The following is a 114,882-nucleotide window of genomic DNA, read 5'->3' as shown; positions in this document are numbered from 1 at the left end:
ACCTATGGGCGCGGTTCGTGCGCTGCCGGAAGCTTGCCAGATGACGCTATGGTTCGTGTTCGCGCTGATGACGGTCGCGGCGATTTTCGCCGTGCTCTGGCCGCTTGGCCGCAATGGACGCGCGCAAGACCAGGGCAGCGAGGTCGCGGTTTACAAGGACCAGTTGGCCGAGATCGAGCGTGATCTCGCCGCAGGCTTGATTCCCGCGCCGGACGCCGAGGCTGCGCGCGTCGAGATCAGCCGCAGGCTGCTCGCCGCGGCCGCCAGCGAGCCCGTCGTGGCGCCGAAATCGAATCTCAAATGGCGCCGCGCGGCGGCCGTGCTGGCGCTCGCCGGCCTGCCGCTCGTTGCGATCGGCGTCTACATGCCGCTCGGCTCGCCCCGGCTTCAGGACTTTCCTTTGGCGCAGCGCGAGCGCGGATCCGGGTCCGGCGTGGCGCAGTCGCTCGAGAATCTCGTCGTGCAGGTCCAGCAGCATCTGGAGAAGAATCCGACCGACGGGCGCGGCTGGAACGTGCTCGCGCCGGTGCTGGAGCGGCTCGGCCGTTTCGACGATGCGGTGCGCGCCTATCGCAACTCGCTCACCTATAATGGCGAGAGCGCGGAGCGCCGGTCCGATCTCGGCGAAGCGATCTCGGCTGCGGCCGGCGGTGTGGTGACTGTCGAGGCCAAGGCGGAGTTCGAGCGTGCGCATGCCCTGAACGCGGACGATCCCAAGGCGAACTATTTCCTCGGCCTCGCCGCCGAGCAGGACGGCCGCAAGGACGACGCAGCCACGATCTGGCGCGCGCTGCTTGCGAAAGCGCCCGCGGATGCGCCGTGGCGTGCCCTGGTGCAGTCCTCGCTGGTGCGGGTCGGTGGTGGGACGATGCCGGCGCTGTCGGACGAGACGATCGCCGCTTCCAAGGATATGGCCGAAGGCGATCGCAACGCGATGGTGCGCGGCATGGTCGATCGTCTGGCTACCCGGTTGAAGCAGAACGGCGAGGACGTCGATGGATGGCTGCGCCTGGTGCGCGCCTATCTCGTGATGGGCGAGCGGGACAAGGCGGCCGGGGCATCGGCCGATGCCCGGCAGGCGGTTGCCAGCGACGCCGAGCGGCTGCGCCAGCTCAACGAAGGCCTCAGGACTCTCGGGCTCGGCGGATGACGATGCCCGGACGAGAGCAGCGGAGAACGGATACGCCATGACGCGCAAGCAGCGACGTATGACCATCATCGGCGGCTCGCTCGCCGTGCTCGCGCTCGCGGCCGCGCTGGTGCTCAACGCACTTCGCGACTCCATCGTATTCTTCTCGACGCCGACCATGGTCGCCGAGAAGCACGTCGAGCCCGGCAAGCGGTTTCGCCTCGGCGGGCTGGTGCAGCCCGGCTCGCTCCAGCGCGGCGACAATCTCGCGGTGACCTTCGAGGTCGCCGACGGCAACGCCAAGCTGCCGGTGGCCTATAAGGGCATCCTGCCCGACCTGTTCCGCGAAGGGCAGGGCGTCGTCGCCGAGGGCGCGCTTGACGCCCATGGCGTGTTCAAGGCTGATACCGTGCTGGCCAAGCACGACGAGACCTACATGCCCAAGGACGTTGCCGATGCCCTGAAGAAGCAGGGGCACTGGAAGGACGATTACGGCAAGCCGTCTGACAGCGGCAAGACGTCCGATGCGGGCAAGCCCGCGGCGACGACCGCACAGGGCAATCCGCAGGGAGCAATGCGGTGATCGCAGAATCCGGACATTACGCGCTGGTGCTGGCGCTTGGGCTCGCACTGATCCAGTCAATCGTGCCCCTGATCGGCGCGCGCCTGAACGATGTCGCGCTGATGAACGTGGCGCGCTCCACGGCGCTGGCGCAGCTCCTGTTCGTCGGTGCCTCGTTCGTAGCTCTCGTGATGCTGCACGTGAACTCGGACTTCTCCGTCGCGAACGTCTACGAAAACTCCCACTCGATGAAGCCGCTGCTCTACAAGATCACCGGCGTGTGGGGAAACCATGAAGGCTCGATGCTGTTGTGGGTGTCGATCCTCGCGTTGTTCGGCGGCCTGGTCGCTGCGTTCGGCAACAATCTGCCGCTGTCGCTGCGCGCGCACGTGCTTGCCGTGCAGGCATGGGTCGCCAGCGCCTTCTATCTGTTCATTCTCGTGACGTCGAACCCGTTCCTGCGTATCGCGAGCCCGCCGATCGAGGGACGCGATCTCAATCCGGTGCTCCAGGATATCGGCCTCGCCGTACATCCGCCGATGCTCTATCTCGGCTATGTCGGCTTCTCGATCTCGTTCTCCTTCGCGATCGCGGCGCTGATGGAGGGCCGGATCGATGCGGCCTGGGCGCGCTGGGTGCGGCCGTGGACGCTGGTGGCCTGGATATTCCTGACGCTCGGCATCGCCATGGGTTCGTACTGGGCCTATTACGAGCTCGGCTGGGGCGGCTGGTGGTTCTGGGATCCGGTCGAGAACGCCTCGCTGATGCCGTGGCTCTCCGGCACTGCGCTGCTGCATTCGGCCCTGGTGATGGAGAAGCGCAACGCGCTGAAGGTCTGGACCATCCTGTTGTCGATCCTGACCTTCTCGCTGTCGCTGCTCGGCACCTTCCTGGTACGCTCGGGCGTCATCACCTCGGTGCACGCCTTCGCCACCGATCCCACCCGCGGCGTGTTCATCCTGCTGATCCTCTGCCTGTTCATCGGCGGCAGCCTGTCGCTGTTCGCGGGCCGTGCGACGTCGTTGAAGCAGGGCGGCCTGTTCGCGCCGATCTCGCGCGAGGGTGCGCTGGTGCTGAACAATCTGCTGCTCACGGTCGCCTGCGCGGTCGTGCTGTTCGGCACGCTCTATCCGCTGGCGATGGAAATGCTCGCGGACTTCAAGATGTCGGTCGGCGCGCCCTTCTACAACCTCACCTTCGCGCCGCTGTTTACCCTGTTGCTGCTCGCGGTGCCGTTCGGACCGATGCTGGCCTGGAAGCGCGGCGATCTGCTCGGCGTGACGCAGCGCCTGCTCGCGGCAGGCGTTGCCGGGCTCGTCGCCGTCGCCATCGCCTGGGGCTGGGCGAGCGGGGGCAGCACGCTGGCGCCGCTTGCGATCGGGCTTGGCATCTTCGTCATCGGCGGCGCGGTCACCGATATCGTCGAGCGGACCGGGCTCGTCCGGCTGCCGTTCGCAACGGTGCTGCACCGGGCGCGCGGCCTGCCGCGCTCGGCCTGGGGCACGGCGTTCGCGCATGCCGGCCTCGGCGTCGCGCTGATCGGGATCGTCTGCGAGACCACCTGGAACAGCGAATATATCGCGACCATGAAGCAGAACGACGTCGCCAACATCGCCGGCTTCGACGTGAAGCTCGACGGGTTACTGCAGCGTCAGGGCCCGAACTACCGCGAGATGATCGCCGAGTTCAACGTCAGCCTCGATGGCAAGCCGCTCAGCGTCATGACGCCCTCCAAGCGCAGCTTCACCACCCGCGGCTCGTCGACCACCGAGGCCGCGCTGCTGACGCGCGGTGCGAGCCAGCTCTACATTTCGCTCGGCGAGGCCAATGCCGAGGGCGCCATCGCCGTGCGCATCTACTACAAGCCGATGGTGCTCATGATCTGGTGGGGACCGGTGCTGATGGCGTTCGGCGGCGTGCTGTCGCTGTCCGACCGGCGCCTGCGGGTCGGCGCGCCGAAGCCGGCGCGGGCCAAGCAGCGCCTCCAGCCGGCGGAGTGATCCGATGCGCCGGATGATGGCCGCGTTCGTCCTGCTGATGCTGCTGGCTTTGCCCGCCGCCCACGCCGTGCAGCCCGACGAGATCATGCCGGATCCCGCCAAGGAAGCCCGCGCGCGGGAGCTGTCGCGGGAGCTGCGCTGCATGGTCTGCCAGAACCAGTCGATCGACGATTCCGATGCGCCGCTGGCGCGCGATTTGCGGCTCCTGGTGCGCGAGCGCATCGGCGCCGGCGACAGCAACTCGCAGGTGCTCGACTTCCTGGTCGCGCGCTATGGCGAGTTCGTGCTGCTGAAACCACGCTTCGAGCGCCAGACCCTGCTGCTATGGCTGCTCGGGCCCTTGCTTCTGATCGGCGGTGGCCTGGCGCTGTGGCTGCAAATCCGGCGTCGCGCGCGCAGCGGTGCAGACGTACCGGCGCCGCCGCTCACGCCCGACGAAAAGGCGCGGCTCGCGGCCTTGATGTCGGACGAGGCCAAATCCTCCTAGCGACCGCGACGCCGTCCTGGTTACGTGATCCTACGTAGGCCGCCGGCCGCCGCCCGCGCGGTTCATGTTATTTTGACCTTTGTCTGGAAGCTTGGCGCGAGCTTCGATTCCAGACTCTGAGTCCCCCTGATGTTCGCGAACAGCAATCTGACGATCCGCTTCCTGGTCGGCGCCGTGGTCGCTGCATTATTGTTTCTGCTGGGCATCGGCGGCGGCACCGGATTCATCGCGGTGCTCTATCTCAACAACGAGATCACCAGCCTGTCGTCGGATTTCGCCGCGCTGAGCGGCCCCGTGCGCGACCATGCCATGCAGATCTACCAGCAGGCGCAGACCGCGTTCTCCTACTTCCTGATTGCGTGCGGCGTGATCGCCGTGGTCGCCGTCGCGATCTGCCTCACCACTTGGTTCGCCGTGCGCAACGGCATCCTCAGTCCGCTGGCCGCGATCGTGCATGCCATGCGCGAGGTCGCGGACCAGAAATTCCAGACATCAGTTCCGGGGCTCGGCCGCACCAACGAGATCGGCCTGCTCGCCGGTGCGCTGGAGGTCTTCAAGACCAACGGGCTCGAGCGGCGCCACCTCACCGAGCAGCAGCTGCGTGAAGCCCAGCACCAGGCCGAGCGGTCGAAATTCCTGGACGACCGGATCAAGCGCTTCAACGATCTCGTCGCCAGCGTCGTCGACAGCGTGGCCTCATCGGCCGTGCATCTGAAGAGCAACGCCGAGACGCTGTCGCGGACAGCGAACGACACCAGCACCAAGGCCAATGCGGTCGCAAGCGCGGCCAGCCAGGCCAGCGCCAGCGTGCAGACGGTCGCAGGTTCCGCCGAGGAGATGACGAACTCGATCGGCACGATCAGCCGCCGCGTCACCGATGCGACCCAGCGCGCCGAGGGCGCGGCGTCCCAGGCGGAGAAGAGCCGCGACACCATCCACACGCTGTCGGATGCCGCCGACAAAATCGGCGAGGTCGTGCAGCTCGTGCAGGCGATCGCATCGCAGACCAATCTCCTGGCGCTGAACGCCACCATCGAGGCGGCGCGGGCAGGCGAGGCCGGCAAGGGGTTTGCGGTGGTCGCCTCCGAGGTGAAGAATCTGGCGCATCAGACCAGCAAGGCGACGGAGGAGATCACCTCGCATGTCGCCAGCATTCAGGGCATCACTGCGGAGACGCGCGGCGCGATCGACGGCATTTCCAAGACGCTATCGGAGATCTCGTCCATCATGTCCGGCATCGAGGTCGACACCGCCCAGCAGCGCAACGCCACGCAGGAGATCACGCGCAGCGCCCAGAACGCCGCGCACGGAACCCTCGACGTCTCCAACCATATCGTCCAGATCACCTCGACGTCCGCGGAGACCGGACGCATGGCCGCCGAGGCACGGGATTCCGCGGTCGACCTGTCGCAGCAGGCCGCGACCTTGAAGCGCGAAGTCGACGAGTTCATCGTCAGTGTCAGGGCAAGCTGAGCGCGCCAAAACGGGCCTGCGACGCCGTCACGGGAACTCGGTTAAGTTCCTGTGGGACCACAATTTTCGGTGTGCGCTAAACTGCCGCATCGCACCTAGCCCTTCATTACAAAAGTTTAACCCCGCCGCCAGCGCGCGGTAAGGCGGGAGCCCCCATCTTCAGGACCGTAAGGTGCCGCCGTCAGGCACCAAATGGATTTCAAGGCCCTGGAGATCTCTGCATGACCGACCGTCCCGACCTCTCGAACCTTCCGTCCTACCGGCAGCCGCGCCGGTCGGTGTTCTCCGCGCGCAAGATCGCGTTGATGGCCTCGGTCGTTGCCGGTCTCGGCGCGGCCGTCTATGGCTTCAGCCCCTCGACCTCGCCAGCCGACCTGTTCTCGACCCCGGCGCATGCGCAGGTCAACAACGAGGTCCGCAAGGTCGAACGCCCGGTCGGTTTCGCCGACATCGTCGAGCGTGTGAAGCCGTCGGTGATCTCGGTGAAGGTCAACATCAAGGAGAAGACCGCGAGCAACGACGACGGCGATGATTCCTCCGCGCCGTTCCAGCCGGGCTCGCCGATGGAGCGCTTCTTCCGCCGCTTCGGCGGTCCGGATGGTTTCCCGGGCCTGAAGGGCGGCCGTGGCCGCGTCGTGCAGGGTCAGGGCTCCGGCTTCTTCATCTCGGCCGACGGCTTTGCCGTGACCAACAACCACGTGGTCGACGGCGCCGACAAGGTCGAGGTCACCACCGACGACGGCAAGACCTACACCGCCAAGGTGATCGGCACCGACCAGCGCACCGACCTCGCTTTGATCAAGGTCGAGGGCAGCTCGAACTTCCCGTTCGCCAAGCTCGCCGACGCCAAGCCGCGGATCGGCGACTGGGTGCTCGCGGTCGGCAATCCCTTCGGTCTCGGCGGCACCGTGACCGCCGGCATCGTCTCGGCGAGCGGCCGCGACATCGGCAACGGTCCGTATGACGATTTCATCCAGATCGATGCGCCCGTGAACAAGGGCAATTCCGGCGGTCCCGCTTTCGACACCAACGGCGAGGTGATGGGCGTCAACACCGCGATCTACTCGCCGTCCGGCGGCAGCGTCGGCATCGCGTTCTCGATTCCGGCGAGCACCGTCAAGAGCGTGGTCGCCCAGCTCAAGGACAAGGGCTCGGTCAGCCGCGGCTGGATCGGCGTGCAGATTCAGCCTGTCACCTCGGACATCGCCGACAGCCTCGGCATGAAGAAGGCCGAAGGCGCGCTGGTGGCGGAGCCGCAAGCGAACGGTCCGGCCGCGAAGGCCGGCATCGAGTCCGGCGACGTGATCACCGCGGTCAACGGCGAATCCGTCAAGGACGCGCGCGAGCTTGCCCGCACCATCGGCGGCATGGCTCCCGGCGCGACCGTGAAGCTCAACGTGCTGCACAAGGGGCAGGACAAGGTCGTGAACATGACGCTCGGCCAGCTGCCCAACACGGTCGAGGCCAAGGCCGACAACGACAATGACAGCGGCAAGGGTGCGAGCAAGGGCACCGACGTGCCCAAGCTCGGCATGACCGTTGCCCCCGCCAATTCGGTGGCCGGCGCCGGCAAGGAAGGCGTCGTGGTCACCGAGGTCGATCCGAAGAGCGCCGCGGCCGAGCGCGGCTTCAAGGAAGGCGACTTGATTCTCGAAGTCGGCGGCAAGAGCGTGGCCACCGCCGGCGAAGTCCGCGACGCCATCAACACGGCGCGGACCGACAACAAGAACAGCGTCCTGATGCGCGTGAAGAGCGGCGGCCAGTCGCGCTTCGTCGCGGTGCCCCTCGCCAAGGGCTGAGGCTTCAGGAGGCCTACGAGATGAAGGGTGTCGCCGGCATCAGTCGCCCCCGCCGACGGCGCCCTTCGGGGAAGCAGCGCAACGTTCGCTTCCCCTCTCTACCTTCCGGTGGAATTACGCCCCCCTCCGTCGGAAGGCCTAGGGCGGTGAAGTCCCCCCAGCTTCACCGCCCGCCTTTTTCTCAATGCCAGAGTCTCCCACTCGGCTTGCATGCGATTGCCGCTCGCGCCATGTTTAGAGAAGGTTGACCTCCTTGACCGCCGCCGAACGCACGATGCGCCTCCTCATCATTGAAGACGACCGCGAATCCGCCGACTACCTCGTGAAGGCGTTTCGCGAAGTCGGACACATTGCCGACCACGCCGCCGACGGCGAGGAAGGCCTCGCCATGGCTGAGAACGGCGATTACGACGTGCTGGTGGTCGACCGCATGCTGCCCAAGCGCGACGGCCTGTCGCTGATCGGTGCGCTGCGCGACCAGGACAACGCCACGCCGGTGCTGATTCTGTCCGCGCTCGGACAGGTCGACGACCGCATCAAGGGCCTGCGCGCCGGCGGCGACGACTATCTGCCAAAGCCCTATTCCTTCGCCGAGTTGCTCGCCCGGGTCGAGGTGCTGTCGCGCCGCCGCGGGGGGCCTGCCGAGGACACGCTCTACCGCGTCGGCGATCTCGAGCTCGACCGGCTCTCGCATCGCGTCGTCCGCGGCAAGGACGAGCTGACGCTGCAGCCGCGCGAATTCCGCCTGCTCGAATATCTGATGAAGCATGCCGGCCAGGTGGTGACGCGCACGATGCTCTTGGAGAACGTCTGGGACTATCACTTTGATCCGCAGACCAACGTGATCGACGTGCACATTTCGCGGCTGCGCTCCAAGATCGACAAGGGCTTCGAGCGGCCGCTGCTGCACACGATCCGCGGCGCCGGGTACATGATCCGTGACGGCATTCGGTAAACTCGTCCGCACCACGGCGTTCCGGCTGACGCTGGTCTATCTGCTGCTGTTCGCGATGTTCGCGGCTTCGCTGCTGGCCTATTTCGCCTGGAATACGCGGCGGCTGATCACCGAGGAAATCACGCAGACAGTCAATGCCGAGACCTCGGAGATCTCCGAAATCTACGGCCGCCGCGGCCTGCGCGGCCTGGTGCTCGCGATCGAATATCGGGCGCTGCGGCCGGGCGCCAACCTCTATCTCGTGACCACGCCGACTGGGCAGGCGATCGCCGGCAATGTCGGCTCGCTGGCACCCGGCGTGATGGCGACCCGCGGCTGGTCGGAGACGGCCTACCGGCGGATCGAGGACGCCGATGACCGCGACCATCGTGCGCTCGTGCGCGTCACCGAATTGGAAAACGGCTTCCGGCTCCTGATCGGCCGCGACCTCGCCGAGCGGCGTCGCCTGTTCGGCATCGTCGCCAAGGCGGCGCAATGGTCGATCCTGATCGTCGTCGTGCTCGGTCTCGGCGGCGGCATCTTCGTCGCGCGCCGCGTGCTGAGGCGCATCGACGCGATGACCGGAACCGCGCAGCGCATCATGACCGGCGATCTCAGCGGGCGTCTTCCCGTGGGGCGTAGCGGCGACGAGCTCGACCGCCTCGCCGAAAACCTCAATGCCATGCTGGAGCGGATCGAGGCGCTGATGGCTGGCTTGAAGGAGGTCTCCGACAACATCGCCCATGATCTCAAGACGCCGCTGACGCGCCTGCGCAACCGCGCCGAGGAGGCGTTGGCGAAATCGGGCTGCGAAGCCGACTACCGCGCCGCGCTGGAGCGGACCATCGAGGAATCCGACGGGCTGATCCGCACCTTCAACGCGCTGCTGATGATCGCGCGCGCGGAGTCCGGGCAGGCGCGCGGCAATATGGACGATTTCGACGCCGCCGAGGTGGCAGGCGGCATCCACGAGCTCTACGAGCCGCTCGCCGAGGACGACGGCATGACCCTGAAGGTCAGGTGCGAGCCCACGCCGGTTCACGCCAACCGCGAATTGATCAGCCAAGCGCTCGCCAATCTTGTCGAGAATGCGATCAAATACGGCAAGCCGGTCGCACAGACCGGTGGAACCGTGGTCAGCATGGACGCCGGGCAGATCACGATCGAGGCCAGGCGCGAGGGCGACCAGGTGCTGCTCAGCGTCACCGATCGCGGTCCCGGCATCCCCGAAGCCGATCGCAAGCACGCCGTCGAGCGTTTCGTGCGGCTGGAAGCGAGTCGCACGCTGCCGGGCTCCGGCCTTGGCCTCAGTCTCGCCTCCGCTGTCGCGACATTGCACGGCGGCGAGTTGAGGTTGGGCGACGCCCAGCCCGGTCTCGTCGCCACGCTGGTGCTGCCCGCGCGCGCCGGGGCCGGGGACAGGGTTGCTCCGCCAATACCGGATGTGCCACAGAAGGTGGCATGAACCACTCCGCGCCGGGAAACGCGGACAAGCATGGTGAGAGGCTGGCCGCGCGCTTCGCGGAGGCTCCCCATATTGCCGCTTCCACAACTGATGAACGACGTCTCGAAAGCTGGCTGTCCGAGCTCGAGCCGGCCCAATCGGCGCGCCTCGAAGCGCTGCTGGCGCATCCCTTTGCGCGGGATATCCTGGCCGGCATCGCGGAATTCTCGCCCTATCTGTTTGATCTGGTGCGCGCCGATGCCTTGCGCCTGATCCGGCTGCTGGAGTGCGATCCGGATGCGCATCTGACGGCCCTGATCGCGGAGGCGAGGGGCGCGGTGCTCGCGGCCCCTGACGAGGCCGAGGTGATGCGGCTGCTTCGCCGCATGAAGGCCGAGGCCGCGCTCCTGACCGCCTTGTGCGACATTGGCGGGGTCTGGCCGGTGATGCGGGTGACGGCGGCGCTGACCGATGTCGCGGTGTCCTCGGTGCAGGCGGCGCTCCAATACCTGCTGCGGCAGGAAGCCGCACGTGGCAAGATCTCGCCGCCCAATCTCGAGGCGCCCGAGGAGGGCTGCGGGCTGATCGTGCTGGCCATGGGCAAGATGGGCGCGGGCGAGCTGAACTATTCCAGCGACATCGACCTCATCGTATTCTTCGATCCTGATGCCACGACGCTCGCGCCCGATATCGAGCCGCAGCCGTTCTTCGTCCGGGTCACGCAGGGCATGGCGCGCATCCTGCAGCAGCGCACCTATGACGGCTACGTCTTCCGCGTCGATCTGCGCCTGCGGCCCGATCCGTCCTCGACGCAGGTCGCGATCTCCAGGGACGCCGCGCTGAACTATTATGAGCGGGAAGGGCGCACCTGGGAGCGCGCCGCGATGATCAAGGCGCGTGCCTGCGCCGGCGACGCCAAAGCGGGCGAAGCGCTGCTGGCAGAGATCGCGCCGTTCGTCTGGCGCAAGCATCTCGACTTCGCCGCGCTCGCCGACGTCCACGACATGAAGCGGCAGATGCAGACCTATCGCGGCCAGAGCGAGGTCGCGGTGGAGGGTCACAACGTCAAGGTCGGCCGCGGCGGCATCCGCGAGATCGAGTTCTTCGCCCAGACCCAGCAATTGATCGCCGGCGGCCGCCATCCGGAATTGCGGGTGCGGCCGACGCTGAGGGCGCTCGATATTCTCGCGTCCAGCAACTGGATCACCCTTGCTGCGCGCGACGAGCTGACCATTGCGTACGAATTCCTGCGCCGGGTCGAGCATCGCCTCCAGATGATCGCCGACGAGCAGACCCACGCGCTGCCCGAGGACAAGGACGCGGTCGAGCGCTTTGCGCGCTTCTTCGGCTATGCGGATCGCGAGGCCTTTGCGAGCGACCTGCTGCGACAGCTCAAGATCGTGCAGGGGCACTATGAAAAACTGTTCGAGGGCGACGATCCGACCGGCACGGCCAAGCTGCCTGCGCTCGACTACAGTGCTGGCCCCGACGATCCGCGCCTGCTCCAGCATCTGGCAACGCTCGGGTTCAAGAAGCCGGCCGCGGTCGCGCAGACGGTACGCGACTGGATCACCGGCGACTATCGCGTATTCCGCAATGAGGCGACGCGCAGTGCCTTCGTCGAGTTCGTGCCGGCCCTGATCGACGGCCTCGCCCATGCCGAGGAGTCGGATCGCGCCGTGGTGGCGTTCGATCAATTCCTGGGGGCGCTGCAGCGCGGCGGCCGGCTGATCACGCTGCTCGGCCAGAACCGCGAGCTCGTCGCGCTGGTGGCGCTGGTGCTCGGCGCTGCGCCGCGGCTCGGCGAGATGCTGGCGCGACAGCCGCAACTGATGGACGGCCTGATCGATCCGCGCTTCTTCGGTGCCATGCCGGACAGGCAGGAATTGTCGGGACGGTTAGCTGCGACCGTGCAGGATGCCGGTTCATACGAAGAGTTCCTCGATCGCCTGCGCCTGTTCGGGCAGGAGAGCCTGTTCCTGATCGGCACGCGGATTCTTTCCGGCACCGTCTCGGCGCAGCAGGCCAGCACGGCCTTTGCCGACGTCGCCGAAGGCATCGTCCATACCGTGCACGGCCTCGTTGCCGATCGCTTCGCGGCCCAGCACGGCCGGATCAAGGGACAGGAGACCGCGATCATCGCGATGGGCCGGCTCGGCAGCCGCGAGATGACGGCCTCGTCAGATCTCGACCTGATCCTGCTCTACGATTTCGACAGCGAAAATCCGGACTCCGATGGGCCGAAATCGCTGCAGGGCGCGCATTATTTTGCGCGTTTCACCCAGCGCCTGATCAGCGCGTTCACGACGCGCACCAATTACGGCGTGCTCTACGACATCGACATGCGGCTGCGTCCCTCGGGACGCGCCGGTCCCGTCGCCTCGAGCCTCGTCTCATTCGCGGACTACCAGGCCAACGAGGCCTGGACCTGGGAGCACATGGCGCTGACGCGGGCGCGCGTGGTGTCGGCTTCGCCCGAATTCCGGATGCGGATCGAACGCGTCATCCGTGATGTCCTGACCCGTCGCCGCGATTCCGCCATCACCGCCAACGACGTTGCCGACATGCGGCGTGCGATCGCCCAGGAGAAGGGCGAGGGCGATTGCTGGGATCTCAAGCATGCCGCCGGCGGCATGGTCGACATCGACTTCATCGCGCAATATCTCCAGCTCGTGCACGCGCACGACAAGCCTGAGATCCTCGACGTCGGCACGATGCAGGTGCTGGACAATGCATGCAGGCTCGGCGTCCTCCCGCAATCGGAGACCGAGATCTTGCGCGCCGCAGCCCGGCTCTATCACGATTTGACGCAGATCCTGCGGCTTTGCGTCAGCGACCGCTTCAAGCCGGAAACCGCCGGCACCGATCTGCAGCGCGTCATGGCGCGTGCCGGCGACGCCCCGGATTTCTCGTCGCTGGAGGCGCGTGTGAAGGAGACGCAGAGCGAGGTGCGACGTGTGTTCAAGGCGCTGCTGGAAGGGACGTAGCCTTCAGCGAGGCGAGCGCCTCGCGGACGTCAGGCTCCAGGCCCGCGCCGCCGGCATCGAGATGGGCGAAGATCGCGCGCTTCATCCGGGGATCCCAGAACTTCTTGATGTGCTCGGCAATCCCCGGCACGGCCTTGCCGCGGCCCTGGCTCTCGAAGAACTTGCCGATCTGGTTGGCCATGTAGATCAGGCGGTCAGGCGACATCGGCAACCTCCGTGGCATGGCGAGCGGCGACCCGGTCACCATGCGAAAACACTTCGAACCCGTCCTGGCGGGCAATGGCGATCAGCGTGATGCCGGCGGCCTCCGCCGTACGCACCGCGAGCGCGGTGGGCGCGGACACCGCGACCATCATCGGCGCGCCGATTGCGGCCGCCTTCTGAACCATCTCGACCGAGACGCGGCTCGTCAGCAGCACCATGCCGCTGCGCGTATCCGTACGGCTGCGCGCCAGCGCGCCCGCGAGCTTGTCCAGCGCATTGTGGCGGCCGACATCCTCGCGCAGCGCGACGATGTGGCCGGTAGTAGACCAGAACGCGGCGGCGTGAACCGCGCGGGTCTGCAGATTGATCGATTGCAGCGGCGCGATCGCCTGCATCGCTGCCATGATCTGCTCGGGCGTGAAGCTCTGCCCGTGCGGCACGACCGCTGCGGGGCGCACGGCTTCAGCGATGGACTCGATACCGCAGATGCCGCAGCCGGTGGGGCCCGCGACGTGGCGACGGCGCTCGCTGATGAATGCCGCATCTTCCGACGTCAGCCACATGCGTAGTTCGATGCCGTCGTCGAGGCGAACGATGTCGAGCGATTTGATGTCATCGACCGACTTGATGATGCCTTCGCTCAGGCTGAAGCCGACGGCAAAATCCTCCAGGTTCTGCGGCGTCCCCATCATGACGGCATAGGTGCCGCCATTGTAGGTCAGCGCCAGCGGCGTCTCCTCCGGAATGAACCGCGTTCCTTCGGACGCGACGCCGTTGCGCCAGATTCCGCGATCGGTCGCCTGGACAGCTACATGCATGCGGTTACTCCGCTGCCTCGGCTGGCGCGATGCGGCGGGACTGCCGCGCCTGCGCGTCATAGGCCTTCTGCCAGTCGGACGGGCCGTTCGAGGGCGAGACCTCGACCGCCGTGACCTTGTATTCGGGGCAGTTGGTCGCCCAGTCCGAATAGTCGGTCGTGATGACGTTGGCCTGCGTGTCCGGGTGATGGAAGGTGGTGTAGACGACGCCGGGCGCGACGCGGTCGGTGATCTCCGCACGCAGCGTGGTCTCGCCGGCACGGCTCTTCAGCCGCACCCAGTCGCCGTCGCGCACGCCGCGCTGCTCGGCATCGTGCGGATGGATCTCCAACCGGTCCTCGGCGTGCCACACCACGTTCTCGGTGCGCCTTGTCTGCGCGCCGACATTGTACTGGCTGAGGATACGGCCCGTGGTGAGCAGCAGCGGATAGCGTGGGCCGGTACGCTCGTCGGTGGCGACATATTCGGTGACGACTAACTTGCCCTTGCCGCGAACGAACCCGTCGATATGCATCACCGGCGTACCCTCCGGCGCGTTCTCGTTGCAAGGCCACTGCACCGAGCCAAGCTCGTCGAGCTTGGCGTAGGAGACCCCGGCGAAGGTCGGCGTCAGCGCCGCGATCTCGTCCATGATCTCGGACGGGTGGCCGTAGTTCATCTCGAAGCCCATCGCCTTGGCAAGGCCGATGGTGACCTCCCAGTCGGCCATGCCGTTCTTCGGCGTCATCACCTTGCGCACGCGCTGGATGCGGCGCTCGGCGTTGGTGAAGGTGCCGTCCTTCTCGAGGAAGCTCGAGCCGGGCAGGAAGACGTGGGCGTAGTTCGCGGTCTCGTTCAGGAAGAGGTCGTGGACGATGACGCATTCCATCGCGGACAGTGCAGTCACCACGTGCTTGGTGTTGGGATCGGACTGGAGGATGTCCTCGCCCTGCACGTAGATCCCCATGAAGGTGCCTTCGACCGCGGCATCGAACATGTTGGGAATGCGCAGGCCCGGCTCGGGGTTGAGCTTGACGTTCCACAGCGCCTCGAACTGGTCGCGGACTGCCTCGCCGGAGATGTGGCGGTAGCCGGGCAGTTCGTGCGGGAACGAGCCCATGTCGCAGGAGCCCTGCACGTTGTTCTGGCCGCGCAGCGGGTTCACGCCGACGCCGGGACGGCCGATATTGCCAGTGACCATCGCAAGGTTCGCGATCGCGATCACGGTGGTCGAGCCCTGGCTGTGCTCGGTGACGCCGAGTCCGTAATAGATCGCTCCGTTGCCGCCGGTGGCGTAGGTGCGGGCGGCTTCGCGCAGATCCTTCGGGTTGACGCCGGTGAGGATGGCGGTGGCTTCCGGGCTGTTCTTGGGCTGCGCGACGAACGCCGCCCACTCCTCGAACTCGCTCCAGTCGCAGCGCTCGCGCACGAAGGCTTCGTTGGCGAGGCCTTCGGTGACGATCACATGCGCCAGCGCGGTCATGACCGCCACGTTGGTGCCGGGCATCAGGGGCAGGTGCAGCGCCTTCACATGCGGCGATTCCACCATCTCGGTGCGGCGCGGATCGATCACGATCAGCTTGGCGCCCTGACGCAGCCGCTTCTTCAGCCGCGAGGCGAACACCGGATGGGCGGAGGCCGGGTTGGCGCCGATGACCACGACGACGTCGGTGTCCTCGACGGAGTCGAAGTCCTGCGTGCCGGCGGAGGTGCCGAAGGTGGTGGCGAGGCCATAACCGGTCGGCGAATGGCAGACGCGGGCGCAGGTGTCGACGTTGTTGTTGCCGAAGCCGGCGCGGATCAGCTTCTGCACCAGATAGGTTTCCTCGTTGGTGCAGCGGGACGAGGTGATGCCGCCGATGGCGTCGCGGCCGTAGGTCTTCTGGATGCCGCGCATCCTGGTGGCGGCAAACGAGAACGCCTCGTCCCAGGACACTTCCTTCCAGGGATCCTCGATCCGCTCGCGGATCATCGGCTTGAGAATGCGCTCTTGATGGTTAGTATAGCCCCAGGCGAAGCGGCCCTTTACGCAGGAATGGCCGCGATTGGCCTTGCCGTCCTTGTAGGGCACCATGCGCACCACCTCCTCGCCACGCATCTCCGCCTTGAAGGCGCAGCCGACGCCGCAATAGGCGCAGGTGGTGACGACGGAGTGCTCGGGCTGGCCGATCTCGATCACGGACTTTTCCGTCAGCGTCGCAGTCGGGCAGGCCTGCACGCAGGCGCCGCAGGAGACGCATTCGGAGCCGAGGAAGCTCTCGCTCATGCCCGGCGAGACGCGGCTGTCGAAGCCGCGGCCGGAGATGGTCAGTGCGAAGGTGCCTTGCACCTCCTCGCAGGCGCGGACGCAGCGCGAGCAGACGATGCACTTGGACGGATCGTAGGTGAAATAGGGGTTGGACTCGTCCTTCGGCATCCAATTGTCGTTGGAGCAGCCGTCCGATTTGGCGAAGACGTGGTTCTCGCCGTCATAGCCGTAGCGCACGTCGCGCAGGCCCACGGCGCCCGCCATATCCTGCAACTCGCAGTCGCCGTTGGCGCCGCAGGTGAGGCAGTCGAGCGGATGGTCGGAGATGTAGAGCTCCATCACGCCCTTGCGCAGCTTCTTCAGCCGCTCGCTCTGGGTGTGCACGACGAGGCCGGCCATCACCGGCGTGGTGCAGGAGGCCGGCGTGCCGGCGCGGCCCTCGATCTCGACGAGGCAGAGACGGCAGGAGCCGTAGGCGTCAACCATGTCGGTGGCGCAGAGTTTTGGGATCTGGTGGCCCGCGTCCATCGCGGCCCGCATGATCGAGGTGCCCTCGGGCACCGTGACCTCATTGCCGTCGATGGTCAGCGTCACCATCGTTTCCGATTTGGAAGCCGGCGTGCCGAAGTCGATTTCTTCGATCAGAGACATTGTCGTTCTCCTATTCCGCGGCCTGAAGCGTGGTCGGTGCCGGGACAAAATCCTCCCGGAAGTGCTTCAATGCGCTCAGCACAGGGTAGGGCGTGAAGCCGCCGAGCGCGCAGAGCGAGCCGAATTTCATGGTGTTGCAGAGGTCTTCGACCAGCGCGAGGTTTTCGCTGACGCGCTCGCCGTTGATGATCTTCTCGATGGTCTCGACGCCGCGGGTCGAGCCGATCCGGCAGGGCGTGCACTTGCCGCAGGATTCGATCGCGCAGAACTCCATCGCGAAGCGCGCCTGCCTGCGCATGTCGACGCTGTCGTCGAACACGACGATACCGCCATGGCCAATCAGGCCATCGCGCGCGGCGAAGGCCTCGTAGTCGAACGGCGTGTCGAACAGCGCCCGCGGGAAATAGGCGCCGAGCGGGCCGCCGACCTGCACGGCGCGGACCGGCCGGCCCGTGAACGTACCGCCGCCGATGTCGTCGACGAGCTCGCCGAGCGTCACGCCGAAGGCGGTCTCGAACAGCCCACCGTAGCGCAGATTGCCGGCCAGCTGGATCGGCATCGTGCCGCGCGAGCGGCCCATGCCGTAATCCGCGTAGGTCTTGGCGCCCTCGGCAAGGATGAAGGGGATGGCGGCCAGCGACAGGATGTTGTTGATGGCGGTCGGCTTGCCGAACAGGCCGTAATGCGCCGGCAGCGGCGGCTTGGCCCGCACGACGCCGCGGCGGCCTTCGAGGCTTTCCAGCAGCGCGGTCTCCTCGCCGCAGACATAGGCGCCGGCACCGACGCGCACTTCAAGATCGAAGCTGTAGGTCGAGCCGCCGACATTGCTTCCGAGATAGCCGCCGCGCCGCGCCGCCAGGATGGCGGCATTCATCGCCTCGATGGCATGCGGATATTCGCTGCGGGTGTAGATGTAGCCCTTGGTCGCGCCGACGGTGATGCCGGCGATGGTCATGCCCTCGATCACCAGGAAGGGGTCGCCCTCCATGATCATGCGGTCGGCGAAGGTGCCGCTGTCGCCTTCGTCGGCGTTGCAGACGATGAACTTGCGGTCGGCCTTGGCCTGCGCGACCGTCTTCCACTTGATCCCGGTCGGGAAGCCCGCGCCGCCGCGGCCGCGCAAGCCCGATGCCGTGACTTCGTTGAGGATCGCATCCGTGCCGAGCGACAGCGCGCGCTCCAGCCCCTTGTAGCCGCCGTGCGCGCGGTAGTCGTCGAGCGAGCGCGGGTCGATCACGCCGCAGCGGGCGAAGGTGAGGCGGGTCTGGCGCTTCAGCCAGGGAATCTCGTCGGTTGCCCCCAACCGCAACAGATGCGGCGTGTTGCTCGCGAGCGCGTCGAGCAGGGACGGCACGTCGGCTTCAGTGACCGGGCCAAAGGCGATCCGGCCTTGCGGCGTCGCCACCTCGACCAGCGGCTCCAGCCAGTACATGCCGCGCGAGCCGGTCCTGACGATCTCGATCGCCACGCCGCGCTTGGCCGCAGCCTGCTCCAGCGCCAGAGCAACGTCGTCGGCGCCGACGGCGATTGCGCCGGCGTCGCGTGAGACGAACAGACGCAAGCTCATCGCTGTGCCTCCACTAGCAACGCATCGAGACGCTTCTGATCGAGCCTGCCGATGAGGCGGCCGTCGAGCATCGCGGACGGTGCGGTCGCGCACAGGCCGAGGCAGTAGATCGGCTCCAGCGTGACGCGATCGTCGGCCGTGGTGCTGCCGAGCGACACGTCGAGCTTTGCTTCGGCGCGCGCCGCCAATGCATCGCCGCCCGCAGCCTGGCAGGCTTCCGCGCGGCAGAGCTTCAGCACGTGGCGGCCGGCGGGCTTGTGGCGGAAATCATGATAGAACGTGAATACGCCGTGGACCTCGGCGCGCGACAGATTGAGCGCTTGCGCCACCATGGGAATGGCGGCCTCCGGCACGTAGCCGAACGCCTCCTGCAGCGCGTGCAGGATGACCAGCGTCGCACCCTCTTGGTTGGCATGTTCGGCGATGATTTCGGCGCCGCGCGTTTCGTCCCAAGGCTCGTAAGTCGCTGTCATTCTTCGTTCTCAACCTGAGCGTTCCCTCGGCGCAAACTAGTTGGAATCATTCGAAGATCAATAAAGCTGTCCCGTGCTGCGATTGCGAATTCGGATCGATTGGCAAGCGCAATCGATCGATACGAGTTGATAATGAAAGTTGTATCGGCTGCCGGTTTTTGCGTGTTGGTGCAGGCCCGGCATGCTAGCTTGCATGCCACGACAGAATTCGAGGGGACGCTCGGTTGATCGACAAACTTGAACTATTGCTGGCGCTGGCGAAGGAGCGGCATTTCGGACGCGCGGCGGAGGTTTGCGGCGTGACGCAACCGACGATGTCGACCGGGCTCAAGCAGCTCGAGGAGATCCTCGGCGTGATGCTGGTGCAGCGCGGCTCCCGTTTCCAGGGGTTCACCCCCGAAGGCGAACGGGCGCTGGACTGGGCGCGGCGGATCGTGGGCGATGCCCGCGCGATGCGCGACGAGATCAACGGACTGAAGCATCAGCTCTCCGGCGAGATCCGCATCGCCGCGATCCCGACCGTGCTCGGCATGGTCGCCGCGCTGACGACGCCGTTTCGCGCCCGGCATCCCGAGGTGCGCTTCCGCATCCAGTCCACCACCTCGTCCGAGGTGTTGGGGCTTTTGGAAAATCTCGAGGTCGATGCGGGGCTGACCTATATCGAGAACGAGCCGATCGGCAAGGTGCGCACCATTCCGCTCTACAACGAGAGCTACCGTCTTCTGACTGCGCCGGACGGCATGTTCGGCGACCGCGAGACGGTGACCTGGACCGAGGTCGGGCAGGTGCCGCTGTGCCTGCTGACGCCCGACATGCAGAACCGCCGTATCATCGACCGTGCCTTACGCTCCGTCGGCGCGGAGGCGACGCCGACGCTGACCTCGAACTCGCTGCTGGTGCTGTTCACGCACGTGAAGACGGGGCGTTGGGCGAGCGTGATGCCGGCCAAGCTTGCCGAGACGCTCGGTCTGTCCGACACGGTGCGCTCGATCCCGATCACCGATCCCGATGTCAATTACAGCATCGGCATGGTGATCCCGCAGCGCGATCCGATGACGCCGCTGATTGCAGCGCTGGTCAATGTCGCGCGGGAAGTTGCGCCGTCGCTGCAGCTGTAGGGATCAAGCCGCGGCCGATATCCCGGACGCCGCCTTGATCGCGTCGCGCGGCAGGGTCACGCGGACGACGGTGCCGACCTCGAGCTTGGAGCGCAGCCGCATCGAGCCGCCATGGAGCTGCGCCAGCGAGCGGGCGATCGCGAGGCCAAGGCCCGAGCCGTGATAGGTCTTGGTGAGCTGGCTCTCCACTTGCTCGAACGGGCGGCCGAGCCGCGCCAGCGAATGTGGTGCGATACCGATGCCGGTGTCGGCGATCATCAGCACGATCCGGTCGTCGAGTTGCCGGCTGCGCACCACGATGCGTCCGCCGTCCGGCGTGAACTTCACCGCGTTGGACAGCAGGTTGACGATGATCTGCTTGGTGGCGCGGCGGTCGGCGACGACGGAGATGGATTTTGCGATGTCGGCGTCGAGCGTCAGGTGCTTGTCCTGGGCCCGGCCGGTGACGACCCGCAAGGATTCCGCGAGCGTCTGCGCCAGGTCGAGCTCCTCCATGTCGAGCTTCATGCGGCCTGCCTCGATCTTGGACATGTCGAGGATGTCGTTGATGACCTCGAGCAGATAGTGGCCACTGGTCAGGATGTCCTGGCAATATTCCTGGTACTTTTCGCTGCCGAGCTCGCCGAACATGCCCGAGCCCATGATCTCGGAGAAGCCGATGATGGCATTCAGCGGCGTGCGCAGCTCGTGGCTCATATTGGCGAGGAATTTCGACTTGGTCTGGTTGGCTTCCTCGGCGCGGGTCTTCTCGCGCTGGTACTTCTCGGCGAGGTCGGCGAGCTCGACCGCCTGGCGCTCCAGCGCCGCCTGCGAGCGCTTCAGGTCGATGACGGTGGCGCGCAGGCGCAGATCGTTGTCGACCAGCTTCTGCTCGTGCTCCTTGATGCGGGTGATGTCGGTGCCGACCGAGACGTAGCCGCCGTCCTTGGTGCGGCGCTCGCTGATGTGCAGCCAGCTGCCGTCGTCGAGCTGCGCTTCGAAGGTCCGCGCGCCCGGGCCTTGGGCCGCGGTCTCGTTGTGGCGGGTGCGCACCTCGGGCATGCGGCCGACCTCGAGCACGGTCTCGTAGGAGGTGCCGGGGATGACGGCGCTGTCGGGCAGCTTGTGCAGGCGCTGGAAGTGCGAGTTGCAGAGCACGAGGCGGTCGCTGGCGTCCCACAGCACGAAGGCTTCCGGAATGGTCTCGATCGCGTCGCGCAGGCGCAGGTCGGCTTCCACGGTCCTCTCGGCGAGGCTCTTCTGCTCGGTGATGTCGACGGCGATCCCGATCAGGTGCACGCTGGAATCGGTCGCCCCGCTGGTCTTCTCGCAGCGGACGCGGAGCCAGATCCAGTGGCCGTCGACATGCTGCATGCGGAAGGTCTGGTCGATGTGGTCGATCTTCTCGGAGATGAGCTGGTCGGCAATCGCGAACAGGTCGATGTCGTCGGACTTCACCAGCGCGTTGACCTCGCCGAAGGTGAGGAGCTCGTTGCGGCCGTCGAGGCCCAGCATCGAGAACATCGATTGCGACCAGAAGATCCGGCCGCGCGACAGGTCCCAGTCCCACAGTCCGCAGCGGCCGCGGTTGAGCGCGGTGTCGATCCGGCCGCGCACGGCGTCGTTGATGAGGTCGCCTTCGCGGGCGCGGGTGGACTGCCAGTGGAAGGCGAAGCCCAGGATCAGGACGACGAATCCGGTCGTCGCCGACAGCGTCACCGAGAGCGCGGCATCGGAGCCCCAGATCGGCTCGTTGCGCTCCTGGATCACGGTGATGAAGCCGGGCAGCGACTTGATCTGCCGCGAGGTCGCCATCGCGGCGTTGCCGCTCGGCAGCGTCATGTCGGAGACGTTGCCGTCGCGCGTCGGCGCCGCCAGCAATTGTGCGGTCGTGATGGCGTCGAGCAGGCGGTCGTTGCCGGAAGGGTCGCTGTCGACCGGGACGCGGGCGAGGACACGACGCTCGACGCCGGCCGAGGTGACGATGACGTGGCGGCCCGAGGCCGTGCCCCAGGACGGGATCATATCCGGCAACAGCGCCGGCAGGCTCTCGATGTTCTTGAGCCGCTCCTGTCGGACGGAGGTGAGGCGGTCGATGCGTTCGGCGAGCAGATCGGCCAGCGCCGAGATGTCGTGCCGGATCACCAGCCGCTTCTGGCGCGTCTGGTCGACGACCTGCACGAACGCGCCGAGGCAGATCGTGATCAGGAACGCGATGATGAGCGTCGGCACGGCGCGACGAAGCGCCGGCTCTGCAATCAAGAGCCGATGATAGGCAGGTTTCGCGATCGATTGCGCCAATCCCTTGATCGAATCGGATTGGACGCACGCGTTCGCGGCGTCTGCACGCGACATGCCTTCGGCCCCCTGAAAACCAGCTTGCAACTGAAGTCCGGAAGCAGCCCCACATCGCTTCCGAATCACAGCGATTTGAATCCAGTTTTCGCGGGGTGTCGAGAGTCAATGAATCGTTAACGCGTATTTATTCTTATCCAATGCGCAGTTTGTGCGCGGAGTACCCGCAAACTCACGTGCGTGACGAGTCCGAAACGAGAACGTGTGACTCCTCGCACATTCTGCGTCACGCACGCGGCGGTTCGGCGTGGCTGATCACGCGCTTCACGCTCGGGAACGCGCGCCGCAGCGCGCGCTCGATGGCGTCGACGTGCTCGTGCACCTTGATCACGCTCATCGACGGCGCGGCGCGGCAGTGGAAGTTGACGATCTCGCCGGCGTCGGTGTTGCGGACGCGCACATTGTGGATGTCGTGGATCTCGCTGCCGGCGGCGTATTCAGTCAGCGCGGCGGCGATGGCCTGGACGCGTTCGGGCGCGGCATCGACCCCGAACGGCAGTTCCGGCTCCAGCGGCTCGATATGGACGTCGACCTCGACGTCGGCGCCGAACTCCTCCTGGATGTTCCGCTCCAGCGTGTTGGCGACGTCATGGGCTGCCTCTAACTGCATGCCGGCGTCGACCTCGAGGTCGATGCTGACGATCAGCTTGCCGCCGAGATCGTGCACCGTGACGTGGTGGACGGCGAGGCCCGAATTATGCGCGATCACCATGATGCGGTCGCGCACGGTCTCGTTGTCGCGGGCGACGGGGACGGCGGTGAAGGTGAGGTCGGCATCGCCGAATGCCTTGTCCACGGCGGCCTGCGCGCTGCGCTTGATCTCCTCGACGCGGTCGATCGGATAGGTCCGCGGCACCTTGGCGATGGTGTCGATGAACGTGGTCGCGCCGACCATGCGCACGCGCAGCCGCTCGACGTCGATCACGCCCGGGACGCTGCGGATCGCGGCCGTGGCCTTCTCCTGCGCACCCTGCGGGGCGCGGTCGACCAGCGTCTGCACGGTCGAGCCGGCCATGCGCAGGCCGAGCAGGGCGATCATCACGGCGACCGCGGCGGCAGCGGCGGCGTCGCCCCACCAGAAGCCGAGGGCGGCGAGGATCAGGCCCGCGATCACGGCGAAGGAGCCCATGACATCAGAGGCGAAGTGCAGCGCATCGGCCGCAAGCGCCTGGCTCCCGGTTTCCCGCGCGGCGCGGTGCAGCGCGCGGGCACGCCAGAAATTGACGATGATGTCGATCACCAGGACCACGAACGGCACGGCCGAAATGGTCGGCGGCGGGGTTCCCTCGCGCAGCCGGCTATAGGACTCGACCAGGATGCCGCCGGCGAGCACGTAGAGCAGGGCGGTGACGCCGAGCGCCGAGATGCTCTCCAGCTTGCCATGGCCGTAATGGTGCTCGTCGTCCGCCGGCTTGTCCGATACCCGCACCACCGCCCAGGTGATGATGGTCGCGACCAGGTCGATCGAGGAGTGCAGGGCCTCGGAGATCAGCGCGAGCGAGCCGATCGCGATGCCGACCGCGAACTTGGCCGCCGCCATGCCGCCGCTGGCGAAGATCGAGATCGCGGCGACCGAGGTTTTGCTGTGCTGGGAGGTCATGGCGGGGATTTAGCAGGGCGGGGGTGAACATCAAGCGGCGATCCACAGGAGTAGTCGCTAGTGATTTGCAGGAGCAATCCGCGTCGTGCCTAGTCTCGTAGGGTGGGCAAAGGCGCAAGGCGCCGTGCCCACCATTCGTCGGTGATGGATACAGATCGTGGGCACGCTTCCGCCTTCGCTCTTCGAGCTACGGCGGACAAGCCGCTTTGCCCACCCTACGGGACCGCGGTATGCCTCACACCGTCACCACGATCTTCCCGAGATGCTTGTTCGCCTCCATGTGCTCGAACGCCTTGTCGATGTCGTCGAACGCGAACACCTTGTCGATCGGCAGCTGCAGTTTTCGCGATTCCACCGCGCCCCAGATGTCCTTCCTGACCTCCTCGAAAATCTCGCGGACCTCTTCGATGGTGCGGGTGCGGAAGGTGACGCCGACATAGTCGATGCGGCGCGCGGCATGCAGGTCGAAGTTGAAATCGGCATGGGTGCCGCCGAGCCGGCCGACATTGACGATGCGGCCCTTGATCTTGGTCGCGGCGAGGTTCTGGCTCGCGACCTTCCCCGAGACCTGGTCGACGATGAGGTCGACGCCTTCGCCGTTCGTCGCCTTCAGGACCTCCTCGACCCATTTGGGATCGGAGGAATCAACGGCGAGGTCGGCGCCATACTCCCTCAGCCGGCCGCGGCGCGTGGCATCGGTCGACGAGCCGATCACGAGCTTTGCGCCCTTGAGTTTTGCAATCTGCATCGCCATCAGGCCGACGCCGGAGCTGGCGCCCTGGATCAGCACGCTCTGGCCTGCCTGCACGCCGCCGACGGTGACGACGGCGTTGTGCATGGTCGCGAGCGCGACGGGCAGGGTGGCGGCTTCCTCGAAGTTCATGTTCGAGGGCGCGCGGAACAGCCGGCCGTGATCGGCCAGCGTGTACTCGGCAAACGCAGCGCCGCCCGAGCCCATGATGCGGTCGCCGATCTTCACGCCCTTGGCATCCGGCCCGAGCTCGGCGACCTCGCCGGCCCATTCCATGCCGAGCACGGTGCCGGCGCCGCCGGCCGCGCCGTGGGCGTGCCCCCTGCGCATGCCGGTGTCGGCGCGATTGAGGCCGCAGGCGCGGACCTTGACCAGCACCTGCGTGCCTTTGGGCTTTGGTTGAGCGACGTCGGAAATCCGAGCGCCGTCAGGACCGTAGACGTAAGCTTTCATGAATTGCTCTCGCTTCTTGCAGTGACTATTCCGCAGCTTGCGCATTCGGATGAACGATCATGCCTTCGAGCCGGCTGCGGATGATCGCCTCCGCCTCGCGCACGATGCGGGAGATGAGTTCGGCGCAGCTCGGGATGTCCTGGATCAGGCCCTGCACCTGGCCGGCCGACCAGATGCCTTCGTCGGAATTCCCGGTCGCATAGACCATCTTGCCGCGGGCACCCGCGACCAGCTCGCGGATGTCCTCGAACTTCGCGCCTTCCTTCTCCATCGCGACGACCTTGGTCGAGATCTCGTTCTTGGCGACGCGCGAGGTGTTGCGCATGGTGCGGAAGATCAGCTCGGTCTCGCGCTCGTCATTGGCGACGATCTTCTCCTTGATGGACTGGTGGATCGGGCTCTCCCTGGTCGCCATGAAGCGCGTGCCCATGTTGATGCCGTCGGCGCCCAGCGCCAGCGCTGCGACGAGACCGCGGGCATCGGCAAAGCCGCCCGAGGCGATCATCGGGATCTTGACCTTGTTGGCGGCGGCGGGGATCAGGATCAGGCCGGGCGTGTCGTCCTCGCCGGGATGGCCGGCGCATTCGAAGCCGTCGATCGAGATGGCGTCGACGCCCATGCGCTCGGCCGAGAGCGCGTGGCGGACGCTGGTGCATTTGTGCACGACCTTGACGCCGTGCTTCCTGAACTCGTCGACATGCTCCTGCGGCTTGTTGCCGGCGGTCTCGACCACCTTGATGCCGCTCTCGATGATGGCCGCGCGGTATTCGGCATAAGGCGGCGGCTTGATCGCGGGCAGGATGGTGAGGTTGACGCCGAACGGCTTGTCGGTGAGGTCGCGGCAGCGCGCGATCTCCTTGGTCAGATCCTCCGGCGTCGGCTGGGTCAGTGCGGTGATGAAGCCGAGCGCGCCGGCATTGGCAACGGCGGCGACCAGCTCGGCGCGCCCGACCCATTGCATGCCGCCCTGGACGATCGGGTGCTCGACGCCGACGAGTTTCGTGAACCGCGTCTGCAACATGCTGTGTTTCCCCCTCGGTGGCCCGCAGGCTCTATTGTCGGTGATGGCGGAAGGATGCCGCCGGGGGTGGCAAAAGTCTATCAGCGGGGCGTGCGGTGGGGGCGGGGCGAGCATGCAGGGAGAGGGAGGATTCCGTGGGGCGGATAATTGGGGGGCTCGTGTCCCGGACGCGCTGCAACGTCCTTCACGTTGCTGCGCAGAGCCGGGACCCATGCTCAGCGAGGGCTCTGAAAGATGGGCCCCGGCTCTGCAGCGCACCGTCGAAGGGACGCTGCGCTGCGTCCGGGGCACGGATAACCTCGATCCGGTTCTTCAAACACTGGACACACCTTCGCGCTCTCGCGGCATCTTCCGCCCGAGCTTTGCGTCGTCGCGTTGCCCTCATGAAAGACAAGGGCGCAGGGAAGGCCGGGCGCCGGCTGGCACCCGTAAGTCCGTGCGCTACGAAGATGCACACGGGGTGGACCACAGGTGAGCCGAACGCCCGGCCTTCCCTGCGCGATGGTTTACGGCGTACTTCGTGCTCTCCCCGGGGAGCGATGCACTATTGCCCCCGTCGCCTTGCGGGTGATTGATGCGCGCGCCGGTTGGTCGCCACATCACCGCAGGACTTGACGCACAGACCCCGGGCGTCAGGACCACACGACTTGACCGTCCGCGCACGTCTTCGCTGGGACTTCGAGTGCTGGCGTGTGCTCACGCCCGAAGCCATGCGAAGACGCTGTCGGCGCCGGGTCGTATGCGCGGAAAGCGCTTTGCTCACGGTTTCCCGCCCTGCAATGCTGCTCGCGCCCGACGCCGTCGCGTCCATCGCACCCCGGCCCGCGGTTCGTGACGATCGCGATCCGCCCCTTGTCTCGGGCCAGGGTGGCTTGCTTGTACGGTAAATCAGAAGTTCGGTAAAGCGGAATATTTGATGCGGCTGGGCTTGACAGGTGGGTGGAGGAATTTGTCCGGGTGTTTTGCCCGACGGGCGAGGGTGCTTCTTCAAACTCGACCGTCATGCCCCGCGAAGGCGGGGCATCCAGTACGCCGCGGCTTCTCGCCCCTGCCTCGCTGCCTCTGGAATACTGGATTGCCCGCTCCAGTGCGCAAGCGCGCACAAGGCGGGCAATGACACCGAGTATGGGACTGACAGCTACTCCGCCGACAGCCGCACCATCTGGCGGCCGCCGTTCATTTCCTTGAGGCGGTTGACGAAGTTTTCCGGACGCTGCCAGCGATACGGGACCTTCAAGCCCATGTACTCGGCGATGTCGCCGATGAAGCCGGTGCAGTTCATGGTCTCGGCGTTCCAGACCGGCGAGTTCGCCTGCAGTTTCTTGATGTAGGCGAACACGCGCTTGGCGTCGGCCTCGTTCAGGTAGACGCGATAGTTCGCGGTCAGATATTCCGGATCGAGATCGCCGTAGCTCGCGCCGGTCTCCGACGGCACGAAGGTGACGTGGCCGAGCACGTAGGCGAGCGTGTCGCCGGCCGGCGTCAGCCCTGCGACCTCGACCGCCTTCTCGCTGGTCTTGCCGTACCAGACGAAGGCGTGGCCCCAGCTCGCGGCCGTGCGGGCGCGGAAGTCGACGTAATAGGGACCCTTCTCCGCGCGCGCGACGGAGCGCCGCGTCGACTGCGGCTGAGATCGTGATGTGGTGTCGGTCGTGGCAAGCGCGTTGGCATCGGCAACGCGCTTGTTCGCTTCGTGGGCCGAGGCCGAGGGCGTCGTACAGGCGATCATGGCCGCGAGGGCGAACCCCGCAAGGATGCAGGGTCCCGATCGATCAGGTTTGTTCGTCACGCTGTGCCCCTCGACTGTCGGCCGCTTACGCCAGTTTTGCGCTTGGTCTGTTGCGCGTCAGTAGCGCGCAGCGACCGGGCCCGGCGCCTTGCCGATCGGGGCCTTTCCAACCGGGCTCTTGCCAATCGGCATCTTGCCGATCGGCGCCTGCTCGGCCGGATAGACAGGTACCGGCTGGCGGCGCGGCAGGTCCGCAGCGTTCGCAGCCGTCACCAGAGCAAGCGTGGCACCCAGAGCAATTACAATCTTCTTCACAGCTGATACCCCTAGAAGGTTTGGTCCAAACACGGCCATGCCGTGCCCCCAGACACGCCTCAGAGATGGACGTCCGAATGCGTCCAAGTTGCGGCGCGCAGGGGACATGTTGGCGGCATATGTCTGACGCGCGCAGATGTGATGTGTCTGGATGTTTCGGAGGGCTCGCAGCTCGCAGGATGGGTAGAGCGAAGCGAACCCCATCGGCCGTTTGCGCGAGGAGATGTGATGGGTTTCGCTGCGCACTACCCATCCTACAAGAAGGCCTTCACCCGATCCGGTTCAAACTATTCCTGATCGTCGCGAAAATGCCACCGATGTCCTTGCGCAAGGCATCGAGTGCGTTGAAATTGTCGAAGATGCGGGCGAGGCGGTCTTCGACCTCGCGTTTGCTTTGGGTCAGCGCATCGACGCGCGAGGCGAGGGTGACGTCGCCATTCGTCTCGATCTCGCCGACGGTTTTGGCGAGGAGATCGCGGGTGGCACCGACGTCCGCGATCAGGGCCTCGATGCCGAACACCGGCGCCTTCAACGGGACGAGGTCGGCCTGCGACTTCGACAGCTCCGTCTTGAAGGCGTTCAGCGTCGCCAGCGTCTCCTGCAGGGCGCCGAGGCGCTGGCGCGACTGCAGGACGAAATCGTTCAGCGCGTTCTGGCGGTCGGCAAGGGTCTTGCCGTCGGCGTCCGTCTCGACATCGGCGAGCGAGCGTTCGAGCTGCGCCTGGCGCTGGCCGAGCTCCTCGAAGTCGAGCCGGATGCTTTTCAGAATGTTGAAGCTGTCGTCGATGCGGGCGAGGCGCTGCTCGATCTCGATCTTGTTCTTCGACAGCGTCTCGACGCGGGTGGGAAGCGGCGTCTCGCCGCCGGTCTCGAGCTCGTCGATGGTCTTGGCAAGGCGCTCGTGGCTGAGGCTGAGCTCGCCGATCAGGGCGTTGATGCCGGCGTCGGTTGACCGCAGCGGCACCAGCTCGGCGTGGGATTTCGCCAGATCCTCCTTGTACTGGTTGAGGGTCGCAAATGTCTCCTGGACGCCGTTCACCCGCCCTAGAAGCGCCGCCACGTCGCGCGCGATGTCCCTCTGCCGATCGGCGAGATTGTTCTTGCGGTCGTCGGTCTCGAGATCGTGCAGGGAGCGTTCGAGCTGATTCTGACGGTCGCGGATCTCGGTGAAGACGGGCTCGACCGCACGGCGCTGCTCGGCGACCTTGCCGACCATGTCGCGCAGGTGCTGCTGGCGGCTGCGGATTTCGGCGAGCTGGTCGTGCATGTCGGTGGCTTGGTTGCGGCCCTGCTGGAGCAGCGCGCGCCGCTCGGTCTCGCCCAGCTTGTCGTGCAGCGCGGAGACCGCCTCCCTTGGGTCGCTCTCGATCAGGTGCTGGACGGTCGCGTCGAGATGGTTTTGCAGGGCGTGGGCGACGACGACGTCCTCGCGGGTCTTCTTGAGCCGGTCACGCAGCGTCTTCAGGCTGCGGTCCTGGCGCGACAGCCGCCAGGCCGAAGCGCCGATCAGGGTCAGCGCGAGGGCGGGGAATATTCCGGTCGCGATGCGCTGCGGCACCGGCAGGCCCGCGAACCAAGCGGGCAGGTGACTGATATCGTGACCGAACGCCTGCTGGGCGACGACCGCGACGATGGCCAACAGGCCGAACCAGGCAACCAGGAAAAACAGCCACATCGTGAATTCCACACGCCGGCGCACATTTTCGCCATGATTGCCAAGAGCGGAACCGAGCGCAAGGGGCGGGCAGGCTTGTGGGCTGTTTCGGGCGGCGTGATCCACGGCTGGTTGCGTTGGCCGATGGGCGGACGGCGCGAGGAGTGCCGGGTTTTCCCGGACAGACGTTCCCGCACACGCGTCATGCCCGGCCACGACGGATCGAGCAGCGTTAGTAGCCCGCATGAGCGGAGCGACATGCAGGACCATGCGAAGAGGCGTCCCGAATGTCGCTCCGCTCATCCGGGCTGCGGCGCCGTGCGCTATTTCCCGAGGAAGTTCGAGCGCATCTTCTCGGCGAACCAGACCGCGAAGATCGCACCGAACGCGAGAGCAAAGTACAGAGCCGTCCACAAAAGTGCATTACTTGCATTCGTCATGGTGTCCTCCCTGGCGTCAGAAATGGATTGCCGGGAAGGATAAGGCGGCCGTGCCGGCGCAATTTGCGCCGGATCAATTTTGCCGCGCTGCAGCGAGAATAAGTCAGTCGCCCGCATGAGCGGAGCGACATGCGGGACCACAGCGAAGAGCCGTCCCGGATATCGCTTCGCTCATCCGGGCTTCGGGATGGTGTTTGCAGCTACAGCCGAAACTCGTTGGTGAGCTCGCCGATGCCGTCGATCGCGACAGTGACCGTGTTCACGGGCTCCTTCATCACGCCGACGCCGACCGAGGTGCCGACGGCGATGAGGTCGCCGGGGAGCAGGGTCATGTCGTGGGAGATCCTGCTGACCAGCTCCTGCGCCGAGAAGATCATGTCGGAGATCGGGTAATTCTGCCGCTCCGCGCCGTTGAGGATGGTGCGGACGGTCAGCTTGGCCGGATCGAGGCCGGTTGCGATGACCGGGCCGAACGGGCCGTAATCGTCGATGCCCTTGGCGCGGGCCCATTGCGGGAAGGTGGGGTCGCTGGTCAGGATGTCGTTGGCGGTGATGTCGTTGACGCAGGTATAGCCGAAGATGCAGCTGTTGGCTTCGCTGGGGGAGACGCGCGCGCAGGTCTTGCCGATGACGATGCCGAGCTCGCCTTCATAGGTGGTCTTGCCATCGTAATAAGAGGGACGGCGGATCACGGCGCCGGGCGTCGTGATGGTGGTGGTGGCCTTCAGCAGATAAAGCGGCTCCGGCGGCTCGGGCTGGTTGAGCTTGGTCGCGAGCGCGTGGAAATTATTCCAGAGCGCGACGATCTTGCTGGGCGCGCAAGGCGCCAGCAGCTCGACCTCCGACAGCGCCAGAATCTTGCCGGTCGCGGCGTTGCGGCCGAACATCTCGCCCTCGTGCACGCTGATGCCCGATGGCGTCAGCGTGCCGAAACCGGTCGCGCCATTATTCCGGAAGCGCAGCCACTGCTTCATCTCGCCCGCCATCACGCCACCGCCAGTGCGCGGGGATCTGAAGGTGTCGAGACGCCGTCATAGAGACCGGCGATGCGGGCGCGCTGGGTCACCATCGCCAGCACCGAATCGAGCGCGGGCGTGGCGATGCCGGTGAGGCGGCCCATCTCCTGCACCACGGTGACGAGCGGGTCGATCTCCATCGGGCGGCCGCGCTCGAGATCCTGCAGCATCGAGGTCTTGTGCGCGCCGACCTTGCGGGCGCCCTCGATGCGGCGCTCGACATCGACGCGGAATTTGACGCCGAAGGTCTCGGCGATGCCTTGCGTCTCCACCATGATCGCGCGCGACAGCGCGCGCGTGGACGGATCGGTGCAGATCACGTCGAGCGTTGCATGGGTCAGGGCGCTGATCGGGTTGAAGCAGACATTGCCCCACAGCTTGAGCCAGATCTCGTCGCGGATGCGGTCGAGCACCGGCGCCTTCAGGCCGGCCGCGACGAACAGATCGGCAAGGCGCTGCACGTCGCTCGTGATCTCGCCGGAGGGCTCGCCGAGCGGGAAGTTGTTGCCGTAGACGTGGCGGATCACGCCGGGCGCCTCGATCTCGGTGGCGGGATAGACGATGCAGCCGATGGCGCGCTCGGCGCCGATGTCGCGCCACTGCCGCCCGCCGGGGTCGATGCTCTCCAGCGTCGAATTCTCGTATTGGCCGCCGTGCTTGTAGAAGTACCAATAGGGGATGCCGTTGACGGCGGTGACGATGCGGGTGTGAGGGCCGAGCAGCGGCTGCATCTTCTCGATCACACCGGTGATCGAGTGCGCCTTCAGCGTGATGATGATGTAGTCCTGCACGCCGAGCTCGGCGGGATCGTCGGTGCAGCGCGGATGCACGATGTGCGTCTCCTCGCCCGCGAGCAGCGTCAGGCCGCGCTCGCGCATTGCGGCAAGGTGCGCGCCGCGCGCGATGAGGCTGACATCGGCGCCTGCGCGCGCAAGCTGAACCCCGAGATATCCGCCGATCGCGCCGGCGCCGTAGATGCAGATCTTCATGAAGTCCTCGCGAAGGAGCCGAAGCCGGAACTTGGGACGAAAGATCCGGCCCGGCTCGGAAGGATCCGAGCCGGGGCCGGTAGTCACAGGGGAAGGGTCGTCGCTTTAGGCTGCGGCTTGCGGCGTGCCGTTGATGGCTTCGTCCACGGCAGCTGCGATGTCGCGCATGCTGATGACGGAGACGAGGCTGTAATCGTCGATGACAGGCAAATGGCGGATGTGATGCCGGTTCATCAAATGGCGGACGTGCTCGATCGTGTCGCTCGAGGTGCAGGACACCAGCTGCTGCACCGAGACGAGCTGCGAGACCTTGACGTTGACGGCATTCGTGCCGTGCTCGGCGACGGCGCGCACCACGTCGCGCTCGGTGAACATGCCGACCACGGTGTTACCCTCGGAGCGGACCACGTCCTTGACCACGAGAGCGCTGATGTTGTTGGCGCGCATCAGCTTGGCGGCGATACCCACCGTTTCGTTCATCCGCACCGTGACAACGCGCGGCGTCTTCTTGCGCAGAATGTCTCCGACCAGCATTGCAACCTCCCTGGGGTGAATGTTGGGAGAAGTGTGGTATACATAATGCCAATCGTCAAGCGCTGGTTTGGGTGATCCGAAAAATCTTGCGACAGCAATGCTGACGTTTGAGGGGTAGGAAAGAAAAGGGGCGCATCGCTGCGCCCCCTTGTTGATCCCTGCAATGTCAGTGGCGGCTACGCCGTCTCGGTCTTTGCAGTGGTCTCGGCCCTGCCGGTTGCTGTGCCCGCGCTCTCGGCTTCCTTGCCGAGGATGAAGGAACGGCGCATCGGCTTGATCACGAACAATGCCGTCAGCGCCGCCGTCGCGTTCAAGGCGACCGCGACCACGAACACGGCCTTCCAGCCGTAGGTCGCCGAGATCACGCTGGCGAGCGGGACGAGCAGGGAGGCGGTGCCCTTCGCGGTGTAGAGCATGCCGTTGTTGGTGGTCGCGAATTTCGAGCCGAAGGTGTCGCCGCAGGTCGCCGGGAACAGCGAGTAGATCTCGCCGAACACGCCGAAATACACCGCAGTCGCGAGCACGAACACGACCGGGACATGACCGTAAGCCGACAGCGTCAGCAGCATCAGCGCCGCGGTGCCGAAGGCGATGAACATGGTGTGCTCGCGGCCGATCGTGTCGGAGACCCAGCCGAAGAAGGGGCGTCCGAAACCGTCGAGGATGCGGTCGAGCGAGATCGCGAAGGTCAGTGCCGCCATCTGGAAGCCGGCCAGCGTGACCGGGGTATCGGCGATCTTGAAGTCGTGCGCGATCGGGCCGATCTGCGCCGCGGTCATCAGGCCGCCGGATGCGACCATGACGAAGACGAGATACATCACCCAGAAAATAGGGCTGCGCAGCACCTGCGGCGGGGTGAAGTCGATCTTGGTCTGCGGAAGGTTGAGCTGCTTCTTCTTCGGCGGGATCGAGAGCCGCGGCGGCTGGATGAAGAAGGCGAGCACGAACACGATCACGCCCTGGCCGATGCCGAAGGTGAAGAACGCGTGCTGATAGCCGCTCGCTGCGATCATGGTCGCGATCGGCACGATGGTGAGCGCGGCGCCGGCGCCGAAGCCTGCGGCCGTCGCGCCGGCGGCAAGGCCGCGGCGGTCGGGAAACCACTTCAGCGCGTTGCCGACGCAGGTGCCGTACACCGCGCCCGCACCCATGCCGCCGATGATCGCGGCCGCGTACAGCAAGGTGAGGCTGTCGGCATAGGAGTTGAGAATCCAGGACAGTGCGATCATCACGCCGCCGAACATGACGACGATGCGCGGGCCGTATTTGTCGACGAACCAGGCCTCGATCGGCACCAGCCAGGTCTCGGTGACGACGAAGACCGTGAAGGCAAGCTGGATCGCGGCGCGTCCCCAGTGATGGGCCGCATCGATCGGATCGACGAACAGCGTCCAGCCATATTGCAGGTTGGCGATCATCGCCATGCAGACGATGCCCATGACGAGCTGGAGCCAACGGAACCCGGTGCGAAGAGGCGCGGCCGTGACGGCGCCGTCCGTGCTGGAAATCATCAAGAACCTCCCAACGCGCCTGATTGAATGCGACTTGGGATTGCAAGATGACCCAGTGTCGCAAATGTTGTGGCTTATCGTCGCAAGCGCGGCGCGGAGCTTGGTATACCATATCCCAGAATGCAAGGGCTAACTTGGCGGGCCGGCCAAGAAAATGCGCCGATGCGCAAAGACCTCGTGCAAAACGAAAAACGCCCGGCCGCGAGGCCGGGCGTTTGCTCGATGATGAGCTGTGGTGGAGCGTGTCAGACGGTCGATTTTGCGACCACGACCTTGCGCCACGGCTTGAGCAGCGCGATCGCCAGCAGCGACGCCAGGATGTTGGCACCGGCCGCGATGATGAACACGTTGTCCCAATTGCCCGATGATTGCTGCATGTAATTGCCGATCGGGACCAGCAGTGCGGCGGTGCCCTTCGCAGTGTAGAGCAGGCCGGCATTGGTGGTCGCGAACTTGGCGCCGAACGTGTCGGTGCAGGTCGAGGGGAACAGCGAGTAGATCTCACCCCAGGCGAAGAACACGAAGCCCGAGAGCAGCACGAACCAGACCGGATCGTGGCCCCAGAGGTAGAGCATCCAGATGCCGACGCCTTCCATGCCGAAGGCGATGAACATCGTGTTCTCGCGGCCGATCATGTCGGAGATCCAGCCGAAGAACGGACGCGTCAGGCCGTTGAGCACGCGGTCGATCGTGGCCGCGAACGTCACTGCTGTCATCGTCACCGCCATCAGCGTGACCGGCACGTTGTCGACCTTCCAGTCGGCCGCGATGGGCTTCAGGTTGGCCGTCACCATCAAGCCGCCGGCGCCGACGATCACGAACATGAAGTACATCAGCCAGAAGATCGGCTGACGCAGCACCTCGGTGGGCTGATAGTTGCGCCGGGTCTGCAGCAGATTGGCGTTGGCCACCACGTTCGGCACCTGGCCCGCTTTCGGCGCGAGCAGGAAGAAGGCGAGGATGCAGATGATGATGCCCTGTCCGAGGCCGAAATAGAGGAAGGTGGTCTGGAATCCACTGTCCTTGATCATGGCCTGGATCGGCGCGACGGTCAGCGCGGAGCCCGCACCGAAGCCCGCCGCCGTGATGCCCGCGGCAAGACCGCGCTTGTCCGGAAACCACTTCAGCGCGTTGCCGACGCAGGTGCCGTAGACGCCGCCGGCGCCGATGCCAGCGATGATCATCCCGAGATAGTAGCCGTTGAGCGTGGTGGCCTGCGCGTTGATCACCCAGCCGATGGCGCAGAGCACGCCGCCGACCAGCACCACGATGCGCGGACCGTATTTGTCGACGAACCATCCTTCGATCGGGACCAGCCAGGTCTCGAACAGGACAAAGAGCGTAAAGGCCCACTGGATCGACGCGCGATCCCAGCCGAACTTCTTCTGGATGTCGGGGACGAAGAACGTCCAGCCGTATTGATAATTGGCGATCATCACCATCGCCGCGACGCCAACCGCCAACTGCGTCCAGCGATAGGCATCGCTGACGCGCGCGACACCTGGGGCCGCTGTTGACTGCACCATGTCTGTCATAAAAAACCCTCCCGAAGGCGCCGATCATTTTTATGCGTGCGCTGGTCCGCATCCTGGTATTCATTATGCCAAGATTCAAGCGACGGACTGGAGGGTGCGGCGAAATATCGCGGATTCTTCACATGCGCCATGGCTGCTCGATTGTAAAGCCCAATCGTTTTCGGCCTGCGATCAACGCATTGATTTCGTGAGAAGTCTTCCTTGTTGCGGCGAAGCCGCAAGCACTGCTGGAACCCGCGCATCCAGAGCTTCCAGCTTCCGGTCGGCGGTGCGCGCTGCCCCCCGGGGCACATCGGTGCACGGCCGTGCCGTGACCGCTCAATCCTGGAATTCTATATTCCAGAAGTCCGGCCGCACGGCGGATTCGGCGGCCGCTTGCGCCGGCGCGCGCCTCACGCCATCGACATGCGCAGCCGGCTGTAGCCTTCCTGGATCGCGGACCAGAACAGGGCGACCAGACCGAGCGCCATGATGGTGCTGACGAGGCCGTTGGAGAAGAACACCCCGAGCGAGCCCTGCGATCCCAGCAGCGATTGGCGGAAGGCCTCCTCCGCCTTGTCGCCGAGCACGATGGCGAGCACGAGAGGTGCCAGCGGGTAGTTGCACTTCTTCAGGAGATAGCCGAGCACGCCGAACACCAGCATCAGCATCACGTCGAAGGTGCTGTTGTGCACCGAATAGGCGCCGATCGCGCACAGCACCAGGATGAGCGGGGCAATGATGCCGAAGGGCACGCGCAGGATCGCGGCGAAGAGCGGCACGCAGGTGAGCACGACGATGAGGCCGGCGAGATTGCCGAGATACATCGATGCGATCAGGCCCCAGACGAATTCCTTCTGCTCGACGAACAGCATCGGCCCCGGCTGCAGGCCCCAGATCAGAAGGCCGCCGAGCAGCACGGCAGCCGTCGGCGAGCCGGGCACGCCGAGCGACAGCATCGGCAGCAGCGCCGAGGTGCCTGCCGCATGCGCGGCCGTCTCCGGCGCGATCACGCCTTCGATCTCGCCCTTGCCAAAGTTGTTGCCGCGCCGCGCCAGGCGCTTGGCGATGCCGTAGCTCATGAAGGATGCCGGCGTCGCTCCGGCGGGCGTGACGCCCATCCAGCAGCCGATCAGGCAGGAGCGCAGCGAGGTCATCCAGTAGGCGGGCAGCTCGCGCCAGGTCTGAAGCACGACCCGAAGGTTGATGCTGGCATTGCCGCCGCGGAAGGCGAGCCCTTCCTCCATGGTCAGCAGAATCTCGCCGATTCCGAACAGGCCGATCACGGCGATCAGGAAGTCGAACCCGTTGAGCAGCTCGGTGACGCCGAAGGTCAGCCGCAATTGCCCGGTGATCGAATCGAGGCCAACCGCTGCGAGCGCAAAGCCCATCATCATCGCCGCGATGGTCTTGAACGGCGGCTCCTTGCTGAGGCCGACGAAGCTGCAGAAGGCGAGGAAGTACACCGCGAACTTCTCCGCCGGACCAAATCGCAGCGCAAAGCCCGCGACCAGCGGCGCGACCAGCGTGATCATGATGACGGCAAACAGCGCGCCGACGAAGGAGGAGGTGAAGGCGGCGGTCAGGGCTTCGCCGGGCTTGCCCTGCTGCGCCATGGGATAGCCGTCGAAGGTGGTCGCCACGGACCAGGGCTCGCCGGGGATGTTGAACAGGATCGAGGTGATGGCGCCGCCGAACAATGCGCCCCAATAGATGCATGACAGCATGATGATCGCCGACGTCGGCGGCATGCTGAAGGTCAGGGGAAGCAGGATCGCCACGCCGTTGGCGCCCCCGAGCCCCGGCAGCACGCCGATGATGACCCCGAGCGTGATGCCGATGATCATCAGCATGATGTTGTAGGGCTGCAGGGCGACCGCGAAGCCGTGAAATAGATTGGCCAACTCTTCCATATCGATGAATCCTGCAGCAATAACGGGATGACGGCGTGCAGCTCTTACATCCTACAAGCCGAGCCATTCCTCGAACGGCCCCTTGGGAAGCGGGACCAGGAACCAGCGCTCGAAAACGAGATAGGTCACCACCGGCATGCCGACCGCCACCGCGATGACCGTCAGCCAGCGATAGCCGCCGAGCCAGCGCATGAACCAGGCGATGAAGACCATCGAGGCGACGTAGAGGCCGACGAACGGCATCGAGCCGACATAGATCGCGGTGGGCACGACGACGCTCATGACCTGGCGAAGCTGCCCCCATGCCGCGAACAGGCGGCCGTCGTCGTCGCGTTGCGCGCTCCAGAGGTTGATTGCGCTGGCGCCGACGATGGCGGCGCCGACATAGAACGGGAAGAATCCGGCACGCGGGCCTTCCGCGCCCCAGTTGATGCCGGCCTTGATGCTGCCGAAGATCACGACGAGACCAAAGGCGCCGATCAACAGCGCCATGCCGATCTCCAGCGTCTTGTGGGCCGGGCCGGATTCGGATTGTTCAGTCATGGGGCCTCCAGGCGGAATCGCAGTGTTTCGCGGCAGACGGGAGGACGGCCGGCGTCCTCATCCGTCAACGATGTCGCGGGTCAATCCGGGAATCAATTTCCCGGCGCGAGGAAGCCGGCTTCCTTCATCAGGCCTTCGTGGCGCTTCTCCTCCGCCTCGATCCATTTGGCGTAGTCGGCTCCAGCCAGGAAGGTCGTGTTGAAGGCGCCGCTCTTCATGAAATCCTGCCATTCCGGCGTGGCCCGGACCTTCTTGAACAGCTCGACGTAATATTCGACCTGATCCTTGGTGGCCTTGGGCGACATGAAGATGCCGCGCAGCATGAGATATTCCATCGCGAGGCCCTGCGACTTGCAGGTCGGAATATCCTTCCAGGCCTTGCCCTCGGCGATCGGCTCGTCATAGGCCATCGGCTGGGCGTCGAAGACGCAGAGCGGACGGAGCTTGCCGCCGCGCCATTGCGCGACCGCCTCGATCGGATTGTTGACGGTGGAATCGATGTGATTGCCGACGAGCTGAACCGCGACCTCGCCGCCGCCCTTGTAGGGGATGTAGGTGAACTTCGCGTCGATCGCCTTCTCGATGCCGACCGTAATGATCTGGTCTTCCTGCTTCGAGCCGGTGCCGCCCATCTTGAACGAGCCGCTTGGTGCCTTCTTCGCGGCGTCGACGTAATCCTTGACGGTGCTGAACGGCTTCTCGGCATTCACCCAGAGCACGAATTCATCCAGCGCCAGCATCGCGACCGGACTCAAATCCTTCCAGTTGAACGGAATCCCCGTCGCCAGCGGCGTCGTGAACAAGTTCGAGAGCGTGATGATGATCTTGTGCGGATTGCCCGACGACGTCTTCACATCGAGAAAACCTTCGCCGCCTGCACCGCCGGCCTTGTTGATGACGACCATCGGCTGCTTCATGAGATTATGCTTGGTGACGATGCCCTGGATGGTTCGTGCCATCTGATCGGCGCCGCCACCGGTGCCTGCGGGCACGATGAACTCGACCGGACGAACCGGCTCCCAGGCCGCAAAACTTGCCGTGCTGTCGGCGCACGACATCGCCATTGTCGCCAAAGCGACATTCAGAACGAATGACTTCATCTCGTTTCTCTCCCTGTCGAAACGCGGCCGTTCTTTGCCGGCTCGCGTCAGCCCATCCGGATTCACGCGCTTGGGGTCACCTTTGCGGTCGATCTCCCATTGCAGCCTCACCAACTAGAAGTTTATGAGCGGGGACAAGGCGCGACATCCGCTCCTTTGGGCTAAGGCTCCGCCAGGATCGGCAAATGTGCCATGTCCTTGGCCGTTCTCGTCCCGCGCTCTGCATCCCCGTCTAGCACCTTGCCGCGCAATCGTTTTTGGTTGTCGAATGGTATGAGAGATGCCAGCCGGCTCACAATTAGACGGCCGGCCAGATCGGCGGACCAATCGTCGCAGTCGTGTTCGCGGGCCGAAGCGAGGACCAAAAGAAAATGGCCCCGACGAGGGGGCCATTGATCAAACCTAGCGTCTGCGGTTGCAGGCCGCGCGCCGTTTCGGCTGCGCCGGGAGCCCTTACTTACAGGCCGAAACGCGGCAGGTCGCCGTTGTGATTGGAGATCTCGGCGCTCGCCATCAGGAAACGGTCAACCGCAGCCATAAAGCGGCTGAACAGCGAGGAGGAGGGGGCGAAAGCGACGGAAGCGGTCTTGGACATTGGAATTCCCTTTCTTGAGACGATCAGTCTTGGCGTCTCGTCTGGGGATGAAACTATGTATACCAGATGCCACTGTCTACGCGTTTGTTTGCATAGCAGCATACAAAGTCCCGCATTGCAGCATAATGCCGGGTTAATGAGGCCGGTTCGGGCTTAAATGGCCTCCAAACGGGGCTTAGACGCCGTCTCCGGACGCCGAAGCGTACCTGCCAGAGGCATATCCATGCGCTTGAAGGGGAAACCGGGGCCCACCGCGCGAACCTGAAGCGAGCCGCAATGGCCGAGAGCTTTGCAGGGCAAGGCTTGGCAGGGCAAGTCAAAGCCGCTAGTGGTCTGCCCCCTTCCAATCATCTGTCAGAGTGGTTCATGTCGAGCGCCTCGCCCGCCGTCTCGATCGGCATCGATTTTGGGACCAGCAACACGGTCGTCGCGCTTGCGGCGGACGACCGCCGGGTCGAGGCCATCCGCTTCGACCACGGCGGACAACGCCACAGCGTCTACGTGTCGGCTCTGTGCTTCTGGGAGGACCGGCCGGGCGCCGGCGCCCAGGCCGAAGGCGGCCCGTGGGCGATCGAGACGTTCCTCGAAGGACGCCACGTCTACCGCTTCCTGCAGTCGTTCAAGACGTTCGCGGCGAGCAGCAGCTTCAACACCACGCAGGTGTTCCGGCAGCGCTTCAAGTTCGAGGATATTCTGGCGGCGTTCCTGCGGACGCTGGCGCGCCATGGTGGCGAGCGGTTCGGCTTCGAGACCTCGACCATCACGGTCGGCCGCCCGGTGCGCTTCGCCGGCGGCAATCCAGACGAGGCGCTGGCGATGCAACGCTACCGCGCCGCGTTCGAGCGCCTGGGTGCCGGCCATGCGCGCTACGTCTACGAGCCCGTCGGCGCGGCGTTCTCCTTTGCCCGAAGGCTCGAGCGCGATGCCACCGTGCTGGTCGCGGATTTCGGCGGCGGCACCAGCGATTTCTCCGTGATGCGTTTCTCGCGCGCGGGCGGTGCCCTTCGCGCCGAGCCGCTCGGCCACGCCGGCATCGGCATCGCCGGCGACACGTTCGACTACCGCATCGTCGACCACGTCGTCTCGCCGCGGCTCGGCAAGGGCTCCAGCTTCCGTTCGTTCGACAAGGTGCTGCCGGTCCCCAGCGGCCATTACACCAACCTCGCGCGCTGGCATCAGCTCGCGATGATGAAGAGCAACGGCGATCTGCGTGAGCTGCGGGAGCTTGCGCGTAGCGCGCTGAAGCCGAAGCTGCTCGAGGATTTCATCACCATCGTCGATCTCGACCTCGGCTTTTCGCTGTACCGCGCGGTGTCAGATGCCAAGGTCGCGCTGTCGGCGCAGGACGAGGTGGATTTCCGCTTCAAGGGCGGCGGGGTCGATATCGGATCGACCATCACGCGGAAGAATTTCGAATCCTGGATTGCCGACGACATCGCCCGGCTGGGGGCCACCGTCGACAAGGTGCTGGCCGAAGCCGGCATCACCGCGCGCGAGGTCGAGAAGGTGTTCTTGACCGGCGGCACTTCTTTTGTGCCCGCCGTCCGAAAGCTGTTCGCCGAACGGTTCGGCAACGAACGGCTGATGTCGGGCGACCAGTTCGAGTCGATCGCCTATGGCCTCGCGCTGATCGGGCACAGTCCCGACCCGGACCGCTGGACTGCCGGCGGCGGGCTCGAGGCGAAGGCGGGCGCTTGACGATTGTCCGTCATTGCTTCGCTGCGCTCGGAATGACCGCGTGGGTAGAGCGGCGCATCTGATCGAACAGTGCCGTAGGGTGGGCAGAGCGAAGCGTGCCAACGCGTCTGTCGCCGTACGAGAAAGATCGTGGGCACGGCGCAAGTGCGCCGTTGCCCACCCTACGACACCAACTACGATACTTTCGTCACGGCTACTGATTGATCTCGGGCTCGACGAGCTTCGCCAGATTGCGCAGCGATTCCTGCCAGCCGAGATAGCAGGCCTCCGGCGGGATCACGTCGGGGATGCCGGCCTGCGTGATGTCGATCTCGGTGCCGACCGAGACCTTCTTCAGGATCACGGTGACCTCGATCTCGCCGGGCAGGTTGGGATCGTCGAATCTGTCGGTGTAGCGGAGACGTTCGCCGGGCACGAGCTCGACATATTCGCCGCCGAACGAATGGCTGTTGCCCGTCGTGAAATTCCGGAACGACATCTTGAACGTGCCGCCGACCTTGGGCTCGAAATGATGCACGGTGCAGGTGAAGCCGTTCGGCGGCAGCCATTTCGCCATCGCATCGGGCTCCAGGAAGGCGCGATAGACTTTTTGCGGGCTGGTCGCGAGAACGCGGTGCAGGCGGATCGTGCTGGGCATGGTTGTTGTCCTCAGTGATTGATGGGCCCGAGATTGGCGTCTATGGCCCATTCATGTCACGAGGACGACCGGGAAGCCGCCGATCCGACATGGCATCTCGTTTTTTTTGTCGGCGGTCCTTCTGGCCGGGTTGCTAGATCGCTGCGACATCCTGTGGCGTCATCGTGAATGCCAGCCTGTAGCGGCCGATCTTGATATCCTCGCGAGCACCCGCCGCGTGAAGCGACGACGGCGAGAATTGGCCGGCGATCCCGGCGTCAACCACATCGGCATCGTAACCCGACAGCAGGACGATCCAGTCGGCAGCGCCGTCCCTGCCGCGGATCTGCTGCTCTGTGGTGGGCGCGCTCGTGCGAGGCGTGTCGGTGAAGAGGAGGTGGGCGCCTGTCAGCCCCGGCTGCAGCGCCAATGCGCTGAGCGTTTCCGAGAGGCGCGTTTGAAGCTCCGCCTCCCGTCCGGCCTGGGGCGATAGCCTGATGGTCGCCAGCGCCCTCGCGACGCCGCCGCCAAAGCTCGCCGCCACCCGGCACTGGCTGCGGACCATGCCGAGATGATGCGGCATCATCTTGGTCGACCACGGCGTCGGCGCGTTGAGCCGGTCGAGATATCCGCTCGAGGTGAGGACCTCGTACTGCGCGAGCTCGTAGAGCACGAAGAAGCCTTGCGCGTCCGTCGTGCTGGTCCAGCGCGAACCGCGCCGGAAGCCGGGAATGCTCATCCGCTCCGGAAAGTGCTCATGCGAATGCCAGTCGCCGAACTCGCTGCGCTGTTCGGGGCGAACGCTCCACCACATCGCGACGGCGGCCTTGCCCAGTAGTGACATGGTGACCTCCCATCCTGCGCAGCAAGATCAGCCCCAATGTCTACGCCTCATCAACAAAAGCCACAATTCCGCTGCCGTTCCCCATTCAACTCCTGCGCGAAATAGGGGGGCTTCCGTTGCACAGGACGCTATGGGCTTTTGCGGTCATTCTCTGCTGTCTTGCTTCGCCTGCCAGGGCCGCGGGCATTCAGCTGCTTCAATCCGATCCGGCGCTGTCGGGCGCGATCTGGTATCCGTGCGCTGCCGAGCCGACGCATGTGGCGCTGGGCGGTCTTTCAGTCGGCGCCGATTTCGACCTGAAGGGCGTGAAGGATTGTCCGGTCACGGGTGCAAAGTTGCCGCTCGTCGTCTTCTCGCACGGCCGGGGCGGGTGGTTCGGTGCGAACCATGACACCGAGGAGGCGCTGGCCGATGCCGGCTTCATCGTCGCCGCCATCAATCACCCTGGTGACACCACCAACGACTCGTCGCGGCGCGATACGCTGCCGGTGTGGGGATCGCGTCCGGCGGACATGGTGCGTCTGCTCGACTTCATGCTGAAGGACTGGAAGGACAGGGCGGTGATCGATTCCGCCAAGGTCGGCTTCTTCGGTTTTTCGCTCGGAGGCTATACCGGTCTGGCGCTGATGGGAACCAAGCCGGATTTCTCTTGGCTTGCCGAAAACTGCAAGGAGACGACCGGAACATGCGCCCAGCTCCACAACGGAGAAACGCTGCCTGACCCGCCGCAGGATGCTCGGATCCGCGCCGCGGTGATCGTCGATCCTGCACCCGCAGTTCTGACCCGGAAGAATCTCGCCGCGATCAAACTCCCTTTCCAATTATGGCGATCGCAGTTCGGCGGTCCCGGCGTGGGCGACGGTTCGCCCGTGGCGCGTGTTGCGGGGTGGCTCACGGGCAAGCCCGAGATGCATGTGGTTCCTGCCGGCCACTTCGCCTTCCTCGCACCGTGCACGCCGGAGCAGGCGGTGGCCGTGCCGCGCATCTGCACAGACGTGCCGGCGGGCTTCGACCGGGCTGGCTTTCACCGCGAGTTCAATGCAGCGGTGGTGAAGTTCTTCCGCGAGCAGCTCGCTGGCGGTGCGCACTAAGCGTTTCGCCAGAGGAGCCTCGCGTAGCCGCCTCGAACCTGGAAATGTTCCGCCGAAGCCACTGGCACAATTAAGCTTGCTCAAGCCTTGCAAGTAGAGACGGTGGGGTATACCTTAAAAGCTGTTCGTTCAGCCGCTGTGCCTTGTTGAATGCGCCCGCGGGCTCCTTTTCCAGAGACATCGACGAATTGAATTGGTTCTGCGTGAGCGTCACGCGGAATGTGCGCTTGCGCGCTTTGGAGAAGAAAATGACGACAGGTACCGTGAAGTGGTTCAACGGCCAGAAAGGCTTTGGATTCATTCAGCCCGACGACGGCGGCCAAGATGTGTTCGTTCACATCAGCGCGGTCGAGCGGGCTGGTCTTGCGGGTCTCGCTGAAGGCCAAAAGGTCAACTTCGAGGCCAAGACCGACAAGATGCGGGGCAAAGTCAGCGCAGAGAATCTCTCGCTGGTCTGAGCTCCCTGGTGCCGTTTCACGGATGTACTGAAACGGCCACGCTGCCCGCTCGATCCTAGGGATTGAGCGGGTTTTGTCTGTTTTCGGAGCAGGGTGAGGGATGAGCGCCAGGAAATCGGCAGAACCGTCACCCGAAGGTATCGCGCGTTCCAACCGCCAACGATTGGCGGCTGAAGAAGGAGCGCGCGCCATGGCGGATGCCGTAAAACAGGCGGTCGACGTTCGCAAGAACATGGCGCGGCTGCGCGAACTGCGCGAAGCCAAGGAAGCGGCCGACGCGACCCTTCGAGCATCGTTGCCGGCATCGACCCCGACGAAGCGCAAGAGGAAGCCGCCGCAATAATCGACTTCAGCAGCGCCACCGACGAAATCTGGAGAGGACCGGTCACATGCCGAAGAGTGCGGGTCGTGCCTAGAGCCAAGTCGGACGGCGGTGGCACAATCACCTTTTTTCTGGCGCTTGGCGCTGGCCGACAGATGTGCCGGCTCGCGACCACGTTCCAAACGCAGAAACAGGCCTTCAGCTATCTTCAGAAGCACCGCACCGAGTTCGAGCGCATCGCGCGGACCCGGCTGGCGTCCGGGGAGCTCGAGGACGGCGTCGTCCTTCTCTCGATGCTCTAAAGCATGATCCGGAAAACTGCACGGCGGTTTTCAGCCGGCCGGATGCAGATCGTAACCGGCGACAAGACGCTTCCTATTCGGGCAAGCCTTTTTCAAGCGGCTCTTTTTCAAGCAGCTCTTTCGACTTCGCCTCGCGGGCCAATCGCTCCGCTTTGAGCCGCTCGCGGTTCTCGTTGAGGGAGTGCTGGCCCTTCGCATAGTCGTTCATCGGCTTCTGCGTCTTGACTGGCTTGAACGCCTTGTTGGCTTCGCGCTTGGCCCGATCAGAGGATTGATCTCTCAACATTTCGACCTCACTTCGATCAATGGGCGTAGCCCGGGAGCGCCTGACGCGACGCCTCCCGCCTGCAAGCCGATATGGATCGATTGGTCACCCTCTGAACGCGAGGGTGAATCATCCTTCAGTGTTGGGCGGGTCTGGCGCGAGGTTGGGTCACTCGCCGTGGAGGCGGCACGTTCGCATTTCTGAGAGCATGCCGGTCGAAGAGGGTAACGGACGGTGTGCGGTTCGGTTCCTTTGGCCCGAACAAAAAGGCCGCCGGAACCGGCGGCCTTTCGTCGTTCACTGATAGGTCCGCTTACTCCGCGGCCTGCTTCTGCGGCGGGTCGAGCGCACCGGACTTGTGGATCTCGGCGACCTGATGGTCGGAGAAGCCGAGCACCGAGCGCAGGATCTCGTCGGTGTGCTCGCCGAGCAGCGGGGAGCGCTCGACGTCGCTCGGGCTATCCGACAGCTTGATCGGGTTGCCGACCGAGATGTACTTGCCGCGGGTGGGGTGGTCGACCTCGACCACGGTGCCGGTCGCGCGCAGCGACTGGTCCTCGGCGATCTCCTTCATCGACAGGATCGGGCCGCAGGGGATGTCGTCCTTGTTGAGGATCTCCATCGCCTCGAACTTGGTCTTCGTCATCGTCCACTTCTCGATGCGGGCGAAGATCTCGTTGAGGCGCGGCAGGCGGGCCGCCGGCTTGGCGTAGTTCGGATCGGTCTTCCAGGTGGGCTCGCCGATCACGTCGCAGATCTTCTCCCAGACCGGCGCCTGGGTGATGAAGTAGATGTAGGCGTTCGGATCGGTCTCGAAACCCTTGCACTTCAGGATGCGGCCGGGCTGGCCACCGCCGGAATCGTTGCCGGCGCGCGGCACGGCATCGCCGAACGGAATGCCTTCGCCGAACTGGCTGTATTCCTTGAGGGGACCGTGGGCGAGGCGCTGCTGGTCGCGCAGCTTGACGCGGGCGAGGTTGAGCACGCCGTCCTGCATCGCGGCGGTGACGCGCTGGCCCTTGCCCGAATGCGTGCGCTGATAGAGCGCGGTGACGATGCCGAGCGCCAGGTGCAGGCCGGTGCCGGAATCGCCGATCTGCGCGCCGGTCACGAGCGGCAGGCCGTCGCGGAAGCCGGTGGTGGAGGCGGCGCCGCCGGTGCACTGCGCGACGTTCTCATAGACCTTGCAGTCTTCGTACGGTCCGGGGCCGAAGCCCTTGATCGAGGCGACGATCATCTTTGGGTTGATCGCCTGGATCTTCTCCCAGGGGAAGCCCATGCGGTCGAGCACGCCGGGGCCGAAGTTTTCAACCAGCACGTCGCACTTCTTGATCAGCTCGGTGAGGACTTCCTTGCCCTTGGGGTTCTTGGTGTCGAGCGTGATCGAGCGCTTGTTGTGGTTGAGCATGGTGAAATACAGGCTGTCCACGTTCGGGATGTCCTGCAGCTGGCCGCGGGTGATGTCACCCACGCCCGGACGTTCCACCTTGATCACGTCGGCGCCGAACCACGCCAGCAGCTGCGTGCAGGTCGGTCCAGATTGAACGTGGGTGAAGTCGAGAATGCGAACGCCCTCGAGCGCTTTGGTCATGCTGTTGCTCCGTACTCTGTGTCTGCCCCCGCCAACCGCAGGGAATTAAGGGTTGAGGGGTGGACTTACTTCTTCTTCTTCTGCAGAACGCTCTGCGGATTGAGGTTGCCGATGCGGCCGCTCTCCGAGCCCGCGGCCGGATCGATCACCGCGTTGATGAGCGTCGGCTTGCCGGACTTCATGGCTTCGTTGACGGCGCGCTTGAGCTCGTCCGGCGAGGTCGCATTCACGCCGACGCCGCCGAAGGCTTCCATCATCTTGTCGTAGCGCGCGCCCTTGACGAACACCGTCGTCGCGGGATCGGCGTTGGCGCCGTTGACGTCGGTGCCGCGATAGATGCCGTCATTGTTGAAGATGACGACGCAGATCGGAAGGTTGTAGCGGCAGATCGTCTCGACCTCCATGCCGGAGAAGCCGAACGCCGAGTCGCCTTCCACTGCGAGCACGGGGTGACCGGTCTCGAGCGCGGCGGCGATCGCCTGGCCCATGCCGATACCCATCACGCCCCAGGTGCCGACGTCGAGACGCTTGCGCGGCCGGTACATGTCGATGACGCCGCGGGCGAGGTCGAGCGTGTTGGCGCCTTCGTTGACGAGGATCGCTTCGGGGTGCTCCTTGATGACGTTCTTCAGCACGCCGAGCGCGCCGTGATAGTCCATCGGCGATTTGTTGTTCATCAGCTTCGGCGCCATCTTGGCGACGTTCTCTTCGCGCTTGGACGAGATCGCCTTGGTCCATTCGGCGGGCGGGGCGGTCCAGCCCGCAGCCATCGCCTGGTTGAAGGCGGAGACGACCGAGCCGATGTCGCCGACCACGGGGGCGACGATCTCGACGTTGGAGTCCATTTCCCTGGGCTCGATATCGACCTGGATGAACTTCTTGGGCGCTTCGCCCCAGTTCTTGCCCTTGCCGTGCGAGAGCAGCCAGTTCAGCCGCGCGCCGATCAGCAGCACGACATCGGACTCTTTCAGCACCGTCGAGCGCGCCGCGCCGGCGCATTGCGGATGGGTGTCGGAGAGGAGGCCCTTGGCCATGCTCATCGGCAGGAAGGGGATGCCGCTCTTCTCGACGAAGGTCTTGATCTCCTCGTCGGCCTGCGCATAGGCCGCGCCCTTGCCGAGGATGATGAGCGGACGCTTGGCGCCCTTGAGCACGTCGAGCGCACGCCTGATCGAAGCGGGCGAGGGGATCTGCGCGGGCGCAGCATCAATCACCTTGACCAGCGACTTCTGGCCGGCATCGGCACTCATCACCTGGCCGAACAGCTTGGCCGGCAGGTCGAGATAGACGCCGCCCGGACGGCCCGAGACCGCGGCGCGGATGGCGCGGGCCAGGCCGATGCCGATGTCCTGGGCGTGCAGCACGCGATAGGCCGCCTTGCACAGGGGCTTGGCAATCGCGAGCTGGTCCATCTCTTCGTAGTCGCCCTGCTGGAGATCGACGATCTCGCGCTCGGACGAGCCCGAGATCAGGATCATCGGATAGCAGTTGGTGGTGGCGTGGGCGAGCGCGGTGAGACCATTGAGGAAGCCGGGCGCCGAGACGGTGAGGCAGATGCCGGGCTTCTTGGTGAGATAGCCGGCGATGCCCGCCGCATAACCGGCATTCTGCTCGTGGCGGAATGAGATCATGCGAATGCCCTCGGCCTGCGCCATGCGGCCCAAATCCGTGATCGGGATGCCCGGCACATTATAGATGGTGTTGATGCCGTTCAGCTTGAGCGCGTCGATGACGAGATGAAAGCCATCCGTCAGCTCCTGCTCGGTGCCCGGTGCTTCGGACTTGGTCGCGGTGTTCAGCATGGGCCTTGTCTCCCTGGTCTCAAGATAGTGGGGCGAATTATTCGCCCTTCTGGTGAACGTTGCTTGGTTACGTAAACAGTTCCTGGCCGTGCGCTTCGACGTAAGCGGCAAGGCCGAGAGTGTGGTCGCGAGCGCGCTTCTCGGCGAGCTCGGTGTCGCGCGCCTCCAGTGCTTCGATCATGCCGAGATGCTCGGGCAGCGAGGTCGCGGTGCGGTCCTTGCGTCCGATGGTCAGCTGGCGATAGCCGCGCACGTGCAGCAGCAGGTCGTTGGTGAGATCGACCAGCACCGGCGATTCCGACAGCGAGATCAGCGCCTGATGGAAGGCGATATTGGCGCGCGAATATTCCTCGACGTGATCCTCGGGCAGGCGATCCTTGCCGAAGTCCTTGAAGTAGTCGCGCAGCGCCGTGATGTCCTTCTTGCGCGCGGTGGTGGTGATGAGGCGCGCGGCCATGCTTTCCAGCGCAGCCCAGGCGCGGATCATGTCGACGATCTCGCTCTTGGTCCGGCGCACCACCATGATGCCGCGGCGCGGCACCGTCTTCACGAAGCCGTCCTGCTCGAGCATCGCGATGGCTTCGCGGATCGGGGTGCGGCTGACGCCCAGACGTTCGGACAGCGCGCGCTCGTCGAGCATCACCGGCTCGGGCGTCGAGTAGATGTCCATCTTGAGGATAGCTTCCTTCAAGGCGTCATACGCCTTGTTCTTGAAGCTGCTCTCCGGGGCAATACGAACGATTGCGATATCTGCCTCGGCCATGTTCGGCAACGCCTTGGTTGGTTTCCGCAGTGACACGACGAATCTCCTCCAGTGGGAGTCGTCTTTTACAGGATTATTAACGGGAAAGTTTTTGGCATACCAAATGCCAGAATGTCAAGCTGGCTATTTTTTGCGGCGTTCTAAGCCATGCTGCAGCTTGACAAGTTGGCTTCTGGCATACCAAATGCCATCGCCAGCCATTTTTGATCCACGGCGGCGGAGTAACCTGGCGCTTTATGCCGCTCCGTTCCGCGGAAATGGAACAGAGCGCGGCGAATGGCAAGCATCACGGGCAGCCGCAAAACCACGCGCGCGCTTTGAAAAGAACGAACTGAGGTCAAGGGAGAAGCCACATGTCCAATTCCAAAGATGCCGTCCGCAAGGTGCTTGACCAGGTCAAGGCGGACAACCGCACCAGCCTGACGGCCCCGGAAGGCAAGCTGGTCTGCGACGCCTATGGCATTCCGGTGCCGAAGGAGGGCGTGGCGAAGTCGGCGGGCGAGGCCGGCAAGATGGCCTCGTCGATGGGCTTCCCGGTCGTGATGAAGATCGTCTCGCCGGATATTCTCCACAAGACCGAAGCCGGCGGCGTCATCGTCGGCCTCAAGACGGCCGAAGACGCCGAAAAGGCCTATGAGACCATTCTCGGCAACGCCAGGAAGTACAAGGCCGATGCCAAGATCGACGGCGTCCAGGTGCAGCAGATGCTGGCCGGCGGCACCGAGGTCATCGTCGGCTCGATCACCGACGGCTCGTTCGGCAAGCTGGTCGCCTTCGGCCTCGGCGGCGTGCTGGTCGAAGTCCTCAAGGACATCACCTTCCGCCTCGCGCCCGCGACCAAGGAAGACGCGCTCTCGATGCTCGACGGCATCCAGGCGCATGAGATCCTGAAGGGCGTGCGCGGCGGCGAGGCGGTGAACCGCAACGCCCTTGCCGATGTCATCGTCAAGGTCTCGCAGCTCGTCACCGATTTCCCGGAGATTGTCGAGCTCGACCTCAATCCGGTGTTCGCGACGGCGAAGGGCGCGACCGCCGCCGACGTGCGCATCGTCGTTGACTTCGCCTATGTGCCGAAGCCGAAGCCGCGCCCGACCGAGGAAATCGTCGCGGCGATGAGCCGCATCATGCAGCCGAAGGCGGTCGCCGTGGTCGGCGCCTCCGCCGAGGATGGCAAGATCGGCAACTCCGTGATGAAGAACCTCATCAACGGCGGCTACAAGGGCGACATCTACCCGATCCATCCCAAGGCCACCGAGATCCTCGGCTACAAGGCCTATAAGAGCGTCAAGGACGTGCCGGGTGTGATCGACACGGCCGTGTTCGCGATCCCCGCGAAGTTCGTGGCGGCGGCACTCACCGAGTGCGGCGAGAAGAAAATCCCGGGCGCGGTGCTGATTCCGTCGGGCTTTGCCGAAGCCGGTGCGCCGGAGCTGCAGGCCGAGATCGTCGAGGTCGGCAAGAAATACGACATCCGCCTGATGGGGCCGAACATCTACGGCTTCTACTATACGCCCGCCAATCTCTGCGCGACCTTCTGCACTGCCTACGACGTCAAGGGCCACGCGGCGCTGTCGTCGCAGTCGGGCGGCATCGGCATGGCCATCATCGGTTTTTCGCGCTCGGCGAAAATGGGTGTGTCGGCCATCGTGGGCCTCGGCAACAAGTCCGATATCGACGAGGACGATCTGCTCGCCTTCTTCGAGCAGGATCCGAACACGAACCTGATCGCGCAGCACTGCGAAGACCTCAAGGACGGCCGTGCCTTCGCGGAAGCCGCCAAACGCGTCTCCAAGAAGAAGCCGGTCGTCGTGCTCAAGGCCGGCCGCACCTCGGCGGGCGCCAAGGCGGCCTCGTCGCATACCGGCGCGCTCGCCGGTAACGACAAGATCTACGAGGACGTCCTGGCGCAGTCCGGCGTGATCCGGGCCCGCAGCTTGCGGCAACTGCTCGAATTCGCCCGCGGCGTGCCGGTGCTGCCGACGCCGAAGGGCGAGAACGTGCTGATCATCACCGGTGCCGGCGGCTCGGGCGTGCTGCTGTCGGACTCCTGCGTCGACAACGGCCTATCGCTGATGTCGATGCCGGCGGATCTCGACGCGGCCTTCCGCAAGTTCATCCCGCCGTTTGGAGCGGCCGGAAATCCTGTGGATATCACAGGCGGAGAGCCGCCAATCACCTACGTCAACACGGTGAAGCTCGGCCTCTCGGACGAGCGCATCCACTCGCTGATCCTCGGCTACTGGCACACCATCGTCACGCCGCCGATGGTGTTCGCCCGCAACATGGTCGAGGTGAAGAAGGAGATGGAGGCCAAGGGCTTCGTGAAGCCGATCGTCGCCTCGCTCGCGGGCGACGTCGAGGTCGAGGAAGCCGCCGAATATCTCTACCAGAACGGCATCCCGGCCTACGCCTACTCGACCGAGCTTCCGGTCGAGGTCCTCGGCGCCAAGTACAAATGGGCGCGCGGGGCAGGGCTGCTCTGAGACGAAGACTTCACCTCTCCCCGCCTGCGGGGAGAGGTGACAACTGTCAGGTCGCGATGAGCAAGAACGTGATCCGGCGCAAATCGCTCGAGCCTCGATCATCGGAGGCCGACAACGACACGCGCGACGGCGGCGTGCAGTCCGTCGATCGCGCGCTGTCGATCCTGGAAACGCTGGCCGAGGACGACGAAGGCTATCGCCTCAGCGATCTCGCGGTGCGGACCGGCCTGTCGGCTTCCACGGTGCACCGCCTGCTGGCAACGCTGGAGAGCCGCCGCTTCGTGCAGTTCGACCGCACGCAATCAAAATGGCATGTCGGCTCGCGCGCCTTCACGGTGGGTGCGAGCTTTGCGCGGCGGCGCAATTTTTCCGCGCAGGCGATTCCTTACTTGCGCAAGCTGCGCGATCTCACCCGCGAGACCGCCAATCTCGCCGTGGTCGACGACGAGTTCATCATCGTGCTGACCCGCATGGAGAGCCGCGAGATCATGCGCTCGCTGACCCTGGTCGGCGGCCGCGTCCCCATGGTGACGTCCGGCGTCGGCAAGGCCGTGCTCGCGACCTATTCCGACGAGGACGTCGGCGCCGTCATCCGCCATCACGGCATGCCCCGGCTGACCGAGAAGTCGATCGTGCGGCCGAGCGACCTGTTCAAGGAGCTCGAAAAGATCCGCAAGCAGGGTTTTGCGCTCGACGATGAAGAAGCCAGCATGGGGCTGCGCTGTATTGCCGCAGTGGTCTACAACGACTGTGCCGAGCCGCTCGCGGCAATTTCCGTCTCGGGCATGACCAGCCGCCTGACCGACGACAGGCTGCCGGAAATCGGCCAAATCGTGCGCGAGGTCGCCGGCGAGCTGACGGTCGCGCTCGGTGGGGTGATGCCGGCGCCGCGCTGATTGGGGAACCCGGGCACTGTCGCTGGACAGCATCGGCCGTTTTGGCTGATATGCGACCAAACGACACAATGCGGCAAACGTCCGCATGAGCCTGGAGAGCGTCCTCATGTTTCAATTTTCCGCGCGCCTTGCCGGCGCAGCCGTCGCGCTGACCCTTGCGGCAGCGACGCCGTCCCTTGCCCAGCAGCTCGAGCTCAAGCTGATGGCGCCGGCGGCCCCGGGCGGCGGCTGGGACCAGACTGCGCGCTCCATGCAGCAGGCGCTGGTGGCGGCGGGCGTCGCGCGCAGCGTGCAGGTCACCAACGTTCCCGGTGCCGGCGGCAGTGTCGGCATCGCGCAATTCGTCAACGGCGCCAAGGGCGACGGCAACCAGTTGATGGTCAACGGCTTCGTCATGGTGGGCGCGCTCGCCATGAACAAGTCGCCGGTGACGCTCGAGCAGGTGACGCCGATCGCGCGCCTCACCGAGGAAATCCAGGTGATCGTGGTTCCCGCGAATTCGCCGATCAAGACTGCGCAGGATCTGGCCGCCGCGGTGAAGGCCGATATTGCCAAGGTGACCTTCGCCGGCGGCTCCGCCGGCGGCGTCGACCATGTGATGGCAGCGTTGTTCGCCGGCGCGGTCGGTGCCGACGCCAAGAAGATCAACTACATCCCGTTCTCCGGCGGCGGCGAGTCGCTGGCGGCGATCCTCGGCGGCAAGGTCACCGCGGGCATTTCGGGCCTCAGCGAATATGAAGGGCAGATCAAGTCCGGCAAGCTGCGCGCGATCGGCGTGACCTCGGGGAAGCGCATCCCGGGGAGCGACATCCCGACCTTCAAGGAGCAGGGCATCGACCTCGTGATCGCCAACTGGCGCTCGGTGGTGGCGCCTCCCGGCATCACGCCGGAGCAGCGCAAAACCCTGAGCGATGCGGTCGAGAAGATGGTGAAGTCGGACGCCTGGAAGGAAATCCTCAAGCAGAAGGGCTGGGAAGACGCCTATCTCGGCGGTGACGCCTTCGCCGACTTCCTGAAGAAGGAAACCGTGCGGGTCACCGACGTGCTGAAATCGGTCGGCCTGGTCAAGTCATGACCTCGGGCGATCCGGCCCAGCCGCCGCGGCGCGTCGATCGCGCCGGTATCGTCATCGCTGCACTGCTCGCAGGCCTCGCCGCGGTGCTGGTCTTCGACGCGCGCGGCCTGTCATCCACCGCGATGTACGGGATGGGGCCGGAGGCGATGCCGGTCGTGGTCGCCAGCGGCCTTGCGCTGCTTGCGATCGGCAATTTCATCGACGCGCTGCGCGGCAATTTGCCGGCGCGCGAGAGCGCCGATCCCGTGCCCGTGGTCCTGATCCTGGTCGGCCTTGCGCTGCTGATCGCCATCATCGGCTTCGGCGGCGGCTTCATCCTGGCGACGTCGGCGCTGTTCGTGACGACGTCGGCCGCGTTCGGGCGCCGCGCCATCCTCGTCGACAGCATCATCGCCCTCGTGATGTCGATCCTGATCTATCTCGCGTTCGACCGGTTGTTGACGCTGAGCCTTCCGACCGGCCCGCTGGAGCGACTGCTGTGATGGACACTTTTGCGGCGCTGGCGCACGGCATGGCCGTCGCCATTCAGCCGATGAACCTGCTCTATGCCCTGATCGGCGTATTCCTCGGCACCGCCGTGGGCGTGCTGCCCGGCATCGGCCCGGCGCTGACGGTCGCGCTGCTGTTGCCGGTCACCTACAAGCTCGACCCCGGCGGCTCGCTGATCATGTTCGCCGGCATCTATTATGGCGGCATGTATGGCGGCTCGACCACCGCGATCCTGATCAACACGCCCGGCGAGAGCGCCTCGATGGCGACCGCGCTCGAAGGCAACAAGATGGCCAAGGCCGGCCGCGGCGGGCCGGCGCTTGCGACATCCGCGATCGGCTCCTTCGTCGCCGGCACCATCGCCACCATCGGGCTCGCCTTCCTCGCGCCGTGGCTGGTCGACTTCGCCGTGCGCTTCGGCCCGGAGGACTATTTCGCGCTGATGTGCGTCGCCTTCGTCACGGTGTCGGCGACCTTCGGCGATTCCCCGGTCCGCGGCCTGACCAGCCTGTTCATCGGCCTGACGCTCGGTCTCGTCGGCATCGACAAGCTGACCGGTCAGGCGCGGCTTGCGTTCGGCGTCCCTGAACTGCTCGACGGCGTCGAGGTGACGACGCTCGCGGTCGGCCTGTTCGCGGTGGGCGAGGCGCTCTACGTCGCATCGCGCCGTCACCACAGCGAGGAGAAGCTCGAGCCGGTGCGCGGCTCGCTGTGGATGACCAAGGAGGACTGGAAGCGGTCGTGGAAGCCGTGGCTGCGCGGCACCATGTTCGGCTTTCCGATCGGCGCGCTGCCCGCGGGCGGCGCGGAGATCCCGACCTTCCTGTCTTATTCGACCGAGAAGCGGCTGACGAAATACCCCGAGGAGTTCGGCAAGGGCGCGATCGAAGGTGTCGCGGGACCGGAGGCCGCCAACAACGCCTCCGCCGCCGGCACGCTGGTGCCGCTGCTGACGTTGGGACTGCCGACCTCGGCGACCGCCGCGATGATGCTGGCGGGCTTTCAGCAATACGGACTCAACCCGGGACCGCTGCTGTTCGCCGAGCGGCCTGATCTCGTGTGGGGCCTGATCGCGAGCCTGTTCATCGCCAACGTGATGCTATTGGTGCTCAATCTGCCGCTGGTAGGCCTCTGGGTGCGGCTGCTTGCGATCCCGCAGCCATGGCTCTATGCCGGCATCCTCGTATTCGCGACCATGGGCACCATCGCCGCAAAACCGTCGGTGGTCGAATTGTCGATGCTGGCCGGCTTCGGCGTGCTCGGCTTTTTGATGCGCCGGTTCGATTTTCCGATCGCCCCCGTCGTGGTCGGCCTCATCCTCGGTCCGATCGCGGAGAGCCAGTTGCGCAGAGCGCTCGCAATCAGCCTCGGCGATCCCATGACGTTGCTGCAGAGCCCGATCTCGGCGACGCTGCTGGGGCTGGCACTGATCGCGCTACTGGCGCCCTTCGTGCTGAAGGGGCTCGGGCGGTTCAAGGCGACCGAAGATTAGTCATCCCGGCGCTGGCATCTTGTGATGCTGCGTCCATCTCGTGGGGACATTCCATGCCGTCAGAACTTCGTTCGCCCCGTCTCGCCGTCCTGATCGATGCCGACAATGCGTCGGCAAAAATCGCGGACGGACTGTTCGAGGAGATCGCCAAGATCGGCGAGGCCAGCGTCCGCCGTATCTACGGCGACTTCTCCAATGCGCGGTCCAGGGGGTGGGCCGACATTCTGTCGAAGCACGCCATCATCCCGCAGCAGCAGTTCGCCTATACGACGGGCAAGAATGCATCCGACATCACGCTGGTCATCGACGCCATGGACCTGCTTCACAGCGGCCGGTTCGATGGCTTCTGCCTGGTGTCATCCGACAGCGACTTTACCCGTCTGGCGGCCCGCATCCGGGAGCAGGGCATCGATGTCTTCGGGTTCGGCGAGCAGAAGACGCCGGAGAGCTTCCGGCAGGCCTGCCGCAGGTTCGTCTACACCGAGAACCTGCTTGCCGCCCCGGCGAACACCCAGGATGCCGCCTCGAGATCGACGTCGCTTCAGCCGCTTGATGCCGCGACCCCCATCATCAAGAAGGTCATCACCCAGATGGAGAGCGAGGACGGCTGGGTGACGCTCGGGGAAGTCGGCCGGCAACTTGCCAATCTGGCGTCCGATTTCGATCCGAGGACCTACGGCTTTCGCAAGCTGAGCGACCTCGTGCGGAAGACGAATTCGTTCGAGATCGATGAGCCAAAGGGCCGGTCGATGCGGATCCGGGTCAAGCCCGCTACGGCACCGCCGGCAAGAGCGCGGAACCGGCGCCGGCCTGCAAGGTCGGGAACGGCAGGCGGTGCGGCGCCCAAGGCGTAAGCAGGGCGTGCCGTCATATTTGCACTTGCCCGGTTTGGTGCAGGGCGTAACCATCGCCGGGCCGTAACGCCGCGCGAGGGTCCCGATGACCAAACTCACCCGCTTCTCCGTCGCCCCGCTGCATGCGATGACCCGGCGCCTCGCCGATGTCGCGTCCGCGCGTCTCGTGCCAGATCTGGTCATTACCGGCGCGCGGGTGCTCTCGACCTATTCGGAACGCATTCATCCCGGTCGGGAGGTGTGGATCACCGGCGGGCGCATCGCGGCGGTGAAGCCATCAGGCGCGGCGAAGAAGATCTGGCCCGACGTGCCGCTCTACGATGCCGCTGGCGGCGTCATCGCGCCCGGGCTGGTCGATCCGCACATCCACATCGAATCCTCGATGGTGACGGCCTGCGCCTATGCGGAGGCCGCGCTACTCAACGGCACCACCACGATCTTTTGCGACAGCCACGAGATCGGCAACGTCATGGATGTCGCCGGGGTGGAGGCGATGCTGGAAGACGCGCGCGAGGCGCCGCTCTCGATCTTCCTGACTGTGCCGAGCACGGTGCCGGCGACGTCGGCCGAATTGGAAACGGCCGGCGGCGATCTCACGCCGGACAAGATCGCCGGCCTGTTCGACCGCTGGCCGGAGGCTGTCGCGCTCGGCGAGAAGATGGATTTTGTCCCGGTCACGATGGGCGACGAACGCAGCCATGCGATCCTCGCAGCCGCCCTGAAGCGCGGCCGTCCCGTGTCCGGCCACGTCTACGGCCGGGACTTCGTCGCGGCCTATGCGGCCAGCGGCGTAACGGATACCCATGAGGCGATCGACCGCGACATCGCCGACGACCTGCTCGATGCCGGCGTCTGGATATTCCTACGCGGGGGGCCGCCGACGACGCCCTGGCACTCGCTGCCGCAGGCGATCCGCACCATCACCGAGCTCGGCGCCTCGCACAAGCGCACGGCCGTGTGCACCGACGACCGCGACGCCGACGATCTCCTGATGTTCGGTCTCGACTGGGTGGTGCGCGAGGCCGTGAAGGCGGGGATGTCGCCGGAGCAGGCCTGGTCGATGGGCTCGCTGCATGGCGCCACGCGCTTCGGCATGGACGGCGACATCGGTGGCCTCGGCGGCGGCCGCCGCGCCGATCTCGTGCTGATGGACGACCAGCTCAAGCCGCAATGCACCTGGTATGGCGGCGAGCTCGTGGTCGAGAACCGCGAGATCACCGGGCTGCTCGATCAGGCGCTGTCGCAGCGCTATCAATATCCAAAGGCGGCCTACGCGACCGTGAAGCTGCCGGAGAAGGTCAAGCTGACGCCGGATCTGCCGGCGAAGGCCTGCACCGTCAATGCCATCAAGACAGCGTTGCCGGGCATCACGCTGATCCATGACAAAGTCGCGATCGAGCCAGCAAAGGACTGGCCGTCGCTGTTCGCGCGTTACGGCCTGTGCTTCGTCACAGTCATCGAGCGCCACGGCAAGTCGGCCGGCAACGTCGCTTACGGACTGCTGAAGGACTTTGGCCTCAAGCGCGGCGCGGTCGCCTCCAGTGTCGGGCATGACAGCCACAACATCATCGTCGCCGGCACCAACGAGCCCGATATGCAAGTCGCGATCGCTGCCATCAAGGACCAGCAGGGCGGCGTCTGCGTCGTCGCCGATGGCAAGGTAAGGGCGCTGGTTCCGCTGCCGATCGCGGGGCTTCTCTCGGACAAGCGCGTCACGGAGGTGGCCGAAGAGGTCAAGATGCTCAAGAAGGAATGGGCCGAGGCCGGCTGCACCATCCCCTATATGGGCTTCAATTTGATTCCCCTATCGGTCATTCCGGAAATTCGCATCACCGATAAGGGCCTCGTGCTGGTGCCGCAGATGGAGCTGGCGCCGCTGTTCGAGTGATCCGCTTTCATGCAACTCTCGATCTAACCGTTTGAGACCGCCGCCATTTTTCCGCGGCTGCCGCATCGTGGAAAATAAAATCGATCTCGTTGAGATCGGCTTCTGCGCACCCGATGATCTCGCTCGCTGACGCAACCTGAGCGAGGTCCGATATGGCGAAGATGCGAGCTATCGATGCTGCCGTGCGAATTCTGGAGAAGGAAGGCATCTCCACCGCCTTCGGCGTTCCCGGAGCCGCGATCAATCCGCTTTACTCGGCGCTGAAGAAGCGCGGCTCGATCCGCCACATCCTGGCACGCCATGTCGAGGGCGCCTCGCACATGGCCGAGGGCTATACGCGGGCGAAGGCCGGCAATATCGGGGTCTGCATCGGAACCTCGGGGCCGGCCGGCACCGACATGATCACCGGGCTCTATTCGGCGATCGCCGATTCCATTCCGATCCTCTGCATCACCGGGCAGGCTCCGCGCGCGCGGCTCTACAAGGAAGATTTTCAGGCCGTCGACATCGAGTCGATCGCAAAGCCCGTGACGAAATGGGCGGTGACGGTGCGCGAGCCGGCGCTGGTGCCGCGCGTGTTCAGCCAGGCGTTTCATGTCATGCGCTCGGGCCGGCCGGGACCGGTGCTGATCGACATGCCGCTCGACGTGCAGCTCGCCGAGATCGAGTTCGACGACGAGACCTATGAGCTGCTGCCGGTCTACAAGCCTACCGCCACGCGAAAACAGGTCGAGAAGGCGCTGGAGATGCTCAACGCCGCCGAGCGGCCGCTGATCGTCGCGGGCGGCGGCATCATCAATGCCGATGCTTCGGACCTGCTGGTCGAATTCGCCGAGATCGCCAACGTGCCTGTGGTGCCGACGCTGATGGGGTGGGGCGCGATTCCCGACGATCACGTGCTGATGGCGGGCATGGTCGGCCTTCAGACCAGCCACCGCTACGGCAATGCCACCATGCTCGAATCCGACTTCGTGCTCGGCATCGGCAACCGCTGGGCCAACCGCCATACCGGCTCGGTCGAGACCTACACCAAGGGCCGCACCTTCGTGCATGTCGACATCGAGCCGACGCAGATCGGGCGCGTGTTCAATCCCGATCTCGGCATCGTCTCGGACGCCAAGGCTGCGCTCGAGCTGTTCGTCACCGTCGCCAGGGAGTGGCGGCGGTCAGGCAAGCTTCGCGAGCGCCAGGCGTGGCCCGCGGCCTGCCGCGATCGCAAGAAGACGATGCTGCGCAAGAGTCACTTCGACAACGTCCCGATCAAGCCGCAGCGCGTCTATGAGGAGATGACCAAGGCGTTTGGTCGCGACACCTGCTACGTCACCGTGATCGGCCTGTCGCAGATCGCCGGCGCGCAGTTCCTCGGCGTCTATCGCCCACGCAACTGGATCAATGCCGGTCAGGCGGGGCCGCTCGGCTGGACACTGCCCGCCGCGCTCGGCGTGCGTGCCGCGTGCCCGGATCGCGACATCGTCGCGCTCTCCGGCGATTACGACTTCCAGTTCCTGATCGAGGAGCTCGCGGTCGGGGCGCAGTTCAATCTGCCCTACATCCACGTCGTCGTGAACAATTCCTATCTCGGCCTGATCCGCCAGGCCCAGCGCGGCTTCGAGATGGACTATCACGTCCAGCTTTCCTTCGAGAACATCAACGCGCCCGAGATCGGCGTCTACGGTGTCGACCACGTCGCGGTCGCCGAAGGCCTCGGCTGCAAGGCGATCCGTGTCACCGATCCCAAGGACACGCAAGCCGCGTTCGCGACCGCGCGCGAGCTGATGGCCAAGCACCGCGTGCCCGTGGTGGTCGAGTTCATCCTGGAACGCGTCACCAACATCGCGATGGGCACGGAGATCGACAACATCGTCGAGTTCGAGGAGGTGCTGGACCTTCCGCTCGACGAAGTCGAGCGCGCGCGCCCGGGCGTGCTGCAACCGGCGGAATAGGGAAGGACGTCACCATGCCGAAATTCGCCGCCAACCTCACCATGCTCTTCAACGAGATGCCGTTCCTCGATCGCTTCGCCGCGGCGAAAGCGGCGGGTTTTGCCGGGGTCGAATATCTCTTCCCCTATGATTTCGACAAGGCGCAGCTGCGCGAGCAGCTCGAAGCTCACGGGCTGACCCAGGTGCTGCACAATCTGCCCGCTGGAAACTGGGCTAGGGGCGAGCGCGGCATTGCGATCCTGCCCGATCGCACTGCTGAATTCCGCGACGGCGTGTTTCGCGCCATCGACTACGCCAAGGCGCTCGATTGCGACCAGCTAAATTGCCTCGTCGGCATCGCGCCTCCCGATGCGGATCCACGCGAGTTCAACGAGACGCTCGTTGGCAATCTGCGCTTTGCGGCCTCGACGCTGGCGCGCGAAAACATCAAGCTGCTGGTCGAGCCGATCAACACGCTCGACATTCCCGGCTTCTTCCTCAACGGCACCGAGCAGGCGGTGCAGCTGATCTCCGAGGTGCGGTCGAACAATCTGTTCGTCCAGTACGACATCTATCACATGCAGATCATGGAGGGCGATCTCGCCCGCACCATGCAGGAATATCTCCCGCAGATTGCCCACATTCAGCTTGCCGACAATCCCGGCCGGCACGAGCCCGGGACCGGCGAGATCAATTATCCCTTCCTGTTCCGCCACCTCGATGCGATCGGCTATCGCGGCTGGATCGGCTGCGAATACAAGCCGCGCACCACGACGCTCGAAGGGCTTTCGTGGCACGCCGCGCAGACGTTTGAGACGTGAGGCGGTGCGCTCCCTCTCCCGCTTGCGGGAGAGGGTTGGGGAGAGGGTATCTCCGCAATGGGATTCTCGCGGAAGAAATCCCAACGCGGAGAGAACCCTCACCCGGCACGCGGGACGATGCTCCGCATCGCCCGGACGTGCCGACCTCTCCCGCAAGCAGGAGAGGTGCACCGAACGCGTGGATGAAGTTTTGTTACTACAACTGTGAGACATCAAACCATGATCGACATCGGCTTCATCGGACTTGGCACCATGGGACGGCCGATGGCCGGCCATCTCCTTAGCGCAGGCCATCGTGTTCTCCTGCATGATGTCGCGCCGGTCGCGCCGGAGCTGATTGCGGCCGGCGGCATCGCTTGCAAGACGGGCAAGCAGGTCGCCGAGGAGGCCGATGCGGTCATCATCATGGTGCCGGATACGCCGCATGTGGACGCGGTGCTGTTCGGAAAGGACGGCGTTGCGAGTGGCATCTCCAAGGGCAAGATCGTCGTCGACATGAGCTCGATCTCGCCGCTGGCGACGAAGGAGTTCGCGAAGAAGATCGAGGCGCTCGGGGCGGACTATCTCGACGCGCCGGTCTCAGGCGGGGAGGTCGGCGCCAAGGCGGCGAGCCTCACCATCATGGTCGGCGGGCCGGAGCGGGCCTTTGCCACCATGAAGCCTGTCTTCGACAAGATGGGCAAGAATGTCACCCGCGTCGGCGCCAACGGCGACGGCCAGACGACGAAGGTCGCCAATCAGATCATCGTCGCGCTGACGATCGAAGCGGTGAGCGAGGCGCTGTTGTTCGCATCGAAAGCCGGGGCCGATCCGGCGCTGGTGCGACAGGCGCTGATGGGCGGCTTTGCTTCGTCGCGCATCCTCGAAGTACACGGCGAGCGCATGGTGAAGCGCAATTTCGATCCCGGCTTCCGCATCGAGCTGCATCAGAAGGATCTCAATCTTGCGCTCGAAGGCGCGCGCACGCTCGGCCTGTCGTTGCCAAGCACGGCGGTGGCGCAGCAATTGTTCTCGGCCTGCACCGCGCATGGCGGCAAGGGCTGGGATCATTCCGCGATGGTGCGGGCACTGGAACTGATGGCAGGCCACGAGATCGCCGCAGCCTGAACTGTTACGCGGTAACAGTCGCCAGTTTTTGAGGCGTCTTCGCGACGGGGGAACCGGAACAATGCTCCGGCCCCGCGGTTGAAGGCGCACAACAATCACTGGAGACATAAGGACATGAAAACCCGTCTTGCGATTACGTTGGCTGCCGCGTCGCTGCTGGCGTCGAGCGCAGCCTTTGCCCAGTCGACCACCGAACAAGGCGCCCGCGACGGCGCGCGTGCGGGTGGCGATATTGGCGGACCGATCGGCGCGATGGTCGGCGGTACCGTCGGCGCGGCCGTCGGCGCTGGCCTCGAGATTCCGAATGCGGTTCTTGGCGGAATTCCTCGCAGCGATTCCGTCGTGGTCGAGGAGCGCGTCGTGGTCGGCGAGCCGCTGCCGCCGACCGTGGTGCTCCGCCCCGTACCGAACTACACCGAGTATCGCTATGCGGTCGTCAATGATCGCCGTGTGATCGTCGAACCGCGCACGCGTCGCGTGGTCAAGATCATCGACTGATCCAAGCCGGACAGGCGTGGAGGGGAAAGGGCCCTGCGGAGTTCTACTCCGCGGGGCCTTCGCTTGCCGCAGAGGCGCTTGCGCGAAAGCGTGTCATAGCCCAATCGGTGACCGCCGCCAGCGCAAAGCCGAAGCAGGCCGTGAGCGCGTCGACCAGAAAGTCCTCCAGCCGGGCGTGGCGTCCGGGTGCCCAAAATTGCATCAGCTCGAGCACGCCAATCAGGACGACCGCGGCTCCTGCGCCCGGCAGGCGCCGCCGCGGATAGGCGAGGCCGAAGGCCAGTCCCACCAGAATGAAGGCGAGCGCATGTTCCCCGTCCTGGCCGAGGTCGGAATGGGGCCGCAGGCCGGGGGGACCGAGGGTGGCGAAAGTAACGGCGGCGGCGAGCAACCAGGCAAAGGAACGAACCAAAATGGACATCCGGTTCGCTTAGCACAGATTGGCAGGGGGCCGGTACAGTCCCTCCATCAGATCAGGGTGTAGTTAATGACGAAAAATTAAAGCGGCTCGCGCACGCCGAGCCCGTGCATGAAGCGTTCCCGGATTTGCACGGGATCGCGCCTTGTGGTGCCGACGCCGGGCTTGTCGTCGATGCGGACTGCGATCAGGCTCGGCTCGGCGGCGGACATCGCCGCATCGACCAGGCGCTCGAAATCCTCCTCGTCCGCGGCCCAGGTGCTGTTGGCGAGGCCGGAGCCTGCGGCGATGGCAACGATGTCAGCGACGCTTGCCGCAGGCGTCGGCTGTGCGCCGGTAATTTGGTAGATGCCGTTGTCCATCACGATCATGATGAGGTTTTTCGGCTTCAGGGTCGCGATCGTCGAGAGCGCGCCGAGCTGCATCAACAGCGAGCCATCGCCTTCGAGCGCGAAGACGCGTCGGTCGGGCTGCGCCAGCGCCACGCCGAGCGCGATCGGGAAGGCGAGGCCCATGCTGCCCAGCATGTAGAAATTCTGCGGGCGATGCCCGGCGGCCCAGAGGTCGAAATTGGTGTTGCCGATGCCGCCGATCACAGCCTCCTCGTGCTTGAGCTTTCCGATCAGGCGCGAGGTCACGTCGAACCGGTTCATCACCTTGGTGTTGGGCGTGTTCATGTTGCGCTCACTTGTCGAAAACCTTGCCGCCGGTCAGCAGCGGGTTGAGGATCAGCGCCACCGGCGCCTGTGTCGTGACGGCCTGCTTGATCGAGCGGTCGGTGATGAATTCGAGCTCGTCGAGCCGGGTGATGGTGTGGTGCTCCAGCGCCAGCGACTCCAGCACCGGGCGCATGGTGCGGCAGACCAGCGATTGCCCGTAATTGAACTCGCCGAGCGTGCCGCGCTCGGAGACGAACATGATCAGCGGGATCTGGTAGGGCACTGCGAGCGAGGCGAGCACGTTGGCGAGCGTGGCAAAGCCGGAGGTCTGCATCAGGACTGCGCCGCGCCGCCCACCCATCCAGGCGCCTGAGACGATGCCGACGGCTTCCTCCTCGCGGGCGGTGGCGAAGGTGGTGAAGAAGGGATCGGCGTGCAGGTTCTTGATCAGGGGCGTCAGCACCCGGTCGGGCACGTAAGGGACGAGGCTGATCTCGTTCCGCTTCAGGGTCTGCAGGACGATGCCGTGCCAGCTGTTGTCGCCGGACGCCTGTCCCGCCTGCGTCTGCTGTTCCGCAATCGCCATTGCGCTCTCCCTTGAGCCGCGCATGCTTCTTGGTTCAGGCCGTCGCGGCGATCGGCCGAACTTGACGGAGCGGGCGGGATTGTCAACATGTCCGGGCCCGCACCGTGATCTGCGCTGGACGGCCTGTCGTGGTCGGCACCGCCATGTCATAAAATGGGTAACGAAAAGGGGGGAGACATGGAAGGCGCGCGCTGCGCTGGCCTTGCGTCTCTCCCTCGAGAGAGCCGGAAGGGTCCCGATGTCCGTCAACAGCAAGCGCGTCTTCTACTCCAATTATTTGGCCAATCCGATCTATGTCGACATCCTGAAGGCGCGGCCTGACGTCCGGCTCGACCGCATCGAGAACGAGAGTCCCGAAGATGTCTACGCGCCGATCCTGAATGCGGCGCATGTCTACCAGATCGGCGCGGCCCGGGACGAGCTCGCCCAGCATTTCCATGTCGATGCCACCTTCCTGAAGCGCACGCCGAATTTGCTGCTGGTCTCCAGCAATGGCGCGGGCTTCGATCCCGTTGATGTCGAGGCCTGCACCGACGCGGGCGTGCTGGTCGTCAACCAGTCCGGCGGCAATGCCCATTCCGTCGCCGAGCACGCGCTGGCGATGATGCTGACCTTGTCCAAGCGCATCATCCAGTCCGACCGCCGCCTGCGCCGCGAGCGCGACGTCAACCGCAACGATTTGGTCGGCAACGAGGTCGAGCACAAGACCGTTGGCATCATCGGCCTCGGCAATGTCGGCCGTCGCATCGCCGCGCTGTGCAAGGGCCTGCTCGGCATGAAGGTGCTGGCCTATGACCCGTATTTGTCGGCTGAAGTGATGGCGGAGCGGGGCGGGGAGAAGGTCGAGCTCGACGAGCTGTTGCGCCGCGCCGATTTCGTCTCGATCTCCTGCCCGCTCAACAAGGGCAGCCGCAACATGATCAGCGTGCGCGAGTTCGCGCTGATGCAGCCGCATGCGTATTTCATCACCACGGCGCGCGGCTTCATCCACGACGAGGATGCGCTGCTCCAGGCCCTGCGCGACAAGCGCATCGCCGGTGCCGGCCTCGACGTCTGGTCCAAGGAGCCCCCGCCGCCGGAGCATCCGCTGCTCCAGCTCGACAACGTGCTGGCAAGCCCTCATACCGCGGGGGTGACGATCGAGGCGCGCCAGAACATGGGCCGCATCGCCGCCGAGCAGGTTCTGGACGTCCTCGACGGCAAGCGCCCGCCGCGCATCATCAATCCCGAGGTCTGGCCGGTCTATGCCGAGCGCTTCAAGCAGGCATTTGGCGTGACGCCGGGATAGGGACGAAGGTGCAGCGCGCTCCGATCATTGGTTACCACGACGGAAAGGCAAGGCGCCGCATCTTATCGATCGGGTAAGTGAACGCGTATCACTTATCCTGTAGTTGAAAGTCCATGAGCATCTTCTCGATTGCGACATCCGGACTTTCCGCGGCCAGCTTGCGCGTGAACGTGGCCGCGAGCAACATCGCCAATGTTCAAACGACCGGCGCGCTGCCGGCGTCGGGCGGATCGAGCCCGTCGGCCGGCGCCGGCAGTCCCGGCATTGCTCCGGCGTTTCCCGCGCCTTACGTGCCATTGCGCGTCGACCAGGTCTCCCAATCGAGCGGCGCGACGCCGGGCGGCACGATCGCGAAGGTGTCGACGGTATCGCCGAGCTATACCGCGCAATCCGATCCAGGCGCTCCCTTTGCCAACAAGGATGGCCTGGTCGCAGCGCCGAACGTCGATATCGCCAACGAATTCGCTCAGCTGGCGGCCGCAAAGTACAGCTTCATCGCCAATGCGAAGGTCATTGAGGCCTACTCCGAGACGACAGAGTCGCTGCTCGACATAACCACATAAGGGCGGATTGCTGCCTGAATGGGCGGTGGGAACCTTGCCGCGCATTGATCCGCGTCAAAATCTCCTTCCCCGGTCCGGCTTAAATGGGACTAGAGTGCGGCCGGGGCAGCAGGGAGGTCCCATGTCAACCTATGTCGTCAAGTTCATGAAGGATGTGCTCGGCGAGTACGGCCGGCAGAGCGAGATTTGCCAGGGTACGCTGGAAATCGACGCCTCCGACGAGGACGAGGCCAGGGAGCGGGCGAAGGCCAGGTTCTGCAAGGACCAGGCGCTGCATCATTGGTCGCTGCATGCCGACCGCATCCATGTGAGAGCGGCCGACTTTCCGTCCTGAGGCTACCGGCCGGGCGCCGTGACGGGCGGGGGCGCCGTGCTCCCCGCGCCGAGCGATCGCTGCACCATGACAGTGTCGGACCAGCGGCCGTGGCGATAGGCCACGCCGCAAAGCAGGCCGGCGCGCGCGAAGCCGAACTTCTCGTGCAGCGCCAGCGAGGGCGCGTTGTCGGCGTCGATATAGCCGATCATCTGGCGGAAGCCGGCAGCCGCACAGGCATCGATCAAGTCCTGTAGCAGCAGCCGTCCGACCCCGCGGCCGAGCTGCTCGTGATGGACGTAGATCGAATGCTTGGCCGTGTAGCGATAGGCCGGGCGCTTGCGGAACAGCACCGCATAGGCATAGCCGACCACCTCGCCGCGAAAGGTCGCGACCAGATGCGGCAGGCGGGTCTGCTTGAGGTTCCTGCGCCGGTCGCGCAGATCGTCCGGCTCGGGCGCGCCGGTTCCCTCGATGTCGCGCGACACGCCGTTGCGGACGTGATGGCGGTAGATCGCCAGCATCGCCTCGACATCGCTCTCGCGTGAGGGCCGGACCCAAACCTGTTCGTCACCGTCACGCGCAACCGCTGTTTCGTTCATTCGCACCTACTCGGCAACGACGTAAGTATAGAGCCCGATGCGCCCCTGGGCATCGATCTCCTTGTAGACGCCCTGGATCTCGACGTCGAAGCCCGGAAATGTGTTGAAGCAGGTTTCGAACATCTTGAGATAATCGACCATGGGCTTGGCCTGTTCCGTCAGCCGCTCGCCGGGCACGATGGTGGCGATGCCGGGCGGATAGACTACGAAGGGCGTGGTGGCTATGCGCCCCGCGATCGCCTCGATCGGCAGATAGTCGACATCGTTGCGGAACAGATAGCGCGCGGCATCGCGGGGCGACATCGCGATCTCGGGCATGTGCTCCGGCATGAACTGCTTCGCCTGAAGCACGCTGACATTGGCGGCGCGGAAGAAGCGATGCATCTCGCCGCAGAGATCGCGTAGCCGCACACCGGCATAGCGCGCCTGCCGCCGCTGATAGAATTCCGGGATCGCGTCCGCCAGCAGCGCGTTGTCGTCATGCAGCCTCTTGAACGCGACGAGGCCGGAGATCAGCGTGCCGGCCTTGCTCGCCTCGACGCCCGGCGTGAGCAGGAAGAGCAGGGAGTTGAGGTCGTTCTTCTCGGGGACGATGCGGTTCTCGCGCAGATATTGCGCGACGACGGGGGCGGGGATGCCATGCTCGGCATAGGCGCCGGTGGCGCGGTCGAAGCCGGGCGTCAGCAGCGTCAGCTTGTTCGGATCGGTCATGGCGAAGCCTTCCGTGAGGTCGGGAAAGCCATGCCAGTTGGTATCGGGCGAGAGCTGCCACAGCGCGGCGTTGGTGGCGAGCTCGTCGGTGGAGAGGGTTTCCCAGGCGACGTTGTGCGCAGCGCCGGGGCGGCTGACGTCGGGAATGGCGACGCGATCGGGGACGAAGGGTTCGAAGAACCAGCGCCGGTCCGGGCTCTGCTCCTTCTCTTCGAATTCGCGGCGCATCGCACGGATCTTCTTGCGCAGCTCGATGCCGAGGCGGATCGTGTCGTCCCACAGCACCTCGCCGGAGCGGCCCTTCATCATCTGCGCGCCGACGTCGAGAGAGGCGAACAATGGATAGAAGGGGGACGTGGAAGCGTGCTGCATAAAACTTTCGTTGAAGCGGCGGTGCTCGACGCGTCGCTTCTGGCCGCGGATGTGGCGGTCCTTGATGTGGATCTGGGAGGCCTGCGAGAAGCTGGCAAGCTGCTTGTGGGTCGATTGCGTCGCGATGATGCCCGGCGCTTCCGGGGGAAGGTTCGCCAGCCCCATGGCGAAGCGGCCGGCATAGAGCGGGTGGAACTTCATGAAGCCCGCCCAGGCCTCGTCGAACAGGATGTACTCGCAGAGATGGCCGATGCGCTTCAGGATCATCTCGGCGCTGTGGATCGTCCCGTCATAGGTGCACTGTTCGACGACGGCGACGCGGAACGGCCGCTCCTTGCGCCAAGCCTCCCTGTCAGTGACCAGCGGGTGATTGCGGATCGCCTCGCGCAAGGTCTTCTCGTCCAGTACGTCCCAGCGCATCGGGCCGATCAGGCCCCAGGCGTTGCGGATGGTCGGCACGTAAACCGGAACGCCGCCGTTGATCATCAGGGCACCGTGATGGGCGGCCTTGTGGTTGTTGCGGTCGAACAGCACGAGGTCGCCGTCGGTGACGAGGGCGCCGAGCGCGACCTTGTTCGAGGTCGAGGTGCCGTTGAGCACGAAATAGGTCTTCTCCGCGCCGAAAATCTGCGCGGCTTCCTTCTGCGCCTTCAGCGCCGGCCCTTCATGGGTGAGGAGGTCGCCGAGATCGAGCACGGAATTGTCGAGGTCGTCGCGGAATACGGATTCGCCGAGATGCTCGACGAAGACCCGGCCGATCGGGCTGCGGTTGTAGAACACGCCGCCATTGTGCCCGGGGCAGGTCCAGAGCTGGTTGCCTTCCTCGGCATAGTCGACCAGCGCGCCGAAGAACGGCGTCTTCAGCGTCTCGGCATACTGCTTGAGCCGGCTGATGAGATTCTTGGCGATGAAGGTCGGCGTCTCCTCGGACAGGAAGACATAGCCGTCGATGAAATCGAGCACCTCGACCGGCAGGTCCTCGAAGCGCTTGCGCCGGATCAGGAGGATGATCGGGAAATCGAGGCCGCGGCGCCGCATCAGATTGATCAGCGCCGATGTCTTGCCTTCCAGGCCCTTCTTGCCCCAGTCCACCACCATGCAGCCGATCGCGGCATCGGTCTGCACCGCCATTTCGGCGTCTTCGAGCTTGCGGGCCCGGACCACCTCGAAGCCGGAGCGCTGGATCTGCTCGATGATCTGGTTGAAGCGGACGCCTTCGAGATCGTCGGCGTCGAACACTGGTGCGGCGAACAGGAAGTTGAAGCGCTTGAAATAATCCATGGTCAGTCCCGAATGTGCCAGAAGCACAGCTCTCGGCACATTTGATGACAGTTCTATGACGGCGGCGCGGGATGACCCCGGCTACCGCTTCGCTTCGCCGAACACCACGGTCGGCACCGCGCGGTTGACGATGTCGCGCAGCGCGAAGCTCGATTGCACGCGCGCGACGCGCGGCAAGCGGGACAACTCGGTGCGGTGGATGCGCTCGAAATCCTGGATGTCGCGGGCAAGCACGATCAGGATGTAGTCGTCGGTCCCCGACATCAGGAAGCAGCGCACGACGGAGGGGCATTTCACCACTTCCGCCTCGAACGCCTTCAATGCGTCATCGCTCTGGCTCTCCAGCGCGATGCGAACCAGCACGGTGGTGGTGAGGCCGAACTGCGAGAGATCGAGTGCGGCCTGGTAGGCCTGGATGTAGCCGTCGTCCTCCAGTGCCTTCTGCCGCCGGGCCAGCGCCGTGCTTGATAATCCGACCTTGTTGGCAAGCTCGGTGTGGCTGGCACGTGCATTGGTCGTGAGTTCCGCGAGGATCGCGAGGTCTTTCCGGTCGAGGGCCAAGGTTTCGTTTCCAGCGTGAAAGGGCGGCTTGGCGCCGGAAACCGGCGCGGACCTGCCGAAACTAGCGGATATTTGCACGAAACCAAACCGGCCCCGTCGCTACGATGAGGAACGGAATCATGGCGGTGGCAAAGGAGCGGAAAGATGCGCGTCGGTGTGCCCAAGGAGATCAAGGTGCAGGAATATCGCGTCGGGCTCACCCCGGGCGCGGTCCGCGAATATGTCGCGGCCGGGCACCAGGTCACGGTCGAGACCGGCGCCGGGGGCGGCATCGGCGCGTCCGACGAGGTGTATCGGCGGGCAGGGGCCATCATTGCCGACAGCGCCCGCGATATCTTTGCCAAGTCCGACATGATCGTGAAGGTGAAGGAACCGCAGAAGAGCGAGTGGGTCCAGCTCCGAGAAGGCCAGATCCTGTTTACTTACCTTCATCTTGCGCCGGATCCCGAGCAGACCAAGGGCCTGCTTGCCTCCGGCTGTACCGCGATCGCCTATGAAACCGTCACGGACGCGAACGGTCACCTCCCGCTGCTCGCCCCGATGAGCGAAGTCGCCGGCCGCCTCGCCATCGAGGCCGCCGGCGCCGCGCTCAAGCGCTCGGCCGGCGGACGCGGCGTGCTGCTGGGCGGTGTGCCCGGCGTGCAGCCGGCGCGCGTCGTCGTGCTCGGCGGCGGCGTGGTCGGAACGCAGGCGGCGCGCATGGCCGCAGGACTCGGTGCCGAAGTCACCGTGATCGACCGCTCGATCCCGCGCTTGCGCGAATTGGACGATCTCTTTGCCGGACGCGTGCGCACCCGATTCTCGACCATCGAATCGGTCGAGGACGAAGTGTTCGCCGCCGATGTCGTGATCGGTGCCGTGCTGGTGCCGGGTGCCAGCGCCCCCAAGCTGGTCACGCGCGCGATGCTGACATCGATGCGGCCGGGCGCCGTGCTGGTAGACGTCGCGATCGACCAGGGCGGCTGCTTCGAGACCTCGCACGCGACCACGCACACCCACCCGACCTACGAGGTCGACGGCGTCGTGCACTATTGCGTCGCCAATATGCCGGGCGCGGTGCCGGTGACGTCGAGCCAGGCGCTGAACAATGCGACGCTGCCGTTCGGCCTGATGCTCGCGAACAAGGGTTTTGCCGCGATGCTGGAAAACCCGCATATGCGCAACGGGCTGAACGTCCATCGCGGCCGGCTCACCAACAAGGCGGTGGCGGAAAGTCTCGGGCTGGAGTTTGCGCCGGTGGAGAGTGGGCTGGCGGCCTGAGCAGCCGCAATCTCCATCATTGCGAGCCAACAGGTCCGCGCGAAGCGCGGCCCGATGGCTCGCAATGACGATGTGGGGACGAGAGCGGCTCAAGTTTCGGCCGGAGTCCGCTGACGAATTGGCTCACGCCTTCGTCAGCCGGTACTGTCCCAGATCCGGGTCATGCGTCATGCGCCAGTAGTCCACGAACCGCCACGGCATCGCCGAAAACACCCGGCCACTCGCATTGCGGTAGTAGGTGCTCATGCCCGGGTGAGTCCAGATCATCGTTTCATGCTCGGCGTCGACCTTGCGGACGTAGTCGTCGAGCACATCAGGGCGGATGTCGATCGCGGCGACGTCGTGCTCGATCATGCTGGCGAGACACGCCGAGATGTAGCGGCTCTGGCATTCCGACTGGAAGATGACGCTGCCGCCATGCGCGGGGCCGGAGTTGGGGCCGAGCATGCAGAAGAAGTTGGGGAAATCGGGCACGGTGAGGCCGAGGAACGCAGTGGGGTTGTCGTTGGCCCAGGCCTGGCGCAAATCCTTGCCGTCGCGGCCACTGATGTTGAGGCGCGCCGCCATCTCCGTCACCTTGAAGCCGGTCGCGACCACGATGACATCGGCTGGGCGGTGCCTGCCGTCGGCGGTGACGATGCCGCCCTGATCGAAATGGTCGATCGCGTCGGTGACGAGCTCCACGTTCGGCCGCGTCAACGTCTTGAACCAGTTGTTGTCGAGCAGGATGCGCTTGCCGTAGGGCGGATAGGTCGGCACGCATTTTTCGATCAGGTCCGGCCGGCCCTGTAATTCCGACAGGATGAAGTCGGTCAGCTCCTGGCGGTGCCGGTCGTTGCCTTTGTTGACGGCGCGCTCGGGATGCGGCCACGCCGGGTCTTTGCGCAGGAAAGGCAGCAATCCGTCGCCATAGCGCCAGAACATGTTGAAGCGGTACCATTGCACATAGAACGGCAGGTGCGCCAGCAGCCAGCGCGCGCCCTCGCTGATTGGATCGGCATAGCCCTTCACCGGCCGCGCCCATTGCGCGCTGCGCTGATAGACGGTGATCGAGGCGACGCGGCCGGCGACCGACGGCACCAGCTGCATCGACGTTGCGCCGGTGCCGATCACGGCGACATGCTTGCCGTCGATGTTGATGTCATCGGACCACAGCGCCGAATGCAGGATCGTTCCCTTGAACTTGTCTTCGCCGTTGAAGCGAGCACGGGAGGGATCGTTGAGCTGGCCGATGGCGGAGACCAGCGCGGTGGATTCGAAGGTCTCCTCGCCGCTCTCGGTCTTGAGCGTGGAGATCCAGCGCCGCTTGCCTTCGTCCCAGCGCGACGAGGTCAGCTCGGTGTTGACGCGCAGATGTTTGCGAATGCCGTATTCGTCGGCGACTTTCTGGAGATATCCGAGCAGCTCCTCGCGCTGGCAGAAATAGCGCGTCCACGCATTCCCCGAGCCGAAGGAATAAGAATAGGAGTGGTTCGGCGTGTCGACGCCGCAGCCGGGATAGCGGTTGATCCACCAGGTGCCGCCGAGATCGGCGTTCTTCTCGACGATGGTGTAGGGTATGCCGAGATGCCCGAGCGCCACGCCGAGCGCAATGGCGCAGACGCCAGCGCCGACGATCAGGACGTGCTGCTCGGCGAGCTTGTCGTCAGAGGGGCGCCTCGTCCAACGCGCCTCGCGCGCAACAAAGCCCATCTCCTCGCGCATCAGCGGGGCATATTCCGGCGCGACGTTCTCGCCGAGGCAGGCGCGCATCATCTTCAGCAGCAGCTCGTCGCCGGGATCGGTGATGACGGGCTTCGGCGTGCCATCGGCGAAAAGCTTGAGCACCGCGGCGCGGATTTCGTCCTGGATTTCCATGGGCACGCCGGCCTCGGGATCGGGGATCAGGCGGATGTCGCGCTTGGGCAAGTACGGCGGCGCAAGCCATTTCTCGTCGCCGGTCATGTGCACCAGCACCATCAGGAGACAGCGGATGTCGCCTTCCGCGATGGTCGAGGCAAGGTCGAGCGTCCTGTGCGGAGATTCGATGTTCATGGCGTGTCCTGGTCTCCGGAGGCGGTGAAGAGGCCGCGCGTCATGAGCTTTCGATAGGCGGAGATGACGTGCTCGGGCACGGCGGTGACGCCGTCGGCCGAGTAGGAGTAGCGGCGGCTGAGATAGCCGCGCGCGCCCATCAGCATGTGGACGATCGCCTCGAACTCGTCGTCGCTGAAATCCTCGATGCCGCCGGCAAGGCGCGCACGGCGGAGGATACGGACATAGGCGACCGAGATGTTGTCGAGATGTTTCTGGTAACCGATGGGTGCGAAGAATTCGGCCTCGTTGAGGATCCGCAAAAACTCCGGCACCTCGCGGATGAAGTCGAAGAAGGCGGCGAAGCGCTCGATCTCCTGCCGCGCCGCATCCGCCGTGCCGGTGCGGGCGCGGATGAACTCGACCATGTCGAGGCCGATCTTCGGCAGCAGCTGGTCGAGCAGTTCCTGGCGGTTCTCGAAATGATTGTAGAAGGTGCCTTGCGCGACGCCGGCTACTTCGGTGATGCGGGCGACGGAGGCTTCGGCATAGCCATGCTTGCCGACGACCTTGGTGGCGGCCGCGAAGATCTTCTGCTTGGTCCAGGCGTTGCGCTCGACGCGGTTTAGCTTTGTGATCTTCGCGGTGGCTGGGCCTTGCGTCATGCCACGGTCTCCAGTTCGGCGCGCAGCACGCGCTTGAGAATCTTTCCCGAGGGGTTGCGCGGCAGGCTGTCGCGGATGATCAGCTCTTTCGGCACCTTGAAGCTCGCGAGCCGCGTGCGACAGTGCTCGGTGAGGGCAGGGAGCTCGAGCCTGGCGCCCTCAGTCAGCACGACGATCGCGACCGGCCGTTCGCCCCAGCGCCGATCGCGCAGGCCGATCACCGCGACTTCGCGCACCTCGGGCAATTCGTAGATGACGCGCTCAACCTCGGAAGAGGCGATGTTCTCGCCGCCGGAGATGATCATGTCCTTCTTGCGGTCGGTCAGATACAGGAAGCCATCGTCATCAAGATAGCCGACGTCGCCGCTGCGGAACCAGTCGCCGAAGAAGGCGGACGCCGTCTTGTCCGGATCATTCCAATAGCCGCGCGTGATCTTCGGTCCGCGCAGGCAGATCTCGCCGTTGACGTTCGCCGGCAGGGCCTTGCCGTCCTCGTCGCGGATCTCGATCTCGACATGGGCGATGGCGCGCCCGGTCGAGCCGATCTTCTCGATCTCGCGGCCGGCCTCCATGAAGGTGTCGCCGCCAACGGTCTCGGTGAGGCCATAGGCATCGATGTAGCGCGCGTTGCGGAAGAGTTGCGAGAAGGCGCGGATGCGCAGCTCCGGCGTCTTCTCGCCGCCGCCGATGGCCCATTGCAGGCTGGAGACGTCGTAGCGCTCACGCGTCGGGCAGGTGAGCATCGCGCTGGTCATGACGGGCGCGAACCATGCTGCGTTGAGCTTGTCCTCGGCGATCGCCGCAAGCGCCGTCTCCGGCTCGAAATTACGTTCGATGCGGATGAAGCCGCCATGCCAGAGCACGGCGACGCCGGGCAGGTCGAGCGCGCCGACGTGATAGAGCGGGCCGACGACGAGCAGCCGCGTCTCGGCGCTAAGGCCGAGCGCGATCGTCTGGTCGGCCGACTTCCAGTAGAAATTGTCGTAAGAGAGCATTACGCCCTTGGGGCGGTCGGTCGTACCCGAAGTGTACATCAGCCGCATCAGGTCGGATGGTGCGCGGCCGTGCATCGGCGCGGGCGGCGCATCGCCTGCAAGATGCGTGAGGCTCTGCTGCGCGGTCTCGTCGAGCACGACAATCCCGGTGCCCGCGACATTCGTCGCCAACTCCTCATCGACGATCAGAAGCCGCGCGCCGGCATTGCCGGCGATGTAGCCGACCTCGTCGCGGGAGAGGCGGAAGTTGATCGGCAGGAACACCGCGCCGAGATGGCTGGTGGCGAAGACGAGCTCCAGGAACGCCGCGCTGTTCTTCATCAGCACCGCGACGACGTCGCCGGCGCCAATGCCCTGCGCGGCGAGCCAGCCTGCCACCGTTCGGACACGCGCATCGAACGCCGCGTAGGAAATCTCCTCGCCGCGATATTTCAGCGCGGGCCGGTCCGGCGTGCGCCGGGCATGAAAGGCGATGAAGCTCGAAAGATTGATCATTTTGCCGATCTTGGGCCTGTAACCGGCCTCGCTACCTCCCTTGATGAATTATGACTCGTAATTCATCTTCGGCTTGACGTCACCCCCCACCCTCTGAAATCCTTGGGAGTACGGAGACGAGACGATCTCCGACAGGGATTTGGACACGCCGACCCGACAGAGGGAGGGAAAAATGACGAGGACCCGCACGCCGGGCATCAGCCGCCGCTCGACGCTGGCGCTGATGGGCGCCGGTGCGATAAGTGTTGCCGCGCCTTGGGTGGCGCGTGCGCAAGCCAAGACCATCAAGATCGGCATGCCGACGATCCTGTCGGGCCGCGTGGCGCAGCTCGGCACGTCCTCGCGCAATGCGGTGATGCTCGAGGTCGAGAAGGTCAACGCCACCGGCGGCCTTGCCGGCCGGCAGATCGAGATGGTGATCCGCGATTCCAAGGGCCAGCCGCAGGAAGCGGCCCGCGTCGCGCGCGAGCTCGTCAACACCGACGGCTGCGAATTGCTGCTCGACGGCGAGGCGTCCTCCGGATCGTTCGCGGTGCATGAGGTCGCGCGCGATCTCGGCGTGCTCTGCGTCCATACCTGCTCGGAGGCCTCTTCGCTGACGGCTGATCCGAAGCAGCACATCCCGAACGCGTTCCGCTGCGTGCGCCAGGGCATCCACGATTCCATCGTCGGCGGCAGCTACGCCGCCGCGATCGCCAAGACCAAGGGCCTGAAGAAATGGGCGACGTGCTCGCCCGACTATGCCTATGGCCGCGACACCACCGGCGAGTTCACGCTGTATCTGAAGCGTTTCGCGCCTGATGTGGAGATCATCAGCGAGTCCTGGCCAAAGCTGTTCCAGCCCGACTACACCGAGGTGGTGACGAAGATCCTTCAGGCCAAGCCGCAGGCGCTCTATTCCTGCCTGTGGGGCGGCGATCTCACCTCCTATATCGACCAGGCCAACATCTACGCGATGTTCAGCCAGATGGAGGTGTTCGCGGTCAACATGGCCGACTACACCGCGCTCACCGTCGTGAAGAACCTGCCCAAGGGCATCCACTCCGGTAACCGTTACATCAAGACGTTTCCGACCACGCCGGAGAACGCGGCCTGGGGCGATGCCTACAAGGCGAAGTACAACGAATATCCGACCAACTGGTCGTGGCAGAACGCGACCGCCGTGATGTTCCTGGCCGAGGCCGCAAAGAAGGCGAACTCCGCCGACGGCAAGAAGATCGCGGAGGCATTGAAGGGCCTCACCATCAAGTGCCCGTTCGGCGCCGACGGCACCGTGACGATGCGCGGCGACGACCACACGCTGGTCGGCTACGCCATCGGTTGGGGCACCACGATCCCGCAGGAGCCGTATGTGCCGGAGGTCAAGGCCGGTGACTGGAAGACGATCTTCGAGCTGGAGGCAGAGTGGAAGAAGAGCAAGGGCTACACCTGATCTGATGTGCGGCGGAGACGGGCGACCGTCCCCGCCGTTTTCGTTTTCCGCGCCGTGTCAGGCGCACCGCAATGAAAGTGCTCCCGTGGATCTCGACGCGCTTGCCGGCTGCCTCTCCAGCTCCGCCTGCATGGTGACGCAGACCACCAGCGGGCTCATCATCGGCATGCTGCTGTTCCTGGTCGCAGTCGGGCTGACGCTGATCTTCGGCGTGCTCAAGGTCGTCAATTTCAGCCACGGCGCCTTCTACATGTTCGGCGCCTATTTCGCGATGACCGCCTATCAGCTCACCGGCAGCTTTGCCCTTGCGATGCTGGCCGGGGCGGCAGGCACGGCGATCCTCGGCCTGATCTTCGAGCGCGTCTTCATGAGTCGCGTCTATGGTGCGGACGTCCTGATGCAGCTCCTCGTCTGCTACGCCTTCGTGCTGATCTTCGACGATGTCGTGCGTCTGATCTGGGGGCCCGAATTCAAGTCGATGGGCATGCCGGCGGCGTTCCAGGTCATGCCGCTGTTCATCGCCGGCGGCGTGGTGCCGCCTTATTATCTGTTGCTGATCGGCGTCGCGCTCGTTGCGGCCATCGTGCTCGGCATCGGGCTGTCGCGCAGCCGGATCGGCAAGGTGATCCGCGCTGCCGCGCAAAATCCCGGCATGGTCTCCGCGCTCGGCATCAACACCGGCCTGATCTATGGCGGTGTGTTCGCGCTCGGCGGCATGCTGGCGGGGCTCGCGGGTGCGCTTGCCGCGCCGGTGCGATCGCTCACGCCCGGGATGGGATTCTCGGTGCTGATCGAATCCTTCATCGTCACCGTGATCGGCGGCATGGGCTCGATCCTGGGCGCCCTGATCGGCGCGCTGCTGCTCGGCCTGATCCGCTCGTTCGGTTCGCTCGGCTTTCCCCTGTTCACGGAAGGCCTGATGTACCTGTTCATGGTGATCGTGCTGGTCTCGAAACCCACCGGCCTGTTCGGCAAGGAGGCGGCATGACCGAGCTGGAGGCCGGACGCGCGCAAGGGCTGGCACCCGTGCGCGGTGGCTCGGTGCTGCAACGCTATCGCGACGTCCTGATTGCGCTGATCGCTTTTGCCGTGCTGGCGAGCCTGCCGCTGTTGTCAGGCAGCAAGGCGCTGCTCGATTTCGTCATCCGTTGCTCCGCCTACGGCCTGTTCGCGACTTCGCTCAACCTCCTGGTCGGCTACACCGGCCTGACCTCGTTCGGCCATGGCATGTTCTTCGGCCTTGGCGCCTACAGCTTCGGCCTGATCATGCAGAAGCTCAGCGTGCCCATTCCGGTCGCTTTCGTGGCGACGCTGGCGATCACGGCGCTCATCGCGGCCGTGATCGGCGCCATCTGCGTGCGGCTGAAGGAGATCTATTTCGCCTTCGTCACGCTCGCCTTCCAGATGCTGATCCACTCGACCATCCTGTCCTGGGCTTCGTTCACCGGCGGTGACCAGGGCCTGCGCGGCGGCATTCCGCGACCCGTCTTTCTCGGCATCGATCTGGCCAACCACGTCCATCTCTACATCGCGAGCTGCGCACTCCTCATCCTTGGTCTGCTCGCGATGCGCCAGATCGCGCAATCGCCGTTCGGCTATACGCTGCGGATGATCCGCGACAACGCGGCGCGCGCGAGCTTCCTCGGCATCGACGTCTGGCGCGCCAAGCTCACCGTGTTCGTGCTGGCGGCGCTGTTCGCGGCGATGGGCGGCATGGTGATGGCGCTGTTCGTCTCCGGCGCCTATCCGGAATTCGCCTATTGGACGATCTCGGGCGAGGGCATTTTCATCAACATGCTCGGCGGCGTCTCGACCTTTCTGGGACCGATGGTCGGCACCGTGCTGCTGCTCCTGCTCAACGACACCGTGACGCGGTTCACGGAATACCACGGCATCGTGCTCGGCGTGGTCATCCTGTTCTTCGCGCTGGGCCTGCGCAAGGGCCTGCTGGATTTCGTCGCTGAATGGTTTTCGCAGCGGCGCGATGCGGGCGAGGGGCGCTAGCGATGCTGGAGATCCGCAACCTCGCAAAATCCTTTGGCGGCGTGAAAGCGACCAACGACGTCTCGCTGGATTTCCCCGACGGCTCGCTCACCGCGGTGATCGGTCCGAACGGCGCGGGCAAGAGCACCTTCTTCAACCTGATCACCGGTGCATTGAAGCCTGACACCGGAGAGGTGCTGCTCGACGGTGTCGACCTTGCCGGCCGCTCGCCGCCGGAGATCGTCCGTCACGGCATCGGCCGCGCCTTCCAGGTCGCGAGCATCTTCAAGTCGCTGACGGTGCAGGAGACCATGCTTGCCGCCGTCAGTGCCGACCAGCGCACCTCGGCAGTGCTGCACAAGCGCTTTCCCTTGCCGGAGACGCGCGATCGCGCCGAGTACGTGATGGAGCTACTGGGCCTTGCCGGCAAGCGCCATCGCACGGCCGCGACGCTGTCGCATGGCGATCAGAAGCTGCTCGACATTGCGCTGGCGCTGGTGCTCGAACCAAAAGTGCTGCTGCTGGACGAGCCCACCGCCGGCATGGGCCCCGAGGAGCGCTGGCGCATGATCGACAAGGTGCGCGAGCTCTGGGAGACGCAAAAAATCACGGTCGTCTTCATCGAGCACGACATGGACATCGTCTTCAAGATTGCGCCAAAAATCGTCGTGCTCTGCTACGGCCGTATTCTCGCCACCGGCACGCCCGAGGAGATCCGCAACGACAGCGCCGTCATCGAAGCCTATCTCGGCACCGAAAATGCGGGAGCGGCCGCATGAGCTCTGTCGTCATCGAAGTCGCCGATCTCGACGTCTACTACGGCACCAGCCAGATCCTGTTCGGTGTCGACCTGTCGGTGCGGCAGGGCGAGACCATGGCGCTGCTGGGGCGCAACGGCGCGGGCAAATCAACGACCATGAAGGCGATCATGGGGCTGGCGCCGCCGCGGCGGGGCAGAGTGAGCCTGCGCGGTGCTCTGATCTCCGGCCGGAAGCCCCATCATATCGCGCGCGCCGGTCTCGGCTTCGTGCCGGAGGATCGCCAGATCTTTCCGGAGCACACCGTCGAGGACAATCTCGTCATCGGGAAGAAGAGGGGGCCGGAGGGGCAGGACGAGTGGCCGATCAAGCGCATCTATGAGGTCTTCCCGCTGCTGGAGCCGCTGCGCCATCGCATCGCCGGGCGTCTCTCGGGCGGCGAGCAGCAGATGCTGGCCATTGCGCGCACACTGATGGGCAATCCGGCGCTGTTGCTGCTGGACGAGCCGAGCGAGGGGCTCGCGCCGATCATCGTGCAGCGGATCGGCGAGCTGTTGCGGCAGCTTCGAAGCATCGGATCGACCGTGCTGATCGCCGAACAGAACATGCATTTCTGCCTGGGGCTCGCGAGCCACGCCACGGTCATCGACAAGGGCCAGATCGTCTATGCCGCCGGAATCGAGGAGCTGAAGGCCAACGACGCCATCCGCCGGCGTTATCTGGCCCTGTAGCGCAGCTCCGGTGCCCAAATAGGGCGGCAGAAGAAAACTATTGCCGCGAGACTGTCTTGCGGAAGGAGTTTCCCCTTCTCGGGTCAAAAACGCCAATCGCTTCCATTGCCGTTTAGGGCCGAAACGACGACATTCCGTTCAGAATTTGATGGATTGGCGTAGCCATGGAACGCACTGGATTTGAGCCTTTTGGCGAGCAGCTGGTGTCCGCAGCGGACACCCAGCCGAAGTCGCGCGGGTCAAAGATCCTGCTGCGGGTGGGTACCGGCCTGTTCTGGTCGCTGGTCGCCGGCATCGTGCTTGCGCGTGCGGCCTTCTTCGAGCCCGGCGTCTATGACGGCTTCAGCCGCGTCGCCTCGCTGGCCAAAAGCCTGATCTTCTGAGGCGGTTTATTCCGGGTTGAGGACAGAACTTCCCCTCGGCCCTGATATGTCGAAAACTTATTTCCCAATCGGATGACCCTGCGTATAAATCTTTCTCCTCTGGGAGAGATTTGTGTCGCAGAATCAAGCATCCAGCCCGGCCGATGCGAAGCCGGCTACGGCCACCAGCCGCATCGTCGCGCTGATTCCCGGCATCCTCCTCTGCGTTCTGGTCGCCGGTGTCTCGGCCCTGCTGGAGCGGGCGGAGCTCGGCGTCTTCGAACATCCCTATGTCGAGGCGCTGGTGATGGCGATCCTCCTCGGGATGGCCCTGCGCAGCTTCTGGAAACCTGCGCCGCGCTGGCAGGCCGGCATCGCCTTCAGCGCCAAGCAGCTCCTCGAAGTCGCGGTCATGCTGTTGGGTGCCTCGATCAGCTTCGCCGCCATCGCGGCCTCCGGCGTCGCGTTATTGGCGTCGATCGCGGCTGTCGTCGTGGTGGCGCTCTGCGTCTCCTTTGGTCTCAGCCGGATGCTGGGCCTGTCGACGCGGCTGTCGATCCTGATCGCCTGCGGCAACTCGATCTGCGGCAATTCGGCGATTGCCGCCGTGGCCCCGATCATCGGCGCCAACAATGACGAGATCGCGTCCTCGATCTCCTTCACCGCGATCCTCGGCGTGATGATGGTGCTCGGCCTGCCGCTGCTGATTCCGCTGTTGCAATTGTCTGCCACGCAATACGGCATCCTCGCGGGCCTCACGGTCTATGCGGTGCCGCAGGTGCTGGCCGCGACGGTCCCGGCCGGGCTCGTCTCGACACAGATCGGCACGCTCGTGAAGCTGATGCGCGTGCTGATGCTCGGGCCGGTCGTCGTCGGTCTGTCGCTCGCCGCCTCGCGCTGGCAGAGCGACGCCAAGAAGGCCAATGTCGGCTTCTTCCGCTTGGTGCCGTGGTTCATCCTCGGCTTCCTGGCGCTGGCGACCCTGCGCTCCCTCGAGATCGTGCCGGGCACGGTGGTTGGTCCGGTGACCAAGATCACGAGTTTTCTGACCGTGGTGTCGATGGCGGCCCTCGGTCTCGGCGTCGACGTGCGCGTGCTCGCCAATGTTGGCGGGCGGGTGACGGCCGCGGTGACGCTGTCCCTGATGCTGCTGCTCGGCATCAGCATCGCACTGGTGCATTGGTTCAAGTGAGCGGGCGCGCTCTCTGGACTTCCCCCGCCAGACGTTTATTGGTCTTCGCCAATGTGATCGGCTGCGGCTGATCTTTAAAAACAGCGAGGGCGCGGCCATGACGACGTTGACGGTGAAAGACCTTCTCCCCGAGGACGGAACACGCGGCACACTCGCCGGTCGCGTCTGGCTGCCGCAGGCGAACGGCCCGGCCGTGGTCGCCGTTCGTGGCGACGGCGTGTACGACGTCACCGCAAGATTTCCGACCATCAGCGCGCTCTGCGAAGAGGACTACCCGGCCAAGGCTCTTGGCCTGACCAAGGGCGAGCGCATCGGCGATCTCGATGCCATCGTGGCCAACACGGCGCCGGACCAGCGCGATCGCCAAAAACCGTGGCTGCTTGCGCCCGTGGACCTGCAGACGCTGAAGGCTGCCGGCGTCACCTTTGCCATCTCGATGCTGGAGCGCGTGATTGAGGAGCGGGCCAAGGGCAACCCGGCCTCGGCCGAAGCGATCCGCAAGGAAGTGACGCGGCTGATCGGCGATGATTTGTCGAAGCTCAAGCCAGGCTCCGACCAGGCGATGCATCTGAAGCAGGTGCTGATCGATCAGAACGCCTGGAGCCAATATCTCGAGGTCGGCATCGGTCCCGACGCCGAGGTCTTCACCAAGGCACCGACGCTGTCCTCGGTCGGCACCGGCATGGATGCGGGCCTGCATCCGAAATCGACCTGGAACAATCCCGAGCCGGAGCTGGTGCTGTTCGTCTCCAGCCGCGGCAAGATCGTCGGCGGCGCGCTCGGCAACGACGTGAACTTGCGCGACTTCGAAGGACGCTCGGCGTTGCTGCTGTCGAAGGCCAAGGACAACAACGCGTCGTGCTCAATCGGCCCGCTGCTGCGGCTGTTCGACGACAGCTTTACGCTCGACGACGCGCGCAAGCTCGACATCAGCCTGAACGTGAAGGGAGCAGACGGCTTCGTTCTCGACGGCCATTCCTCGATCAGCAAGATCAGCCGCGATCCGACTGATCTGGTCGAGCAGACCATCGGCAAGGTGCATCAATATCCTGATGGCTTCGTGCTGTTCCTCGGCACGATGTTCGCGCCGGTCAAGGATCGCGATGCGCCGGGACAGGGCTTCACCCACAAGCGCGACGACATCGTCACGATCGCAGCGCCGCAGCTGGGTAAGCTCGTCAACCGCATGCGCACCAGCGACGAGTGCGAGCCCTGGACCTTCGGCATCGGTGCGCTGATGAAGAACCTGGCGCAGCGGAAGCTGATTTAGCGCTTCACGTCTCGCCGCTGACCTCCCACGCGAACGTCTATGAGGCCGTCATGCCCGGGCTTGTCCCGCCTGCGAGGCCGAAGCCACTTCGGCGCGGCGAAGGCCCGGGCATCCACGTTCTTTGTCAGGCGAGGTAAGGCGTGGATGGCCGGGACAAGCCCGGCCATGACGGTGTCCGTGGCTGGACCCACCTATAAACTGCCTTCATCTTCCCGTTGCATCGTTGGAACAAAATCGCGCTGGGCGTGTCATCTGGCTGCTCACAATCGCTGAGCCGCGTTTTCCTCCAAATAGTCAAATAATATGACTAGTCGGAACTCATCTTCCGTGAAATAGTCCCTCCCGCCGCCTCAAAGGCCGGCCTGCGGGTGCCATGCTACCAATCGGCGCCCCGGATAACATCTTGGGAGACTCGCCTGATGATCCTCAAAGCCCTCTTTGCGGCCAGCGCCACGGCCGCCTTGCTGCTCGCGCTGCCGGCGACTGCCGCCGAGCTCACCATCGGCTTCTCGCAGATCGGATCGGAATCCGGCTGGCGCGCGGCCGAGACGTCGGTCTCCAAGCAGGAGGCCGCCAAGCGCAAGGTCAATCTCAAGATCGCCGACGCGCAGCAGAAACAGGAGAACCAGATCAAGGCGATCCGCTCCTTCATCGCGCAGAATGTCGATGCGATCTTCCTGGCGCCGGTGGTCTCTACCGGATGGGACTCGGTGTTGAAGGAGGCCAAGGAAGCCAAGATCCCGGTCGTGCTGCTCGACCGCGACATCGATCCCTCCGGCAAGGAGCTCTATCTCACCGCCGTGACGTCGGACAGCGTGCATGAGGGCGAGGTCGCCGGCGACTGGCTGGCCAAGACAGTCGGCGCCAAGGCCTGCAACATCGTCGAGCTGCAGGGGACGGTCGGCGCCAGCGTCGCCACCAACCGCAAGAAAGGCTTCGACACCGCCGTCGCCAAGCACGCGAACCTGAAGGTGGTGCGCAGCCAGACCGGCGACTTCACCCGCGCCAAGGGCAAGGAGGTGATGGAAAGCTTCATCAAGGCCGAAGGCGGCGGCAAGAACATCTGCGCGGTCTACGCCCACAACGACGACATGATGGTGGGCGCGATTCAAGCGATGAAGGAAGCCGGCCTCAAGCCCGGCAAGGATATCCTCACCGTTTCGATCGACGCGGTCCCCGATATCTTCAAGGCGATGGTTGCCGGCGAAGCGAACGCCACGGTGGAGCTGACGCCGAACATGGCCGGCCCAGCACTGGATGCCGTCGCAGCCTTCAAGGGCAAGGGAACGGTTCCGCCGAAGTGGATTCAGACCGAGTCCAAGCTCTATACTGCCGCCGATGATCCGCAGAAGATCTACGACAGCAAGAAGGGCCTCGGTTACTGAGGCGGGCGCCGCGCCGGACCGCTTCCGGTGGTCCGTAGCCCCGCTTCGAAACCGCTGCACGAACGACTAGGCTGGGTGTCCGCTTCAATGGCGGGCACCCGTGGGAGCGAATTTGCCATGCAGAACAGCCCCGATCCTGCTCTGCCCCTTCTTGAGGTGCGCGGGATCAGCAAGAGCTTCGGCGCTGTGCGCGCGCTGCAGGAGGTCGACTTCACGCTGCGCGCCGGCGAGATCCATGCGTTGCTCGGCGAGAACGGCGCCGGCAAGTCCACGCTGATCAAGGTCGTCACCGGCGTATTCCCACGCGACGCCGGCATCGTCAGGATCGGCGGTGAAGAGGTCGCGCCGCGCTCGGCCAAGGCAGCGCTGGCAGCGGGCATTGCCACCGTCTACCAGGAGGTCAATCTGCTGCCGAACCTGTCGGTGGCGCAGAACCTGTTCCTCGATCGCCAGCCAATGCGCTTCGGCATCGTGCGCGAGGGCGAGATGCGCCGCCGCGCCAAGGCGCTGCTTGCGGAGTTTGGCCTCGATGTCGACGTTGCCGCGCCGCTCGGCAACTATTCGGTCGCCGTGCAGCACGTCACCGCGATCGCGCGCGCCGTCGATCTCTCCGCGCGGGTGTTGATCCTGGACGAGCCCACCGCGAGTCTCGACCGTCACGAGGTCGAGATCCTGTTCGGCATCATGCGCCAGCTCGCGAAACGCGGCATCGGCATCGTCTTCGTCAGTCACTTCCTCGACCAGGTCTACGAGATCTCCGATCGCATCACCGTGCTGCGCAACGGTCGCCTCGTCGGCGAGCGCGAGACCGCCTCGCTGCCGCGCCTCGAGCTGATCCGGCTGATGCTCGGCCGCGAGTTGGCCGAGACCACCAGCGCGCGCGCATCAGTGGGCGAGCACAAAGCGCGCGAGATCTGCGCGAGCTTCGAGAATTACGGCAAGGCCGGCTATGTCGCCCCGTTCAATCTCGAGCTGCGCCATGGCGAGGTCGTCGGTCTCGCCGGCCTGCTCGGCTCGGGCCGGACCGAGACGGCGCGGCTGGTGTTCGGCGCCGAGCGCGCCGATGGCGGGAAGGCGAGGGTGGAAGGTGTGCCGGTGCGGCTACAGTCGCCTCGCGACGGCGTACGCCACGGCTTTGGCTATTGCCCGGAGGAGCGCAAGACCGACGGCATCGTCGCCGAGCTCACGGTGCGCGAGAACATCGTGCTCGCGCTCCAGGCCAAGCGCGGCCTGCATCGGCCGCTGTCGCGCCGCGAGCAGGACGAGATCGCGCGCCGCTACGTCAAGATGCTCGACATCCGTCCGCCCGATCCTGAACGCCCCGTCGGCCTGTTGTCCGGCGGCAATCAGCAGAAGGTTCTGCTGGCGCGCTGGCTTGCGACCTCGCCGCGGCTTCTGGTGCTGGACGAGCCGACCCGCGGCATCGATGTCGGCGCGCATGCCGAGATCATCCGCCTGATCCGCGAGCTCTGCGACGACGGCCTGTCGCTGCTCGTGATCTCCTCCGAGCTCGATGAGATCGTGACCTATTCCGACCGCGTCGTGGTGCTGCGCGACCGCGCCCATGTCGAGGAGCTAGCGGGCGAGGCGGTCGACGTCGGCAACATTCTCGCGGCCATTGCCGCCGATAGCGCCGCTGTTGCGCTTGAGGCCCACACATGACAGCGCTGTTGCCGCGCCGCGGCCTTGCCCAGATCCTCGCATTGATCGTCATCCTCGCGGTCGACCGTGTGGTGTCGCCACAATTCTTCGACCTGCGCCTCCAGGACGGCCGTCTGTTCGGCAGCCTGATCGACGTGCTCAACCGCGGCACGCCGGTGGCGCTGCTGTCACTCGGCATGGTTCTGGTGATCGCGACGCGCGGCATAGATCTGTCGGTTGGCGCCGTCATGGCGATCGCGGGCGCGATCGCGGCAAGCCTCGCCGACACTCACAGTCTGGCCGTAGTTCTGGCGGCAGCGCTCGGCGCGGGCTTGATTTGCGGCCTGTGGAATGGCTTCCTCGTCGCGGTGCTCGGCATGCAGCCAATCGTGGCGACGTTGATCCTCATGGTGGCGGGCCGCGGCATCGCCCAGCTCATCACCGAGGGGCGCATCGTGACCTTCTCGTCGCCCGATCTGGTCTGGCTCGGCAATGGTGCCATTCTCGGCTTGCCCGTGCCGGTCGCGATTGCGCTCGGCATGCTCATCCTGACCGGCGCGGTGGTGCGTGGCTCCGCGCTCGGGCTCCTGATCGAGGCGACCGGTGGCAATGCGCGGGCGAGCGAGCTTGCCGGCGTCGGAACTCGTGCGATGATCCTGTCGGTCTATGTCTGGTGCGGCGTCTGCGCCGCGCTGGCCGGCGTGATCGCGGCGGCCGACATCATGGGGGCCGACGCGAACAATGCCGGCCTCTGGCTCGAGCTCGATGCGATCCTGGCCGTGGTGATCGGCGGCACCTCGTTGTTCGGCGGCCGCTTCAGCCTCGTGCTGGCCGTACTCGGCGCGCTGATCATCCAGACCATGAATACCGGCATCCTTTTGTCCGGCTATCCGCCGGAGTTCAACCTGCTGGTCAAGGCGGTAGTGGTGCTCACGGTGCTGTTGTTGCAATCGCCGAAGCTGACGGGTTTTGCCGGCATCGCTGCGCGGCTGCGGAGGACGAAGGCATGAGAGGTCTGCCGCCCGCTCTCATTACGGCGATCGTGCTGGTCGCAGGCTTCGCAGCCTGCGCGGTGCAGTTTCCGAGCATCGCCTCGACCCGCGTCGTCGGCAATCTCCTCACTGACAACGCTTTCCTCGGCATCGTCGCGGCCGGCATGACCTTTGTCATCATCTCCGGCGGCATCGATCTCTCGGTCGGCTCGGTGATCGGCTTCACGACGGTCTTCGTTGCGCTCGCGATCGAGCGCTGGGGCATGCCGCCGCTGGTTGCTTTCGTCGCCGTCCTCGCACTCTCGGCGGCCTTCGGTGCGGCGATGGGCGCGGTGATCCATGTCTTCGATCTGCCCCCCTTCATCGTGACGCTCGCCGGCATGTTCCTGGCGCGCGGCGCGAGCTTTCTGCTCTCCACCGAATCCATACCGATCACCGCGCCGGTCTATTCCACCGTGTCGGATTTCGCCTTGCGATTGACGGGTGGAGGGCGATTGACGGCGATCGCGATCATCATGCTCGCGATCGTGACCGGCGGGGCGCTGCTGCTGCATCTTACCCGGTTCGGCGCCAATGTGTATGCGCTCGGTGGCAGCCGGACGACCGCGAGCCTGATGGGCGTTGCGGTCGGCAAGATGACCGTGAAGATCTACATGCTGTCGAGCCTGCTCGCAGGCATCGCCGGCATCGTGTTCTCGTTCTACACCAGCGCGGGCTATTCGCTCTCCGCCGTCGGCGTCGAGCTCGACACCATCGCCGCCGTCGTGATCGGCGGCACGCTGCTCACGGGCGGGCAGGGCTCGGTGATCGGAACCTTCCTGGGGGTGCTGATCCAGGGCCTGATCCAGACCTACATCAATTTCGACGGCACGCTGTCGAGCTGGTGGACCAAGATCGCGACCGGCGTCTTGCTGTTCGCCTTCATCGCGTTGCAGCAGGGACTGGTCGCGCTGGCGCGCCGGCCGTTGACGAAGAGCGCAGGAGCCGCCACATGACCTCGCGCATCGTTGTCATCCCGACGCGGCGGGCTCACTCCAACCATGCGGAGGTCGCCCGTTCGATCGGCGTCGACATCATCGCCGGCCGCTACGCGGAGGGCACGCGCCTGCCAGGCGATGCCGAGATGATCGCGATGTTCGGCGTGTCGCGGCCGGTGCTGCGGGAGAGCGTGAAGACCCTGGTCGCCAAGGGCCTGCTCACGACCAAGGCGCGCGTCGGCACCGTCGTGCGCGAACGCGCGGCATGGAACATGTTCGATGCCGACGTGCTGGCCTGGCATCTGGACGCCGGCATCGACAAGCGCTTCCTCAACGACCTCGCCGAGATCCGTCTCGCGGTCGAGCCGCGCGCGGCGATGCTGGCGGCCGCGCAGCGGTCGGAGGAGGATCTGGCCGAGCTTCGGCTCAGCATGGAGCGCATGCGGCTCGAAGCGTCCGACTCGGTCGGCTTTGCCGATGCCGACCTCGCGCTTCACGTCGCTGTGGCGCGCGCCTCCGGCAACCTGTTCATGCGCTCGATCGGCCACGTCATCGAGGCGGCCTTGCGCGCCTCGTTCCTGCTGAGCGCCCCGGTGGAATCGGCGGACCGCGACACGGTGCTACTCTGGCACCAGAAGATCGTCGATGCGATCGCGGCGGGCGATGCCGACGCCGCCTCGGAGGCGATGGTCTTCGTCATTCACAACGGCATGCACCGCCATGAAGGCACGGTCATCGAGACCGCGCCGGCCGAGGCGCTGCCATCCGTGCAGTCCGGAGAAAGATCGTGACTGAACTTCGCATCGCCATCGTCGGCTTCGGCAAGATCGCCCGCGACCAGCACCTCAGTGCAATCGCCGCGGTGCCGGGCGCGACGCTGACCGCAATTGCCAGCCGCAATGCCTCGCTGCCGGGATTGCCGCATTTCGCCACTATCGAGGAGTTGCTGGAAAAGGGGCCGCCGGTCGATGCTGTCTCACTCTGCACGCCGCCGCAGGTGAGGCGCGCGCAGGCCGCCGCGGCGCTCGCCGCCGGCAAGCATGTCATGCTGGAGAAGCCGCCGGGCATCGGTGTCGCCGAGCTCGATCCGCTGATCGCGATGGCGGCGGAGGCAAAGCGAACGCTGTTTGCGACCTGGCATTCGCGCCATGCGCCGGCGGTCGAGCCCGCGCGACAATGGCTCGCTGAGCGACGCATCAAGTCGGTGCACATCAGCTGGAAGGAGGATGTTCGCGTCTGGCATCCCGGTCAGGGCTGGATCTGGGAACCAGGCGGCCTCGGCGTGTTCGATCCCGGCATCAACGCACTGTCGATCCTGACCAAAATCCTGCCGAAGCCCGTGTTCGTCACCGCGGCCGAGTTGGCGTTTCCCGCCAATTGCCAGGCACCGATCGCGGCGAACCTGACGCTGACGGACATCGACGGCCTACTCGTCACCGCCGAGTTCGATTTCCGCCAGACCGGACCGCAGAGCTGGGATATCCTCGTCGATACCGACCAGGGCCGGATGACTTTGTCCAGCGGTGGCGCACGGTTGGAGGTCGACGGCAAGGTGCTTGCCGAGGCGCCCGATGAGGAATATCGCGGGCTCTACCGGCGCTTCGTCGAGCTCGCGGCGACCGGCGCAAGCGATGTCGATCTGACGCCGCTTCGCCTCGTCGCCGACGCCTTCCTGCTCGGCAGGCGGACCGTCGTCGAACCGTTCGTGGATTAGACATGGCCGCATCAAAAATCACAAGAGACGCTTTCGGGACGCTGCCGGACGGCCGCGAGGTCGAACGAATCGTGCTGCGCGGTGAGGGCGGGTTCGAGGCGCGCGTCATCACCCATGGCGCGGTGTTGCAGGCGCTGATCGCGCCGGATGCCAAAGGCGGCCACGACGACGTCGTGCTCGGGCATGACGCGTTCGCCGGCTATCTCGCGGAGCGAAAGTTCTTCGGCGCCACCGTCGGCCGCTACGCCAATCGCATCGCCAAAGGACAGTTCTCGCTCGACGGCGAGACGGTGCAGCTTGCCGTCAACAATGGGCCGAATGCGCTGCATGGTGGCCTCGATGGATTCGACCGCAAGCTCTGGCAGATTGCGGAGATGGACGACGGCGCTACGCCCGGGGTGACGCTCGTCTATACGAGCCCGCATGGCGAGGAGAATTATCCCGGCCGGCTCGATGTCCGCCTGACCTATCGCATCACCGGCCCAACCGAGCTGTCGCTGAGCATGGAGGCGCGGACCGACCGTCCCACCATCGTCAATCTGACCAACCACAGCTTCTTCAATCTAGAAGGCGCGACGTCGGGTATGCCCATTCTCGACCACAGACTGATGGTCGCCGCCGAGCATTTCCTCGCCATCGATCCCACCGCCATTCCGTTGCCCGAGCCGCCGCGCGCGGTTGCCGGCACGCCGTTCGACTTCCGCGAACCTCGGTCGGTTGGCGAACGCATCCGGCGAAGCGACGAGCAATTGCAGAACGGCAGGGGCTATGACCACACCTACTGCCTCGTGCGCGACGGCAAGCTCGCGCTTGCTGCCCGGCTCGAGGCGCCATTTTCGGGGCGGATCATGGAGCTGTTCACCGACCAGCCCGGCCTTCAGGTCTATTCCGGCAACTATCTCGACGGCACGATTTCGGGGAAGGGCGGCAAGCTCATCCGGCAGTCGGACGCCATGTGCCTGGAGCCGCACATCTGGCCTGATGCGCCGAACCGGCCGGATTTTCCGAGCCCGCGCCTCGATCCCGGCCAGGTCTATCGCCATCACACGGTCTATCGCTTCGGAGTGAGGACGCCATGATGGAACAGGTCCCCACCTCCATTCTCTCGGACGATCCCTGCCATCTCGGCGAGGGCCCGACCTATGACGTGACCACCGATACGGCCTGGTGGTTCGATATCCGCGAGGGACGGCTGTTCGAGGCGCAACTCGGCAGCGGCAGCATCCGCGTCCATGCGCTCGGCCGGATGGCGAGCGCGCTCGGGCGCATCGATGCCGAGCGCCAGATGATCGTCGCCGAGGACGGTCTCTATATCCGCAAGCTTGCCGATGGCGCCATGACGCTGTTCCTTCCGCTCGAAGCGGGCAATCCCGCGACCCGCTCCAACGATGCCCGCGTGCACCAGTCCGGCACATTCTGGATCGGGACCATGGGCCGCAACGCGGAAGCAGGAGCGGGCGCGATCTACGCGTTTCATCGCGGCAAGATCTCGCTGCTGTTCCCCCGCATCAGCATTCCCAACTCGATCTGCTTTTCGCCGGATGGCGCCATTGGCTACTTCGCCGACACCGCGCGCGCGGTGCTCTACGCCGTGCCGCTCAATCCCGCGACCGGCCTGCCGCGCGGCGAGCCGGAGGTGTTGCTACGCCACACCGGCATCGGCGGCCTCGATGGCTCGGTGTGCGATGCCGACGGAGAGATCTGGAATGCCTGCTGGGGCGCGAGCCGTATCGATGTCTATTCTCCGCAAGGCGAGCATCTGCGCTCACTGAGCGTGCCGGCGAAGCAAGCGAGCTGTCCCGCTTTCGTCGGTCCCGATCTGTCGCGCCTCCTCGTCACGTCAGCCTGGCAGGATATGGACGCGGCGGCGCGCGCCGCCGATCCGCAAGCCGGTTGCACTTTTCTATTGGAGGCATCCGCGCGCGGTCGCGCGGAGCCCGACGTCAAGCTCGCATAGGAGACCAGAGGCAGCCCACGACGAAGTTCTCGACGAAACAAAGAAACAGTCTGACACCCAAGGGAGTAAAACATGCTGAAACTGAAGACGACATTCCTCGCGCTGGCGCTGGCCGGCGCTGCGACGATGGCCACGGGCCTCACCGCCTCCGCGCAGGACAAGGCAACCGTCGGCATCGCGATGCCGACCAAATCGTCGGCGCGCTGGATCGACGACGGCAACAACATGGTCAAGGTGCTGAAGGAGCGCGGCTACAACACCGACCTGCAATATGCCGAGGACGACATCCCGAACCAGCTCTCGCAGGTCGAGAACATGGTGACCAAGGGCGCGAAAGCCCTGGTGATCGCCGCGATCGACGGCACCACGCTGTCCGACGTGCTCAAGCAGGCCAAGGCCAAAGGCATCACCGTGATCGCCTATGACCGCCTGATCCGCGGCACGCCGAACGTCGACTATTACGCGACCTTCGACAATTTCCAGGTCGGTGTGCTCCAGGCCGAGTCGATCGTGCAGGGCCTCGGTCTCAAGGACGGCAAGGGCCCGTTCAACATCGAGCTGTTCGGCGGCTCGCCGGACGACAACAATGCCTACTTCTTCTACAACGGCGCGATGAGCGTGCTTAAGCCCTATATCGACAGCGGCAAGCTCGTCGTCGCCTCGGGCCAGATGGGCATGGACAAGGTCGCGACGCTCCGCTGGGATGGCGCCACCGCCCAGGCCCGCATGGACAATCTGCTCAGCGCCTACTACGGCAACAAGAAGATCAACGCCGTGCTCTCGCCCTATGACGGCATCTCGATCGGCATCATCTCCTCGCTGAAGGGCGTCGGCTACGGCAGCGCCGGTCAGCCGATGCCGATCATTTCGGGTCAGGACGCCGAGGTGCCCTCGATCAAGGCGATGCTGCGCGGCGACCAGTATTCGACCATCTTCAAGGACACCCGCGATCTCGCCAAGGTGACCGCCGACATGGTCGACGCCGCGCTTGCCGGCAAGCAGGTCACGGTCAACGACACCAAGACCTATGAGAACGGCGTCAAGACCGTGCCGTCCTATCTGCTCAAGCCGGTGGTGGTCTACAAGGACAATTGGGAGAAGGTCCTGGTTGAGAGCGGTTACTATAAGAAGTCGCAATTCCAGTAGAGTTCTCGTGCCGTCGTTCCGGGGCGCCCGAAGGGCGAACCCGGAACCTCGAGATTCCGGGTTCGATGCTTTGCATCGCCCCGGAATGACGGCGGAGGGATTCACGAAAGTTTCCAAGGACACGACGCCATGACCGCCATGCTGGAGATGCGCAACGTCAGCAAGAGTTTTGCAGGCGTCCAGGCGCTGCGCGACGTCAACTTCTCGGTTCATGCCGGCCAGATCCACGCCCTCGTCGGCGAGAACGGCGCCGGCAAGTCGACGCTGATGAAGGTGCTGAGCGGGGTCTACCCGCATGGCAGCTACGAGGGCACCATCGTGTTTGATGGTGAGGAGCGGCGCTTCCGCGACATCAATGATTCCGAGGCGCTCGGCATCATCATCATTCATCAGGAACTCGCGCTGATCCCGCTGATGTCGATCGCGGAAAACATTTTTCTGTCGCATCCGCCTTCAACGTTGGGTGTGATTGACCGCGACGAGGTCTACCGTCGTACGCGTGAGCTGCTGGCGCAAGTCGGTCTGAAGGAATCCCCCGACACCCTGATCACCGATCTCGGCGTCGGCAAGCAGCAGCTTGTCGAGATCGCCAAGGCGCTGTCCAAGCGGGTGCGGATGCTGATCCTGGACGAGCCGACCGCGAGCCTCAACGAGGCCGACAGCGCCGCGCTGCTCGAACGCCTGATGGCGTTCCGCGAGCAGGGCATCGGCTCGATCCTGATCTCGCACAAGCTCAACGAGGTCGCCAAGGTTGCGGACCACATCACGGTGCTGCGCGACGGTCGCACCGTCGACAGCATCGATTGTCGCGCCGAGCCGATCCAGGAAGACCGCATCATCCGCAGCATGGTCAATCGCGATCTCGCCCATCGCTTCCCGGAGCGCAATTCGAGGATCGGTGAACCCGTGCTCACCGTCGAGAACTGGTCGGTCTACCATCCGATCCATCCCGAGCGGCAGGTGATCAAGAATGTCGGATTCAGCGTCAAGCGTGGCGAGGTCGTCGGCATTGCCGGGCTGATGGGCGCCGGCCGTACCGAATTCGCCATGAGCTTGTTCGGGCGATCCTGGGGCACTGCGATCAGCGGCAGCCTCCGGCTTGAAGGCCGGGACATGGTGCTGCCGAGCGTCGCGGCGGCGATCGACGCCGGCCTTGCCTATGTCACCGAGGACCGCAAGCAGCTCGGCCTGATCCTGGCCGACGACGTCCGCAAGAACATCACGCTCGCCAGCCTCGATCAGGTTGCACCCAAACGCGTGATCGACGACATCGCCGAGCTGAAGATCGCCAGCGACTATCGCACCCGCATGCGCATCCGCTGCTCCGACGTCTATCAGGAGACCGGCCAGCTCTCCGGCGGCAACCAGCAGAAGGTTGTGCTGTCGAAATGGCTGATGACGGACCCCAAGGTCCTGATCCTGGACGAGCCGACGCGGGGCATCGACGTCGGTGCCAAATACGAGATTTACTGTATCATCAACGAGTTGGCGGAAGCCGGCCGCGGCGTCGTGGTGATCTCCTCGGAGATGCCCGAGCTGCTCGGCATCTGCGACCGCATCTGCGTCATGAACGACGGCGCCTTCGTCGGCGAGTTCAAGGGCGCGGACGCGACGCAGGAAAAGATCATGCGCGCGATCATGCGAAACGAACGAAATTATGGGAAGGCCGCGCCAGCGGCCGCGGAGATGGGAGGAATGCAGCCATGACCGACAAGACGGTATCGCTGCCCGAGGAGCGCCGGCACGGCAGCTTCATCAAGAACAATTTGCGCAACTACGGCATGCTGATGTCGTTGATCGCGATCATGCTGTTCTTCCAGGTCATGACCGGCGGCACGCTGCTGCAGCCGCTCAACCTGACCAACCTGGTGCTGCAGAACAGCTACATCGTCATCATGGCGCTCGGCATGCTGCTCGTCATCGTCACCGGCCATATCGACCTCTCCGTCGGCTCGGTCGCCGGCTTCGTCGGCGCGGTGGCCGCGGTGCTGATGGTGACGTACAAGATCGACTATACGCTCGCCTTCATCGCCTGCCTGTTGCTGGGGGCGGCGATCGGCGCGGCGCAGGGCTATTGGGTGGCCTTTTTCGGCATTCCGTCCTTCATCGTGACGCTGGCGGGCATGCTGGTGTTCAAGGGCCTCGCGCTCGCGGTGCTGCAGGGTCAGTCGCTCGGCCCGTTCCCGGCGACCTTCCAGAAGCTGTCCTCCGGCTTCATTCCGGAGCTGCTGCCCGAAGCCGGCACGTTGCATCCGACCTCCATGCTGATCGGTGCCGTGCTCGCGCTGGGCCTCGTCTATGCCAGCGCCAAGGGCCGCTCGCGCGAGCAATCGCACGGCATCGAGGTCGAGCCTTATGCGTTCTTCCTGGGGAAGAGTGTTCTGCTCGCCTGCGCCGTGCTCTATTTCACCTATCTGATCGCCTCGCATCGCGGCCTGCCGAACGTGCTGGTCATCATGACCGCGTTGATAGCGCTCTATGGCTTCGTCACCCGGCGCACCGTGATCGGCCGGCAGGTCTACGCGGTGGGCGGCAATGCGAAAGCCGCAAAACTGTCGGGCATCAAGACGGAACGGTTGACCTTCCTCACCTTCGTCAACATGGGTGTGCTCGCCGCGCTTGCCGGCCTCGTCTTCGCCGCGCGCCTCAACACCGCAACGCCAAAGGCGGGATTGGGTTTCGAGCTCGACGTCATCGCTGCCTGCTTCATCGGCGGCGCCTCGGCCTATGGCGGGGTGGGGCGCGTCGGCGGCGCCGTGGTCGGCGCCATGATCATGGGCGTGATGAACAACGGCATGTCCATCCTCGGCATCGGCATCGACTATCAGCAGGTGATCAAGGGCCTGGTGCTGCTGGGAGCGGTGTGCATCGACGTGTATAACCAGCGCAGGTAGCGGCAACGGCGATGCCGTAGGGTGGGCAAAGGCGCAACGCGCCGTGCCCACCATCCATCCGATCGAGAGAAGTAGTGGGCACGCGTCCGCCTGCGGCGGTCGCTTTGCCCACCCTACGGCGCTACGGCAGCGGTGTTTGCGTCGTGAACAGCACCGCCGCGATCGCGACGGAAAGGGTCACCGCCGATACGGTGGCCACGGTCGACAGTACTCCCATTCGCCGCAGCGTGATGGCGAACGCGATGATGATGGGGGTCGCGGTCATCAGCCCGATTTGTGCATCGCTCATTGCATCGCTCGCCGTTTTGCGGAACCGCCGGATGCATCCACCCTATGGCGGCGCCGCGGGCGGGACGTTGCGATAGCGCAAATCCGCTTCTGGCCAGTTGCACTATTTGTCCGGCGACAAAGTTGGAATCGCGCCGGTGGGATATCTGTCCGGCGTCTTGATGCGGAAGTCAGATGTCGGCGACGGATTGCGAACAACAGGGAACCGGCTGGGGAATTCTGGAAGATCTTCCCGGCGATCCCATGATCTGGGTGCTGATCTTCAGCGAGCTTGCCGCCTTCGGCCTGTTCCTCGGTGCTTTCGTCATCGCGCGTGTGCTTCACCCGGCGGTCTTCGCGGCCGGTCAGGCCAGTCTTGATGCGCATCTGGCGGGAATCAACACCATCGTGCTCGTGACCAGCGGCTGGGCCGCCGCGCGCGCAACGGCAGCTGCACGGGCGGGCGAAAGGGCGCGTGCGCGCGGCTGGCTGTTCGGCGCCATGGCCCTTGGCGGCGTCTTCATCGCGATCAAGCTGTTCGAATATGCCGGCGAGATCGCGTTAGGAAACGGCCTGGAGACCAGCCCGTTCTTCACGCTGTATTTCCTCCTCACCGGCTTCCACCTCCTGCATGTCGGCCTCGGCATCGTGATTCTGGCCGTAGTTTCCCGGGGTGCCCGGGCGGCGGGCGTCGAGACCGGAACCGCTTTCTGGCACATGGTCGATCTGCTCTGGATCGTCATGTTTCCCATCATCTATCTGGTGCACCCGTGATTCCCGATCGTCTCGACATCACCTGGATCGTGTTGATCGGCCTTGCGCTCGCGACCATTCTGATCCCGCCGCTGGTGTCGCGCCCCTTGTTCGCCAATGCCCTGCTGCTGACGTTCGCCGCTCTCAAGGGCCGACGTATCGTGCTCGATTTCCTCGATCTTCGCTCAGCGCCGGCACTTTGGCGCGGCATCGTCAGCGCCTGGGTCTTCATCGTGGTGCTGTTTGCCTGGCTCGCATCCGCCGTCGTCGCCCTGATCTGACTGGCGGTTGCGCATCGTCGCGCTGCTTGCGCTTCGTCAAAGAGTGATCCCAGGCGATCGGCAATAAATCGCAGGATCGCATCTTTCTCAAGAATCAAACGGAAAGGATTGGCAATGGCTGAACGCCTGACCAAGTCGGCCGCTCGAAATGTCTTCTACGGCGGTTCGGCCTTCTTCTTCGCCATTTTCATAGGGCTGACGGCGCACAGCCATTACTACATGGCCACAACGTCCACGGACGCGAAGACGCTGACGTCGTCGGTCGCCCGCGGCAAGCACGTCTGGGAGAAGAACTCCTGCATCAACTGCCACACGCTGCTGGGCGAGGGCGCCTATTTCGCCCCCGAGGTCGGCAACGTCTGGGATCGCTGGGGCGGCAACGAGGATCCGGCCGCCGCGCGCGAGACGCTGAAGGCCTGGATGCAGTCGCAGCCCTCGGGCGCGGAGGGCCGCCGCCAGATGCCGCAGTTCAACCTGACCGACCAGGAACTCAACGATCTCGCCGACTTCCTGCAATGGGCCAGCACGATCAAGCGTCAGAGCTGGCCGCCGAACAAGGCCGGCTGAGCACAGCTTTCCTCTTTCAAGACAGAGAGAACCCGAGATGAAGTACCAAACCCAGAAAGTCGCGATGCTGTATTTCTACGGCGCGCTGACCTTGTTCCTGGCCCAGGTCCTGTTTGGCCTGCTCGCCGGAACCATCTACGTCCTGCCCAATACCCTGTCGATTATCCTGCCGTTCAACATCGTCAGGATGATCCATACCAACGCGCTGATCGTATGGTCGCTGATCGGCTTCATGGGCGCGACCTACTATCTGCTCCCGGAGGAGACCGAGACCGAGCTGTACAGCCCGCTGCTGGCGAAGATCCAGTTCTGGATGTTCTTCGGCGCAGCCGGCGTCGCTGTGGTCGGCTATCTCTTCCACTACCACGAGGGCCGCGAGTTCCTCGAACAGCCCTTCATCATCAAGGTCGGCATCGTCGTCGTCTGCCTGATGTTCCTGTTCAACGTCACGATGACGGCGCTGAAGGGCCGCAAGACCACGGTCACCAACATCCTGTTGTTCGGCCTGTGGGGCGTTGCGATCTTCTTCCTGTTCGCCTTCTACAACCCGGCGAACCTTGCCGTCGACAAGATGTACTGGTGGTACGTCGTCCATCTCTGGGTCGAGGGCGTCTGGGAGCTGATCATGGCCTCCGTGCTCGCCTATCTCATGATCAAGCTCAACGGCATCGATCGTGAGGTCGTCGAGAAGTGGCTCTACGTCATCATCGGCCTTGCCCTGTTCTCGGGCATTCTAGGCACCGGCCACCATTTCTACTGGATCGGCGCGCCCGGTTACTGGCAGTGGATCGGCTCGCTGTTCTCCACGCTCGAGGTTGCGCCGTTCTTCACCATGGTGATCTTCACCGTGCAGATGACCTGGAAGGCCGGCCGCAAGCATCCGAACCGCGCCGCGCTGTTGTGGTCGGTCGGCTGCTCGGTGATGGCGTTCCTAGGGGCCGGCGTCTGGGGCTTCCTGCACACGCTGTCCTCGGTGAACTACTACACCCACGGCACGCAGGTTACCGCCGCGCACGGCCATCTCGCCTTCTTCGGCGCCTATGTGATGCTGAACCTGTCGGTGATGGCCTATGCGATCCCGCAGATCAAGGGACGTGCGCCCTACAATCAGTGGCTCTCCATGACGAGCTTCTGGATCATGTGCACGGCCATGATGACCATGACCTTCGCGCTGACCTTTGCCGGCGTGGTCCAGGTCCACCTGCAGCGCGTGCTCGGCCAGAGCTACATGGACGTGCAGGACCAACTCGCGATGTTCTACTGGGTCCGGCTCGGCTCCGGTGTGTTCGTCGCGATCTCCGCGCTGATGTTCGTCTGGGCCGTGCTGGTGCCGGGCCGCGAGAAGCAGGCGACCATTCCCGCCGCGCTGCAGCCGGCCGAGTAAACGAGAAAGGGCGGCCGCGGTTCGCCGCGGCCGCCTGCTTCCTGGAAAATCCGGAGAGACATCATGAAAGCTGCCCTTCACACGGTGACCTCGGCGCCCGAGCTGCCGGCCTATGTTCCATCCGGAAACGAATGCGAGCTTTTCGAGCATGCCTGGCGACGGCGTCTGCCGGTTCTGCTCAAGGGGCCGACCGGCTGCGGCAAGACCCGCTTCGTCGCGCATATGGCGGCGCGGCTGGGCCTGCCGCTTCACACCGTCGCCTGTCACGACGATCTCACCGCCGCCGATCTCACCGGCCGCTATCTGCTCAGGGGCGGCGACACCGTGTGGACCGATGGTCCGCTGACGCGCGCCGTGCGCGAGGGCGGCATCTGCTATCTCGACGAGGTCGTGGAGGCCCGCAAGGACGTCACCGTGGTGCTGCATCCTCTGACCGACGACCGCCGCATCCTGCCGCTGGAGCGGACCGGCGAGGAGCTGGTGGCGCCGAACAGCTTCATGCTCGTGGTCTCTTACAACCCCGGCTACCAGACGCTGCTGAAGGCGCTGAAGCCATCGACGCGGCAACGCTTCATCGCCATTGAATTCGGCTTCCTGCCGCCCGAGCAGGAGATCGCCGTCGTGTCCGCCGAAAGCGGACTGTCGCCGGAGCGCGTGCGGCCGCTGGTGGGGCTGGCTGGCCGGCTGCGCGCGCTCAAGGGCCACGATCTGGAGGAGGGTGTCTCGACCCGGCTCGTAGTCTATTGCGCGACCCTGATTGCCGCGGGCACGCCGATTGCCGATGCCGTGCTGGCCGGCATGATCGAGCCACTGACCGACGATTCCGACGTGAAGGCTGCGCTGCTGGACGTCGCACGCGCCGTCATCGGGTGAGGCGGCGCCCATGCTCGACTTCCTCGAACTGGAGGAGACGGTCGGCCGCGCCTGGCACAGGATGGTCGGCGGCACCGCGAGCTATCCGGTTCACGATGATCACGCCGTTGCACTGACCGAGGTGAGAGGGCGGCTCGCGGTGATGTTCCGCGCGCTCGGCGGCGAGACCGGGGTGCAGATTGCAAGCGCAGGCGCGCGAAAATCGGGGCACCGTCTCGGCTGGCGGCAGCGCATCGGCCTCGGAGACGAGCGCCTCGAGCAGCCGGGTCGCGATGCCGCGACCATTTTCCTGCCCGATCGGATCTCGATCTTTCCCGACCGCGCGTTGAACGCGGCGCTCTATCGTTGGCTTGCGGCGTGGTTCGCGGCCGCGCCGATCGAGGCGATCACGGAAGCCGATCCGCTGCGGCGGGACCTTCTGGTGTTGCGCCGGGCAAGTGAGACGGCGGTCTGGGTGCTCACGCAATTCCCCGGGCTTGTCGCCGAATACGCCCAGCTCGCCGCAGCAACGGCCGAGGCCCGGCCTCGTCGCCCGTTGCCGCGCATCGAGCAGGAGGTCGAGCAGATCGTTTTGGCCTTGCTCGGCGCCGGACAGGCGCCTGCAGGCAGACTGTGGCCGGCGATGATGGGAACGGGCCCGCTGCCGGACAAGGCGCCGCCGGGCTATCATTCGATCCTGCCGTGCCCGCTCTGGGGGGATTGCTGGACGCGCGAGCTGTCGCCCGCACATGCCGGCGAGGACGAGTGCGCGCCGGGCGCCGAGCCCGAGGCCCAGGACAATCGCAAGCGCTTTGCCGTCCGCGAGCGCGAGGACAACGCCAATCGCCGCGATCCTTTCGTGCTCAACCGCTTCGAGAAGATCCTGGCGATGGCCGAGATGGTCAATGTCGACCGTCCGGCCGACGACAGCGAGGACGAGGATGCGCAGAAGGCGGCCGACGATCTCGAGGAGATCACGCTCAGCCGCCGCACCGGCAAGCCGGCGAGCCGGTTCAAGTTCGACCTCGACCTGCCGCCGGAGGCCCTTGATGCATCGCGGCTGAACGCGGACCTCACCTATCCCGAATGGGATTACCGCAGCGGCTCCTATCTGCCCGATCATTGCCGCGTGCTGGCGGGTGCGGCCTCCGAGCACGGTGAGAGCTGGACGCCTGACGACGCCATGCGCCGGCACATCCGCCAGGTGCGCCGCCGCTTCGAGGTGTTGCGGCCGCGCCATGAATTGATGCGCGCTCAGGCTGACGGACACGACCTCGATCTCGACGCGCTGGTACGTGCGCGGTGCGATCTCCGCGCCGGCAGCGGCGGCAGCGGTCTTGATCGCATCCACGTCGCGATGCGCCCGCAAGGGCACGATCTCGCGGTCACGCTGCTCGTCGACGTCTCGCTTTCCACGGATGCCTGGGTCGACGGCTACCGCGTGCTCGACGTCGAGAAGGAGGCGCTGCTGGCGCTCGCCCATGGGATTTCGGCCTGCGGCGATCACCACAGCATCCTCACCTTCACCTCGCGCCGGCGTTCCTGGGTGCGGCTCGAGACGGTCAAGGCCTTCGGCGAGCCGATGAGCGGGACGGTTGAGCGCCGCATCGGCGCGCTGAAGCCCGGCTATTACACGCGGATCGGCGCGGCGGTGCGCCACGCCGCGGCCGAGCTCGCCCGCCAGCCGCAGCGCAAGAAGCTGCTGCTCGTCCTCACCGACGGCAAGCCGAACGACGTCGACCATTACGAGGGCCGCTTCGCGCTCGAAGACACCCGCAAGTCGGTGCAGGAGGCTCGCCGGCTCGGTATCGCCGCCTTCGGCGTCACGGTGGACGCAACCGCGCAATCCTATTTCCCGACCCTGTTCGGCCGTGGCGGCTATGCCATCGTCGGGAACATCAAGCGGCTGCCCGCGGCGCTGCCGGCGATCTACCGGCAGGTCGCGCACTAATCCGGTCGCGCGCTCATCCGGCGCGCCCCGCGGCGCCCGGTCCTCCGGTGAGCTATTGCTCATACAGTGAGTATATGATCGTATGGCCGGATGGACCGTGGCCAGCCAAGACCCTATCTGATCATCTTCGATTGCGACGGCGTGCTCGTCGACAGCGAGCTGTTGAGCTGCCGATGCCTGTCCGAGGTGCTGGCCGAGTTCGGCATCGCGCTCAGCCAGGAGCAGGCGCTCGAGCTCTTTCTCGGGCGCAGCACCAAGGCGATCGAGCAGCATTATCGCGATCTCGGGCAGATCGTGCCCGACGGCTTTCTGCCGCGCCTGAAGTCGCAAGTGCTGTCGACGTTCGCAGCTTCGCTTCAGCCGATTCCTGGCATTGCTGGCGTGATGTCCGACCTGTCCGTGCCGTTTTGCGTGGCCTCGTCCAGCGACCTCGACCGCGTCGCGCTCTCCCTCGACGTCACAGGCCTGCGGGCGCATTTCGGCGAGCGGCTCTACACCGCGCAGATGGTCCGGCATGGCAAGCCGGCGCCCGACCTCTTTCTCCTCGCGGCAGAAAAGATGAGAGTGCAACCTGCGCGCACGCTGGTGATCGAGGACAGCGTCAGCGGCGTCAAGGCCGGCAAGGCGGCCGGCATGACCGTCTGGGGATTTGTCGGCGGCAGCCATTATCGCGGACGCGATGGGCGGGCTATATTGTCCGAGGCGGGGGCCGACCGGGTCTTCGCGCGCATGAGCGATTTCTGGGAGGCGTGAGGCCCGCATGGCCGCCGAGAACGACAAGTCGCGACTCGACGATGCCGCGCGCGCCGGCTGGCTCTATTTCATCGCGGGTCACACCCAGGACGAGATCGCAAAGATGCTGCAGGTCTCGCGCGCCTCGGCGCAGCGGCTGGTGTCGCTGTGCCTTGCCGAGCGCCTCATCACCTTCCGGCTCGAACATCCCATCGCCGCCTGCATGGAACTTGCGGCGCGCCTGAAGGAGCGTTTCGACCTCGCTCATTGCGAGGTGGTGCCGGCCGATCCGGCGGCGCCGCAGGCCACGGCAGGCATTGCCGAACGTTGCGCCAATCTGCTCGACGCGACACTGCGCTCGGAGACGCCGGTGATCGTCGCGCTCGGCACGGGCCGGGCGGTGCGCGCTGCCGTCGAGCGCGTCACCCCGATCGACCGGCCCAATCATCAGATCGTCTCGCTGGTCGGCACCATCTCCGCGGACGGTTCGGCGAGCTTTTACGACACCGTCGGCCGACTCGCAGACCGGACGGGAGCGCGGCACTATCCGATGCCGCTGCCGTTCCTGATGTCGTCCGAGGACGAGCGCAACAAGATGGTCCGCATCGAGCCGATCGCGAAAGTGAAGGCGGTCGCGGCCAAGGCTGATCTGCGCCTCGTCGGCATCGGCCAGATGGACCAGAAGGCGCAGGTGCATGTCGACGGCTTCGTCACCCGCGACGAATTGTTCGAGATGATGCGGCTGGGTGCCATCGGCGAGATCACCGGCTGGGCCTATGATTCCAAGGGCCGCCTGCTCAAGGCCGGCACCAACAAGCGCCTCACCAGCATCCCGCCGGAAGTGCCGGCGAAGACCACGACCATCGCCGCCGCGGTCGGTGCCGCCAAGGTGCCGGCGATCGCGGCGGCGCTGAACGGCGGCCTGATCAATGGCCTCATCACCGACGAGACGACCGCGCAGGCGATTCTGGAGCGCTGAGGCGAGCTTCGCGCGGCAAAGGGACACGGCTCCCTCTCCCGCTTGCGGGAGAGGTGAAGCAAGCCGCGGCGCTCGATCCGAACAACTCCCGCCGCTTCTGCACCGCACGACCTCCCACCCCTCCCGCACCGCAGCACTCATAAGTTGCGCAAACGTCCGCGCGCCTGCTTGACAAGCACCATCCCTCAGTTGAACATACGCCCAACGCGTGGGCATATGCTCAAAACGCGAGTTTGAGGGAGGTCACCGTGAAACATGTCTTGGGCGCCGTCTGCGGCGCGTCTGTTCTGTTGTTGGCCGTCCCCGCGATGGCCGAAACGACCCTGACGATCGCCACCGTCAACAATGGCGACATGATCCGCATGCAGGGGCTGACGGCTGAGTTCACCAAGAAGTACCCGGATATCACCGTGAAGTGGGTGACGTTGGAGGAGAACGTGCTGCGTCAGCGCGTCACCACCGACATCGCCACCAAGGGCGGTCAGTTCGACGTGCTCACCATCGGCACCTATGAGGTGCCGATCTGGGCCAAGAAGGGCTGGCTGGTGCCGCTCACCAATCTCGGCGCCGACTACGACGTCGCCGACCTCCTGCCCAGGATCAAGGACGCGGTCACCGCCGACGGCAAGCTCTATGCCGCGCCGTTCTACGGCGAGAGCTCGATGGTGATGTATCGCACCGATTTGTTCGACAAGGCCGGCCTGAAGATGCCGGAGAAGCCGACCTGGGATTTCGTGGTCGATGCCGCCAAGAAGCTCACCGACAAGAGCGCCGGCACCTACGGCATTTGCCTGCGCGGCAAGGCCGGCTGGGGTGAGAACATGGCGTTTCTCTCCGCCATGGCCAATTCCTACGGCGCGCGCTGGTTCGATGAGAAGTGGGAGCCGCAGTTCAACACGCCGGAATGGAAGACGACGCTGACGACCTATGTCAATCTGATGAAGGAAGCCGGCCCTCCCGGCGCAAGCTCCAACGGCTTTAACGAGAATCTGGCGCTGTTCAATGCCGGCAAATGCGCGATGTGGATCGACGCCACGGTGGCGGCGTCCTTCGTCACCAACCCGAAGGATTCCAAGGTCGCCGACAAGGTCGGTTTCGCGCTCGCGCCCAACACCGGGCTCGGCAAGAACGCCAACTGGCTGTGGGCCTGGAATCTCGCGATCCCCGCCGGCTCCAAGAAGATGGAAGCCGCCGAGAAGTTCATCGCCTGGGCGACCAGCAAGGACTACACCAAGCTCGTCGCGTCGAAAGAGGGCTGGGCCAACGTGCCGCCGGGCACGCGCACCTCGCTCTACCAGAACCCTGAATATCTGAAGGTCGCCCCGTTCGCCAAATTGACGCTGGCCTCGATAGACGCCGCCGATCCGAACAAGCCGACGGTGAAGCCGGTGCCTTATGTCGGCGTGCAATACGCTGCGATCCCCGAATTCCAGGGCATCGGCACTCAGGTCGGCCAGCAATTCTCCGCCGCGCTTGCGGGCTCGATGACGGTCGACGCTGCGCTCACCGCCGCGCAGTCCGCGACCGAGCGCGAGATGAAGCGCGCCGGCTACATCAAGTGAACCCGGGCTCTTCCTCCTGAGCTCAGACTTGCGGCCATCCAGCGTCATGGATGGCCGCCTTCTTCCCGCCAGCGGAGAAGCGTTGATGGCAACCCGGCAGACGCAGTTCCTTGCGCGCTCGCTCCTGACGCCGGCGGTCGGGCTGTTGTTCATCTGGATGATCGTTCCGCTGGCGCTGACGATCTATTTCTCGACGCTGCACTACAGCCTGCTCGATCCCGGCTCCGAGGCGTTCGTCGGGCTGGAGAACTTCCGCTACTTCCTCACCGATCCTGCCTTTCTGGCCTCGCTGCGGAATACGCTGGTGCTGGTCGGCTCGGTGCTGGCGCTGACGATCCTGCTCGGCATTCCGCTGGCACTGCTGATGGACCAGCCGGTGATCGGTCGCAATTTCGTGCGGCTGATGGTGATCGCGCCGTTCTTCGTGATGCCGACGGTGAGCGCGCTGGTCTGGAAGAATCTGTTGATGCACCCGGTGTCCGGCCTGTTCGCCTGGCTCGCCTCGCTGTTCCATCTGACGCCGATCGACTGGTTCAACGATTTGCCGCTGTTTGCCATCATCCTGATCGTGACGTGGCAATGGCTCCCGTTCGCGACGCTGATCCTGCTCACCGCGCTGCAGTCGCTCGACGAGGAGCAGAAGGAGGCCGCCGAAATGGACGGCGCCAGCGCGGTCTCGACCTTCATCTACATCACCCTGCCGCATCTGGCGCGCCCTATCACGGTGGTGATCCTGATCGAGACCATCTTCCTGCTGACCGTGTTCGCCGAGATTTTCGTCACCACCGGCGGTGGGCCGGGCCTGCAGACCACCAACATCGCTTTCCTGATCTATTCGCAGGCGCTGATCCAGTTCGACGTCGGCAGCGCCTCCGCGGGCGGCCTCGTCGCGGTGGTGATCGCCAATGTCGTCGCCTTCTTCCTCGTCCGCATCGTCGGCCGCAATCTGGAGGCTTGAAGCATGGCACGGATGGCGACGACGCGGCGGGTGGTGATATCGACGGCGGTGGCCTGGTTGTTCGGCTTCCTGATCTTCTTCCCGATCCTGTGGATGGTGCTGGCGAGCTTCAAGACCGAGCTCGAGGCCTTCGCCATCCCGCCGTCCTTCCTGTTCTTCCACTGGACCACCGAAAACTACGCGACCGTGCAGGAGCGCAGCGACTATCTCCACCACGCCATGAACTCGGTCATCATCGCAGGCGGCTCGACGCTGATCGCGCTGCTGATCGCGATCCCCGCGGCCTGGTCGATGGCGTTCTCGCCGACCAAGCGCACCAAGGACATCCTGCTCTGGATGCTCTCGACCAAGATGATGCCGCCGGTCGGCGTCCTGGTGCCGATCTACCTGATCTACAAGACCTTCGGTCTGCTCGATTCCCGCATCGGCCTCGTCTTCATCCTGTGCCTCGGCAATCTGCCGATCGTCATCTGGATGCTGTTCACCTATTTCAAGGAGATTCCCCGCGACATCCTTGAAGCCGCGCGCATGGACGGCGCCACCATCGGCCGCGAGCTGGTCTACGTGCTGACGCCGATGGCGATCCCGGGGCTGGCTTCCACCATGCTGCTCAATCTGATCCTCGCCTGGAACGAGGCGTTCTGGACCCTCAACCTGTCGACGTCGAACGCGGCGCCCCTGACCACGTTCATCGCCTCCTATTCGAGCCCGGAAGGGCTGTTCTGGGCAAAGCTGTCGGCGGCCTCGACGCTGGCGATCGCGCCTATTCTCGTCCTCGGTTGGTTCAGCCAGAAGCAGCTCGTGCGCGGGCTCACCTTCGGCGCGGTGAAGTAAAGGGGCTGCCGGATCATGGGTCAGATCACACTTCAGGACGTGCAGAAATCCTTCGGCCCCGTGCACATCATCAAGGGCGCCGACCTCGAGATTGCCGATGGCTCCTTCGTGGTGTTTGTCGGTCCGTCCGGCTGCGGCAAGACCACGCTCTTGCGGCTGATCGCCGGGCTCGAAGACGTCTCTGGTGGCAAGATCCTGATCGACGGCAAGAACGTCGTCGATACGCCGCCCGCCAAGCGCGGTCTCTCGATGGTGTTCCAGTCCTACGCGCTGTATCCGCATATGAGCGTGCGCGGCAATATCGGTTTCGGCCTGAAAATGGCGGGGCTTGCCAAAGACGAGATCAACCGCAAGGTCGAGGCCGCCGCCGCGACGCTGAACCTCACGCCCTATCTCGATCGCAAGCCGCGCGAGCTCTCCGGCGGCCAGCGCCAGCGTGTCGCGATCGGCCGCGCCATCGTGCGTGAGCCCAAGGCGTTCCTGTTCGACGAGCCGCTGTCCAACCTCGATGCGGCGCTGCGCGTGCAGATGCGGATCGAGGTGACGCGGCTACAGAAGCAGCTCGGCACCACCGCGATCTACGTCACCCATGACCAGGTCGAGGCCATGACCATGGCCGACAAGATCGTCGTACTGAACGGCGGCAAGATCGAGCAATATGGGTCGCCCCTGGAGCTCTACGAGCGGCCGGCCAATCTGTTCGTCGCCGGATTCATAGGTTCGCCCAAGATGAATTTCGTCACCGGCGAGCTCGCGTTGCAACGTGGTGCGGCCACCATCGGCGTCCGGCCGGAGCACCTCAAGATCGAGCGCGATGGCACCGGAGGCTGGCAGGGGACCATCGCGGTGGCCGAGCATCTTGGCAGCGACACCTTCCTCTATGTCGATGCCGGCCCGCTCGGGATGCTGACCGCACGCTATATCGGCGAATTGAGCCTGCATGCCGGCGACCACGTGTCGCTGGTGCCGGACCCCGCGCGCATTCACCGCTTCGACGCGAGCGGCAACGCGCTTCGGAACTGACAAGAAAACGGCAAGAGACGGAAAGACCACCATGTACCTGGAAAAATTCAAGCTGAACGGCAAGACCGCGTTCATCACCGGCGGCGGGCAGGGCATCGGCCTTGGCTGCGCGGAAGCGCTGGCTGAAGCCGGCGCCAGGGTCATCATCGGCGACCGCGACAGCAAGGTCGCCGACAGCGCCAAGGCCAGCCTGAAGGCGAAGGGCTTTGACGTGGAGACCGCGATCATGGACGTGACCGACACCAAACGCGTGGCGGAGGTCGCGAACGACCTCGTCGCCCGCCACGGCAAGGTCGACATCCTCGTCAACAATGCCGGCATCGCCCGCAGCGAAACCCCGGCGGAGACCGTGACCGACGAGCACTGGCTCAACGTCATCGACGTCAATCTCAACGGCACCTTCTGGTGCTGCCGCGAGTTCGGCAAGCACATGCTGAAGGCGAAGAGCGGCGCCATCGTCAATGTCGGCTCGATGTCCGGCTTCATCGTCAACAAGCCGCAGGAGCAGTGCTTTTACAACGCCTCCAAGGCGGCGGTGCATCATTTGACCAAATCGCTGGCCGCCGAATGGGGCGCGCGCGGCATCCGCGTCAATGCGGTGGCGCCGACCTATATCGAGACGCCGCTCAACGCTTTCGTGAAGAGCAACGCCAAAATGTACGACGCCTGGATCGGCGGAACCCCGATGGCGCGGATGGGGCAGGTCGAGGAGATCGCCTCGGTCGTGCTGTTCCTCTCGTCGGAGGCCGCGAGCCTGATGACCGGCAGCATCGTGCTGGTGGATGGCGGCTATACTTGCTGGTAGGCTCACCGTCAAAGCTGACGGAAAGCGACCGGGAGCGACAATGCCGCGAGCGTATATCGGCGTCGACGTGGGGACCACGAGCACGCGGGCCGGAGTGTTTGACGAGGCCGGCACGCTTTTGGCCACCGCCCGGCATCCGATCCGGATCTGGCACGAGGCCGGCGATATCGTCGAGCAATCGTCTCAAGACATCTGGGACGCCTGCGCGACATCGGTGCGGGCCGCGATGGCGGAAGCCGCCATCGCGCCCGACAGCGTCGGCGGCATCGGCTTTGACGCGACCTGTTCGCTGGTTGTCCTCGACAGGCAGGGCGAACCGCTCACCGTCAGCGCGTCCGGCGACCAGCAACGCAATGTCATCGTCTGGATGGATCATCGCGCCATCGCCGAGGCGCGGCTGATCAACGAGACCGAGGATGCCGTGCTGCGCTATGTCGGCGGCTCGATCTCGCCCGAGATGGAGATGCCGAAGTTATTATGGCTGAAGCGGCATCTGCGCGCGAGTTTTGATGCCGCTGGCCACTTCTTCGATCTCGCGGATTATCTGACCTGGCGCGCGACCGGATCGCTCCAGCGCTCGACCTGCACCGTCACCTGCAAATGGAATTATCTCGCCCATGACGGCGGCGGCTGGAGCGCGCAATTCTTCAAGCGCATCGGCCTGTCTGACTTCGTCGCCGAAAGATATGCCCGCATCGGCACCGAGATTGTCGCCCCCGGCACGCGGCTCGGTGCGGGGCTCACCCGCATAGCTGCTGCCGAGCTCGGCCTGTCGCCGGGCATACCGGTCGGGGCCTCGCTGATCGATGCCCATGCCGGCGGCATCGGCGCGATCGGCGGCCGCGACGGATCGGGCGGGGCGACCGATGTCAGTGACCGGCTTGCCTACATCATGGGAACGTCGGCCTGCATCATGGCGACGACGAAGGAGCCGTGCTTCGTCCCGGGCGTGTGGGGGCCTTATTACTCTGGGATGGTCCCGGACTTCTGGCTCAACGAAGGCGGCCAGTCGGCCGCGGGCGCGGCGATCGACCATCTCCTCAAGTCGCATCCGGGCCATACCCAGGCGAGCGCGGCGGCACGCAGCGAGGGCCTCGACCTCATCGACTTCCTCGAGCGCCGCATCATCGCGCGCGCAGGCAGCGCCAGCCGTGCCGCGCTGCTCGCCCGCGACATCCATGTTCTCCCCGAATTCATCGGCAACCGCTCGCCCTACGCCGACCCTGATACGCGCGCGGTGATCGCGGGCCTCGATCTCGACACCGACATCGCCGCGATGGAGCGGCTGTTCGTGGCCGGCCTGTGCGGGCTCGCTTATGGGCTCGCCGAGGTGATCGAGGCTTTTGCCGCGCATGGCGTTCGCTCCAGCATCATGATCATGGGGGGCGGTGCGAGCCGCAGCCCGCTGGTGCGGCAGATCACGGCCGACACCACCGGTCTTACCGTCGCGCTGCCGCAGACCAGGGAGCCGGTGCTGCTGGGGGCGGCGATGCTGGGGGCGGTGGCCGGCGGCGCCTATGCCTCGATCGGCGAGACCATGGCAAAGATGTCGGCGCTGGGACGGAAGAGCGAGCCGACCGCGTCCGACATGGCCGCGTTTCACACCCGCAAGCGCGAGGTCTATAAGCTCCTGCGCGACGTCGATCGCGGCAGCCGCGCGGCGATGCGCGACATCGCGAGAGGTTGATGGACATGTTGATTGCCTGCGGCGATGCGCTGATCGATTTCGTGCCGACGCGAAATGCGCAAGGACGCGAGGCGGTGATGCCGGCCGTCGGCGGCTCCTGTCTCAACGTCGCCATCGGCATGGCCCGGCTGGGCGCACCCACTGGATTCGTCGGCGGCATCTCGACCGATCTGTTCGGGCGGATGATTGCAGATCATGCGGTGGCCTCCAACGTCGACCTCAACCTCGCCACCCGCAGCGATCACCAGACCACGCTGGCTTTCGTCCGCATCGTCGCGGGCGAGTCGCATTACGCCTTCTATGACGCCGGAACCGCGACGCGGAACTGGACCTACCGGCGCGGGACGATTCCGTTCGCGAATGTGGAAGCCGTTCATGTCGGCTCGACCACGCTCGTCAACGACCAGGGCGCGGCGGAGACGACGGCGCTGATCGCGGACGCGCGGGCGTCATCGACGATCTCCTTCGATCCGAATTGCCGGCCCAATCTGGTCAAGGACAAGCCGGCTTATCTGGCGCGCATGGCCGAGTTCGCTGGCCACGCCGATCTCATCAAGATGTCCGACGTCGACTTCGCCTATCTCTTCGGCGACGAGCCTTACGAGCGGCGGGCGAGCGCGCTGCTCGGGCAGGGCACGAGCCTCGTCGTCATCACTCGCGGCGACAACGGCGCCGTCGCGTGGCACACGGGGGCAGGTCAGATCGAGGTCGCCGCGCCCAAGGTCGAAGTCGCCGACACGATCGGCGCGGGCGACAGTTTTCAGGCGGCGCTGCTCTTTGCCCTGCACAAGCAGGGGCGCATTGCCCGGAAAGCACTGAAGGACATCAATGTCGACGAGCTCCGCCGGGCGCTGTCCTTTGCCGCCAATTGCGCCGGCCTGACCTGCACCCGCCCGGGCGCCGATCCGCCCTGGAGTCGTGAGATCACATGGAGCTTGTAGCCCGGCGCCGCGTCACAGCCGCGCGACCGCCTTCTCGGCGCATTTGAGAAACCTGGAGATCAGCGGGCTGTGGGAGTCCCTCCGCCAGCACACCGCGATGTCGATGGAATCGGCCGCATCGCGCAGCGGCCTGAACACGATGCCGCGCGGCGCGCCGAGCTGGGCGCAGGCCGGCACGATCGCAAGCCCTTCGCCGGCGAGAACCAGGCTCATCGCCGAATGCACGGTCTCCACCCGGCTCGCGATCGGCATCACGATCTGATGTCGTCGCAGCAGGGCTGCGACCGCGGAGGAGCCGGGATCTTGTTCCGGCGGCGGCAGCGCAATCAGCGGGCGACCGTGCAGCTTCTCCATCGGCACCGAGCTCAGGCGCGCGAGCGGCGAGCGGATCGGCATCGCCAGCATGAAGGGTTGCGCGCCGATCCGCGCCACCTGGACCTCGGGATGGTGGATCGCCGGCATGCACAGGGCGACCGTGACGCTCCGGTCGAGCAGCCGGGCCTCGCGCGTCGAGGCGCTGAGCTCGGCGAAGTCGAGGTCGACGCCGGGAATGGACCGCCGCAGCTCCGGGATCAGGCGCGGCAGCATGGCATTCGCCAGCACGAACATGTATCCGACCGAGAGCCGCCCACGCCGTCCGGCCGCGACGGCGCGTGCGGCTTCGACGCCGTCGGCGGCCAGCGCCAGCGCCTCCCCGGCGCGCGCAAGCAGGGCCTGGCCCGCCTCGGTCAGGTCCATGCCGCGCGTGCCGCGGCGGAACAGCGGCGCGCCGATTTCGGCCTCCAGCTTGCGGATCTGGACCGAGAGCGGCGGCTGCGCCATCCGCAGCCGCTCGGCGGCCTTGCCGACGCTGCGCGCTTCGGCGACGGCGACGAAATAGCGGAGCCGGCGAAGATCCATTGGCATACCGAAAACGTATGGGTTGGCGACCAAAATCGTATTGGACGGCGAGTTAACAAAACTGTCATTCTCGCTGTCAATGCTTTGGGCCAACGGCGGCCCGCTTCGGAGCGTGATGTGACGATGAACGGCGATCCCTGTCTGCTGTCCGCAACCGAACTGCGCGGCCTCATCGCCGAAAAGCGGATTTCCCCCGTCGAGATCGTCAGTGCCGTGCTCGCGCGCGCCGAGGCGCTCCAGCCCGAGTTGAACTGTTTCATCACACTGTGTGGCGACGAGGCGATGGCGCAGGCGCGCGTCGCCGAGCGCAAGATGATGGCCGGCGAGCCGCTCGGCCTGCTCCACGGCATCCCCGTCACCGTCAAGGACATCGTCAACACCAAGGGCGTCAAGACCACCTTCGGCGCCGTTCCCTACAAGGACAATGTGCCGAACGAGGATGCCGTCGCGGTGGCGCGGCTGCGCAGTGAAGGCGCGATCCTGATCGGCAAGACCACGACGCCGGAATTCGGCAGCAAGTGCCTGACCGATTCACCCCTGTTCGGCCGCACCCGCAATGCCTGGGATGCGTGCCGGTCCTCCGGCGGCTCCAGCGGGGGCGCGGCCGTCGCCGTGGCCAGCGGCATCGCGCCGCTGGCGATCGCGACCGACGGCGGCGGCTCGACACGAATTCCCGCCGCCTGCAACGGCGTGGTGGGCTTGAAGCAGAGCAACGGCGTGATCCCGCACAGCCAGGCGCTGGATGTGTTCGGCAACCAGACCTATGTCACGCCGACCACCCGCACCGTCGCCGACACCGCGTTGATGATGCAGGCGATGGCAGGCGAGGATGCCTGCGACCCCTGGTCGATCGGCGTTCCCGTGCCCGATTTCATCGGCACGGCCGCCCGGCGCGACGATCTGCGCGGGCAGCGGATCCTGTACTGCCTGACGCCGCCAAGCCGTCCGGTGTCCGCCGAAGTGGCAGCCAATTTCCGAGCGAGCCTCGACCGGCTGGCGGGGCTCGGCGCCGAGCTCGAGGAATTCTCTAGCGACGGTTTCGATATCGAGCCGATCTGGCGCGCCATCAACCACACGGTCTGGCGCACGCGCTTTGCAAAACTCGCAGCCGAGCACAAGGACGAGCTGAGCGAGGCCTTCCTCAAGCAGCTCGCGCTCGCCACCGAGGTCAGCGGCGTCGACTATCAGGAGGCGATGTTCGCGCGCACCGCGCTGTTCCGCCGCGTGCAATCGCTGCTTGCGCGCGGGCACTTCCTGGCGATGCCGACGCTGACGCGCACCGCGCTGCCGATCAAGCAGGATCTGTTCGGCAGCATCGAGATCGACGGAGCGCATTTCGACAGCGTCCGGCCGCATTGGTTCCCCTGGACCATGCCGTTCAACATGACCGGCCATCCCGCCGTCAGCCTGCCCAGCGGCTTTGGCCGCGACGGCCTGCCGATCGGGCTTCAGCTCGTCGGCCGCTTCCGTGCCGATGCGGAATTGCTGCGCGTCAGCGCACTGTTCGAGGCTTCAAGCGACCTTCTGTCCCGCTGGCCGGCTTGAGAAGATGGGTATGCAGCAAAAGGCTTGCCTCAGCCGCCCGGACATGTTGATCGTGCCGCAGCTGAGCCCTGAAGCCGAGCGCGCATGAGCGTATTTGTCCTCCGACGTCTGTTGACCTTGCTGGCGACGCTGGTCGGCGCATCCCTGATCATTTTCCTGGTGCTCGATGCGCTTCCCGGCAATGCCGCGCAGATGCTGATGGGCGCCGATGCCTCGCCAGACGCGGTGCGTGCGCTCACCGTCAAGCTCGGGCTCGACCAGCCGCTGGCGGTTCGCTATCTGCAATGGATCAAGGGCCTCCTCGTCGGCGATCTCGGCAACTCCTATGTCTACGGCACGTCGGTCGCCAGCCTGATCGCGGAGCGGCTGGTGCTGACCGTTCCGCTCGCGATCATGGCCATGACGATCACGGTGACGCTGGCGCTCTCGGCCGGCATCTACACCGCCGCCAACCACAACAAGCTCGGCGACGTCGGCGTGATG

The 114,882-nt window shown here is 65.2% G+C and carries 105 protein-coding genes (1 of these 105 running past the window's edge); 67 read left to right on the top strand and 38 right to left on the bottom strand.

The window, feature by feature from the left end:
* Window positions 1-40: 40 nt before the first annotated feature.
* The 9 genes from ccmI to AABA84_RS07515 all read left to right on the top strand — a co-directional run bounded on the left by ccmI (window position 41) and on the right by AABA84_RS07515 (window position 12,815).
* Window positions 41-1,150: a c-type cytochrome biogenesis protein CcmI gene (ccmI, locus tag AABA84_RS07555; protein WP_212248471.1), complete on the top strand. Its 1,110-nt coding sequence runs from the start codon at window positions 41-43 to the stop codon at window positions 1,148-1,150.
* A gap of 37 nt (window positions 1,151-1,187) precedes the next feature.
* Window positions 1,188-1,712 carry a cytochrome c maturation protein CcmE gene (gene ccmE, locus AABA84_RS07550; protein ID WP_212248472.1) on the top strand — a complete coding sequence of 175 codons (525 nt, stop codon included), beginning with the start codon at window positions 1,188-1,190 and terminating at the stop codon, window positions 1,710-1,712.
* Window positions 1,709-3,691 carry a heme lyase CcmF/NrfE family subunit gene (locus tag AABA84_RS07545; RefSeq protein ID WP_338311747.1) on the top strand — a complete coding sequence of 661 codons (1,983 nt, stop codon included), beginning with the start codon at window positions 1,709-1,711 and terminating at the stop codon, window positions 3,689-3,691. The genes ccmE and AABA84_RS07545 overlap by 4 nt, the downstream gene beginning before the upstream one ends.
* A gap of 4 nt (window positions 3,692-3,695) precedes the next feature.
* Complete coding sequence (locus AABA84_RS07540; protein WP_212248474.1) at window positions 3,696-4,178, top strand: cytochrome c-type biogenesis protein; 483 nt, start codon at window positions 3,696-3,698, stop codon at window positions 4,176-4,178.
* 129 nt (window positions 4,179-4,307) lie between these two features.
* Window positions 4,308-5,651 carry a methyl-accepting chemotaxis protein gene (locus AABA84_RS07535; RefSeq protein WP_212248475.1) on the top strand — a complete coding sequence of 448 codons (1,344 nt, stop codon included), beginning with the start codon at window positions 4,308-4,310 and terminating at the stop codon, window positions 5,649-5,651.
* Window positions 5,652-5,872: 221 nt separating this feature from the next.
* On the top strand, window positions 5,873-7,450 hold the full coding sequence (locus tag AABA84_RS07530) for a Do family serine endopeptidase (protein ID WP_338311746.1): 1,578 nt from the start codon (window positions 5,873-5,875) through the stop codon (window positions 7,448-7,450).
* A gap of 274 nt (window positions 7,451-7,724) precedes the next feature.
* Entirely contained in the window at window positions 7,725-8,405 is a 681-nt protein-coding gene (locus AABA84_RS07525; RefSeq protein ID WP_338311745.1) for a response regulator transcription factor, read from the top strand.
* Window positions 8,389-9,849 carry a sensor histidine kinase gene (locus AABA84_RS07520; RefSeq protein WP_338311744.1) on the top strand — a complete coding sequence of 487 codons (1,461 nt, stop codon included), beginning with the start codon at window positions 8,389-8,391 and terminating at the stop codon, window positions 9,847-9,849. The genes AABA84_RS07525 and AABA84_RS07520 overlap by 17 nt, the downstream gene beginning before the upstream one ends.
* Window positions 9,846-12,815: a bifunctional [glutamine synthetase] adenylyltransferase/[glutamine synthetase]-adenylyl-L-tyrosine phosphorylase gene (locus AABA84_RS07515; RefSeq protein WP_338311743.1), complete on the top strand. Its 2,970-nt coding sequence runs from the start codon at window positions 9,846-9,848 to the stop codon at window positions 12,813-12,815. Before AABA84_RS07520 ends, AABA84_RS07515 begins: the two co-directional genes overlap by 4 nt.
* Here AABA84_RS07515 and AABA84_RS07510 read toward each other — a convergent pair.
* The 5 genes from AABA84_RS07510 to AABA84_RS07490 are packed head-to-tail and all read right to left on the bottom strand — an operon-like array spanning window position 12,790 to window position 18,755.
* Window positions 12,790-13,020 carry a formate dehydrogenase subunit delta gene (locus AABA84_RS07510; protein ID WP_338311742.1) on the bottom strand — a complete coding sequence of 77 codons (231 nt, stop codon included), beginning with the start codon at window positions 13,018-13,020 and terminating at the stop codon, window positions 12,790-12,792. The genes AABA84_RS07515 and AABA84_RS07510 overlap by 26 nt on opposite strands.
* Window positions 13,010-13,837, bottom strand: a complete 828-nt coding sequence (gene fdhD / locus AABA84_RS07505) for a formate dehydrogenase accessory sulfurtransferase FdhD (RefSeq protein WP_338311741.1) — start codon at window positions 13,835-13,837, stop codon at window positions 13,010-13,012. The genes AABA84_RS07510 and fdhD overlap by 11 nt, the downstream gene beginning before the upstream one ends.
* 4 nt (window positions 13,838-13,841) lie before the next feature.
* Complete coding sequence (fdhF, locus tag AABA84_RS07500; RefSeq protein WP_338311740.1) at window positions 13,842-16,715, bottom strand: formate dehydrogenase subunit alpha; 2,874 nt, start codon at window positions 16,713-16,715, stop codon at window positions 13,842-13,844.
* Between the two features lie 10 nt (window positions 16,716-16,725).
* Window positions 16,726-18,282, bottom strand: a complete 1,557-nt coding sequence (locus tag AABA84_RS07495; RefSeq protein ID WP_338311739.1) for a formate dehydrogenase beta subunit — start codon at window positions 18,280-18,282, stop codon at window positions 16,726-16,728.
* Entirely contained in the window at window positions 18,279-18,755 is a 477-nt protein-coding gene (locus AABA84_RS07490; protein ID WP_338311738.1) for a formate dehydrogenase subunit gamma, read from the bottom strand. Before AABA84_RS07490 ends, AABA84_RS07495 begins: the two co-directional genes overlap by 4 nt.
* Before the next feature lie 224 nt (window positions 18,756-18,979).
* Between AABA84_RS07490 and AABA84_RS07485 the strand changes: the two genes are divergently transcribed.
* The gene (locus AABA84_RS07485; RefSeq protein ID WP_028143020.1) at window positions 18,980-19,873 is read left to right on the top strand and encodes a LysR family transcriptional regulator; all 894 of its coding nucleotides are present in this window, start codon (window positions 18,980-18,982) and stop codon (window positions 19,871-19,873) included.
* Between the two features lie 3 nt (window positions 19,874-19,876).
* Here AABA84_RS07485 and AABA84_RS07480 read toward each other — a convergent pair whose 3' ends face one another.
* The 7 genes from AABA84_RS07480 to AABA84_RS07450 form a co-directional block, all read right to left on the bottom strand.
* A complete protein-coding gene (locus AABA84_RS07480) occupies window positions 19,877-22,207 on the bottom strand; it encodes a PAS domain-containing sensor histidine kinase (RefSeq protein WP_212248485.1) in 2,331 nt (776 codons plus the stop codon).
* 226 nt (window positions 22,208-22,433) lie between these two features.
* A complete protein-coding gene (locus AABA84_RS07475; protein WP_212248486.1) occupies window positions 22,434-23,807 on the bottom strand; it encodes a cation-efflux pump in 1,374 nt (457 codons plus the stop codon).
* Between the two features lie 235 nt (window positions 23,808-24,042).
* Window positions 24,043-25,011 carry a quinone oxidoreductase family protein gene (locus AABA84_RS07470; protein WP_338311737.1) on the bottom strand — a complete coding sequence of 323 codons (969 nt, stop codon included), beginning with the start codon at window positions 25,009-25,011 and terminating at the stop codon, window positions 24,043-24,045.
* Window positions 25,012-25,036: 25 nt separating this feature from the next.
* Window positions 25,037-26,032: an NAD(P)H-dependent flavin oxidoreductase gene (locus AABA84_RS07465; RefSeq protein ID WP_338307523.1), complete on the bottom strand. Its 996-nt coding sequence runs from the start codon at window positions 26,030-26,032 to the stop codon at window positions 25,037-25,039.
* A 1,138-nt stretch (window positions 26,033-27,170) separates the two neighbouring features.
* Window positions 27,171-27,821 (bottom strand): hypothetical protein, encoded by a 651-nt coding sequence (locus tag AABA84_RS07460; RefSeq protein ID WP_338311736.1) that lies wholly within the window; start codon window positions 27,819-27,821, stop codon window positions 27,171-27,173.
* Between the two features lie 57 nt (window positions 27,822-27,878).
* The gene (locus AABA84_RS07455) at window positions 27,879-28,076 is read right to left on the bottom strand and encodes a hypothetical protein (protein ID WP_018315845.1); all 198 of its coding nucleotides are present in this window, start codon (window positions 28,074-28,076) and stop codon (window positions 27,879-27,881) included.
* 268 nt (window positions 28,077-28,344) lie between these two features.
* Window positions 28,345-29,751 carry a hypothetical protein gene (locus AABA84_RS07450; RefSeq protein ID WP_338307521.1) on the bottom strand — a complete coding sequence of 469 codons (1,407 nt, stop codon included), beginning with the start codon at window positions 29,749-29,751 and terminating at the stop codon, window positions 28,345-28,347.
* On the opposite strand from AABA84_RS07450, the gene AABA84_RS07445 reads away from it, so the two are divergent.
* Window positions 29,674-30,213, top strand: a complete 540-nt coding sequence (locus tag AABA84_RS07445; protein WP_338311735.1) for a hypothetical protein — start codon at window positions 29,674-29,676, stop codon at window positions 30,211-30,213. The genes AABA84_RS07450 and AABA84_RS07445 overlap by 78 nt on opposite strands.
* A gap of 157 nt (window positions 30,214-30,370) precedes the next feature.
* On the opposite strand, the gene AABA84_RS07440 is transcribed toward AABA84_RS07445, so the two are convergent.
* From AABA84_RS07440 to AABA84_RS07400, 9 genes are all read right to left on the bottom strand, one after another.
* Window positions 30,371-31,144 (bottom strand): fumarylacetoacetate hydrolase family protein, encoded by a 774-nt coding sequence (locus AABA84_RS07440; protein ID WP_338311734.1) that lies wholly within the window; start codon window positions 31,142-31,144, stop codon window positions 30,371-30,373.
* A gap of 11 nt (window positions 31,145-31,155) precedes the next feature.
* The gene (locus tag AABA84_RS07435) at window positions 31,156-32,175 is read right to left on the bottom strand and encodes a 2-dehydropantoate 2-reductase (RefSeq protein WP_212248493.1); all 1,020 of its coding nucleotides are present in this window, start codon (window positions 32,173-32,175) and stop codon (window positions 31,156-31,158) included.
* A 105-nt stretch (window positions 32,176-32,280) separates the two neighbouring features.
* The gene (locus AABA84_RS07430; protein ID WP_338311733.1) at window positions 32,281-32,709 is read right to left on the bottom strand and encodes a CBS domain-containing protein; all 429 of its coding nucleotides are present in this window, start codon (window positions 32,707-32,709) and stop codon (window positions 32,281-32,283) included.
* A 176-nt stretch (window positions 32,710-32,885) separates the two neighbouring features.
* Window positions 32,886-34,220, bottom strand: a complete 1,335-nt coding sequence (gene oxlT / locus AABA84_RS07425) for an oxalate/formate MFS antiporter (RefSeq protein ID WP_338307519.1) — start codon at window positions 34,218-34,220, stop codon at window positions 32,886-32,888.
* Between the two features lie 245 nt (window positions 34,221-34,465).
* A complete protein-coding gene (gene oxlT, locus AABA84_RS07420; protein WP_212248496.1) occupies window positions 34,466-35,755 on the bottom strand; it encodes an oxalate/formate MFS antiporter in 1,290 nt (429 codons plus the stop codon).
* A gap of 392 nt (window positions 35,756-36,147) precedes the next feature.
* Window positions 36,148-37,647: a tripartite tricarboxylate transporter permease gene (locus tag AABA84_RS07415; protein ID WP_212248497.1), complete on the bottom strand. Its 1,500-nt coding sequence runs from the start codon at window positions 37,645-37,647 to the stop codon at window positions 36,148-36,150.
* A gap of 51 nt (window positions 37,648-37,698) precedes the next feature.
* Window positions 37,699-38,190, bottom strand: a complete 492-nt coding sequence (locus AABA84_RS07410) for a tripartite tricarboxylate transporter TctB family protein (RefSeq protein WP_338311732.1) — start codon at window positions 38,188-38,190, stop codon at window positions 37,699-37,701.
* 92 nt (window positions 38,191-38,282) lie between these two features.
* Window positions 38,283-39,290: a Bug family tripartite tricarboxylate transporter substrate binding protein gene (locus AABA84_RS07405; RefSeq protein ID WP_212248499.1), complete on the bottom strand. Its 1,008-nt coding sequence runs from the start codon at window positions 39,288-39,290 to the stop codon at window positions 38,283-38,285.
* 457 nt (window positions 39,291-39,747) lie between these two features.
* Window positions 39,748-39,885 carry a hypothetical protein gene (locus AABA84_RS07400; protein ID WP_162832240.1) on the bottom strand — a complete coding sequence of 46 codons (138 nt, stop codon included), beginning with the start codon at window positions 39,883-39,885 and terminating at the stop codon, window positions 39,748-39,750.
* Between the two features lie 366 nt (window positions 39,886-40,251).
* Here AABA84_RS07400 and AABA84_RS07395 point away from each other — a divergent pair, with 366 nt between their 5' ends.
* Window positions 40,252-41,583, top strand: coding sequence for an Hsp70 family protein (locus AABA84_RS07395; RefSeq protein WP_338307517.1), 1,332 nt, complete (start codon window positions 40,252-40,254; stop codon window positions 41,581-41,583).
* A 193-nt stretch (window positions 41,584-41,776) separates the two neighbouring features.
* On the opposite strand, the gene AABA84_RS07390 is transcribed toward AABA84_RS07395, so the two are convergent.
* Together AABA84_RS07390 and AABA84_RS07385 are read right to left on the bottom strand one after the other, a co-directional pair.
* The gene (locus tag AABA84_RS07390; protein ID WP_338311731.1) at window positions 41,777-42,220 is read right to left on the bottom strand and encodes an SRPBCC family protein; all 444 of its coding nucleotides are present in this window, start codon (window positions 42,218-42,220) and stop codon (window positions 41,777-41,779) included.
* Window positions 42,221-42,353: 133 nt separating this feature from the next.
* Window positions 42,354-43,043, bottom strand: coding sequence for a hypothetical protein (locus tag AABA84_RS07385; RefSeq protein WP_338311730.1), 690 nt, complete (start codon window positions 43,041-43,043; stop codon window positions 42,354-42,356).
* Between the two features lie 116 nt (window positions 43,044-43,159).
* Between AABA84_RS07385 and AABA84_RS07380 the strand changes: the two genes are divergently transcribed.
* The 4 genes from AABA84_RS07380 to AABA84_RS07365 all read left to right on the top strand — a co-directional run bounded on the left by AABA84_RS07380 (window position 43,160) and on the right by AABA84_RS07365 (window position 45,216).
* A complete protein-coding gene (locus tag AABA84_RS07380; RefSeq protein ID WP_338311729.1) occupies window positions 43,160-44,134 on the top strand; it encodes an alpha/beta hydrolase family protein in 975 nt (324 codons plus the stop codon).
* A gap of 248 nt (window positions 44,135-44,382) precedes the next feature.
* Window positions 44,383-44,592, top strand: a complete 210-nt coding sequence (locus AABA84_RS07375) for a cold-shock protein (RefSeq protein ID WP_212248504.1) — start codon at window positions 44,383-44,385, stop codon at window positions 44,590-44,592.
* A gap of 100 nt (window positions 44,593-44,692) precedes the next feature.
* Complete coding sequence (locus AABA84_RS07370) at window positions 44,693-44,935, top strand: transcriptional regulator (RefSeq protein WP_212248505.1); 243 nt, start codon at window positions 44,693-44,695, stop codon at window positions 44,933-44,935.
* A 56-nt stretch (window positions 44,936-44,991) separates the two neighbouring features.
* Entirely contained in the window at window positions 44,992-45,216 is a 225-nt protein-coding gene (locus tag AABA84_RS07365; protein ID WP_028143040.1) for a hypothetical protein, read from the top strand.
* A gap of 73 nt (window positions 45,217-45,289) precedes the next feature.
* Here AABA84_RS07365 and AABA84_RS07360 read toward each other — a convergent pair whose 3' ends face one another.
* The 4 genes from AABA84_RS07360 to AABA84_RS07345 all read right to left on the bottom strand — a co-directional run bounded on the left by AABA84_RS07360 (window position 45,290) and on the right by AABA84_RS07345 (window position 49,637).
* Entirely contained in the window at window positions 45,290-45,502 is a 213-nt protein-coding gene (locus tag AABA84_RS07360) for a hypothetical protein (protein ID WP_212248507.1), read from the bottom strand.
* Between the two features lie 292 nt (window positions 45,503-45,794).
* Window positions 45,795-47,072, bottom strand: coding sequence for a formyl-CoA transferase (gene frc, locus AABA84_RS07355; protein WP_212248508.1), 1,278 nt, complete (start codon window positions 47,070-47,072; stop codon window positions 45,795-45,797).
* 65 nt (window positions 47,073-47,137) lie between these two features.
* Window positions 47,138-48,874, bottom strand: a complete 1,737-nt coding sequence (gene oxc / locus AABA84_RS07350) for an oxalyl-CoA decarboxylase (RefSeq protein ID WP_338311728.1) — start codon at window positions 48,872-48,874, stop codon at window positions 47,138-47,140.
* A gap of 67 nt (window positions 48,875-48,941) precedes the next feature.
* The gene (locus tag AABA84_RS07345; protein ID WP_166819518.1) at window positions 48,942-49,637 is read right to left on the bottom strand and encodes a GntR family transcriptional regulator; all 696 of its coding nucleotides are present in this window, start codon (window positions 49,635-49,637) and stop codon (window positions 48,942-48,944) included.
* 353 nt (window positions 49,638-49,990) lie between these two features.
* Here AABA84_RS07345 and AABA84_RS07340 point away from each other — a divergent pair, with 353 nt between their 5' ends.
* From AABA84_RS07340 to AABA84_RS07290, 11 genes are all read left to right on the top strand, one after another.
* Window positions 49,991-52,120, top strand: coding sequence for an acetate--CoA ligase family protein (locus AABA84_RS07340; protein WP_338311727.1), 2,130 nt, complete (start codon window positions 49,991-49,993; stop codon window positions 52,118-52,120).
* Window positions 52,121-52,176: 56 nt separating this feature from the next.
* Window positions 52,177-53,016: an IclR family transcriptional regulator gene (locus AABA84_RS07335; RefSeq protein ID WP_152103248.1), complete on the top strand. Its 840-nt coding sequence runs from the start codon at window positions 52,177-52,179 to the stop codon at window positions 53,014-53,016.
* Window positions 53,017-53,122: 106 nt separating this feature from the next.
* Window positions 53,123-54,091, top strand: a complete 969-nt coding sequence (locus AABA84_RS07330; RefSeq protein WP_338311726.1) for a Bug family tripartite tricarboxylate transporter substrate binding protein — start codon at window positions 53,123-53,125, stop codon at window positions 54,089-54,091.
* Window positions 54,088-54,573, top strand: a complete 486-nt coding sequence (locus tag AABA84_RS07325; protein WP_338307511.1) for a tripartite tricarboxylate transporter TctB family protein — start codon at window positions 54,088-54,090, stop codon at window positions 54,571-54,573. The genes AABA84_RS07330 and AABA84_RS07325 overlap by 4 nt, the downstream gene beginning before the upstream one ends.
* Window positions 54,573-56,072, top strand: coding sequence for a tripartite tricarboxylate transporter permease (locus tag AABA84_RS07320; protein WP_212248680.1), 1,500 nt, complete (start codon window positions 54,573-54,575; stop codon window positions 56,070-56,072). Before AABA84_RS07325 ends, AABA84_RS07320 begins: the two co-directional genes overlap by 1 nt.
* Before the next feature lie 53 nt (window positions 56,073-56,125).
* Window positions 56,126-56,926: an NYN domain-containing protein gene (locus tag AABA84_RS07315; RefSeq protein ID WP_338311725.1), complete on the top strand. Its 801-nt coding sequence runs from the start codon at window positions 56,126-56,128 to the stop codon at window positions 56,924-56,926.
* 85 nt (window positions 56,927-57,011) lie between these two features.
* Window positions 57,012-58,814 (top strand): adenine deaminase, encoded by a 1,803-nt coding sequence (locus AABA84_RS07310; RefSeq protein WP_338311724.1) that lies wholly within the window; start codon window positions 57,012-57,014, stop codon window positions 58,812-58,814.
* A 152-nt stretch (window positions 58,815-58,966) separates the two neighbouring features.
* A complete protein-coding gene (gcl, locus tag AABA84_RS07305; protein WP_338311723.1) occupies window positions 58,967-60,757 on the top strand; it encodes a glyoxylate carboligase in 1,791 nt (596 codons plus the stop codon).
* Between the two features lie 14 nt (window positions 60,758-60,771).
* Window positions 60,772-61,557, top strand: a complete 786-nt coding sequence (hyi, locus tag AABA84_RS07300; RefSeq protein ID WP_338311722.1) for a hydroxypyruvate isomerase — start codon at window positions 60,772-60,774, stop codon at window positions 61,555-61,557.
* A 219-nt stretch (window positions 61,558-61,776) separates the two neighbouring features.
* Complete coding sequence (locus AABA84_RS07295) at window positions 61,777-62,664, top strand: 2-hydroxy-3-oxopropionate reductase (RefSeq protein WP_338311721.1); 888 nt, start codon at window positions 61,777-61,779, stop codon at window positions 62,662-62,664.
* Window positions 62,665-62,778: 114 nt separating this feature from the next.
* Window positions 62,779-63,162, top strand: a complete 384-nt coding sequence (locus AABA84_RS07290) for a DUF1236 domain-containing protein (protein ID WP_018315876.1) — start codon at window positions 62,779-62,781, stop codon at window positions 63,160-63,162.
* Between the two features lie 43 nt (window positions 63,163-63,205).
* Here AABA84_RS07290 and AABA84_RS07285 read toward each other — a convergent pair whose 3' ends face one another.
* The 3 genes from AABA84_RS07285 to AABA84_RS07275 form a co-directional block, all read right to left on the bottom strand.
* Entirely contained in the window at window positions 63,206-63,583 is a 378-nt protein-coding gene (locus AABA84_RS07285) for a VanZ family protein (protein WP_338311720.1), read from the bottom strand.
* 77 nt (window positions 63,584-63,660) lie between these two features.
* Window positions 63,661-64,257: a thiamine pyrophosphate-dependent enzyme gene (locus tag AABA84_RS07280; RefSeq protein WP_212248518.1), complete on the bottom strand. Its 597-nt coding sequence runs from the start codon at window positions 64,255-64,257 to the stop codon at window positions 63,661-63,663.
* 7 nt (window positions 64,258-64,264) lie between these two features.
* Window positions 64,265-64,825 (bottom strand): decarboxylase, encoded by a 561-nt coding sequence (locus AABA84_RS07275; RefSeq protein WP_338311719.1) that lies wholly within the window; start codon window positions 64,823-64,825, stop codon window positions 64,265-64,267.
* Window positions 64,826-65,063: 238 nt separating this feature from the next.
* Between AABA84_RS07275 and AABA84_RS07270 the strand changes: the two genes are divergently transcribed.
* From AABA84_RS07270 to AABA84_RS07260, 3 genes are all read left to right on the top strand, one after another.
* Complete coding sequence (locus AABA84_RS07270) at window positions 65,064-66,113, top strand: hydroxyacid dehydrogenase (protein WP_338307506.1); 1,050 nt, start codon at window positions 65,064-65,066, stop codon at window positions 66,111-66,113.
* 113 nt (window positions 66,114-66,226) lie between these two features.
* Window positions 66,227-66,676, top strand: coding sequence for a flagellar basal body rod protein FlgC (locus AABA84_RS07265; RefSeq protein WP_338311718.1), 450 nt, complete (start codon window positions 66,227-66,229; stop codon window positions 66,674-66,676).
* A gap of 121 nt (window positions 66,677-66,797) precedes the next feature.
* On the top strand, window positions 66,798-67,010 hold the full coding sequence (locus tag AABA84_RS07260) for a hypothetical protein (RefSeq protein ID WP_018315882.1): 213 nt from the start codon (window positions 66,798-66,800) through the stop codon (window positions 67,008-67,010).
* Between the two features lie 2 nt (window positions 67,011-67,012).
* Here the strand turns inward: AABA84_RS07260 and AABA84_RS07255 are convergent, their stop codons facing one another.
* From AABA84_RS07255 to AABA84_RS07245, 3 genes are all read right to left on the bottom strand, one after another.
* Window positions 67,013-67,591 carry a GNAT family N-acetyltransferase gene (locus AABA84_RS07255; protein ID WP_338307504.1) on the bottom strand — a complete coding sequence of 193 codons (579 nt, stop codon included), beginning with the start codon at window positions 67,589-67,591 and terminating at the stop codon, window positions 67,013-67,015.
* Between the two features lie 6 nt (window positions 67,592-67,597).
* Entirely contained in the window at window positions 67,598-69,955 is a 2,358-nt protein-coding gene (locus AABA84_RS07250) for an Orn/Lys/Arg decarboxylase N-terminal domain-containing protein (protein WP_338311717.1), read from the bottom strand.
* Between the two features lie 81 nt (window positions 69,956-70,036).
* Window positions 70,037-70,516 (bottom strand): Lrp/AsnC family transcriptional regulator, encoded by a 480-nt coding sequence (locus tag AABA84_RS07245; RefSeq protein WP_212248523.1) that lies wholly within the window; start codon window positions 70,514-70,516, stop codon window positions 70,037-70,039.
* Between the two features lie 144 nt (window positions 70,517-70,660).
* Between AABA84_RS07245 and ald the strand changes: the two genes are divergently transcribed.
* Entirely contained in the window at window positions 70,661-71,776 is a 1,116-nt protein-coding gene (ald, locus tag AABA84_RS07240; RefSeq protein WP_338311716.1) for an alanine dehydrogenase, read from the top strand.
* 123 nt (window positions 71,777-71,899) lie between these two features.
* Here the strand turns inward: ald and AABA84_RS07235 are convergent, their stop codons facing one another.
* Genes AABA84_RS07235 through AABA84_RS07225 form a run of 3 tightly spaced genes read right to left on the bottom strand, consistent with a single transcriptional unit; the run spans window position 71,900 to window position 75,944 of the window.
* Complete coding sequence (locus tag AABA84_RS07235; RefSeq protein WP_212248525.1) at window positions 71,900-73,810, bottom strand: flavin-containing monooxygenase; 1,911 nt, start codon at window positions 73,808-73,810, stop codon at window positions 71,900-71,902.
* On the bottom strand, window positions 73,807-74,454 hold the full coding sequence (locus tag AABA84_RS07230; protein WP_212248526.1) for a TetR/AcrR family transcriptional regulator: 648 nt from the start codon (window positions 74,452-74,454) through the stop codon (window positions 73,807-73,809). Before AABA84_RS07230 ends, AABA84_RS07235 begins: the two co-directional genes overlap by 4 nt.
* On the bottom strand, window positions 74,451-75,944 hold the full coding sequence (locus AABA84_RS07225) for an AMP-binding protein (protein WP_212248527.1): 1,494 nt from the start codon (window positions 75,942-75,944) through the stop codon (window positions 74,451-74,453). The genes AABA84_RS07230 and AABA84_RS07225 overlap by 4 nt, the downstream gene beginning before the upstream one ends.
* 172 nt (window positions 75,945-76,116) lie before the next feature.
* On the opposite strand from AABA84_RS07225, the gene AABA84_RS07220 reads away from it, so the two are divergent.
* The 19 genes from AABA84_RS07220 (at window position 76,117) to mmsB (ending at window position 96,378) form a co-directional block, all read left to right on the top strand.
* Window positions 76,117-77,376 carry an ABC transporter substrate-binding protein gene (locus AABA84_RS07220; protein ID WP_212248528.1) on the top strand — a complete coding sequence of 420 codons (1,260 nt, stop codon included), beginning with the start codon at window positions 76,117-76,119 and terminating at the stop codon, window positions 77,374-77,376.
* An 85-nt stretch (window positions 77,377-77,461) separates the two neighbouring features.
* Window positions 77,462-78,364: a branched-chain amino acid ABC transporter permease gene (locus AABA84_RS07215; RefSeq protein ID WP_212248529.1), complete on the top strand. Its 903-nt coding sequence runs from the start codon at window positions 77,462-77,464 to the stop codon at window positions 78,362-78,364.
* Window positions 78,361-79,380, top strand: a complete 1,020-nt coding sequence (locus AABA84_RS07210) for a branched-chain amino acid ABC transporter permease (protein WP_338311715.1) — start codon at window positions 78,361-78,363, stop codon at window positions 79,378-79,380. The genes AABA84_RS07215 and AABA84_RS07210 overlap by 4 nt, the downstream gene beginning before the upstream one ends.
* 2 nt (window positions 79,381-79,382) lie before the next feature.
* Window positions 79,383-80,138, top strand: coding sequence for an ABC transporter ATP-binding protein (locus tag AABA84_RS07205; protein WP_212248531.1), 756 nt, complete (start codon window positions 79,383-79,385; stop codon window positions 80,136-80,138).
* Complete coding sequence (locus tag AABA84_RS07200; protein ID WP_212248532.1) at window positions 80,135-80,848, top strand: ABC transporter ATP-binding protein; 714 nt, start codon at window positions 80,135-80,137, stop codon at window positions 80,846-80,848. The genes AABA84_RS07205 and AABA84_RS07200 overlap by 4 nt, the downstream gene beginning before the upstream one ends.
* 203 nt (window positions 80,849-81,051) lie before the next feature.
* Window positions 81,052-81,231, top strand: coding sequence for a hypothetical protein (locus tag AABA84_RS07195; RefSeq protein ID WP_338307494.1), 180 nt, complete (start codon window positions 81,052-81,054; stop codon window positions 81,229-81,231).
* 112 nt (window positions 81,232-81,343) lie between these two features.
* The gene (locus AABA84_RS07190; protein ID WP_212248534.1) at window positions 81,344-82,402 is read left to right on the top strand and encodes a YeiH family protein; all 1,059 of its coding nucleotides are present in this window, start codon (window positions 81,344-81,346) and stop codon (window positions 82,400-82,402) included.
* A 97-nt stretch (window positions 82,403-82,499) separates the two neighbouring features.
* On the top strand, window positions 82,500-83,672 hold the full coding sequence (locus tag AABA84_RS07185) for a fumarylacetoacetate hydrolase family protein (protein WP_212248535.1): 1,173 nt from the start codon (window positions 82,500-82,502) through the stop codon (window positions 83,670-83,672).
* Between the two features lie 419 nt (window positions 83,673-84,091).
* Window positions 84,092-85,057 carry a galactofuranose ABC transporter, galactofuranose-binding protein YtfQ gene (ytfQ, locus tag AABA84_RS07180; RefSeq protein ID WP_212248536.1) on the top strand — a complete coding sequence of 322 codons (966 nt, stop codon included), beginning with the start codon at window positions 84,092-84,094 and terminating at the stop codon, window positions 85,055-85,057.
* Between the two features lie 117 nt (window positions 85,058-85,174).
* Complete coding sequence (locus AABA84_RS07175) at window positions 85,175-86,719, top strand: sugar ABC transporter ATP-binding protein (RefSeq protein ID WP_212248537.1); 1,545 nt, start codon at window positions 85,175-85,177, stop codon at window positions 86,717-86,719.
* On the top strand, window positions 86,716-87,708 hold the full coding sequence (locus tag AABA84_RS07170; protein WP_212248538.1) for an ABC transporter permease: 993 nt from the start codon (window positions 86,716-86,718) through the stop codon (window positions 87,706-87,708). The genes AABA84_RS07175 and AABA84_RS07170 overlap by 4 nt, the downstream gene beginning before the upstream one ends.
* Window positions 87,705-88,685, top strand: coding sequence for a galactofuranose ABC transporter, permease protein YjfF (yjfF, locus tag AABA84_RS07165; RefSeq protein WP_212248539.1), 981 nt, complete (start codon window positions 87,705-87,707; stop codon window positions 88,683-88,685). Before AABA84_RS07170 ends, yjfF begins: the two co-directional genes overlap by 4 nt.
* A complete protein-coding gene (locus AABA84_RS07160; protein ID WP_212248540.1) occupies window positions 88,682-89,458 on the top strand; it encodes a FadR/GntR family transcriptional regulator in 777 nt (258 codons plus the stop codon). Before yjfF ends, AABA84_RS07160 begins: the two co-directional genes overlap by 4 nt.
* Window positions 89,455-90,381: a Gfo/Idh/MocA family protein gene (locus tag AABA84_RS07155; RefSeq protein ID WP_212248541.1), complete on the top strand. Its 927-nt coding sequence runs from the start codon at window positions 89,455-89,457 to the stop codon at window positions 90,379-90,381. Before AABA84_RS07160 ends, AABA84_RS07155 begins: the two co-directional genes overlap by 4 nt.
* A gap of 2 nt (window positions 90,382-90,383) precedes the next feature.
* Window positions 90,384-91,460 carry an aldose epimerase family protein gene (locus AABA84_RS07150; RefSeq protein WP_212248542.1) on the top strand — a complete coding sequence of 359 codons (1,077 nt, stop codon included), beginning with the start codon at window positions 90,384-90,386 and terminating at the stop codon, window positions 91,458-91,460.
* Complete coding sequence (locus AABA84_RS07145; protein WP_338311755.1) at window positions 91,460-92,338, top strand: SMP-30/gluconolactonase/LRE family protein; 879 nt, start codon at window positions 91,460-91,462, stop codon at window positions 92,336-92,338. The genes AABA84_RS07150 and AABA84_RS07145 overlap by 1 nt, the downstream gene beginning before the upstream one ends.
* A gap of 72 nt (window positions 92,339-92,410) precedes the next feature.
* Window positions 92,411-93,484, top strand: a complete 1,074-nt coding sequence (chvE, locus tag AABA84_RS07140) for a multiple monosaccharide ABC transporter substrate-binding protein (protein ID WP_338307485.1) — start codon at window positions 92,411-92,413, stop codon at window positions 93,482-93,484.
* A gap of 129 nt (window positions 93,485-93,613) precedes the next feature.
* Window positions 93,614-95,191: a multiple monosaccharide ABC transporter ATP-binding protein gene (gene mmsA, locus AABA84_RS07135; protein WP_338311714.1), complete on the top strand. Its 1,578-nt coding sequence runs from the start codon at window positions 93,614-93,616 to the stop codon at window positions 95,189-95,191.
* Entirely contained in the window at window positions 95,188-96,378 is a 1,191-nt protein-coding gene (gene mmsB / locus AABA84_RS07130) for a multiple monosaccharide ABC transporter permease (RefSeq protein WP_018315912.1), read from the top strand. Before mmsA ends, mmsB begins: the two co-directional genes overlap by 4 nt.
* Window positions 96,379-96,499: 121 nt before the next feature.
* On the opposite strand, the gene AABA84_RS07125 is transcribed toward mmsB, so the two are convergent.
* Entirely contained in the window at window positions 96,500-96,667 is a 168-nt protein-coding gene (locus AABA84_RS07125) for a hypothetical protein (RefSeq protein ID WP_212248545.1), read from the bottom strand.
* A gap of 173 nt (window positions 96,668-96,840) precedes the next feature.
* Between AABA84_RS07125 and AABA84_RS07120 the strand changes: the two genes are divergently transcribed.
* The 15 genes from AABA84_RS07120 (at window position 96,841) to AABA84_RS07050 (ending at window position 111,954) form a co-directional block, all read left to right on the top strand.
* Window positions 96,841-97,419 (top strand): cytochrome c oxidase subunit 3 family protein, encoded by a 579-nt coding sequence (locus AABA84_RS07120; protein WP_338311713.1) that lies wholly within the window; start codon window positions 96,841-96,843, stop codon window positions 97,417-97,419.
* Window positions 97,419-97,679 carry a cytochrome C oxidase subunit IV family protein gene (locus AABA84_RS07115; protein ID WP_212248682.1) on the top strand — a complete coding sequence of 87 codons (261 nt, stop codon included), beginning with the start codon at window positions 97,419-97,421 and terminating at the stop codon, window positions 97,677-97,679. The genes AABA84_RS07120 and AABA84_RS07115 overlap by 1 nt, the downstream gene beginning before the upstream one ends.
* 114 nt (window positions 97,680-97,793) lie before the next feature.
* Window positions 97,794-98,246: a c-type cytochrome gene (locus AABA84_RS07110; RefSeq protein ID WP_212248547.1), complete on the top strand. Its 453-nt coding sequence runs from the start codon at window positions 97,794-97,796 to the stop codon at window positions 98,244-98,246.
* Between the two features lie 37 nt (window positions 98,247-98,283).
* Window positions 98,284-99,630, top strand: coding sequence for a cbb3-type cytochrome c oxidase subunit I (locus AABA84_RS07105; protein ID WP_338311712.1), 1,347 nt, complete (start codon window positions 98,284-98,286; stop codon window positions 99,628-99,630).
* A 63-nt stretch (window positions 99,631-99,693) separates the two neighbouring features.
* A complete protein-coding gene (locus AABA84_RS07100) occupies window positions 99,694-100,503 on the top strand; it encodes a CbbQ/NirQ/NorQ/GpvN family protein (RefSeq protein WP_095426495.1) in 810 nt (269 codons plus the stop codon).
* A gap of 10 nt (window positions 100,504-100,513) precedes the next feature.
* Window positions 100,514-102,433, top strand: a complete 1,920-nt coding sequence (locus tag AABA84_RS07095) for a nitric oxide reductase activation protein NorD (RefSeq protein ID WP_338311711.1) — start codon at window positions 100,514-100,516, stop codon at window positions 102,431-102,433.
* Between the two features lie 90 nt (window positions 102,434-102,523).
* Window positions 102,524-103,186 (top strand): HAD family hydrolase, encoded by a 663-nt coding sequence (locus AABA84_RS07090; RefSeq protein ID WP_338311710.1) that lies wholly within the window; start codon window positions 102,524-102,526, stop codon window positions 103,184-103,186.
* Between the two features lie 7 nt (window positions 103,187-103,193).
* A complete protein-coding gene (locus AABA84_RS07085; RefSeq protein ID WP_212248551.1) occupies window positions 103,194-104,144 on the top strand; it encodes a sugar-binding transcriptional regulator in 951 nt (316 codons plus the stop codon).
* A 248-nt stretch (window positions 104,145-104,392) separates the two neighbouring features.
* Window positions 104,393-105,706 carry an ABC transporter substrate-binding protein gene (locus AABA84_RS07080; RefSeq protein ID WP_212248552.1) on the top strand — a complete coding sequence of 438 codons (1,314 nt, stop codon included), beginning with the start codon at window positions 104,393-104,395 and terminating at the stop codon, window positions 105,704-105,706.
* A gap of 85 nt (window positions 105,707-105,791) precedes the next feature.
* Window positions 105,792-106,664, top strand: a complete 873-nt coding sequence (locus AABA84_RS07075) for a carbohydrate ABC transporter permease (RefSeq protein WP_212248553.1) — start codon at window positions 105,792-105,794, stop codon at window positions 106,662-106,664.
* Between the two features lie 3 nt (window positions 106,665-106,667).
* Entirely contained in the window at window positions 106,668-107,498 is an 831-nt protein-coding gene (locus AABA84_RS07070; protein WP_338311709.1) for a carbohydrate ABC transporter permease, read from the top strand.
* A gap of 15 nt (window positions 107,499-107,513) precedes the next feature.
* On the top strand, window positions 107,514-108,521 hold the full coding sequence (locus AABA84_RS07065; RefSeq protein WP_212248555.1) for an ABC transporter ATP-binding protein: 1,008 nt from the start codon (window positions 107,514-107,516) through the stop codon (window positions 108,519-108,521).
* Window positions 108,522-108,552: 31 nt separating this feature from the next.
* Entirely contained in the window at window positions 108,553-109,326 is a 774-nt protein-coding gene (locus AABA84_RS07060) for an SDR family NAD(P)-dependent oxidoreductase (RefSeq protein WP_212248556.1), read from the top strand.
* Between the two features lie 40 nt (window positions 109,327-109,366).
* Window positions 109,367-111,013 (top strand): FGGY-family carbohydrate kinase, encoded by a 1,647-nt coding sequence (locus tag AABA84_RS07055; RefSeq protein ID WP_338311708.1) that lies wholly within the window; start codon window positions 109,367-109,369, stop codon window positions 111,011-111,013.
* Between the two features lie 5 nt (window positions 111,014-111,018).
* The gene (locus AABA84_RS07050; protein ID WP_338311754.1) at window positions 111,019-111,954 is read left to right on the top strand and encodes a carbohydrate kinase family protein; all 936 of its coding nucleotides are present in this window, start codon (window positions 111,019-111,021) and stop codon (window positions 111,952-111,954) included.
* A 12-nt stretch (window positions 111,955-111,966) separates the two neighbouring features.
* On the opposite strand, the gene AABA84_RS07045 is transcribed toward AABA84_RS07050, so the two are convergent.
* Window positions 111,967-112,854 carry a LysR family transcriptional regulator gene (locus tag AABA84_RS07045; RefSeq protein ID WP_338311707.1) on the bottom strand — a complete coding sequence of 296 codons (888 nt, stop codon included), beginning with the start codon at window positions 112,852-112,854 and terminating at the stop codon, window positions 111,967-111,969.
* 123 nt (window positions 112,855-112,977) lie between these two features.
* Between AABA84_RS07045 and AABA84_RS07040 the strand changes: the two genes are divergently transcribed.
* Complete coding sequence (locus AABA84_RS07040; RefSeq protein WP_338311753.1) at window positions 112,978-114,399, top strand: amidase; 1,422 nt, start codon at window positions 112,978-112,980, stop codon at window positions 114,397-114,399.
* An 84-nt stretch (window positions 114,400-114,483) separates the two neighbouring features.
* Window positions 114,484-114,882 carry the 5' end (the start) of an ABC transporter permease gene (locus AABA84_RS07035; protein ID WP_028142417.1) on the top strand. 552 nt of this gene lie beyond the right edge of the window, so only the first 399 of its 951 coding nucleotides appear in the window; it begins with the start codon at window positions 114,484-114,486; its stop codon lies off the right edge, out of view.

Origin of the sequence: Bradyrhizobium sp. TM239 (genome assembly GCF_036247985.1) — a bacterium.
Taxonomy (GTDB): domain Bacteria; phylum Pseudomonadota; class Alphaproteobacteria; order Rhizobiales; family Xanthobacteraceae; genus Bradyrhizobium; species Bradyrhizobium ottawaense.
This window is presented reverse-complemented; position numbering and strand designations above follow the sequence as displayed.

Coding starts and splice junctions, on each gene's coding strand:
- AABA84_RS07375 (WP_212248504.1), top strand. CDS start 44,383: ATGACGACAGGTACCGTGAAGTGGTTCAACGGCCAGAAAGGCTTTGGA.
- AABA84_RS07095 (WP_338311711.1), top strand. CDS start 100,514: ATGCTCGACTTCCTCGAACTGGAGGAGACGGTCGGCCGCGCCTGGCAC.
- mmsA (WP_338311714.1), top strand. CDS start 93,614: ATGACCGCCATGCTGGAGATGCGCAACGTCAGCAAGAGTTTTGCAGGC.
- AABA84_RS07110 (WP_212248547.1), top strand. CDS start 97,794: ATGGCTGAACGCCTGACCAAGTCGGCCGCTCGAAATGTCTTCTACGGC.
- AABA84_RS07395 (WP_338307517.1), top strand. CDS start 40,252: ATGTCGAGCGCCTCGCCCGCCGTCTCGATCGGCATCGATTTTGGGACC.
- AABA84_RS07390 (WP_338311731.1), bottom strand. CDS start 42,220: ATGCCCAGCACGATCCGCCTGCACCGCGTTCTCGCGACCAGCCCGCAA.
- AABA84_RS07040 (WP_338311753.1), top strand. CDS start 112,978: ATGAACGGCGATCCCTGTCTGCTGTCCGCAACCGAACTGCGCGGCCTC.
- ald (WP_338311716.1), top strand. CDS start 70,661: ATGCGCGTCGGTGTGCCCAAGGAGATCAAGGTGCAGGAATATCGCGTC.
- AABA84_RS07045 (WP_338311707.1), bottom strand. CDS start 112,854: ATGGATCTTCGCCGGCTCCGCTATTTCGTCGCCGTCGCCGAAGCGCGC.
- AABA84_RS07125 (WP_212248545.1), bottom strand. CDS start 96,667: ATGAGCGATGCACAAATCGGGCTGATGACCGCGACCCCCATCATCATC.
- AABA84_RS07265 (WP_338311718.1), top strand. CDS start 66,227: ATGAGCATCTTCTCGATTGCGACATCCGGACTTTCCGCGGCCAGCTTG.
- AABA84_RS07320 (WP_212248680.1), top strand. CDS start 54,573: ATGGACACTTTTGCGGCGCTGGCGCACGGCATGGCCGTCGCCATTCAG.
- frc (WP_212248508.1), bottom strand. CDS start 47,072: ATGACCAAAGCGCTCGAGGGCGTTCGCATTCTCGACTTCACCCACGTT.
- AABA84_RS07225 (WP_212248527.1), bottom strand. CDS start 75,944: ATGATCAATCTTTCGAGCTTCATCGCCTTTCATGCCCGGCGCACGCCG.
- AABA84_RS07170 (WP_212248538.1), top strand. CDS start 86,716: ATGACAGCGCTGTTGCCGCGCCGCGGCCTTGCCCAGATCCTCGCATTG.
- AABA84_RS07060 (WP_212248556.1), top strand. CDS start 108,553: ATGTACCTGGAAAAATTCAAGCTGAACGGCAAGACCGCGTTCATCACC.
- chvE (WP_338307485.1), top strand. CDS start 92,411: ATGCTGAAACTGAAGACGACATTCCTCGCGCTGGCGCTGGCCGGCGCT.
- AABA84_RS07475 (WP_212248486.1), bottom strand. CDS start 23,807: ATGACCTCCCAGCACAGCAAAACCTCGGTCGCCGCGATCTCGATCTTC.
- oxc (WP_338311728.1), bottom strand. CDS start 48,874: ATGCTGAACACCGCGACCAAGTCCGAAGCACCGGGCACCGAGCAGGAG.
- AABA84_RS07360 (WP_212248507.1), bottom strand. CDS start 45,502: ATGTTGAGAGATCAATCCTCTGATCGGGCCAAGCGCGAAGCCAACAAG.
- AABA84_RS07120 (WP_338311713.1), top strand. CDS start 96,841: ATGTCGGCGACGGATTGCGAACAACAGGGAACCGGCTGGGGAATTCTG.
- AABA84_RS07160 (WP_212248540.1), top strand. CDS start 88,682: ATGACCTCGCGCATCGTTGTCATCCCGACGCGGCGGGCTCACTCCAAC.
- AABA84_RS07230 (WP_212248526.1), bottom strand. CDS start 74,454: ATGACGCAAGGCCCAGCCACCGCGAAGATCACAAAGCTAAACCGCGTC.
- yjfF (WP_212248539.1), top strand. CDS start 87,705: ATGAGAGGTCTGCCGCCCGCTCTCATTACGGCGATCGTGCTGGTCGCA.
- AABA84_RS07220 (WP_212248528.1), top strand. CDS start 76,117: ATGACGAGGACCCGCACGCCGGGCATCAGCCGCCGCTCGACGCTGGCG.
- AABA84_RS07385 (WP_338311730.1), bottom strand. CDS start 43,043: ATGTCACTACTGGGCAAGGCCGCCGTCGCGATGTGGTGGAGCGTTCGC.
- AABA84_RS07290 (WP_018315876.1), top strand. CDS start 62,779: ATGAAAACCCGTCTTGCGATTACGTTGGCTGCCGCGTCGCTGCTGGCG.
- AABA84_RS07145 (WP_338311755.1), top strand. CDS start 91,460: ATGGAACAGGTCCCCACCTCCATTCTCTCGGACGATCCCTGCCATCTC.
- ytfQ (WP_212248536.1), top strand. CDS start 84,092: ATGATCCTCAAAGCCCTCTTTGCGGCCAGCGCCACGGCCGCCTTGCTG.
- AABA84_RS07480 (WP_212248485.1), bottom strand. CDS start 22,207: ATGTCGCGTGCAGACGCCGCGAACGCGTGCGTCCAATCCGATTCGATC.
- AABA84_RS07400 (WP_162832240.1), bottom strand. CDS start 39,885: ATGTCCAAGACCGCTTCCGTCGCTTTCGCCCCCTCCTCCTCGCTGTTC.
- AABA84_RS07250 (WP_338311717.1), bottom strand. CDS start 69,955: ATGGATTATTTCAAGCGCTTCAACTTCCTGTTCGCCGCACCAGTGTTC.
- AABA84_RS07410 (WP_338311732.1), bottom strand. CDS start 38,190: ATGACTGAACAATCCGAATCCGGCCCGGCCCACAAGACGCTGGAGATC.
- AABA84_RS07255 (WP_338307504.1), bottom strand. CDS start 67,591: ATGAACGAAACAGCGGTTGCGCGTGACGGTGACGAACAGGTTTGGGTC.
- AABA84_RS07315 (WP_338311725.1), top strand. CDS start 56,126: ATGCCGTCAGAACTTCGTTCGCCCCGTCTCGCCGTCCTGATCGATGCC.
- AABA84_RS07525 (WP_338311745.1), top strand. CDS start 7,725: ATGCGCCTCCTCATCATTGAAGACGACCGCGAATCCGCCGACTACCTC.
- AABA84_RS07450 (WP_338307521.1), bottom strand. CDS start 29,751: ATGTGGCTGTTTTTCCTGGTTGCCTGGTTCGGCCTGTTGGCCATCGTC.
- AABA84_RS07435 (WP_212248493.1), bottom strand. CDS start 32,175: ATGAAGATCTGCATCTACGGCGCCGGCGCGATCGGCGGATATCTCGGG.
- AABA84_RS07495 (WP_338311739.1), bottom strand. CDS start 18,282: ATGAGCTTGCGTCTGTTCGTCTCACGCGACGCCGGCGCAATCGCCGTC.
- AABA84_RS07105 (WP_338311712.1), top strand. CDS start 98,284: ATGAAGTACCAAACCCAGAAAGTCGCGATGCTGTATTTCTACGGCGCG.
- AABA84_RS07430 (WP_338311733.1), bottom strand. CDS start 32,709: ATGCTGGTCGGAGACATTCTGCGCAAGAAGACGCCGCGCGTTGTCACG.
- AABA84_RS07275 (WP_338311719.1), bottom strand. CDS start 64,825: ATGGCGATTGCGGAACAGCAGACGCAGGCGGGACAGGCGTCCGGCGAC.
- ccmE (WP_212248472.1), top strand. CDS start 1,188: ATGACGCGCAAGCAGCGACGTATGACCATCATCGGCGGCTCGCTCGCC.
- AABA84_RS07335 (WP_152103248.1), top strand. CDS start 52,177: ATGAGCAAGAACGTGATCCGGCGCAAATCGCTCGAGCCTCGATCATCG.
- ccmI (WP_212248471.1), top strand. CDS start 41: ATGACGCTATGGTTCGTGTTCGCGCTGATGACGGTCGCGGCGATTTTC.
- AABA84_RS07235 (WP_212248525.1), bottom strand. CDS start 73,810: ATGAACATCGAATCTCCGCACAGGACGCTCGACCTTGCCTCGACCATC.
- AABA84_RS07270 (WP_338307506.1), top strand. CDS start 65,064: ATGTCCGTCAACAGCAAGCGCGTCTTCTACTCCAATTATTTGGCCAAT.
- mmsB (WP_018315912.1), top strand. CDS start 95,188: ATGACCGACAAGACGGTATCGCTGCCCGAGGAGCGCCGGCACGGCAGC.
- AABA84_RS07540 (WP_212248474.1), top strand. CDS start 3,696: ATGCGCCGGATGATGGCCGCGTTCGTCCTGCTGATGCTGCTGGCTTTG.
- AABA84_RS07470 (WP_338311737.1), bottom strand. CDS start 25,011: ATGAAAGCTTACGTCTACGGTCCTGACGGCGCTCGGATTTCCGACGTC.
- AABA84_RS07345 (WP_166819518.1), bottom strand. CDS start 49,637: ATGGCCGAGGCAGATATCGCAATCGTTCGTATTGCCCCGGAGAGCAGC.
- AABA84_RS07325 (WP_338307511.1), top strand. CDS start 54,088: ATGACCTCGGGCGATCCGGCCCAGCCGCCGCGGCGCGTCGATCGCGCC.
- AABA84_RS07405 (WP_212248499.1), bottom strand. CDS start 39,290: ATGAAGTCATTCGTTCTGAATGTCGCTTTGGCGACAATGGCGATGTCG.
- AABA84_RS07535 (WP_212248475.1), top strand. CDS start 4,308: ATGTTCGCGAACAGCAATCTGACGATCCGCTTCCTGGTCGGCGCCGTG.
- AABA84_RS07185 (WP_212248535.1), top strand. CDS start 82,500: ATGACGACGTTGACGGTGAAAGACCTTCTCCCCGAGGACGGAACACGC.
- AABA84_RS07285 (WP_338311720.1), bottom strand. CDS start 63,583: ATGTCCATTTTGGTTCGTTCCTTTGCCTGGTTGCTCGCCGCCGCCGTT.
- AABA84_RS07530 (WP_338311746.1), top strand. CDS start 5,873: ATGACCGACCGTCCCGACCTCTCGAACCTTCCGTCCTACCGGCAGCCG.
- AABA84_RS07055 (WP_338311708.1), top strand. CDS start 109,367: ATGCCGCGAGCGTATATCGGCGTCGACGTGGGGACCACGAGCACGCGG.
- AABA84_RS07260 (WP_018315882.1), top strand. CDS start 66,798: ATGTCAACCTATGTCGTCAAGTTCATGAAGGATGTGCTCGGCGAGTAC.
- AABA84_RS07440 (WP_338311734.1), bottom strand. CDS start 31,144: ATGAAGCAGTGGCTGCGCTTCCGGAATAATGGCGCGACCGGTTTCGGC.
- AABA84_RS07065 (WP_212248555.1), top strand. CDS start 107,514: ATGGGTCAGATCACACTTCAGGACGTGCAGAAATCCTTCGGCCCCGTG.
- AABA84_RS07465 (WP_338307523.1), bottom strand. CDS start 26,032: ATGTTGCAGACGCGGTTCACGAAACTCGTCGGCGTCGAGCACCCGATC.
- oxlT (WP_212248496.1), bottom strand. CDS start 35,755: ATGACAGACATGGTGCAGTCAACAGCGGCCCCAGGTGTCGCGCGCGTC.
- AABA84_RS07490 (WP_338311738.1), bottom strand. CDS start 18,755: ATGACAGCGACTTACGAGCCTTGGGACGAAACGCGCGGCGCCGAAATC.
- AABA84_RS07310 (WP_338311724.1), top strand. CDS start 57,012: ATGACCAAACTCACCCGCTTCTCCGTCGCCCCGCTGCATGCGATGACC.
- AABA84_RS07200 (WP_212248532.1), top strand. CDS start 80,135: ATGAGCTCTGTCGTCATCGAAGTCGCCGATCTCGACGTCTACTACGGC.
- fdhF (WP_338311740.1), bottom strand. CDS start 16,715: ATGTCTCTGATCGAAGAAATCGACTTCGGCACGCCGGCTTCCAAATCG.
- AABA84_RS07515 (WP_338311743.1), top strand. CDS start 9,846: ATGAACCACTCCGCGCCGGGAAACGCGGACAAGCATGGTGAGAGGCTG.
- fdhD (WP_338311741.1), bottom strand. CDS start 13,837: ATGCATGTAGCTGTCCAGGCGACCGATCGCGGAATCTGGCGCAACGGC.
- AABA84_RS07330 (WP_338311726.1), top strand. CDS start 53,123: ATGTTTCAATTTTCCGCGCGCCTTGCCGGCGCAGCCGTCGCGCTGACC.
- AABA84_RS07210 (WP_338311715.1), top strand. CDS start 78,361: ATGACCGAGCTGGAGGCCGGACGCGCGCAAGGGCTGGCACCCGTGCGC.
- AABA84_RS07050 (WP_338311754.1), top strand. CDS start 111,019: ATGTTGATTGCCTGCGGCGATGCGCTGATCGATTTCGTGCCGACGCGA.
- AABA84_RS07340 (WP_338311727.1), top strand. CDS start 49,991: ATGTCCAATTCCAAAGATGCCGTCCGCAAGGTGCTTGACCAGGTCAAG.
- oxlT (WP_338307519.1), bottom strand. CDS start 34,220: ATGATTTCCAGCACGGACGGCGCCGTCACGGCCGCGCCTCTTCGCACC.
- AABA84_RS07070 (WP_338311709.1), top strand. CDS start 106,668: ATGGCACGGATGGCGACGACGCGGCGGGTGGTGATATCGACGGCGGTG.
- AABA84_RS07100 (WP_095426495.1), top strand. CDS start 99,694: ATGAAAGCTGCCCTTCACACGGTGACCTCGGCGCCCGAGCTGCCGGCC.
- AABA84_RS07175 (WP_212248537.1), top strand. CDS start 85,175: ATGCAGAACAGCCCCGATCCTGCTCTGCCCCTTCTTGAGGTGCGCGGG.
- hyi (WP_338311722.1), top strand. CDS start 60,772: ATGCCGAAATTCGCCGCCAACCTCACCATGCTCTTCAACGAGATGCCG.
- AABA84_RS07090 (WP_338311710.1), top strand. CDS start 102,524: ATGGACCGTGGCCAGCCAAGACCCTATCTGATCATCTTCGATTGCGAC.
- AABA84_RS07085 (WP_212248551.1), top strand. CDS start 103,194: ATGGCCGCCGAGAACGACAAGTCGCGACTCGACGATGCCGCGCGCGCC.
- AABA84_RS07415 (WP_212248497.1), bottom strand. CDS start 37,647: ATGGAAGAGTTGGCCAATCTATTTCACGGCTTCGCGGTCGCCCTGCAG.
- AABA84_RS07075 (WP_212248553.1), top strand. CDS start 105,792: ATGGCAACCCGGCAGACGCAGTTCCTTGCGCGCTCGCTCCTGACGCCG.
- AABA84_RS07370 (WP_212248505.1), top strand. CDS start 44,693: ATGAGCGCCAGGAAATCGGCAGAACCGTCACCCGAAGGTATCGCGCGT.
- AABA84_RS07510 (WP_338311742.1), bottom strand. CDS start 13,020: ATGTCGCCTGACCGCCTGATCTACATGGCCAACCAGATCGGCAAGTTC.
- AABA84_RS07150 (WP_212248542.1), top strand. CDS start 90,384: ATGGCCGCATCAAAAATCACAAGAGACGCTTTCGGGACGCTGCCGGAC.
- AABA84_RS07205 (WP_212248531.1), top strand. CDS start 79,383: ATGCTGGAGATCCGCAACCTCGCAAAATCCTTTGGCGGCGTGAAAGCG.
- gcl (WP_338311723.1), top strand. CDS start 58,967: ATGGCGAAGATGCGAGCTATCGATGCTGCCGTGCGAATTCTGGAGAAG.
- AABA84_RS07280 (WP_212248518.1), bottom strand. CDS start 64,257: ATGAACACGCCCAACACCAAGGTGATGAACCGGTTCGACGTGACCTCG.
- AABA84_RS07295 (WP_338311721.1), top strand. CDS start 61,777: ATGATCGACATCGGCTTCATCGGACTTGGCACCATGGGACGGCCGATG.